This is a genomic window from Paenibacillus sp. Y301 (assembly GCF_059445505.1).
The window spans coordinates 346,029-461,371 of sequence record NZ_JCAIUL010000001.1 but is presented as its reverse complement, the minus strand read 5'-3'; the positions used below and the strand labels follow the sequence as shown (position 1 = coordinate 461,371).

The 115,343-nt window shown below is 40.5% G+C and carries 130 protein-coding genes, 1 pseudogene, 3 riboswitches and 1 other annotated feature (2 of these 135 cut by a window edge); of the genes and pseudogenes, 16 read left to right on the top strand and 115 right to left on the bottom strand.

The genetic code is table 11. From position 1 onward, the window contains the following. The 18 genes and pseudogenes from AC1D69_RS02285 to AC1D69_RS02200 form a co-directional block, all read right to left on the bottom strand. On the bottom strand, positions 1-99 hold the 5' end (the start) of the coding sequence (locus tag AC1D69_RS02285) for a YphF family lipoprotein (protein WP_495454522.1). It extends 663 nt beyond the left edge of the window; only the first 99 of its 762 coding nucleotides appear in the window; its start codon is at positions 97-99; its stop codon lies off the left edge, out of view. A 3-nt stretch (positions 100-102) separates the two neighbouring features. Beyond that, entirely contained in the window at positions 103-462 is a 360-nt protein-coding gene (locus AC1D69_RS02280) for a 2Fe-2S iron-sulfur cluster-binding protein (protein WP_495454521.1), read from the bottom strand. An 18-nt stretch (positions 463-480) separates the two neighbouring features. Beyond that, positions 481-1,095 (bottom strand): nucleotidyltransferase family protein, encoded by a 615-nt coding sequence (locus AC1D69_RS02275; protein ID WP_495454520.1) that lies wholly within the window; start codon positions 1,093-1,095, stop codon positions 481-483. A 52-nt stretch (positions 1,096-1,147) separates the two neighbouring features. After that, positions 1,148-1,450: a 2Fe-2S iron-sulfur cluster-binding protein gene (locus AC1D69_RS02270; protein ID WP_495454519.1), complete on the bottom strand. Its 303-nt coding sequence runs from the start codon at positions 1,448-1,450 to the stop codon at positions 1,148-1,150. A 46-nt stretch (positions 1,451-1,496) separates the two neighbouring features. Next, positions 1,497-1,667: a DUF2768 family protein gene (locus AC1D69_RS02265; RefSeq protein ID WP_495454518.1), complete on the bottom strand. Its 171-nt coding sequence runs from the start codon at positions 1,665-1,667 to the stop codon at positions 1,497-1,499. A 167-nt stretch (positions 1,668-1,834) separates the two neighbouring features. Continuing rightward, on the bottom strand, positions 1,835-2,110 hold the full coding sequence (locus tag AC1D69_RS02260) for a stage VI sporulation protein F (protein WP_495454517.1): 276 nt from the start codon (positions 2,108-2,110) through the stop codon (positions 1,835-1,837). Positions 2,111-2,179: 69 nt separating this feature from the next. After that, the gene (locus AC1D69_RS02255; RefSeq protein ID WP_495454516.1) at positions 2,180-3,220 is read right to left on the bottom strand and encodes an NAD(P)H-dependent glycerol-3-phosphate dehydrogenase; all 1,041 of its coding nucleotides are present in this window, start codon (positions 3,218-3,220) and stop codon (positions 2,180-2,182) included. After that, complete coding sequence (plsY, locus tag AC1D69_RS02250) at positions 3,213-3,839, bottom strand: glycerol-3-phosphate 1-O-acyltransferase PlsY (protein WP_495454515.1); 627 nt, start codon at positions 3,837-3,839, stop codon at positions 3,213-3,215. Before plsY ends, AC1D69_RS02255 begins: the two co-directional genes overlap by 8 nt. Before the next feature lie 11 nt (positions 3,840-3,850). Further along, positions 3,851-5,173 (bottom strand): ribosome biogenesis GTPase Der, encoded by a 1,323-nt coding sequence (gene der / locus AC1D69_RS02245; protein WP_495454514.1) that lies wholly within the window; start codon positions 5,171-5,173, stop codon positions 3,851-3,853. 185 nt (positions 5,174-5,358) lie between these two features. Beyond that, positions 5,359-6,399 (bottom strand): annotated as a pseudogene (rpsA, locus tag AC1D69_RS02240) (30S ribosomal protein S1); the annotation flags it as partial. Between the two features lie 96 nt (positions 6,400-6,495). Next, a complete protein-coding gene (locus AC1D69_RS02235) occupies positions 6,496-7,086 on the bottom strand; it encodes a lysophospholipid acyltransferase family protein (protein ID WP_495454513.1) in 591 nt (196 codons plus the stop codon). After that, on the bottom strand, positions 7,083-7,790 hold the full coding sequence (gene cmk, locus AC1D69_RS02230; protein ID WP_495454512.1) for a (d)CMP kinase: 708 nt from the start codon (positions 7,788-7,790) through the stop codon (positions 7,083-7,085). The genes AC1D69_RS02235 and cmk overlap by 4 nt, the downstream gene beginning before the upstream one ends. A gap of 110 nt (positions 7,791-7,900) precedes the next feature. Further along, positions 7,901-8,119 (bottom strand): hypothetical protein, encoded by a 219-nt coding sequence (locus AC1D69_RS02225; protein ID WP_495454511.1) that lies wholly within the window; start codon positions 8,117-8,119, stop codon positions 7,901-7,903. A 72-nt stretch (positions 8,120-8,191) separates the two neighbouring features. Then, positions 8,192-8,842 (bottom strand): flagellar brake protein, encoded by a 651-nt coding sequence (locus tag AC1D69_RS02220; protein WP_495454510.1) that lies wholly within the window; start codon positions 8,840-8,842, stop codon positions 8,192-8,194. A gap of 151 nt (positions 8,843-8,993) precedes the next feature. After that, the gene (ypeB, locus tag AC1D69_RS02215; protein WP_495454509.1) at positions 8,994-10,346 is read right to left on the bottom strand and encodes a germination protein YpeB; all 1,353 of its coding nucleotides are present in this window, start codon (positions 10,344-10,346) and stop codon (positions 8,994-8,996) included. 361 nt (positions 10,347-10,707) lie between these two features. Continuing rightward, positions 10,708-11,403, bottom strand: coding sequence for a glutamic-type intramembrane protease PrsW (prsW, locus tag AC1D69_RS02210; protein ID WP_495454508.1), 696 nt, complete (start codon positions 11,401-11,403; stop codon positions 10,708-10,710). A gap of 36 nt (positions 11,404-11,439) precedes the next feature. Further along, entirely contained in the window at positions 11,440-12,054 is a 615-nt protein-coding gene (locus AC1D69_RS02205) for a genetic competence negative regulator (RefSeq protein WP_495454507.1), read from the bottom strand. 194 nt (positions 12,055-12,248) lie between these two features. After that, a complete protein-coding gene (locus AC1D69_RS02200; protein WP_495454506.1) occupies positions 12,249-12,608 on the bottom strand; it encodes a hypothetical protein in 360 nt (119 codons plus the stop codon). A gap of 92 nt (positions 12,609-12,700) precedes the next feature. On the opposite strand from AC1D69_RS02200, the gene AC1D69_RS02195 reads away from it, so the two are divergent. Continuing rightward, a complete protein-coding gene (locus AC1D69_RS02195) occupies positions 12,701-13,597 on the top strand; it encodes a polysaccharide deacetylase family protein (RefSeq protein WP_495454505.1) in 897 nt (298 codons plus the stop codon). Positions 13,598-13,699: 102 nt separating this feature from the next. Here the strand turns inward: AC1D69_RS02195 and AC1D69_RS02190 are convergent, their stop codons facing one another. Genes AC1D69_RS02190 through AC1D69_RS02180 form a run of 3 tightly spaced genes read right to left on the bottom strand, consistent with a single transcriptional unit; the run spans position 13,700 to position 15,469 of the window. Continuing rightward, positions 13,700-14,533, bottom strand: coding sequence for a metallophosphoesterase (locus AC1D69_RS02190; protein WP_495454504.1), 834 nt, complete (start codon positions 14,531-14,533; stop codon positions 13,700-13,702). Continuing rightward, a complete protein-coding gene (locus AC1D69_RS02185; protein ID WP_495454503.1) occupies positions 14,521-14,889 on the bottom strand; it encodes a hypothetical protein in 369 nt (122 codons plus the stop codon). Before AC1D69_RS02185 ends, AC1D69_RS02190 begins: the two co-directional genes overlap by 13 nt. Further along, a complete protein-coding gene (locus AC1D69_RS02180) occupies positions 14,882-15,469 on the bottom strand; it encodes a CPBP family intramembrane glutamic endopeptidase (RefSeq protein WP_495454745.1) in 588 nt (195 codons plus the stop codon). Before AC1D69_RS02180 ends, AC1D69_RS02185 begins: the two co-directional genes overlap by 8 nt. A gap of 70 nt (positions 15,470-15,539) precedes the next feature. On the opposite strand from AC1D69_RS02180, the gene AC1D69_RS02175 reads away from it, so the two are divergent. Together AC1D69_RS02175 and serA are read left to right on the top strand one after the other, a co-directional pair. Beyond that, positions 15,540-16,457, top strand: a complete 918-nt coding sequence (locus AC1D69_RS02175) for a hypothetical protein (RefSeq protein WP_495454502.1) — start codon at positions 15,540-15,542, stop codon at positions 16,455-16,457. A gap of 146 nt (positions 16,458-16,603) precedes the next feature. Continuing rightward, positions 16,604-16,832: a binding site (T-box leader), on the top strand. 198 nt (positions 16,833-17,030) lie between these two features. Then, positions 17,031-18,623 carry a phosphoglycerate dehydrogenase gene (gene serA / locus AC1D69_RS02170; RefSeq protein ID WP_495454501.1) on the top strand — a complete coding sequence of 531 codons (1,593 nt, stop codon included), beginning with the start codon at positions 17,031-17,033 and terminating at the stop codon, positions 18,621-18,623. A gap of 61 nt (positions 18,624-18,684) precedes the next feature. Here the strand turns inward: serA and glpK are convergent, their stop codons facing one another. The 38 genes from glpK to AC1D69_RS01980 all read right to left on the bottom strand — a co-directional run bounded on the left by glpK (position 18,685) and on the right by AC1D69_RS01980 (position 56,945). After that, on the bottom strand, positions 18,685-20,190 hold the full coding sequence (gene glpK, locus AC1D69_RS02165) for a glycerol kinase GlpK (protein ID WP_495454500.1): 1,506 nt from the start codon (positions 20,188-20,190) through the stop codon (positions 18,685-18,687). A 131-nt stretch (positions 20,191-20,321) separates the two neighbouring features. After that, on the bottom strand, positions 20,322-21,758 hold the full coding sequence (locus tag AC1D69_RS02160) for an ATP-binding protein (protein WP_495454499.1): 1,437 nt from the start codon (positions 21,756-21,758) through the stop codon (positions 20,322-20,324). Position 21,759: 1 nt separating this feature from the next. After that, complete coding sequence (locus AC1D69_RS02155; protein ID WP_495454498.1) at positions 21,760-22,476, bottom strand: response regulator transcription factor; 717 nt, start codon at positions 22,474-22,476, stop codon at positions 21,760-21,762. Between the two features lie 179 nt (positions 22,477-22,655). Beyond that, entirely contained in the window at positions 22,656-23,912 is a 1,257-nt protein-coding gene (gene ccsA / locus AC1D69_RS02150) for a cytochrome c biogenesis protein CcsA (RefSeq protein ID WP_495454497.1), read from the bottom strand. Continuing rightward, a complete protein-coding gene (gene resB, locus AC1D69_RS02145) occupies positions 23,909-25,600 on the bottom strand; it encodes a cytochrome c biogenesis protein ResB (RefSeq protein WP_495454496.1) in 1,692 nt (563 codons plus the stop codon). Before resB ends, ccsA begins: the two co-directional genes overlap by 4 nt. Then, positions 25,597-26,124 carry a redoxin domain-containing protein gene (locus AC1D69_RS02140; RefSeq protein WP_495454495.1) on the bottom strand — a complete coding sequence of 176 codons (528 nt, stop codon included), beginning with the start codon at positions 26,122-26,124 and terminating at the stop codon, positions 25,597-25,599. Before AC1D69_RS02140 ends, resB begins: the two co-directional genes overlap by 4 nt. A 137-nt stretch (positions 26,125-26,261) precedes the next feature. Continuing rightward, positions 26,262-27,002 carry a pseudouridine synthase gene (locus tag AC1D69_RS02135; RefSeq protein WP_495454494.1) on the bottom strand — a complete coding sequence of 247 codons (741 nt, stop codon included), beginning with the start codon at positions 27,000-27,002 and terminating at the stop codon, positions 26,262-26,264. A gap of 441 nt (positions 27,003-27,443) precedes the next feature. Beyond that, positions 27,444-27,977, bottom strand: a complete 534-nt coding sequence (locus AC1D69_RS02130) for a spore maturation protein (protein WP_495454493.1) — start codon at positions 27,975-27,977, stop codon at positions 27,444-27,446. Positions 27,978-27,983: 6 nt separating this feature from the next. After that, complete coding sequence (locus AC1D69_RS02125) at positions 27,984-28,619, bottom strand: nucleoside recognition domain-containing protein (protein ID WP_495454492.1); 636 nt, start codon at positions 28,617-28,619, stop codon at positions 27,984-27,986. Positions 28,620-28,737: 118 nt separating this feature from the next. Next, the gene (locus AC1D69_RS02120) at positions 28,738-29,922 is read right to left on the bottom strand and encodes a D-alanyl-D-alanine carboxypeptidase family protein (protein ID WP_495454491.1); all 1,185 of its coding nucleotides are present in this window, start codon (positions 29,920-29,922) and stop codon (positions 28,738-28,740) included. A gap of 364 nt (positions 29,923-30,286) precedes the next feature. Continuing rightward, complete coding sequence (ytfJ, locus tag AC1D69_RS02115) at positions 30,287-30,769, bottom strand: GerW family sporulation protein (protein WP_495454490.1); 483 nt, start codon at positions 30,767-30,769, stop codon at positions 30,287-30,289. 353 nt (positions 30,770-31,122) lie between these two features. Beyond that, positions 31,123-31,806: a DUF2953 domain-containing protein gene (locus AC1D69_RS02110; RefSeq protein ID WP_495454489.1), complete on the bottom strand. Its 684-nt coding sequence runs from the start codon at positions 31,804-31,806 to the stop codon at positions 31,123-31,125. Between the two features lie 143 nt (positions 31,807-31,949). Continuing rightward, positions 31,950-32,555: an SMC-Scp complex subunit ScpB gene (scpB, locus tag AC1D69_RS02105; RefSeq protein ID WP_495454488.1), complete on the bottom strand. Its 606-nt coding sequence runs from the start codon at positions 32,553-32,555 to the stop codon at positions 31,950-31,952. Further along, the gene (locus AC1D69_RS02100; protein ID WP_495454487.1) at positions 32,524-33,321 is read right to left on the bottom strand and encodes a segregation and condensation protein A; all 798 of its coding nucleotides are present in this window, start codon (positions 33,319-33,321) and stop codon (positions 32,524-32,526) included. The genes scpB and AC1D69_RS02100 overlap by 32 nt, the downstream gene beginning before the upstream one ends. 69 nt (positions 33,322-33,390) lie before the next feature. Then, entirely contained in the window at positions 33,391-33,858 is a 468-nt protein-coding gene (gene ribH / locus AC1D69_RS02095) for a 6,7-dimethyl-8-ribityllumazine synthase (protein ID WP_495454486.1), read from the bottom strand. Between the two features lie 27 nt (positions 33,859-33,885). Then, positions 33,886-35,127 carry a bifunctional 3,4-dihydroxy-2-butanone-4-phosphate synthase/GTP cyclohydrolase II gene (locus AC1D69_RS02090; RefSeq protein WP_495454485.1) on the bottom strand — a complete coding sequence of 414 codons (1,242 nt, stop codon included), beginning with the start codon at positions 35,125-35,127 and terminating at the stop codon, positions 33,886-33,888. Positions 35,128-35,278: 151 nt separating this feature from the next. Then, entirely contained in the window at positions 35,279-35,944 is a 666-nt protein-coding gene (gene ribE / locus AC1D69_RS02085; protein WP_495454484.1) for a riboflavin synthase, read from the bottom strand. Positions 35,945-35,968: 24 nt separating this feature from the next. Then, positions 35,969-37,069 carry a bifunctional diaminohydroxyphosphoribosylaminopyrimidine deaminase/5-amino-6-(5-phosphoribosylamino)uracil reductase RibD gene (gene ribD / locus AC1D69_RS02080; protein ID WP_495454483.1) on the bottom strand — a complete coding sequence of 367 codons (1,101 nt, stop codon included), beginning with the start codon at positions 37,067-37,069 and terminating at the stop codon, positions 35,969-35,971. 260 nt (positions 37,070-37,329) lie between these two features. After that, a riboswitch (FMN riboswitch) is annotated at positions 37,330-37,503 on the bottom strand. A 141-nt stretch (positions 37,504-37,644) separates the two neighbouring features. Continuing rightward, on the bottom strand, positions 37,645-38,082 hold the full coding sequence (locus AC1D69_RS02075) for a peptidylprolyl isomerase (protein ID WP_495454482.1): 438 nt from the start codon (positions 38,080-38,082) through the stop codon (positions 37,645-37,647). A 232-nt stretch (positions 38,083-38,314) separates the two neighbouring features. Then, the gene (lysA, locus tag AC1D69_RS02070; RefSeq protein ID WP_495454481.1) at positions 38,315-39,646 is read right to left on the bottom strand and encodes a diaminopimelate decarboxylase; all 1,332 of its coding nucleotides are present in this window, start codon (positions 39,644-39,646) and stop codon (positions 38,315-38,317) included. Positions 39,647-39,767: 121 nt separating this feature from the next. Continuing rightward, a complete protein-coding gene (locus AC1D69_RS02065) occupies positions 39,768-41,372 on the bottom strand; it encodes a spore germination protein (protein WP_495454480.1) in 1,605 nt (534 codons plus the stop codon). Between the two features lie 24 nt (positions 41,373-41,396). After that, positions 41,397-41,819, bottom strand: a complete 423-nt coding sequence (locus AC1D69_RS02060) for a stage V sporulation protein AB (protein ID WP_495454479.1) — start codon at positions 41,817-41,819, stop codon at positions 41,397-41,399. Beyond that, positions 41,816-42,463: a stage V sporulation protein AA gene (locus AC1D69_RS02055; protein WP_495454478.1), complete on the bottom strand. Its 648-nt coding sequence runs from the start codon at positions 42,461-42,463 to the stop codon at positions 41,816-41,818. Before AC1D69_RS02055 ends, AC1D69_RS02060 begins: the two co-directional genes overlap by 4 nt. A 194-nt stretch (positions 42,464-42,657) precedes the next feature. Beyond that, on the bottom strand, positions 42,658-44,292 hold the full coding sequence (locus AC1D69_RS02050; RefSeq protein ID WP_495454477.1) for a DUF4179 domain-containing protein: 1,635 nt from the start codon (positions 44,290-44,292) through the stop codon (positions 42,658-42,660). Continuing rightward, positions 44,276-44,794 carry an RNA polymerase sigma factor gene (locus AC1D69_RS02045; protein WP_495454476.1) on the bottom strand — a complete coding sequence of 173 codons (519 nt, stop codon included), beginning with the start codon at positions 44,792-44,794 and terminating at the stop codon, positions 44,276-44,278. The genes AC1D69_RS02050 and AC1D69_RS02045 overlap by 17 nt, the downstream gene beginning before the upstream one ends. 207 nt (positions 44,795-45,001) lie before the next feature. Then, positions 45,002-46,819, bottom strand: a complete 1,818-nt coding sequence (locus tag AC1D69_RS02040; protein ID WP_495454475.1) for an APC family permease — start codon at positions 46,817-46,819, stop codon at positions 45,002-45,004. Positions 46,820-46,944: 125 nt separating this feature from the next. After that, a riboswitch (cyclic di-AMP (ydaO/yuaA leader) is annotated at positions 46,945-47,109 on the bottom strand. A 175-nt stretch (positions 47,110-47,284) separates the two neighbouring features. Continuing rightward, positions 47,285-48,040, bottom strand: coding sequence for an RNA polymerase sporulation sigma factor SigF (sigF, locus tag AC1D69_RS02035; RefSeq protein WP_495454474.1), 756 nt, complete (start codon positions 48,038-48,040; stop codon positions 47,285-47,287). A gap of 11 nt (positions 48,041-48,051) precedes the next feature. Beyond that, on the bottom strand, positions 48,052-48,513 hold the full coding sequence (gene spoIIAB, locus AC1D69_RS02030; RefSeq protein ID WP_495454473.1) for an anti-sigma F factor: 462 nt from the start codon (positions 48,511-48,513) through the stop codon (positions 48,052-48,054). After that, the gene (spoIIAA, locus tag AC1D69_RS02025; RefSeq protein ID WP_495454472.1) at positions 48,510-48,863 is read right to left on the bottom strand and encodes an anti-sigma F factor antagonist; all 354 of its coding nucleotides are present in this window, start codon (positions 48,861-48,863) and stop codon (positions 48,510-48,512) included. The genes spoIIAB and spoIIAA overlap by 4 nt, the downstream gene beginning before the upstream one ends. 92 nt (positions 48,864-48,955) lie before the next feature. Beyond that, positions 48,956-50,125: a D-alanyl-D-alanine carboxypeptidase family protein gene (locus AC1D69_RS02020; RefSeq protein ID WP_495454744.1), complete on the bottom strand. Its 1,170-nt coding sequence runs from the start codon at positions 50,123-50,125 to the stop codon at positions 48,956-48,958. A 234-nt stretch (positions 50,126-50,359) separates the two neighbouring features. Further along, complete coding sequence (locus AC1D69_RS02015; protein WP_495454471.1) at positions 50,360-51,184, bottom strand: purine-nucleoside phosphorylase; 825 nt, start codon at positions 51,182-51,184, stop codon at positions 50,360-50,362. Positions 51,185-51,202: 18 nt separating this feature from the next. After that, positions 51,203-52,393, bottom strand: coding sequence for a phosphopentomutase (gene deoB / locus AC1D69_RS02010; RefSeq protein WP_495454470.1), 1,191 nt, complete (start codon positions 52,391-52,393; stop codon positions 51,203-51,205). Positions 52,394-52,459: 66 nt separating this feature from the next. Next, a complete protein-coding gene (xerD, locus tag AC1D69_RS02005) occupies positions 52,460-53,374 on the bottom strand; it encodes a site-specific tyrosine recombinase XerD (protein WP_495454469.1) in 915 nt (304 codons plus the stop codon). A gap of 116 nt (positions 53,375-53,490) precedes the next feature. Continuing rightward, complete coding sequence (locus tag AC1D69_RS02000; protein WP_495454468.1) at positions 53,491-53,727, bottom strand: DUF4227 family protein; 237 nt, start codon at positions 53,725-53,727, stop codon at positions 53,491-53,493. 163 nt (positions 53,728-53,890) lie between these two features. Beyond that, the gene (gene fur / locus AC1D69_RS01995; RefSeq protein WP_495454467.1) at positions 53,891-54,355 is read right to left on the bottom strand and encodes a ferric iron uptake transcriptional regulator; all 465 of its coding nucleotides are present in this window, start codon (positions 54,353-54,355) and stop codon (positions 53,891-53,893) included. 81 nt (positions 54,356-54,436) lie between these two features. Next, positions 54,437-55,087 carry a stage II sporulation protein M gene (gene spoIIM, locus AC1D69_RS01990; RefSeq protein WP_495454466.1) on the bottom strand — a complete coding sequence of 217 codons (651 nt, stop codon included), beginning with the start codon at positions 55,085-55,087 and terminating at the stop codon, positions 54,437-54,439. Positions 55,088-55,158: 71 nt separating this feature from the next. Then, the gene (locus tag AC1D69_RS01985; protein WP_495454465.1) at positions 55,159-56,373 is read right to left on the bottom strand and encodes an endonuclease Q family protein; all 1,215 of its coding nucleotides are present in this window, start codon (positions 56,371-56,373) and stop codon (positions 55,159-55,161) included. Beyond that, positions 56,370-56,945 (bottom strand): NUDIX domain-containing protein, encoded by a 576-nt coding sequence (locus tag AC1D69_RS01980; protein ID WP_495454464.1) that lies wholly within the window; start codon positions 56,943-56,945, stop codon positions 56,370-56,372. The genes AC1D69_RS01985 and AC1D69_RS01980 overlap by 4 nt, the downstream gene beginning before the upstream one ends. Before the next feature lie 29 nt (positions 56,946-56,974). Here AC1D69_RS01980 and mciZ point away from each other — a divergent pair, with 29 nt between their 5' ends. Next, the gene (mciZ, locus tag AC1D69_RS01975; protein ID WP_495454463.1) at positions 56,975-57,175 is read left to right on the top strand and encodes a Z-ring formation inhibitor MciZ; all 201 of its coding nucleotides are present in this window, start codon (positions 56,975-56,977) and stop codon (positions 57,173-57,175) included. A gap of 113 nt (positions 57,176-57,288) precedes the next feature. Beyond that, on the top strand, positions 57,289-58,521 hold the full coding sequence (locus AC1D69_RS01970; RefSeq protein ID WP_495454462.1) for a tetratricopeptide repeat protein: 1,233 nt from the start codon (positions 57,289-57,291) through the stop codon (positions 58,519-58,521). 100 nt (positions 58,522-58,621) lie between these two features. Here the strand turns inward: AC1D69_RS01970 and AC1D69_RS01965 are convergent, their stop codons facing one another. Next, positions 58,622-59,764, bottom strand: a complete 1,143-nt coding sequence (locus AC1D69_RS01965; protein ID WP_495454461.1) for a tripeptidase T — start codon at positions 59,762-59,764, stop codon at positions 58,622-58,624. A gap of 97 nt (positions 59,765-59,861) precedes the next feature. Between AC1D69_RS01965 and prli42 the strand changes: the two genes are divergently transcribed. Continuing rightward, complete coding sequence (gene prli42 / locus AC1D69_RS01960; RefSeq protein WP_495454460.1) at positions 59,862-59,963, top strand: stressosome-associated protein Prli42; 102 nt, start codon at positions 59,862-59,864, stop codon at positions 59,961-59,963. A gap of 3 nt (positions 59,964-59,966) precedes the next feature. Here the strand turns inward: prli42 and lipB are convergent, their stop codons facing one another. The 5 genes from lipB to lpdA all read right to left on the bottom strand — a co-directional run bounded on the left by lipB (position 59,967) and on the right by lpdA (position 65,718). Continuing rightward, entirely contained in the window at positions 59,967-60,671 is a 705-nt protein-coding gene (gene lipB, locus AC1D69_RS01955; RefSeq protein WP_495454459.1) for a lipoyl(octanoyl) transferase LipB, read from the bottom strand. Positions 60,672-60,725: 54 nt separating this feature from the next. Continuing rightward, positions 60,726-62,090, bottom strand: coding sequence for a dihydrolipoamide acetyltransferase family protein (locus tag AC1D69_RS01950; protein ID WP_495454458.1), 1,365 nt, complete (start codon positions 62,088-62,090; stop codon positions 60,726-60,728). Positions 62,091-62,110: 20 nt separating this feature from the next. Beyond that, a complete protein-coding gene (locus tag AC1D69_RS01945; RefSeq protein WP_495454457.1) occupies positions 62,111-63,097 on the bottom strand; it encodes an alpha-ketoacid dehydrogenase subunit beta in 987 nt (328 codons plus the stop codon). Next, on the bottom strand, positions 63,088-64,122 hold the full coding sequence (locus AC1D69_RS01940; RefSeq protein ID WP_495454456.1) for a thiamine pyrophosphate-dependent dehydrogenase E1 component subunit alpha: 1,035 nt from the start codon (positions 64,120-64,122) through the stop codon (positions 63,088-63,090). Before AC1D69_RS01940 ends, AC1D69_RS01945 begins: the two co-directional genes overlap by 10 nt. A 174-nt stretch (positions 64,123-64,296) precedes the next feature. Beyond that, a complete protein-coding gene (gene lpdA, locus AC1D69_RS01935) occupies positions 64,297-65,718 on the bottom strand; it encodes a dihydrolipoyl dehydrogenase (RefSeq protein ID WP_495454455.1) in 1,422 nt (473 codons plus the stop codon). Positions 65,719-65,918: 200 nt separating this feature from the next. Here lpdA and AC1D69_RS01930 point away from each other — a divergent pair, with 200 nt between their 5' ends. Then, on the top strand, positions 65,919-66,230 hold the full coding sequence (locus AC1D69_RS01930) for a DUF2627 domain-containing protein (protein ID WP_495454454.1): 312 nt from the start codon (positions 65,919-65,921) through the stop codon (positions 66,228-66,230). A 73-nt stretch (positions 66,231-66,303) separates the two neighbouring features. Here AC1D69_RS01930 and AC1D69_RS01925 read toward each other — a convergent pair whose 3' ends face one another. Further along, a complete protein-coding gene (locus AC1D69_RS01925; protein WP_495454453.1) occupies positions 66,304-66,612 on the bottom strand; it encodes a hypothetical protein in 309 nt (102 codons plus the stop codon). Between the two features lie 115 nt (positions 66,613-66,727). Then, positions 66,728-66,937 carry a hypothetical protein gene (locus tag AC1D69_RS01920; RefSeq protein WP_495454452.1) on the bottom strand — a complete coding sequence of 70 codons (210 nt, stop codon included), beginning with the start codon at positions 66,935-66,937 and terminating at the stop codon, positions 66,728-66,730. Positions 66,938-67,058: 121 nt separating this feature from the next. Between AC1D69_RS01920 and AC1D69_RS01915 the strand changes: the two genes are divergently transcribed. Then, the gene (locus AC1D69_RS01915) at positions 67,059-67,628 is read left to right on the top strand and encodes a thymidine kinase (protein ID WP_495454451.1); all 570 of its coding nucleotides are present in this window, start codon (positions 67,059-67,061) and stop codon (positions 67,626-67,628) included. A gap of 102 nt (positions 67,629-67,730) precedes the next feature. Further along, complete coding sequence (locus tag AC1D69_RS01910; RefSeq protein ID WP_495454450.1) at positions 67,731-68,462, top strand: ZIP family metal transporter; 732 nt, start codon at positions 67,731-67,733, stop codon at positions 68,460-68,462. Positions 68,463-68,482: 20 nt separating this feature from the next. Here the strand turns inward: AC1D69_RS01910 and AC1D69_RS01905 are convergent, their stop codons facing one another. The 3 genes from AC1D69_RS01905 to AC1D69_RS01895 form a co-directional block, all read right to left on the bottom strand. Further along, complete coding sequence (locus AC1D69_RS01905; protein WP_495454449.1) at positions 68,483-69,313, bottom strand: stalk domain-containing protein; 831 nt, start codon at positions 69,311-69,313, stop codon at positions 68,483-68,485. A 161-nt stretch (positions 69,314-69,474) separates the two neighbouring features. After that, entirely contained in the window at positions 69,475-69,600 is a 126-nt protein-coding gene (locus tag AC1D69_RS01900) for a hypothetical protein (protein WP_495454448.1), read from the bottom strand. A 26-nt stretch (positions 69,601-69,626) separates the two neighbouring features. Continuing rightward, a complete protein-coding gene (locus tag AC1D69_RS01895; protein WP_495454447.1) occupies positions 69,627-69,953 on the bottom strand; it encodes a hypothetical protein in 327 nt (108 codons plus the stop codon). A 244-nt stretch (positions 69,954-70,197) separates the two neighbouring features. On the opposite strand from AC1D69_RS01895, the gene AC1D69_RS01890 reads away from it, so the two are divergent. Next, on the top strand, positions 70,198-70,422 hold the full coding sequence (locus AC1D69_RS01890) for a hypothetical protein (RefSeq protein WP_495454446.1): 225 nt from the start codon (positions 70,198-70,200) through the stop codon (positions 70,420-70,422). 157 nt (positions 70,423-70,579) lie between these two features. Here the strand turns inward: AC1D69_RS01890 and AC1D69_RS01885 are convergent, their stop codons facing one another. The 8 genes from AC1D69_RS01885 to AC1D69_RS01850 form a co-directional block, all read right to left on the bottom strand. Continuing rightward, the gene (locus tag AC1D69_RS01885) at positions 70,580-71,794 is read right to left on the bottom strand and encodes a VWA domain-containing protein (protein WP_495454743.1); all 1,215 of its coding nucleotides are present in this window, start codon (positions 71,792-71,794) and stop codon (positions 70,580-70,582) included. A gap of 2 nt (positions 71,795-71,796) precedes the next feature. Continuing rightward, positions 71,797-74,160, bottom strand: a complete 2,364-nt coding sequence (locus AC1D69_RS01880) for a DUF5682 family protein (RefSeq protein WP_495454445.1) — start codon at positions 74,158-74,160, stop codon at positions 71,797-71,799. Beyond that, the gene (locus AC1D69_RS01875) at positions 74,157-75,239 is read right to left on the bottom strand and encodes an ATP-binding protein (RefSeq protein ID WP_495454742.1); all 1,083 of its coding nucleotides are present in this window, start codon (positions 75,237-75,239) and stop codon (positions 74,157-74,159) included. Before AC1D69_RS01875 ends, AC1D69_RS01880 begins: the two co-directional genes overlap by 4 nt. Positions 75,240-75,270: 31 nt before the next feature. Then, positions 75,271-77,133 carry a HEAT repeat domain-containing protein gene (locus AC1D69_RS01870; protein WP_495454444.1) on the bottom strand — a complete coding sequence of 621 codons (1,863 nt, stop codon included), beginning with the start codon at positions 77,131-77,133 and terminating at the stop codon, positions 75,271-75,273. A 27-nt stretch (positions 77,134-77,160) separates the two neighbouring features. After that, positions 77,161-78,594, bottom strand: a complete 1,434-nt coding sequence (locus AC1D69_RS01865; protein ID WP_495454443.1) for an SWIM zinc finger family protein — start codon at positions 78,592-78,594, stop codon at positions 77,161-77,163. Between the two features lie 151 nt (positions 78,595-78,745). Continuing rightward, a complete protein-coding gene (locus AC1D69_RS01860) occupies positions 78,746-79,060 on the bottom strand; it encodes a DMT family transporter (protein WP_495454442.1) in 315 nt (104 codons plus the stop codon). Continuing rightward, entirely contained in the window at positions 79,060-79,401 is a 342-nt protein-coding gene (locus tag AC1D69_RS01855; protein WP_495454441.1) for a DMT family transporter, read from the bottom strand. Before AC1D69_RS01855 ends, AC1D69_RS01860 begins: the two co-directional genes overlap by 1 nt. 73 nt (positions 79,402-79,474) lie before the next feature. Next, positions 79,475-79,573: riboswitch (guanidine-I (ykkC/yxkD leader) on the bottom strand. 75 nt (positions 79,574-79,648) lie between these two features. Beyond that, entirely contained in the window at positions 79,649-79,894 is a 246-nt protein-coding gene (locus AC1D69_RS01850) for a hypothetical protein (protein WP_495454440.1), read from the bottom strand. A 170-nt stretch (positions 79,895-80,064) separates the two neighbouring features. On the opposite strand from AC1D69_RS01850, the gene AC1D69_RS01845 reads away from it, so the two are divergent. The 3 genes from AC1D69_RS01845 to AC1D69_RS01835 all read left to right on the top strand — a co-directional run bounded on the left by AC1D69_RS01845 (position 80,065) and on the right by AC1D69_RS01835 (position 81,142). After that, complete coding sequence (locus AC1D69_RS01845) at positions 80,065-80,283, top strand: hypothetical protein (RefSeq protein WP_495454439.1); 219 nt, start codon at positions 80,065-80,067, stop codon at positions 80,281-80,283. A gap of 245 nt (positions 80,284-80,528) precedes the next feature. Beyond that, a complete protein-coding gene (locus tag AC1D69_RS01840) occupies positions 80,529-80,870 on the top strand; it encodes a hypothetical protein (RefSeq protein ID WP_495454438.1) in 342 nt (113 codons plus the stop codon). Positions 80,871-80,971: 101 nt separating this feature from the next. Continuing rightward, positions 80,972-81,142 (top strand): hypothetical protein, encoded by a 171-nt coding sequence (locus AC1D69_RS01835; RefSeq protein WP_495454437.1) that lies wholly within the window; start codon positions 80,972-80,974, stop codon positions 81,140-81,142. A gap of 130 nt (positions 81,143-81,272) precedes the next feature. Here AC1D69_RS01835 and spo0A read toward each other — a convergent pair whose 3' ends face one another. From spo0A to AC1D69_RS01680, 31 genes are all read right to left on the bottom strand, one after another. Beyond that, positions 81,273-82,076, bottom strand: coding sequence for a sporulation transcription factor Spo0A (gene spo0A / locus AC1D69_RS01830; protein ID WP_495454436.1), 804 nt, complete (start codon positions 82,074-82,076; stop codon positions 81,273-81,275). A gap of 201 nt (positions 82,077-82,277) precedes the next feature. Further along, the gene (spoIVB, locus tag AC1D69_RS01825; RefSeq protein ID WP_495454435.1) at positions 82,278-83,612 is read right to left on the bottom strand and encodes a SpoIVB peptidase; all 1,335 of its coding nucleotides are present in this window, start codon (positions 83,610-83,612) and stop codon (positions 82,278-82,280) included. A gap of 116 nt (positions 83,613-83,728) precedes the next feature. Beyond that, positions 83,729-85,453, bottom strand: coding sequence for a DNA repair protein RecN (gene recN, locus AC1D69_RS01820; RefSeq protein WP_495454434.1), 1,725 nt, complete (start codon positions 85,451-85,453; stop codon positions 83,729-83,731). A 31-nt stretch (positions 85,454-85,484) separates the two neighbouring features. Then, positions 85,485-85,934: a transcriptional regulator AhrC/ArgR gene (gene ahrC / locus AC1D69_RS01815; protein WP_495454433.1), complete on the bottom strand. Its 450-nt coding sequence runs from the start codon at positions 85,932-85,934 to the stop codon at positions 85,485-85,487. 25 nt (positions 85,935-85,959) lie between these two features. Then, the gene (locus tag AC1D69_RS01810) at positions 85,960-86,442 is read right to left on the bottom strand and encodes a hypothetical protein (RefSeq protein ID WP_495454432.1); all 483 of its coding nucleotides are present in this window, start codon (positions 86,440-86,442) and stop codon (positions 85,960-85,962) included. 81 nt (positions 86,443-86,523) lie between these two features. Further along, positions 86,524-87,366, bottom strand: a complete 843-nt coding sequence (locus AC1D69_RS01805) for a TlyA family RNA methyltransferase (RefSeq protein ID WP_495454431.1) — start codon at positions 87,364-87,366, stop codon at positions 86,524-86,526. A gap of 28 nt (positions 87,367-87,394) precedes the next feature. Beyond that, on the bottom strand, positions 87,395-89,287 hold the full coding sequence (gene dxs, locus AC1D69_RS01800; protein WP_495454430.1) for a 1-deoxy-D-xylulose-5-phosphate synthase: 1,893 nt from the start codon (positions 89,285-89,287) through the stop codon (positions 87,395-87,397). Positions 89,288-89,408: 121 nt separating this feature from the next. Continuing rightward, entirely contained in the window at positions 89,409-90,263 is an 855-nt protein-coding gene (locus AC1D69_RS01795) for a polyprenyl synthetase family protein (protein WP_495454741.1), read from the bottom strand. Between the two features lie 43 nt (positions 90,264-90,306). After that, a complete protein-coding gene (gene xseB, locus AC1D69_RS01790) occupies positions 90,307-90,567 on the bottom strand; it encodes an exodeoxyribonuclease VII small subunit (RefSeq protein ID WP_495454429.1) in 261 nt (86 codons plus the stop codon). Further along, entirely contained in the window at positions 90,551-91,921 is a 1,371-nt protein-coding gene (gene xseA, locus AC1D69_RS01785; RefSeq protein ID WP_495454428.1) for an exodeoxyribonuclease VII large subunit, read from the bottom strand. Before xseA ends, xseB begins: the two co-directional genes overlap by 17 nt. An 11-nt stretch (positions 91,922-91,932) precedes the next feature. Continuing rightward, a complete protein-coding gene (gene folD / locus AC1D69_RS01780) occupies positions 91,933-92,790 on the bottom strand; it encodes a bifunctional methylenetetrahydrofolate dehydrogenase/methenyltetrahydrofolate cyclohydrolase FolD (RefSeq protein WP_495454427.1) in 858 nt (285 codons plus the stop codon). Between the two features lie 38 nt (positions 92,791-92,828). Further along, positions 92,829-93,281: a transcription antitermination factor NusB gene (gene nusB / locus AC1D69_RS01775; RefSeq protein ID WP_495454426.1), complete on the bottom strand. Its 453-nt coding sequence runs from the start codon at positions 93,279-93,281 to the stop codon at positions 92,829-92,831. A 232-nt stretch (positions 93,282-93,513) separates the two neighbouring features. After that, entirely contained in the window at positions 93,514-93,747 is a 234-nt protein-coding gene (locus tag AC1D69_RS01770) for a DUF2273 domain-containing protein (RefSeq protein ID WP_495454425.1), read from the bottom strand. Positions 93,748-93,761: 14 nt separating this feature from the next. Continuing rightward, positions 93,762-94,301, bottom strand: a complete 540-nt coding sequence (gene amaP, locus AC1D69_RS01765; protein ID WP_495454424.1) for an alkaline shock response membrane anchor protein AmaP — start codon at positions 94,299-94,301, stop codon at positions 93,762-93,764. Between the two features lie 77 nt (positions 94,302-94,378). Continuing rightward, positions 94,379-94,786 (bottom strand): Asp23/Gls24 family envelope stress response protein, encoded by a 408-nt coding sequence (locus AC1D69_RS01760; RefSeq protein WP_495454423.1) that lies wholly within the window; start codon positions 94,784-94,786, stop codon positions 94,379-94,381. A gap of 135 nt (positions 94,787-94,921) precedes the next feature. Further along, the gene (accC, locus tag AC1D69_RS01755; RefSeq protein ID WP_495454422.1) at positions 94,922-96,265 is read right to left on the bottom strand and encodes an acetyl-CoA carboxylase biotin carboxylase subunit; all 1,344 of its coding nucleotides are present in this window, start codon (positions 96,263-96,265) and stop codon (positions 94,922-94,924) included. A gap of 116 nt (positions 96,266-96,381) precedes the next feature. Then, entirely contained in the window at positions 96,382-96,879 is a 498-nt protein-coding gene (gene accB / locus AC1D69_RS01750) for an acetyl-CoA carboxylase biotin carboxyl carrier protein (RefSeq protein ID WP_495454421.1), read from the bottom strand. Between the two features lie 156 nt (positions 96,880-97,035). Next, positions 97,036-97,797 carry a SpoIIIAH-like family protein gene (locus tag AC1D69_RS01745; protein ID WP_495454420.1) on the bottom strand — a complete coding sequence of 254 codons (762 nt, stop codon included), beginning with the start codon at positions 97,795-97,797 and terminating at the stop codon, positions 97,036-97,038. A gap of 41 nt (positions 97,798-97,838) precedes the next feature. Beyond that, complete coding sequence (gene spoIIIAG, locus AC1D69_RS01740) at positions 97,839-98,477, bottom strand: stage III sporulation protein AG (RefSeq protein WP_495454419.1); 639 nt, start codon at positions 98,475-98,477, stop codon at positions 97,839-97,841. A 15-nt stretch (positions 98,478-98,492) separates the two neighbouring features. Further along, the gene (gene spoIIIAF, locus AC1D69_RS01735; RefSeq protein WP_495454418.1) at positions 98,493-99,245 is read right to left on the bottom strand and encodes a stage III sporulation protein AF; all 753 of its coding nucleotides are present in this window, start codon (positions 99,243-99,245) and stop codon (positions 98,493-98,495) included. Between the two features lie 15 nt (positions 99,246-99,260). Beyond that, entirely contained in the window at positions 99,261-100,451 is a 1,191-nt protein-coding gene (gene spoIIIAE, locus AC1D69_RS01730; protein WP_495454417.1) for a stage III sporulation protein AE, read from the bottom strand. A gap of 17 nt (positions 100,452-100,468) precedes the next feature. Then, positions 100,469-100,858: a stage III sporulation protein AD gene (spoIIIAD, locus tag AC1D69_RS01725; protein ID WP_495454416.1), complete on the bottom strand. Its 390-nt coding sequence runs from the start codon at positions 100,856-100,858 to the stop codon at positions 100,469-100,471. A 9-nt stretch (positions 100,859-100,867) separates the two neighbouring features. Continuing rightward, positions 100,868-101,071, bottom strand: a complete 204-nt coding sequence (gene spoIIIAC, locus AC1D69_RS01720; RefSeq protein ID WP_044876328.1) for a stage III sporulation protein AC — start codon at positions 101,069-101,071, stop codon at positions 100,868-100,870. Between the two features lie 13 nt (positions 101,072-101,084). Beyond that, entirely contained in the window at positions 101,085-101,603 is a 519-nt protein-coding gene (spoIIIAB, locus tag AC1D69_RS01715) for a stage III sporulation protein SpoIIIAB (RefSeq protein ID WP_495454415.1), read from the bottom strand. Beyond that, positions 101,596-102,594, bottom strand: a complete 999-nt coding sequence (spoIIIAA, locus tag AC1D69_RS01710) for a stage III sporulation protein AA (protein WP_495454414.1) — start codon at positions 102,592-102,594, stop codon at positions 101,596-101,598. The genes spoIIIAB and spoIIIAA overlap by 8 nt, the downstream gene beginning before the upstream one ends. Before the next feature lie 201 nt (positions 102,595-102,795). Next, positions 102,796-103,062: a YqhV family protein gene (locus AC1D69_RS01705; RefSeq protein ID WP_495454740.1), complete on the bottom strand. Its 267-nt coding sequence runs from the start codon at positions 103,060-103,062 to the stop codon at positions 102,796-102,798. A gap of 181 nt (positions 103,063-103,243) precedes the next feature. After that, on the bottom strand, positions 103,244-104,491 hold the full coding sequence (locus AC1D69_RS01700) for an aspartate kinase (RefSeq protein WP_495454413.1): 1,248 nt from the start codon (positions 104,489-104,491) through the stop codon (positions 103,244-103,246). A gap of 173 nt (positions 104,492-104,664) precedes the next feature. Further along, a complete protein-coding gene (efp, locus tag AC1D69_RS01695) occupies positions 104,665-105,222 on the bottom strand; it encodes an elongation factor P (RefSeq protein ID WP_495454412.1) in 558 nt (185 codons plus the stop codon). Between the two features lie 168 nt (positions 105,223-105,390). After that, positions 105,391-106,467, bottom strand: coding sequence for a M24 family metallopeptidase (locus AC1D69_RS01690; protein WP_495454411.1), 1,077 nt, complete (start codon positions 106,465-106,467; stop codon positions 105,391-105,393). A gap of 39 nt (positions 106,468-106,506) precedes the next feature. Continuing rightward, the gene (gene aroQ / locus AC1D69_RS01685) at positions 106,507-106,953 is read right to left on the bottom strand and encodes a type II 3-dehydroquinate dehydratase (protein WP_495454410.1); all 447 of its coding nucleotides are present in this window, start codon (positions 106,951-106,953) and stop codon (positions 106,507-106,509) included. Positions 106,954-107,034: 81 nt separating this feature from the next. Next, positions 107,035-107,541: a YqhR family membrane protein gene (locus AC1D69_RS01680; RefSeq protein ID WP_495454409.1), complete on the bottom strand. Its 507-nt coding sequence runs from the start codon at positions 107,539-107,541 to the stop codon at positions 107,035-107,037. A 217-nt stretch (positions 107,542-107,758) separates the two neighbouring features. Between AC1D69_RS01680 and AC1D69_RS01675 the strand changes: the two genes are divergently transcribed. Together AC1D69_RS01675 and AC1D69_RS01670 are read left to right on the top strand one after the other, a co-directional pair. Next, entirely contained in the window at positions 107,759-108,751 is a 993-nt protein-coding gene (locus tag AC1D69_RS01675) for a DUF1385 domain-containing protein (RefSeq protein WP_495454408.1), read from the top strand. A gap of 7 nt (positions 108,752-108,758) precedes the next feature. Beyond that, positions 108,759-109,088 carry a hypothetical protein gene (locus tag AC1D69_RS01670; RefSeq protein WP_495454407.1) on the top strand — a complete coding sequence of 110 codons (330 nt, stop codon included), beginning with the start codon at positions 108,759-108,761 and terminating at the stop codon, positions 109,086-109,088. A gap of 84 nt (positions 109,089-109,172) precedes the next feature. Here the strand turns inward: AC1D69_RS01670 and AC1D69_RS01665 are convergent, their stop codons facing one another. The 3 genes from AC1D69_RS01665 to mntR all read right to left on the bottom strand — a co-directional run bounded on the left by AC1D69_RS01665 (position 109,173) and on the right by mntR (position 112,278). Then, positions 109,173-110,093, bottom strand: a complete 921-nt coding sequence (locus AC1D69_RS01665) for a patatin-like phospholipase family protein (RefSeq protein ID WP_495454406.1) — start codon at positions 110,091-110,093, stop codon at positions 109,173-109,175. 81 nt (positions 110,094-110,174) lie between these two features. Beyond that, complete coding sequence (locus AC1D69_RS01660) at positions 110,175-111,764, bottom strand: family 10 glycosylhydrolase (RefSeq protein ID WP_495454405.1); 1,590 nt, start codon at positions 111,762-111,764, stop codon at positions 110,175-110,177. A gap of 88 nt (positions 111,765-111,852) precedes the next feature. Next, complete coding sequence (mntR, locus tag AC1D69_RS01655; RefSeq protein ID WP_495454404.1) at positions 111,853-112,278, bottom strand: transcriptional regulator MntR; 426 nt, start codon at positions 112,276-112,278, stop codon at positions 111,853-111,855. 235 nt (positions 112,279-112,513) lie between these two features. Between mntR and splB the strand changes: the two genes are divergently transcribed. Further along, on the top strand, positions 112,514-113,590 hold the full coding sequence (splB, locus tag AC1D69_RS01650; RefSeq protein WP_495454403.1) for a spore photoproduct lyase: 1,077 nt from the start codon (positions 112,514-112,516) through the stop codon (positions 113,588-113,590). On the opposite strand, the gene AC1D69_RS01645 is transcribed toward splB, so the two are convergent. The 3 genes in view from AC1D69_RS01645 to AC1D69_RS01635 are tightly spaced (at most 27 nt apart) and all read right to left on the bottom strand, a layout consistent with a single transcriptional unit that may run on beyond the window. Further along, positions 113,587-114,297: a cytochrome c biogenesis CcdA family protein gene (locus AC1D69_RS01645; protein ID WP_495454402.1), complete on the bottom strand. Its 711-nt coding sequence runs from the start codon at positions 114,295-114,297 to the stop codon at positions 113,587-113,589. The genes splB and AC1D69_RS01645 overlap by 4 nt on opposite strands. Before the next feature lie 11 nt (positions 114,298-114,308). Continuing rightward, the gene (locus tag AC1D69_RS01640; RefSeq protein ID WP_495454401.1) at positions 114,309-115,118 is read right to left on the bottom strand and encodes a metal ABC transporter permease; all 810 of its coding nucleotides are present in this window, start codon (positions 115,116-115,118) and stop codon (positions 114,309-114,311) included. A gap of 27 nt (positions 115,119-115,145) precedes the next feature. After that, positions 115,146-115,343: the 3' portion of a metal ABC transporter ATP-binding protein gene (locus AC1D69_RS01635; protein ID WP_495454400.1), read on the bottom strand. 561 nt of this gene lie beyond the right edge of the window; the window shows 198 of its 759 coding nt (coding positions 562-759); its start codon lies beyond the right edge, outside the window — the gene reads right to left on this strand; the stop codon is at positions 115,146-115,148.

The window sequence follows — 115,343 nt, the reverse complement described above, 5'->3', positions numbered from 1 at the left end:
CGTTACCAACATGAGTAGCATCATCATGAACAATAAGAAACCTATTCTGAAACGATTGTTACGTATATATTGTACTTCCGGCTTTATCACCAACATCATCCTTTACCATAACTCATCATCGAGATCTTTATTTTTTGCAGCCTCAAGCTGTTTGCGAATGGCAGCTTTCAACCGATCTTCCGGGATGTTAACCTCTACATCACCCTGTATGGTCGCTTGACATGATAGACGAACGCCCTTGTCGACTAATGATCCTAACTTGCGTCTCTCTATATCTCCAATGGGTGATAGAGCTTGTACATGTTCGCTACTCACGTCAATTTTACACATCAAACAACCCGCTTTGCCTCCACACCGAGTTGGAATATGTTCCGAAGCGCTCCGTGCAGCCTGAAGTACGCTAGTTCCCTGTCTAACCTTAATATGTTTACCTGATGGCTTAAATGTTATCGTATAATCCATAGCAGTCGTCTCCTATGCTCAATTACGATGGTTAGCCATATACTGGCTTAAGCTTGGTGCATCCAATAGCGAAGATATTTGTTGGATATGGTTATCTTCAAACTTATTATTCTTCAATAACTGTTCTAATAATGGTAAATGAGCTTCCGGATTCTGTCTTATCACTAAAGCGATGGCTTCATACCGATCTACACGTTCTCTGAGCAGATTGAACAACAATTCATGACTAAGAGGCGTCAGAGTCATAGGTACACCCTCAATTTCGATCTTAGGTGCCACTAGGTGGAGCCTTTCATCCACTTCAACCCTATATTGTGATCCTTTCGCGCTGACTCTGAAATCGCCTACTAACTCGATCTGTGCTCCATTCAACTCATAATGACTCAGAATCGATGAATATAGACCACTTTTATTTAGTTCTTGTTTATCTGTAGACCATTGCTCTAAGGCTGTATGTAATATCATTACCGAGTTCATATCAGCATACAAATCAATATCCCGCGGACTAAGGACTTCCACGCCCTGCAGTAACAAGCTACAACTTCCCCCGACTAACCAGTGTTGATCGGTTGAATTCAAGCATTTTGCAGCTGTTTGTAGCGCATTTTGCATTCCGATGATGAGTTGATGCATTGATGTCACTTCCCTTGTTCATATAAGACCTTCATTTGTTGAACACGCACTTTTAGAAATAGGTTTTATTTCGAGCTATAATGTTGCCATCGCTTTTCACAACAGCTTGACAACCTAGACGAAACCCTTCTTCCATTTCCTCTGGATCCAGACGATCATGTTCTGCTTGAGTCGGCTCCTCCAAGTGCTCCATTCCTTCTTCAATAAAACAACGACAACGTGCACAAGTACCACGAGTACATAAATGCTGCCAATCAATATCATGATGAAGAGCATGTTGCAGAAGAGATACTCCTAATTTCGGTTCAACACTTTTAGTAACTGTTCTACCCATAAGTTGTACAGATGATCCCATCGTAAATCTCCCCAATCCAGTGTAAAAGTTCACTATATTATTTACATTACATCAAGGAGACTACCCCACCCAGAAAGCCAACCAACATAAATACAAAAGCGATAAGAGATAGTAATCCTTTTAACAAACCCTTTGTTTTACTACGGGCAAGCGTAATTAGAAAAACAGAACATCCCATAATTAACATGGCGATCAGGGATACCCACATTTTAGTCATCGGATCCATTGAATATAACGCTCCATTCTCTCTAAGGTCATATTCCGTTATTATAACATGAAACTTCTCCTTATTCGCAAAAATAGGGCAAAACATTGTTGTAGCCCAAGGCTCCAACAATGTTCTGTCCCTATAATAAAATACTCATATCATTTCATTACTAACTATTATTTCTTGATCATCATTTGCATTAAGGTTTCCATACTTTGGGAATTCATGCCACTTTTTTTAACAGCACTTACGATATCCCTTATAGTACTTTCACTAACAGGTACATTCGCCATCGCTGAGACTTGCTTGATCAATTGACGGAGCTGATCCTCATTCTGCATAGTCGTTGGTTTGACAGTACTTGCAAGTTTCTTAACTGCACTTTCAGTAATGTTTTTACCCGTCTTTTTGTTGATTGCATTTAGTGCATCCTTGGGTATATTCTTGCTCAAATGTTATCCCTCCTCCGGCAATATCCTCACATCATCATATGAGGATAGGCCGTAAAAGGTGATTGTTACTTAAGTATGCCACTGCTCCCAAGTCTCCAACCGCATGTTCTCCATTTCCGTCTTTGGATCACGACCCATAAGGTTTTCCACCGCAGTACGTGTGTCTCCTTCTTTGAAAAGCACCTGATAGATCTGGTCTGTTATAGGCATTTGCACACCATGCTTAATAGAAAGTTTATGAGCAGCCTGGGTAGTGCGAATCCCTTCCACAACCATCCCCATCGACTCTAGAACTTCATTCAGCTTGTTACCCTTACCTATTAATGACCCTGCACGCCAATTACGACTGTGCTGACTTGTTGCGGTTACAACAAGATCACCTATCCCTGCAAGTCCGGAGAACGTAAGAGGATTAGCTCCTAGTTCCACACCAATTCGAGAAATTTCGGCAAGACCTCTCGTTAAGAGAGCAGCTTTCGCATTATCCCCAAATCCTAATCCATCTGACATACCAGCACCAAGAGCAATAATATTCTTAAGCGCACCTGCAAGCTCCACACCAATCATGTCCCGATTCGTATATACACGAAAGTAGGAATTCCGAAATAATTCCTGTGCAGCTTCAGCCTTTTCTTTATTCAATGAGGCCACTACAACCGTAGTTGGACAGAGACGAATAACTTCTTCAGCATGACTAGGACCAGATAAGACAACAATGTCACCTTCATCACAGTTAAGCTCTTCGGCAATGACTGTCGACATCCGATGTAACGTGTCTGTCTCAAACCCCTTAGTAGCATGAATACACAACATATCTTTCTTCCAATACTTCTTAAGTTCTCGAGTGACTTCTCTCATAGCAGATGAAGGAGCAACAACGACTACTGCATTAGAATCTTCTACTGCTTCTTTCATACTAGAAGTCGCTCGAATATTGGATGCAAGGGTTACACCGGGTAAGTATCGACTGTTCGTATGAAATTCGTTAATTTCATTGACCTGTTCAGCGTTATGACTCCATATCGAAACATCTAGGTCATTTGCAGCCAACACGCTAGCTAGTGCGGTCCCCCAGCTTCCTGCGACAAGTACGGAAACTTTGTTAGACAACGCGTTTTCCTCCTTTGCTGGATCCCCCTGAGCCAATTTTATTCTCTCGATGTTGAACGATCTTCACGATATTACTTCTGTGTCTCCAGAAAACGAATAAAGCTATGACGATACTACTCCAGAAAACAGGCCATGAATAACCACCCAACACTAATAGGAAAACAGGAGTAAGTGCCACAAAAATCAAAGAACCTAACGAAACATATCTAGTAATCACAATAGATAATATTGCGATTATTCCAGCATATAGAGCAGGTAGGAAGCTTAAAGTGACCATAACTCCGATCGTCGTTGCCACACCCTTACCTCCACGAAAGTGAAAATAAATGGGCCAGTTATGACCGATGATTGCAGCAATCCCGCACAATGCTGGAATCCATGCCCCGTCTCCTCCGAGCCATTTTCCAATCCATATTGCGATGATTCCTTTTAGTACATCGAGAATAAGAACCAGTATTGCCGGTCCTTTTCCCAATATACGTAAAGTATTGGTTGCCCCTGCATTTCCACTACCATATTGACGAATATCAATTCCTTTAAGCATTTTAGCCAAGAGCATACTAAAGCTAATGGAGCCTATTAGATAACTAATGATGAGTGAAACAATTTGCAATAACAAACCTTCTTCACCTAACTTTCATCGGACTTACGTCGCGTGAATATCCGGATTGGTGTTCCTTCAAAATTAAATGCTCCACGTATTTTGTTCTCTAGATAACGTTCATAAGAGAAATGCATTAACTCAGGATCATTCGCAAAAATAACGAATGTTGGCGGTTTGGTTGCCACTTGAGTTGCATAGTTAATACGTAGTCTGCGTCCTTTATCTGTCGGAGGCGCATTTGAAGCTACTGCATCCGATACTACGTCATTTAATACGTGTGTTTGAACACGTAACGCGTGTTGATGTGCCACATGTTGTACGACAGGTAGTAATTTTTGAAGGCGCTGTTTTGTCTTCGCTGATAAGAAGACAATTGGAGCGTATGTCATAAACAAGAAGTGATCTCTGATCTTCGTTTCGAAGTTCTTCATAGTCTTATCGTCTTTTTCAACGACATCCCATTTATTCACGACAAAGACCGATGCTTTACCGGCTTCATATGCATAACCAGCAATATGCTTGTCCTGATCAATGATACCCTCTTCTATATTAACAACCACAAGCACAACGTCAGCTCGTTCAATAGCTCTCATGGCTCTCATTACGCTGTATTTCTCTGTATTTTCATACACTTTTCCACGTTTACGCATACCAGCGGTATCGATAATAACATAACGTTGTCCATCACGTTCAAATGGCGTATCAATCGCATCGCGAGTCGTACCTGGCACATCACTTACAATGACACGTTCTTCTCCTAAAATAGCATTAACTAATGATGACTTCCCAACGTTCGGTCGGCCAATTAATGCTACCTTAATGACATCAGCATCATATTCTTCTTCTACAAGTTCAGGTAAATTATTGACGATCGCATCAAGTAAATCACCAATACCCGTACCATGACTTCCAGAAATCCCAATAGGATCACCGAAACCAAGGCTGTAGAATTCGTAAGTGTCTTCTATTTTTTTGATATTATCTACTTTGTTAACGGCTACAACAATGGGTTTACCCGAACGGAATAACATTTGAGCAACTTCCTCATCTGCCAACGTCACACCTGTCTTAGCATCGCACATAAATACGATAACATCTGCTTCTTCTATTGCAAGTTCAGCTTGCATACGGATTGATTTCAACATCATATCATCACCGTTTATTTCTATACCTCCAGTGTCAATAACACTGAAACTTTTACCATTCCAATCTGAGATACCATATATCCGGTCACGCGTAATCCCAGGCTTGTCTTCTACAATAGCCATACGATCACCAATTAACCGGTTAAATATCGTTGATTTACCTACATTAGGTCTGCCCACGATCGCAACTACGGGTCTTGCCATATACATTCCTCCTGTCAACTCTTACGATTATCATCATAGCAAAAAACATCAAACTTGGCTAACGTTTCAGGAACCCTTCATTTCTTTAGAAGGATTACACCAGACTACCTAGTTTATCCATTGATAAAAAAATATCGGCGAACCCACGGGAGGGTTCGCCGATTTCCTAAAACATCAGATCCCGATCATTTAAATTTATCAAGCTTATCGCCGAATAAATCGCCAAGTGTAAAACTTAATCCCTCATTTGAAAGTGATACGTTAGGGTTATTAAATTCAACTTTAGGCTCTCTTGAAGATCTAGGCGCTCTTGGTTTGTCAGATCTTTGTTCTTGAGCAGGAGCTTCTTCCGTTTCTTTAATACTTAGGCTAACACGTCTTTCATCTGGGTTTAGGTCCAGAATCTTCACTTGCACTTGTTGACCTTCTTGTAGTACTTCTTGTGGTGTAGCGATATGATTGTGTGAAATTTGGGAAATATGAACCAAACCTTCAACACCAGGAGCAAGCTCCACAAATGCACCAAATGCTACAAGACGTTTAACTTCTCCAGTCACAACATCACCAATGTTGAATTGGCTTGCTGCACTTTCCCAAGGTCCTGGTTGAGTAGCTTTAATACTAAGGCTGATTTTACCTTTTTCAGAATCAACCTTTAGTACCTTAACTTTAACTTGTTCGCCTTCAGATACAACATCAGAAGGTTTCTCAACGCGGCTCCATGCGATTTCAGATACGTGAACTAGACCATCCACGCCACCGATATCTACAAATGCACCAAATTGAGTAAGACGTTGAACTGTACCTTCAATCACTTGACCTTCTTTAAGGTTACCCATGATTTCAAGTTTCTTAGCTTCAAATTCTTCTTCAAGAACATCTTTCGCAGACAAGATTACTTTATTGTTCTCACGATCAAGTTCTTTCACTTTCACGCGCAATGTACGACCTTTATATTCGCTGAAATCTTCAACGAAGTGGCGTTCAACCATAGAAGCAGGGATAAATCCACGTACGCCTACGTCTGCTACTAAACCACCCTTAACCACATCAGAAACGATAACTTCAATGATTTCTTGGCTTTCAAGATTCTTCTCCAAGTTATCCCATGCTTTCTTGATATCGTCTGCACCACTTTTCAATATGGCTTGTTCCAATTCATCTTGGTTTGATACTTCTACCACTTCTTCATTCTTAATTTCTTCCGACATATCAATACCCTCCTCAATTCAAAACCCCATTTATTTAAACCTGCTAAAGCAGTGTTCAAAACACATTATGCTGTAGTATCTTTCCATAAAAGATCAACCTTCATGCATAGATTAACTCATAGATGACTTTCCTGTCTTTTGCATTTCATAAATACGAGACATAATGACTTCTGTTGCAGCTTCAAGCTGATCGCCTGAACCCTCTCCCATAAACTCAGTTAAGTCTACAGGTGCACCATATATGACCTTCATTTTTCGAAAAAGTTTGTACTCCCCAATAATAGCGGCAGGAATAACCGTAGCTTGAGAGCGAAGTGCAAAACTTGCTGCTCCTTTTTTAGCAACTCCTGTTGTAGAGTTACGAGTCCCTTCTGGGAAAATACCCATCAGTTCCCCACCACGTAAAATGTTGATAGACATACGAATCGACTCTTTACTGACCCCACCACGTTTAACCGGGAAAGCCCCTAATTGTCGAAGCAACCAACCAAACCCTGGAATATCAAACAATTCCGCCTTGGCCATATATTTCACTTGTCTTTTCAACTTAATTCCTATCGTTATAGGATCCATCACACTAATGTGATTTGCGCAAAGTAATACTCCGCCTTCACTAGGAACATGTTCCTTACCCACGGACTCTAACCGATAAAGAATAGAAAATATGAATCGTAGTAGTCCTCTGCAAAAAACATAAATCATCGTATTTTCTCTCCATCCCTCTGACTTCTGCAAAAAGAAACAATCGTGTTCACTACTTGATGGATATTCATATTCGTAGAGTCGAGAACAGTAGCATCCTCAGCACAACGAAGAGGTGAAATTTCTCTTTGTTCATCCAAAGCATCTCGCTTTGCAATGTCCTTCTCAAGTTGTTCTAGTGAAATATTGTCTGCATCACTCAGTTCACTAAATCGACGAAGAGCTCGTTCCTTCACGCTAGCCGTCAAGAAAACCTTAACTTCAGCATCAGGAAGCACCGTTGTTCCGATATCTCGTCCATCCATTACGACGCCTTTACGCAAAGCCATTTGCCGCTGTAAATGTACTAAATGAGTACGCAGCCCCTCGATTTGCGCATATCGGGACACCATACTATTCACTTGTGTTGAACGAATGTACGGTGTAACATCTTCACCATTAACATAGACTTTCTGTCCTTCGGTTCCTGGAATTAACTCAAGAACCATGTTACATGTGTGTTGGAGTACTCCATCTGGAAGTTCTGGTCCTACCTCATGTTTCATCATATACCATGTGACGGCTCTATACATAGCACCCGTATCAACATAGACGTATGACAATTCATTTGCTACCAAACGTGCAACTGTACTCTTTCCTGCCCCAGCAGGACCATCAATTGCAATGTTAATTCTGTCATTCGATTCTGCCTCTTGCCTAACCAATGGGGTATTCCTCCCATAACATCAACTCAAGAAAAAAGCAGGCATTGCCTGCGACGTAAGAATTATACCACATATAAGAAATTCATGCAAAAGGAACAGCATAAATTTTATTACCAATCTTTCACATCCTGTTCTACCATAGGAACACCGTCATGATTATACACAAATGATACGTGTGTTCGTAACTGTGGAATATGAACGCAGATTTGAAAACAGATCAACATACAGAGTAGAATCCAGAAAATATATTTGATCACTTTTGTACTCGATTGAAACAAATTCTCGAAAAGTAAAACGTAGTAATGACTATGCTTTTGATCTTCTTCCATTTTCAAATCTCCCTAAATTTTTCCGTTAGTGTTCCTATTATGGAGATAAAACATTCATATATGTTCAAACAATTATCGATTACGAAAATCCAATTGACGTTCAAAACAAAACTTAATTATTTTCTGCCGTTCTGTTGCTGTAATGTCAACAAATTGCAACATCGCAATATTACGATTAATTTCTTGTTCTTTGATTCTCACGACTTCTGCAATGACTGGAACATGTTCTACTGAACCATTCTTGTAATTAACTAATACCCAGCAAGATAATACATCACCTTCTTTAAGATTAAACTTAGACTCTGAAAAAAATGACAACCCACCGCCACTTATATCTTCTGTACGAGTAATAAATCGTGACGAATCATTCTTTTTAACTGCTACTTCTAAATCTGCAAAAACACGTAGAAATGTTCTTCTTTGAATTTTAGTAACCGTCACTTGCTCAGGTCTTCTAACCTTAACCATGCGAATAACATCTTCCTTAAATCCCATGACATATGTATTGAAATATTTAACACCACTCTTGTCCACATAATGCACATATAATTCATCGCCTAAATGTAATTTCTTCAATCGACCTGATTGTTCTTCCATTGGAACCTCAATGAGTATGGATACTTCATCCATGTCTGTCATTCTAGACTTATAAAGAATACTTGCTTCTTCTTCGTCAGCTGAGTCTACGTTCATAAATAAAACATCATTTACATTAGGGTACAAGACTTTTCACCGCCGTCGTTAGATTATCATTCGTTTGTAATTATAGCATGCTAACATTGATATTAAAGTCATTTTTTTCAAAAAAAATAAAAACAAAATGACATTTGAAGGATAGAACCCCCCAAATGCCATTCTATTTACTGTAAGCCGTTTATTTGGACTTAATCGGTGTCTTTATCTCTTCTACAGTTACTTCTGAACCATCTTCAGCACTAATATAGATTCGGTAATTGCCACCATTGATCTTCCCACCAAACTCATAGCACAACACTTCATTGGAAAGGTCGTCTTCAATCAGCGCCTTCCGGTTATAATCCTCTTCGAACGTTTTATTTAATTTTTTTCTAGCTTCGTTTAGACTAAGCTTGGCTTTGGGAATAGGTCTTTGATCCTGATGCTCATATACGTAATCACTAGATTGAAAACCTGTTACCTCACCATTGTCTAAACCTACACGTACAGTCATTTTCTCAGGATATACGAGAACTTCATCCTGTTTGTAGACATAAGTGAGTGTACCCATGTTGCCATACTCATCAGCCATAACCGCAGTCATGTTGCTATAACCTTTATTTTCGAGGAACTGGTCTGCTTTTTGTCTGGCCTGATCCATATTCACTTTTTTATCCCCAATGGTTCGTTCGTCCGTGTAGGAGATTAGAATTCCACCTTTTTGCGTGAAATCCATAGCTATGGCAGCAGCGCTTTTATTTTTCTTCACTTTAGCTGTATAGGATGCCCACTCTGTTCCTTTACCGTTCTCGGTAATTTGAACTTGTGCGTTGGACCCAAGATCAGCAAATTTAATGGCTTTGCGATGAATATCCTCTTTCGTTACAGGTACACCATCTAGCTTTTTAACGGATCGTTTGTCGTTAATGGATGCCACTGAAGGACCCCAATCAATTTCAGGATACTCTCCAACAATTTTGTCCACCGTCTTAAATCCATCAATAATGCTATTCTCAGTCATTGTTGATTGATTTGCTAATGCAGTCTCTACGTCCATCCAACGTAAGCGGCTATTAATAACTTTATCCTGCACTCCCTGCAAATCCTTTGAAATCTGTCCTGAATCTTTATAGAGTACCTGTAGTGTTTTAAATTCCTTATCACTCAAGGGTTCTTTATCTAGATCGCGTATCGATGTTTGATATGCTAATTTAGATATTTTAGATAAAAATTCTTCTGTTTTGTTAAAGGGAAGCATCGTTAGCGGCAGTTGGTTTATTTCATTCTGTGCTTCACTTGTCATCCGCCACACATTAACTAGACCTTTACGATGCATGGAGCGTGAATCAGAGTTTACAGCTAATGTATTTCCTATTTCACCATGTAGTTTATCCATATGAAAAGACAAATCATGAAACGCTCGTTGATATTGATTTTCTGCCTTGATGAGGATCGCATTCTTTTCCATGTTCTCTTGATACCCCCACACAATAGCCCCAATCAACAATAGCGTCATGACTGGAAATAACACTGCACTTAATCGCTTATACATATGTCTCCAAGTCTCCTTTCTTGTAATCCTTGCCGTTAGTGTGACAAGAAGGAAGACGTCTTATGCATGATGGTTACTCTTTCTTTTATGAACTACTTATCCATTCGAAGACAATTGGACTTCATTTCGCTTCATACCTAATATAATTGTTCTTCTATTTCAAAGTTTTGATCGTTGTCACATATACAACGCTTAAAACCAGTCTCAATTTTCCCCGATTCCTTCCGGCCAGCCAATACAAAATGTTCACCACATTGTTGGCATACGATTTTTACTTTTACACGCAAAAAAGGACACCTCCATCTTAGAATGACGTAAAATCTCTTCCATCATTTCATTAGATAAAGTGTGTCCAACAAATTTAGGTATTAATCTTTTCTTCTCTTTTAAGAAAACGAAAAGGTGAGCGACTATTCGCTCGAGTTACTTTTCCCATTCCCCCATACCATAAAATAACCATCAGTGGAATAATGAGCCATACCCAGTAATCCGTAACCATTGTTAATATAAGATCATACGTACCATGAAAGAGCCAAGGAATCACAAATGATAATAAAAGGTAGCTCTTGGTATGCATCCCGTTCGAGAAACGAGCACGTCCAAAATAATAGCCCATAATGACCCCAAACAAAGCATGACCTGAAACAGGGAGCAAAGCTCTAATAAACATGGTTCCAATTGAAGCCTGACTATACCAAGCGTACATGAGATTCTCTACGGTTGCAAAGCCCAAAGAGACAGTTACCGCATATACAATACCATCATATGGCTCATCAAATTCTACATGATTATAAATAATGTAATAAAGAACAATCCATTTCAACAATTCCTCAACACCAGATGAAATAAAAAATGACTGAACAAAAGGTGAATCACCCAGTCCCAATGTCATCCCCCGCTGTATGAAGATAACTGGAATGACAATCAGAAGTCCGAGCAGGAATATTCGAATGACCATATGGATGGGTTCTGCATCATATTTATCTTTTAGATAAAAAAACGTTAGCAGAGCAATTCCTGGCGCCACTGCAGACGCAATTACTGAAAACAATAGCACCATTACTCCCCCGTCTCAAATCTAAAATATGTGTAGTTACACCTGACGAGCGAAATGATGACATATAACTTGGACTGCATCTACTGGGATTATGACCTTCCCATATTCCTCAAGAACTGCCTCAGTTGTCGAAATAGACTCTCCAAACTCCGCTAGAACAGCTATTAGAGAAGGATGCTTAACCTCGTCTAAATCTTCTGGATCCAGATATAGAACCCACTTGTCTTTATAGTTATACAGCTTTCCAGCCTCTGTAATATTTCCTCGAAGTACGTGAGCCGCTTCAATTAGCACCTCAAAATCGTTGAAAGCATATACAATGGAATCACTTTGTTCAAGCGTAACTTCCATTTCATAAACTTCCTCTGGAATTTCATCTTCACCCATACTGGCGTATTGATGTGAATCGTATTTCCCTCTAGTTACGATGACGACCATACCCTGAGCAGGTAAGGCAAAAACTTCGACAGCCAAAGGACCTGTTGCATCGAAACCAACTTCATTATAGGCTTGATCCATCATATCAGTAAACAGGTCATGCACTTTCGGTATTTCTTGCCACATGTCTTCCTTTTGGATGCCACGCTCGCTTAAATCATCAAACGTAAGGAAAATCCGTATCTTATCTGGACTTAAACGTTCTATTTTCATGACAGGGATCCTCCTTTGCAAGCAATGAGATATTACAACTTATGATGTCTCATTTTAAATGTGCTAAAAATGGTTCTTATGTAAGTATCGTATCATTTTCTATCCATAAATGCACGAAATAATAAAGACAAAAAAAGAATCATTTAAATCAGACAAACTTGCCTGATAAATGATTCTAATGTAGGCATTTAAGTTTAAAAACCAGGTATTACCGTATTTGTTTCTTTTAGAATCATATCCACTTCATGTTTAACATCTGGATTCTGCTTGATAAAATCCTTTAACATGCTCATACTGGATTCCTTCGAATGGGTCTGCGTTTGACTTCCTGATGATCCGTTTGATTCATGAGATGAATGTTGTGTGGAGCCCATCGTGGGACTTTCACTATCAAGATCCCCATTCATATTCATACCGAATCCTGCAAAATCCATCATCTTATCTTTAGCTTTGTCTGCAACCTGACTCATAGAACCATTCCGACTGTTTTTGGACATCATATTGGTAGCTGCTGCACCAATCACAATTCCGGTTAAAAGTGACGAAATATTCACACGTATAACCTCCTTTTATGATAGAATCATCGCTAGTATTTGCAATTATTTAAGTACTCATACGGTAAATTACAGGAAAGTGAGATGGAATTATGACAAAACAAACAACAACACTATTCCTGATTTGTGCTTTGTTACTGAGCGCCTGCGGAAATTCGACGACAAAGAACTCCGATTCAAATTCAGACACAAATCAAGTTCAACAGCAATCCCAAGAAGGAGGTATAACTTCATCTAATCCAGCGGCGAACCAACCAAAAGTTGAATCGTCGAATGAACCTGCGGCAATAGAAGAAGAAAACAACCAACCCACATCAGATGCATCTCCACAAGAAACACCCATCGAATTGAAGTACCACATGAACAAAAATTATGACATCATTCCAAACGATGAAGGTACACCTAAGAAGGTCGTTCTACTTACCTTTGATGACGGCCCAAAAGAAGCAGATATGATTAATAGTTTAATTGATACTCTGGACAAGCATCATGCGAAGGCTATTTTCTTCGTGAATGGGTATAAAGTAAAAGAAAATCCAGATCTACTCAAACTTATTCATGACCGTGAACAAATAATCGGCAATCATAGCTGGGATCATATCGTACTCAAATCCGAGTCCGAAACTGAAGTGAAGAAACAAATTGAAGATGTTCAAAAAGCGGTAAAAGATATCACTGGTGAAGTTCCTGTATTCTTCCGTCCACCCCATGGTGCTGGTGGGGATGTTGGCAAGAAAGTTGCCAAAGAGAATGGCCTGTTGTACATGACTTGGTCAAACGGATCTTTGGACTGGGAAATGAAGGAATCAGACGCTAATAAAACAACCAAGATCATCAAGAACGTAACCGACCAACTCCATTCAGGAAGCAACATTCTAATGCACGAATTACCTTGGACGGTTGAAGCTCTAGAAACATTATTAGTCGAACTTGAAGGAAGAGGATACACTTTCGTAGATCCGAGAAGTATTGAATTGGAAATGCGTTAGAAACGCGATACTCATTCGACATGAAAAAAAGGAATTATTCTTCGAAGTTTCATTCATTAATGAACTTCATTGAATAATTCCTTTTTATGTTACTTATCACCTTTAACAACCAGCATTACTTGAGCGTAATGTAATAAGATGCATCTCTGCCGGACAACGCAATCTCAAAGGTAAATGGCGATATCCGAAGCCACGACTCACAAACATAGTTGCTTTTTTAATAAGAGCATTCGACTGTTTCCATTGGAACAATCCACTCGCCATATTCCGATACTCCTTATCTAAATAGACGGGTCCCACGAGAGGTAGAATGATCTGACCCCCATGTGTATGCCCTGCTAAGATAAGGTCTGCCGGTTTAACGGAGTATCGATTAATCCACGCAGGATCATGAACTAAGACCATTCGGCAAGTCTCCATTTCATGTGCAGGCAGTTTCGGTAAAGATGGATAAGACCTTTTGCGGAGGGGTGGGTAATCCATACCCGTTAACCATACATGAGCTCCATTTTTATATAACTTAACATTACTGTTCATCAGCAATCTTACGTCGCATTGTTCAAGTATATGATCAAGTGAGGCCGTATTTGCCTTGTAATCGTGGTTACCATGCACAGCAAATACAGGAGCTACTAACCTTAAAAGACTCATGTTACTTTTCACTCGTTTGATGGGAACGTTCTTCTCCATGATATCTCCTGCAAGAAACACCCAGTCGACTTTATCTACTTGTGACATGATGAGACGTTTAGGTAGTCTTCTTCTGTGAATATCAGTAATCAATAGAATCTTACTACCATCAAATGAGCTCGGAAGACGATCCAGCACCAATTCAATAGGCAATATCCTTCTACATAGCCCTTCATTCATCATCCTCAGAATAACAGTTAACCCTACCACACTCACGAATAACGAGGCCCATATTAGTGCATCCATCGCCAGATCTCCTTCCAAGGAGGAGCCCCTTCTATTCCCCACCATACTAAAGCTCCAGTTAGTATAATGAATAACCTAATTAATGTATTTAAAAAGATTTTGCTAAATTTAACATTTAAGGATGAGTATGTATTAGATCTTAGAGGTACTTGATCGCTTTCAATGTCCCTCTCTTTATCCTCTTTATCTTTTACCACGCTTCTTCTCAAGGGATCCATCTTTTGGGAAGACACAGGATGTTCTGAGCCATTGATATCTTTTTCTTCACTTAAATCTTTGCGCAATAGTGGTGGCTTCTTTTTCTCCTCTAACCGACGTCTTTTATGCGATTCTACTCTACTTAATCCGCTACTCATGTTTCCCTCCGAAACGAATCATTAATCCTGATACCAAATCTATAACAAAATGGCACAAGATTGGAGCCCATAGGCTTCCTGTGTGGAGATAGATAAACCCTAGACCGTAACTACTGAGAAAAACCCAACCCGTAGGAATCCAATGTTTTAAATAGCGAATATGAATAACGGCAAATATAATACTCGTCCAATAAGGTCCTACAGCGTATTGAATAGCTCCTCGAAATAATAATTCTTCACACACGGCGACCATAGCAGCTATACAGACAATGTGCCATACCGGGCGATCACTGAACAACATGTGATTTATACCACCGTCGTCCATTGCATCCTCTGGCATAATTCTAGTTACTATGAAATCAACAATAAGCATTGTTCCCGCTAAACCAAGACCCCAAGCCACAAAATTGTCGGTATTATCTAAAGAAAAGAGTTCGAATGGATTTCTCTTCTGAAATAAAACCCATATAATGCCGATAACCAATGTAAGGGCTTGTGTGAAATATAGATTGAGAAGTAGTAGACGGCTATTTAATTGATCTGCAGACACCTGTTTAATTTTTATCTTTGGAATTTTCAATTTAATTTTTTTCATCGTGTCCAACCTGTTCTAGTTTAGTTTTATATGAATTTTGAAGGAGATAATAATAATGAAGAAAAAAGGTTCCTCTCGCATTGAATTGTATTTCAGTTTAACCTTAATTTTCGTCATCATCATATCAACAGCCGCATTCTTCTCAGGTGTAAAAGTCGGTGCAGATAAGATGGAAGATAAATATGATTACTTAAAAACTAAACCTTCCGATCCTGAGTTCATTGATTCGTATCAACAACAAGATTTAGTTAACTTCTATCATACCGTATTTTTACCTTACAGAGAATTTAAATCAGAATGGGTCGCTAAGACCGATACGATCAATCAAACTGAAAATGCTGCTCAGACAAGTAAATTACTGAAGCAATTAAGTCAACTTGCAGAAGACAAATATAGTGCAATATCTAACACTACCATGTATTCTACATCTCCACTACTACAGGAATCACAGACAGAACTTCTTAGTAGCATACGCCTTCTTGGTGATGCAGCAGATAAGATCTCTTCGTCCTCGAATTTAAATAGTGGTGAACAATTAATGAAAGAGTTCAGAAATAATAAATTATACAAGAATGGTATCAATTATGGACTTACAGCTCAAAAAAAATATTATTGTTCCATGGTAAACTGGAGTTCTAAGGTTAATCCTTCGATATCTCTTACGTATGACTTCACTAAGGATATTTCCTTCGCTTCATGGAGAAGTTATTCTTTAATTATCAAGAATGCCGCAGTGTCAACCATTTTGACAAAGGACTCAATCTTCAGAGCATATGATCCTCAGGATATGACTGCCAGAATCGATAATTTAATTAAATCTGGAAATGTGAAATCTATGAATCTTCATTCTGTAAATGATGTCATTCATCTACTGAGCACAACAGATGCAGTTAAAGAAAATGATTTCAAGAAATGGAAAAATAAATATTACAGTGAGGAACTTCTTCCTCAGTTACCGTTCTTTTATGAGTGAGCAGTCCTCAAGCCCTTATCAGTATAAAGAATCATAGCGAATTATAAGACGAAATTCAAGTTCACATGGCTACACGATTATAATTTGTATTTAATGCTATTGACATCTCTTACGTGACCATGATACATTATGAAAAATTAAGTACGAATAAGTCGATGACGGAAAACAGACAGATCTATAGTCTACAGAGAGTCGGTGGCTGGTGTAAACCGATGTCTAATATTTGTCTAAGCATTCCTGAGGTATTGCATTGAACGTAAGTAGGTGCAATCGGATAATCTCCGTTAACAGATATGATCATAATGATGATCATTTGAGGCTGCTGATATGATGGCAGTGAATTAGGGTGGTACCACGATAACTTTCGTCCCTTACTACGCAAGTAGTATGCGGATTGGAAGTTTTTTTGTTACTCTTTCACCATCATACCTTTAAAGTGGCTACTTTTTTACAATTTCAGTCTTTGTTGCGACAACGCGTTGCATTGACGAATACTGGTTTTACGGTCATATGTCGACCTATAGACATATGACTAAATATAATAGCTATTGATTATTAAGGGGGAAAGAAACCATGTTTAAAGTGTTGGTATCGGATCCAATCAGTGATTTAGGAATTCAGCAATTAATGGACGCAGAAGACGTAACCGTTGTGAAACAAACAGGTCTTAGTGAAGATGAATTAGTAGCAATCATCGGAGAATACGACGGTTTGTTAGTTCGTAGCCAGACTCGCGTAACCGAGCGGATCTTGACTGCGGGCAAGAATCTGAAAGCTGTAGGACGTGCAGGCGTTGGTGTAGATAATATCGATTTAGAAGCTGCGACGAAACGCGGTGTGGTCGTTATTAATGCACCTGATGGAAACACAATCACAACTTGTGAGCATACCTTTGCAATGATGATGGCATTAGCTCGTCATATTCCACAAGCGTATGCCAAGACAATCGGTGGAACATGGGATCGTAAAACCTTTATCGGTGTAGAGCTTCGCAACAAAACATTAGGTGTACTCGGTATGGGCCGTATTGGTAGTGAAGTAGCTAAGCGTGCAAAAGCTTTTGGTATGAATATTCTTGCGTACGATCCATTCTTGACAGCAGAACGTGCAGAGAAAATGGAAGTGACACTAGCTTCTGTTAACGATATTATTCTTAATGCGGATTTCATGACTGTACACACACCTTTAACACCTGAAACACGCAATATGATTTCACGTCCACAGTTCGAAGTTATGAAAAAAGGAATGCGGATCATCAACTGTGCCCGTGGTGGTGTTATTGATGAAATGGCATTAGTGGAAGCTATTGATCAAGGTATTGTAGCAGGTGCAGCCTTCGACGTCTTTGAACATGAACCACCACAAAGTGATCATCCATTCTTAAGCCATCCTCAAATTATCGTTACACCTCACTTAGGTGCATCTACAATTGAGGCTCAAGAGAATGTTGCTATTGATGTATCGGAAGAAATATTGCATATATTACGTAATGAGCCTTTCAAGAACGCTGTTAATATTCCACCGGTATCCGCTAGTGTTATGAAGAAACTTCAACCTTACTTCTCTCTCGGCGAGAACCTAGGTAGTTTCGCAGCACAAATTACGACACAAGCTGTAAGCGAAATTCATATTGACTATGCAGGAGATCTGTCTGATGTTGATACGTTACCACTTACACGTTATATCATAAAAGGTGTGTTATCTTATCACTTAGGAAATGATGTAAATATCGTGAACTGTTCTCATCTTGCTAAATCCCGTGATATCAACGTTGTGGTATCTAAGGCTGCAAGAACAAAAGGGTTCACGAACCTCATTTCTGTTACGCTCAAAACACAAACTGATCAAGATCGCCTTGTAGCTGGTACACTACTTCAGGGATATGGTGAACGTATCGTATTACTTGATAAGTTCCCAGTTGATATTGCTCCAGAAGGACATCAAATCTTGATCTCTCACAACGATAAACCAGGTATCATTGGACTTGTAGGTACTTTACTTGGTAAGAATGAAGTCAATATTGCATCGATGCAAGTTGGACGTACACTTGTTGGTGGCTCTGCCCTTATGATATTAACCGTAGATAAAGCAGTACCTAAAGATGTCTTAATTCAGCTTGTAGCTCTACAAGAAATTAATACAGCTCAAGAAATTATTCTAAATTAATAAAATCTCTAATCTATCAAATAAAGGCGTTGATCCATGGATCGACGCCTTTATTAATATATTAATCGAAATGGTGTTGTTCCCAACCCATGGTTCGTTTAACTGCATCCTGCCAAATGTGATATAATTTTTCCTTTTTTTCATCAGCCATTAACGGTTGAAATGTTCTCTCTGCGGAATTAAACTGTTTCAATTCCTCCTTACTCCATAACCCACTAACTAATCCTGCTAAGAGCGCCGCTCCAAGTGATGTTGTTTCTCCATTCTCTGTTCGTGTCACCTCTACTCCAAGAATGTCTGCTTGGAATTGCATCAACAAATTATTAGAGACTGCACCACCATCTACACGAAGCTCTCGTAGAGGCATCCCGGCGTCCTTCTCCATCGCATTAATGACATCACGAGACTGATAAGCCAATGACTCTATGGTAGCTCGTACAATATGATTAGATGTTGTTCCTCGTGTCAGCCCAAATATAGCCCCACGAGCATACATATCCCAATAAGGTGCCCCTAATCCAGTAAAAGCTGGAACCACGACAACGCCATCGCTTGAGGATACCTCAGTAGCCATTAATTCTGATTGAGCTGGTTCACTAATCCATCCTAGGCCTTCTTCAAGCCATTGTACGGCAGCTCCTGCCACGAAGACACTACCTTCCAGAGCATAATACATCTCATCTTCTATACCCCATGCAACGGTTGTCAGCAATCCATGGGAGGACGTTACCCGCTCACTACCGGTGTTCATTAGAATGAAACAACCTGTTCCATAAGTATTCTTGGCACTTCCCGCCTCTAAACAGGTATGTCCGAATAAAGCTGCTTGCTGATCACCTAGGACCGAATGTATTGGAATCGAAACACCATTTAACCATTTAGGGTCTGTCATACCATAAAAGTGACCCGACATACATATCGTCGGAAGAATGGATCTGGGAATACGTAATTCAGATAATAAATCGTCGTCCCAAGTTCTGGTATCTAGATTAAATAACATCGTTCTAGATGCATTCGTTACATCAGTAGCATGCACCTGACCACTTGTAAGCTTCCATATCATCCAAGTATCCATCGTTCCGGTAATCAACTGACCTTTTTCTGCCTTCTCTCTAGCACCCTCCACATGATCCAGAATCCAAGAAATTTTGGTAGCGGAGAAATAAGCATCAATGACAAGTCCCGTTTTCGTTGTTATTAATTCTGTAAGCCCACGTTCTTTCAAATCCTCACAAAGAGATGCTGTTCGTCGATCCTGCCAGACTATGGCTGGATGGATCGGTTTACCGCTGATTCGATCCCAGACTAACACAGTTTCCCTTTGATTAGTAATACCTATAGAACGGATATGTTCCGCATTAATTTGGCCTTGGGTCAAGGCTTCATGGACTGCCTCAAGTTGTGACATCCAAATTTCTTCCCCATCATGTTCCACCCAGCCAGGCTCTGGATAACTTTGTTTGATTGCCCTCTGAGCTCGCGCTACTGGACGAGCTTGATCATCATATACGATAGCCCTTGAACTTGTTGTCCCTTGATCAAGGGCTAATATATAGTCATTGCTCATGAAATATCAAGCCTCCTATTACTTCCATTCACATTTATATATCTTCTTCATTTGTTCCACGACGAACAAGATTAATCTTTCTTCTTCTACAAAAAAAACCTCCAATAGAGGTGTTTTTTGATTCTATATCATTATTTCTGATTTTCGACAGGAAGTCGTATCGTGAAAGTGGTACCCTCCCCCACTTCACTTGTAACTTTGACAGTCCCATGATGCGCCTCAACAATACTCATAACGATAGCGAGCCCAAGCCCAGTACCCGCAGATTCACCTCGAACACGAGCCTTGTCTGCCTTATAGAATCGTTCAAAGATAAAAGGTACATCTTCCTTTGGAACTCCGACACCTTCATCTTTCACTTCGATTTGAATAAATGAATTATGTTGATCCCCCTGAACAAATTCAGCTATAATATATATATTTTTGCCTGTTGGCGTATGGCGGAAAGCATTGTCGAGTAAATTCGTCATCACTTGTTCTAACTGGTCTTCATCCCCAGACTGAATGATCAAATCATCTGAACGTTTCTCATAATGGAGCTGTAGATCACAATCCTTAGAACGGACGAAAAATTTACGATAGATCCGTTCAAGTAACTCATGAATATTAACGTACCCCATGACCATGTCCGAATGTCCTGCTTCCATACGAGCTAGAACTAACAAGTCTTTCACAAGCCTACCCATTCGGAGAGATTCGTCATGAATAACTTGAATCAATTCTTTACTTTCTTCAGGTGAAGTAGCCATGCCATCTAACAAAGCTTCGCTATAACCCTGCATCATCGAGAGTGGCGTTCTAATCTCATGTGACACATTGGCAACGAAATCCGTACGCATCTTCTCTAAGCGCACTTCCTCCGTCACGTCGCGCATAACCGCTACAGCTCCACGAATATCATTCTCCGAATATAGAGGTGTCATAATCACAGACCATACATCTTGCTTCACATGCACTGAGGTACTAGAATCTCCACTTCCATTGATAGTCATATTAAATAGATCATCTAAAGGTTCTGGTACTTCTGATATACGTTTTCCCCGAGTTTCCGTCGATTCGAAATTCCAATCAATACTCTGCCATAATTCAAGAACACGATGACCCGGTGGATTGGTAAGAATGACTTTACCCTCATTATCAAAGGTGATTACCGCATCACTCATACTTCGAAGTACACTTGCTAAATGTTCTTTCTCCTGATTCAAATTACGAATGTTATCTTCGAGTTCTGCAGCCATATGATTGAAAGTGTTTGCTAACGCGCCAATTTCATCACTAGTCACAACCGATAACCGGGTTCCGTATTCCCCTTTGCGAATCGCATCTGCCGCATGAATTAACTTCTGCATCGGTTGCGTGATCCTAGATAGGAGGAATAATCCGAAGAAAGTTGTCATTGAGAATCCAATAATGGATGTGTAAGTAAATAGACGTTTGATGGCGCCAGAATTCGCGAAATTCGTGTCAATATAAGGCAACAAGAATAATCCCAGAGTAATCAATACAACAGCGACCAGACAAATAATAGTTAGCCATATTTTACCGACAAGTGTTTTCCAGAAATTCACGTTATTTCGAGACCTCTAACTTGTAACCCACGCCCCATACGGTAGTAATCATCGTCGCTGACTCTGGTGATACTTTATTTAATTTCTCACGCAAACGTTTCACATGGGTATCCACGGTACGTAAATCTCCGAAAAACTCATAATTCCAAACATCCTTTAAGAGTTCCTCTCTCGAGAAAACCTTATCTGGCGATACTGCCAAATAATGTAATAACTCATATTCCTTCGGTGTTAGTCCAACTTCCTCACCACTAGCGGTCACACGGTGTGCATCATGTTCAATAACCAAATGAGGGAACACAATATCATTACTAGAATTACCATCCTTAGATAAGTACGCAGTCGTCGAAGATCTCCGTAAAATCGCCTTCACCCGATAAATAACTTCTCGCGGACTAAAAGGTTTAACGACATAATCATCTGCTCCAACTTCAAAACCTTGCACTCGGTTAATTTCTTCCCCTTTAGCTGTAAGCATGAGGACAGGAGTCGATTTCACTTGTCTCAGACGCGTGCAGACTTCAACACCATCTATACCAGGAAGCATAAGGTCCAGAATCACTAGACCATAATCATTTGATATCGCTTTCTGAAGAGCTGTTTCTCCATCTTCAGCTTCATCAATTTGGTATCCTTCTTTTTCCAAATACATTTTTAATAATCGTCGAATGCGTTCCTCATCATCCACGACCAATATCCGATTTAATTCCTCTGACATCGTCAACAACCCCTTAATTATCCTACGTAGGACCCATGGTGAAAGTCCGATTCTCGGATAGATAGTCTATGTATTACCCAAGATTCTCTCCTAAATATCAATTATAGCGAAAATCCGTTTCAACATTCAACATCAAATGTGAAACGGATAGCCAAATACCTAAAAAAACGAATTCAAACTTATTCAGTTCCCGCATAGGAATGTAGACCAGCTATGATTAAATTAACCCCAACAAGCGTAAACATAACAATAACAAAGCCTAGTACCGCAAGCCATGCCGATTTCTTCCCTTGCCATCCACGCGACAATCTTAAATGCAAATAGGCACTATAGAATAACCACGTAATAAGAGCCCAGACTTCTTTAGGATCCCAACCCCAGAAACGCCCCCAAGCGATCTGAGCCCACATCATGGCAAAAATAAGTGCGCCTAAAGTGAATATTGGGAATCCAATTGCAATGGATCGATACGTAATCTCATCAAGATCATCAGCATCTAACCCTTTTAATAAAGGATGTACAGCCTTACCAATAGGTTTGCGTATAATAAGACGAATAATAGCATAAAGAATGAGTCCCGCTAATAGCGACCAAATAATAGTATTCAGTTTTCTTCCTGCATTAATACCTGTCATCCACGATGGAGCCTCGAATAAAGGTTCTTTCATCCCAAGGAAAGGTTGAAAGCTTTCTACCTCACTTTGATACGGTGCTACAATAGGTGGCAAATTATACTCCACTTTAGAAGTTTTCATCGTTGTATCCGTATCACTAACCATCTGTTCCTGTGTGAATACGGATTGATATCCATCTATACGGAAGGCAAAGACAGAGATAATAAATCCAAGGAGCACAACGATTGTTATGAATACGAACTCTACTCCTCGCTGTTGACGACGTTCTCTCTTGTCTTTACTGCTGAAATCAACAGATCGAAGGAGATACATAAATCCTGCTGCAAAACCAATAGCAAAGAATGATTCACCTAATGCTGCCATAGTCACATGAACTTGTAACCACCATGATTGAAGTGATGGTATCAAGGGTTGTGCTTCTTGAGGAAACACTGCCGCATAAGCCATAATAATAATTACGATAGGAACTGCGAATAGTCCTAATAGTGTCTTTTTATAAATGAGATATACCACTGTGAATGCGATCATAATCATCATGGACAAACTACTCATGAACTCAAACATATTACTAACGGGAATATGTCCAGAACTAATCCAACGCGTGAAGAAATAGATTAAATGAGAGATCAAGCCTAGAGAGGATAGGAAGAATGATATACTTCCCCATCGCTTCATATGTTGATCGGGATCACGATTTCTCCAAATACGTCCCATAATAGCTACTCCATACAAGATGAAGGCTACACAGTAGACCAAGAAGGCGATCGTAAAAAACATACTACTGAAATCCATTAAATTCATACTTGATTTCCTCCGTTATCTAGGGACTTTTCATCCACTTCCATATTCACTTTTTGTAATATTACTACGATTTCCTTTCGGATCCCGAACCAATTTTTGTTGGTGTGAGCAGCTAGAGTTAAACTTCCATCATCAATACGTATCCATATCCGGCGATGTTGCCAATAGAATCCTAGAATAAGACCGAGCATAACAATGGCCGCCCCAACCCATATGAATGGCATGACTTTATCGATTCGAATATTTAGATAACTCGTAGACATAGAGAAGTCAACACGTTCCATCCCCTGAACATCCAACTCAAACCAATCATTATCGCCAGCTAGTTTCTCATTAATCACGTCCTGCTGAAAACGCTCTTTATCCACTTGTTTAGGGAAATAAAAGTATTGTACACCCGCTTCAGGTAGATTTGGGCCCTTTAATAAAAATAAAAAGGAAGGTGCGTTTGGATTCGGTGATATAGAAACAGGCTCACCTTGATCATTCAATCCAAAATCCATATATTTCTCTACTAGATTCAGGGTGTAATTTCCTACTTTATACGTTCGCTCAGGATTACGAATATCCAGCTTGAATTGGCCATAATCTTTACCCGTATTCTTGTCTACTAGTGAAGGTGTAACTGATCTCAATATAGGCGTTGTATCGAAATCGAATTGATATGCTTTAAGTCCTTTATAATTTAATGGCTTATTTACCTCGATCGGATGACGGTATACTTCAGTAAGCTTAGGTTCCTTTGAAGGATCATCACAATTCTCAGTACATTCATAAAGTGTTGCTTCCGTACGGAAAAGCTTGGGGAGTATTTTCCCTTTTCCCTTGAATTCCTCTGGCATATCATCTTCTGTATAGTACTCTACGGTAAACTTATCATTCTTTAGATAATAAGAAGTATCAGGAATAGGCTTAGCTTCCCCTTCAGGAAAGGACAAATGTTGATCCATATTTAAACCTGGCAACCCCCGTGCAAGTACTGCAAGTAAGAAAATGATTAATCCAATATGAATAACATATGGACCCCAGCGACTAAAACGATATTTTTCTGCAAGTAATGCACTTCCATCCGTATGTACACGGTACCCCTTTTTCTTAAGCGGAGCCACTATTGTCTTGATCCATTCTTCTTCATCATCGACTAGTTGTGTCTGATATACGACTTTCTGACGAGTCAGGAACTGCATATGTTTGCGAATCTTTCTTTTCGAGAGTGCTTTATATAAAGGCAATACCCGATCTAGACTACAAATAATAAGCGAAGCTCCAATCATCACGAGTAATAAGACAAACCACCAAGATTCATAGGTATGTGACAATCCTAGCTTGTAATAAATTGAACCTGCTGTCCCATAAGTCTCAGGATAATAGCTTGCAGCATCAATATTTAAGAATGTACTTTCTTGAGGAAAGATCGTCCCCAACATTGAACCCAGCAAGGTAAGAATAATCATGTACACAGCAATCTTTACTGAACTAAAAAAGTTCCATATACGGTCAATTACATTTGGGGTACTTCGTTGTGAACGACGGGCCATCCCGTCATATCTCATTTCTAATAATTCTTTAGATTCTTGATCTTCTTTACTTAATGGGTTACCACAAGCTTCACATAGCACCGTTCCCACAGGGTTCTGATGACCACATTCACATTTCGTATTTTGAAAAGCTAATAAATCTTGGATCATTTGGTTGTCACCAACTGTTCAATTTCGTAATCCAACGTCCCTAGATCAAGTTCTCCCAAATGAATCTCTTTGATCTTCCCATTGGGTGCTACGAACAAGGTCGTCGGCAACGGTGATATACCATATTGTTGTACAGCTTCTTTGTTGGGATCTAGCAGGATTTGAAAGTTAATATTGGCCTGTTTCGCGAAATTCTCGACAGACATGACATCTTCACCCGCATTAATACCGATCACAACCACACCTTTGTCCTTCCACTTCTCCGATTGTTGTTGAAGTGCCGGCATTTCTTTGACACAAGGTTTACACCAAGTACCCCAGAAATTAATAACCATAGCTTTGCCCTTATATTCGCTAAGGTTATGAACCTCCCCATCCAATCCTAAAAGATTAAAGGAGGGCGTCTTATCTCCAACCACAGGCTTTCCTCCTGATCCATACACGTTAGAGATAATGGCATACCCTCCTAATAAGACAATGAGCAACAAAATAACAATCTGGACTTTTTTTCTGGATTTACCCAATTTCAAAGCCTCCCTCTATGACATATGTCATAATGAATTCACATTTAATTCACACAGTGTGAACATCCTATGAACAATTATAACTAATATTGCCATAAATATTGCGGTAGTTTTTGAAATTTATGTGACCTTTACAGTTACTTTTTGGGTAATTTGGGAGATTTAGCTAATTTAATCAAATCTTCAATCTCATCTTTCGTTAAATGACGGAATAATCCACGTTTTAGGTTCTGCAATAAAAGATCACCGAAAGAGATTCTCTTCAACTTAATAACAGGATGAGAAATCGCTTCAAACATTCTACGAACCTGACGATTACGTCCCTCATGTATGGTAATGGAGATTGTAGCTTCATTTTTGGCTGTATCGATATCTTTATACTCCACTTCTGCTGGAGAGGTCATTCCGTCATCAAGCATGATTCCTGCCTTCAGCTTGTCTAAGTCGGAACCGTGAGGCACCCCTTTCACTGTTGCCATATATGTTTTTGGCACATGGTGTTTGGGATGCGTAAGAAGATTAGCGAACTCTCCGTCATTGGTGAGAAGAAGTAAACCTTCCGTGTCGTAATCAAGTCTACCCACGGGATATACTCTTTCTTTAATACCTCTTAAATAATCGGATACAATCTTACGACCTTCAGGGTCTGAAGCACTTGTAATTACCCCTTTAGGTTTGTTCATTACGAGATATACCTTCTTTTCGTTACTAATAGGTCTACCACTTACCGTAATGATATCTTGGTCGGGGTCCGCCTTTGTTCCTAGGGTAGTTACGACCTCCCCGTTAACTTCCACTTTACCTGCTACGATCAAATCCTCGCATTTGCGTCTGGATGCAATCCCAGCTTGAGCTAATATTTTCTGTAATCTTTCCATTATCGTTAATTCACCTCAGACTAATGATACCCATCAGCAGGATAAATCACAAGCTCATTCCACGGAAAATGTGAACCTGGACAAACCTGGGAATGTGGGTAGAGGTATAAAGGAGAGATATCGTACCTTCTGGAGAGCTCCATAATTAACTTACTAGCGGTAAAAAGTTGTTGTTTCGACCGGAGTGACATTAGATCATATGCGCGATTAAAATGGCCTTCGAGACAAATATGAATATATTCAGGATCAGTTAGTACGGGGGCGGAAATAATGGAGGAATCTAAACTAATCCAGAAATCATATCCTTTTCCATTAATCGAGGAGCACGCAGAGTGATGAATTATAAACCCTTCATATAACATATACTCACCTCATCCTTGGGCAGCTTGGCTTGTATAGAATATGAAAGATACATACGGTTGGTATAGGCAATCTTCTTAGTCAGCCAAAGAAAATTAAACAAACCGCAATTGCGGCAACAAAACCAACCACATCTGAGAATAAGCCCACCTTCAGGGCATAACGCCCATTTCGGATCCCAACAGCGCCCATATAGACGGTAAGAACATAGAGCGTAGTGTCTGTACTACCTTGTATCGTAGAAGCCATTCTTCCAATCATGGAATCAGGTCCATAGACTCGAATAAGATCTGTCGCAAAAGCCAGAGACCCTGTTCCAGTTAACGGCCGCAGTAGCCCTAACGGGAGAATCTCACTGGGAACACCTAACGATTGAAGGAAAGAACCTGTCCAACCGACAAAGAAATCAAGAGCACCTGATGCTCTAAATACACTAATGGCAACCATCATCCCCACGAGATGTGGAATAATCTGAACGGCTGTCGAGAAGCCATCTTTAGCACCATCAATGAAAGATTCGTAGACAGGTACTTTTTTAGTAAAGGCAAATAAGGGAATAAAGACAATGATAATGGGTATTGCCCAAGTAGAAATGAGATTAATGAGTGCATACACAGAGAATCATCCTTTCATGCTAGGCTTTGATGAGATGCTTTTAGCAGGTGGCTTATGATCTCTATGAAGATTCCATCTTCTACACCAACGATCTGCCAAGATTGCAGCTACTGTTGCAATGAATGTGGCAACCAATGTAGTACCTACGATTTCCGTCGGACTCGCAGAATTGTAATTGATCCGAATTGCGATCAGCGTCGTTGGAATTAAAGTAATGCTTGCTGTATTTAGAGCAAGGAGCGTACACATCGCTGGACTTGCAACCTCTTTATCGGGATTAAGGGTTTGCAACTCCTGCATCGCTTTGATTCCCATGGGTGTCGCCGCATTTCCTAAACCAAGGAGGTTAGCACTCATATTGGATAGAATATAACCGATAGCAGGATGATCACGAGGTACATCAGGGAATAAGAACCTAACAACTGGGCTTAATACCTTAGCAATTTTTCTCAAGAGACCTGAGTCTTCTGCAATGCGCATCATTCCCATCCAGAAAACAAGTACGCTGATGAGTCCAAAACAAACAGTCACTCCTGTCTTAGCACCATCAAATGCTGCTGTTGTCACTGACTCAATATTTCCTGAAATAGCTGCAAATACAAACCCAATTACAAGTAACGCAAGCCAAATTACATTGATCATCCCCATGACCTCCCACACCGTTGTTTCATAATCAATTTCAATCAATTCAAAATCATGTCTATCATTCCTTGTATTCCTTGTTCCTTAACCATTCCGGTTACAGCATTAGCAATTCCGTTTACACCATTAGCAATTTATTTATTAGTCGTTCAATAATAGTCATCTTAGAATTCGGTTGTGTATAGTCATCTTGCTCTATAGTTTCCTTGTTCGGTATGGCGTGCTCAGGAAGAAGACTTCCTGGAGAATACACAGGAACTTTACCGACGAGTTTACCCTCATGTAGAATCTCGATCCTACCTTTTAATCCAAAAGAAGTATCCGGGCTTTTATCTTGATTTACATTTCTTGGTGTCATTAGAATTAGCCGGTTGGTAATTGCACTTTGTTCTCCTTCGGCTAAAGGATAAGCAAATGCCTGACTAGTAACTAGGTCATGTCCTTCAACCTTTTGTCCACGTTCAATCAGGGAAACAAGCGGATAATACGCAAATCCATAGTCCAACATTTTGCCATGATCATTCCAGTCATCCCCATCATTAATCGTAACACTTACAAGTTGTTGTCCATTTCTTGTTGCTGAACTCACTAGACATCGAAAGGCCTTTTTCGTATACCCAGTCTTCACACCGTCTGCTCCATCATAGAAACGCAGCATTTTATTTTTGTTATCCCATTTGTAATCCCAGGCTTCATTAGGATTGGGGACTTTCTTCGTAGGTGTCTTGACAATTTCCTTAAAAGTCGGATTATGCATTGCATAGACAGTCATCGTAGCTAAGTCGTTTGCAGAAGAATAATGTCCCTCCGCATCCAACCCATGAGGATTCATAAAATGAGTATGTTTGAGCCCTAATTCATTTGCTTTAGCATTCATTAAATAGACGAATCCTTCTTCAGAGCCTCCAACATGCTCTGCAATAGCTGTTGCTGCATCATTCCCAGAGCGTAACATAAGCCCATACAGCATATTCTCTAGACTCATTTGTTCTCCGAGCTTTAAGTAAATCGATGAACCTTCTTTGGCATAAGCATTTTTACTTACCTTAACCGGTTTGTTCATCGGTCCATATTCAATGGCCACGATCGCGGTCATAATTTTGGTCAGACTAGCAATTCGAAGCTCATCATCACCATGGTTAGAGTAGAGTATACGGCCCGACGTAACATCCATTAATGAAGCAGCTTGAGCATGTGTAGCTACACCATGGTGAGTGGATCTTGCATGAGTTGGTATGGCAGAACTAATGGATAGACATAAACATATCCATAGAACGATCTTCAATTTATTCTTCATGTTCATGTTTATCTTTCCTCCGGCGAAATTCTTGGGGTCTAGTACAAGTATATGCTTGGCTATAAACAGGTATGTCCTTTCATTGGCAAAGAACATATCGGAAACACGGCTAGTCCGAGATAGGGATGGAACTGCTGGCAGTTACTAATTTCAGTTAGCAGGACAAACTACTGTTAAATAGTTGATATATCCCCGTAATACATGTATAGCAGGAAATTATCCTGTTACATTAACCTGTTATGAGCAAATCGTTTTCTAAAGATCAAATTAGATGGAGAAATTCCAGTTGGTGGAAATCTCATCATCAGGTGCAGAACGTATAGAAATGAAAAACCCCTTCCGTTATCCAGCGGAAGGGGCGTAATCATCTTTAAAACACAATGTTATCTGATTTTTCCCCAGTGGGTGAAGTTGTAGAAGAATAATTCGCTTTATTTTGTTGGTTAGGATTTTTCTTCTGGAACATCTCTTGTATCTTCTCCATCACATACGGTACCGTATCAATCATTTTCTCATAAATATGTGTCTGACAGTCGAGTGGTAAGATGTATACGCCATCTTTACCTACAACAAGAAATGCAATTGGACGGATGGATACCCCTCCACCTGTACCTCCTCCAAATGGAGGATTCTTCTTTTCTTGTTGATCATTCGTCCCCGATGTCTTCGTAGAGCCTTCCACACGAAAATCACTTCCACCAGCAGCAAATCCAAAAGCCACTTTACTTATAGGCAGAATCACACTACCATCAGGTGTCTGAACAGGATCACCAACGATCGTGTTCACATCCACCATTCCTTTAATGTTCTCCATTGCCGTCTGCATCAACCCTTGAATGGGATGGTCTGACATTGTTATTTCCTCCTTCATGCGATATTGATAAGGACTTCCCTTCGCTTTTTGTATTATGCGCACTAAGAAGGAGGAGTATGTACTGATCGAATTAAAGGGCAAAATTAAAAGGACTCTCCAAAGGAGAATCCTTTTTAAGCTCATGAATAATATTGGCACTTCTAATTGTTGAAGAGCTTATTTGGGGTAAAATATTAATCAATTATTTCCGTTTATCACAAGTTAAATTTTGGATTTCATAAAAATAAACCATCGTTTTACACAAATCAATTGTGAAAAGGATGGCTTTGCCTCATTTAAAAATATTGATTTTCATATGACACTTCAGAAAATTAAAGCATGCATGTTCTCCATTACTTTTTAGACATAATCTTCTTCCAACTCTTCAAGCCACCTTTTATTTTAAGCACCCGCACCATCAGAACCATTCCTGCATAGATGGCATATCCGCAAGAGATATGTGCTGTACAAGACATCTCCGTTGAGAATTGAGGACGATCATCAAACACAGGAACGACAAGTAATTGGGGATAATTCTTCATCTGTACCTGATATGATAACCATCCAACAATGAATGTCTTAGTACTCCATATCAGTCCCGTAACTACACCTGTACTAGCAGCATCCCCTACGCAAAAGGCCGTAGACCATGTAAGATTTACAATAGACAGTCGAGATAACGTACGTTTCAGCCATATTTTAAATGATTCCGTCGCTTCAAGAATTTCCTGAATCTCTCGCATCCAGATGTCGATTTTACGTTTATTCACATGTGTTTCAGTATCTTCCACTTTTTTCGTCGATCCCACGTTTTTTCGTTTTTCAACTTTAATCATTATTCCTTTCTTCATATTCTCAAATTTCATCATAGGTAACTCATAATGGAAACGGATCAAACCATATAACATTCTAATTTTGAATACCACTTCGTCGTTCTTCCCTTGCTTACTCAGCCATATATCCATATGAATCTTTGAGAGAAGAACCGCAGTAACAAGCAACACGAGTACAAAGACAATGATTATAAAAATCCACACATGTAAACCCCCATGCTTGTTTAAAATGAACCTCTATAACTAGTATGGCAATTCTACTTGGAAAAAATTCGGCAAATCAGATAAAGACAATAAAAAACCGTCATTTCTTATTGAAATGACGGTTTTTGAATGAATGATAGCCATTATGAATCTTTCACATCATCAAATGTTAGCTGACGTCCATCAAGGCGATCAAATAGCATTTGAGTCTCTTCCTCTAGGTTGTCCTTATTTTCAAAAAGAGAAGGTTCAGGTAAATCTTTGATACCTGCCAGACCAAAATAATCTAAGAATGGCTTCGTTGTACCATACAGGATCGGTCGGCCAATCGCTTCTGCACGACCTTTCTCTTCAATAAGATCTTTATTTACCAGGGTATGAATGGCGCGTTCCGACTTCACTCCGCGTATTTCTTCAATCTCTACACGGGTGATAGGTTGGCGATATGCCACAATGGCAAGTGTCTCAAGCGCAGCCTGTGATAATGATGCCCGAGATGGAGAGTATGCCAATCGTTCGAAATAAATAGCATGGTCTTGGTGCGTAGCCAACTGGTAGCTACCTGCAATTTGTATAATCTGAAGTCCACGTTGTTCTTTCACGAAGTCTTCCTTCATTTCTTCCAGTGCGTCACTAACTAACTCGTTACGTTGTTCCACAATCTCAGCAATCTGCTTCACACTTAATCCTTCATCACCTGCTAGAAACAGCAGTCCTTCAATAATCGATTTCAACATCGGGTATTCCATGTAATTCTTCTTCTCCTCTCCATTCCATGACGATGTCATCGAATAGTCTTTCCTGATAACACAATATTTGCTTCATCTTCATGAGCTCGAGAATAGCTAGAAAGGTCACCACAATCTCATGGCGAACCATATCCTCATGTAGTAACTTTGAGAATAGCAATTTCCCGCCTTTACCTCCACGTTGTAGAGCTTCCACAACATCCCTAATACGATCTTTAACAGATATTTCATCCCTCTGAATTCGTGCATATGCATTACGTTTGACTACTTTGCGTAATGCTTTCTGGAAAGCTGCAACCAGATCTGCTGCATGTAGACCTTGAACAGGGTTCTCCGAAATGGTAGGCATCCATGAAGCTAAATCCTCTGGCTCTTTTGAGAAAATAAGACTTCGTTCCCACTCACGTTCATGGAGATGCTGAGCAATCCCTTTGTACTTACGATATTCTATGAGCTTCTGCACCAATTCCGCCCGTGGATCATAATCATCATCTTCATAGAAATCGAAATCTTCCATTTCAATGATCGGTGGTTTGGGAAGCAACAGCTTGCTCTTAATAGATAATAAAGTAGCTGCCATCACAAGAAATTCGCTCGTAACTTCCAGTTCGAGTTCCTGCATATTCTGCAAATAAACCATATACTGTTCTGTAATCTCAGTGACGGGGATATCCTGGATGTTAATTTCCGCTTTATCAATGAGATGTAGAAGTAGATCCAGCGGTCCTTCAAATGTTTCCAGCTTATATTGTACAGGTTCAGACACGGTAAATCCTCCCGCCAGCAAAAATAAAAAATGTAGTACCCGATTAAAGGGTACTACATTAAATAAGCACTATTTAAACAGTTTCGTCAAGTTTGCCATCTCAATTGCTGAAATAGCTGAATCGTATCCTTTATTACCTGCCTTCGTTCCAGCACGTTCTATGGCCTGCTCAATATTCTCCGTCGTAACGATTCCAAATATCGTAGGGATTCCACTTTTTAGGTTAATTGCTGCTACCCCTTTAGCAACTTCATTACATACATAATCATAATGGGACGTTGATCCTCGGATAACCGTGCCTAATGTGATTACTGCATCGTACTTACCACTTTCGGCCATTTTTTGAGCAATCAGAGGGATTTCAAACGCTCCAGGAACCCAAGCTACATCGACCTCATCCTCTTGTACACCATGACGTTTCAGCGCATCCAGTGCACCACCAAGTAGTTTACTCGTAATAAATTCATTGAACCGTCCAACTACTATCCCGTATTTCAAACCTTCGGATACTAAATTACCTTCAAAATAGTGTGTCATATTAAATCATCTTCCTCTCATTTTCCATTATTTATTAGGATCTTCGTTCTGTTCAATATCGTCAAACTCCATTAAATGGCCCAGTTTCACTTGTTTGGTATGCAAATAACGCGTATTATCCTCATTCTCTTTCATTTGAATAGGTACCCGCTCAACAACTTCTAATCCATAACCTTCCAGACCTTTAATCTTGCGCGGGTTATTTGTAAGAAGCCTGATTTGCCCTACACCTAGATCTTTTAGAATTTGTGCCCCTATACCATAGTCTCGTAAATCTGCTGCAAACCCCAGTTTTAAATTCGCATCTACGGTATCTAGACCTTCTTCTTGTAACTTATAAGCTTTCAATTTATTAATAAGACCAATACCGCGTCCTTCTTGCCGCATATACAGTAGAATGCCACTTCCTGCTGCATCAATCTGACGAAGTGCGGCAGCAAATTGTGGACCGCAATCACAACGGTGAGAGTGAAATACATCTCCTGTCAGACACTCAGAGTGTACGCGTACAAGCAATGGTTTGTCAGGGTCAATCTCTCCTTTTACTAAGGCAAGATGCTCTTTATCATCCACTTCATTCGTATAAGCGATCGCTTGAAACTCGCCAAAGTCTGTTGGCATACGAACGGAGACTTCCCGTTTAATTAATCTTTCTTTTTCATTACGGTAATGAATTAAATCTTTAATACTAATTAATTTCAATTCCTGCTTCCGAGAAATTTCGAATAGATCGGGTAAGCGAGCCATCGTTCCGTCTTCCTTAATGATCTCACAGATAACCGCTGCTGGATAAGAACCACACATCCGCGCCAAATCTACCGCTGCCTCTGTATGACCTGCCCTACGAAGGATACCACCTTTCTTAGCAATCAGCGGGAACATATGTCCCGGTCTACGAAAGTCACTAGCAGTTGCCTTCGGGTCCATGATGGCCTTGATTGTTAAGGAACGTTCATAAGCAGAAATACCCGTTGTTGTGTCTTTATGATCAATCGATACTGTAAAAGCGGTCCCGTGGTTATCTGTATTATGTGCAACCATCGGTCTCAGATCTAGTTCATCTGCACGCTCTTGAGTGATAGGTAGACATACCAATCCACGCCCTTGACTAATCATAAGGTTAATAACTTCTGGACTTGCCTTTTCTGCCAAAGCTATGAAATCCCCTTCATTCTCACGATCCTCGTCATCAACGACGATAATTACCTTACCACGCATCAGATCATATATGGCTTCTTCAATAGGATCAAAAATGATTTCGTTCTCCATGATCGTTTCCTCCTAAAAGTTTTGGAGCATTACTTGCAGTCATCACTTCATCAAACTTACTTCGGAAGCATATGCTTAGTTTTGGAGCTGTACTTCGTAGATTTACTTCGTCAATACGTACTTCCGAAGCATTAGCTACAGCTATCGAATATCACGCAAATCCGTTCTTTGCTAGATACTCCATATTAATTCCTGAGGATTTCTCCTCATTTGGCTGTCTAGATGAGCCATAGTTAAGTAAGTGCTCCACGTATTTACCAAGTACATCACATTCAATGTTCACGGTATCTCCAGCTTTTTTTGAATAAAGGACGGTTTGGGCTAATGTATGTGGTATGACGGATACTTGAAATTTACTCTCTTGTACATTAACTACTGTCAGGCTTATGCCATCGAGTGTAATTGAGCCTTTGGGGATAATATATTTAAACACGTTCTGATTCTCAGGTGTTATCTCATACACAACCGCATTTTGATTTCTCGTAACATGGTTGATCTTACCCACTCCATCTACATGTCCTTGCACCATGTGTCCGCCAAAACGTCCGTTAGCAATCATTGCGCGCTCTAGGTTTACCTTACTTCCCATTTGAAGATCCTTCAGATTCGACTTCCGAAAAGTTTCTGGCATAACATCTGCCGCAAAGGAGTGAGCATCTAATAAGGTGGCTGTCAGACACACGCCATTTACAGAGATACTATCTCCAATCTTCAAGTCACTCATAATAGTTGATGCAGCAATGTGAAGAACCATGGCTTCTCCATTTCGAGTTAGCGCTCGCAATGTACCTATCTCCTCGACTAACCCTGTAAACATAAATATCACCGCCCTTCTCGTGAATTAAGACCATACAGGAATGCCACTAATACACAGATTATCTCCCAACTTTTCAACTTCTAATGAATCTAATCTAACAGCATCATCCATCTTTTCGCTTCCATCAAAAGAGAAACTACTCGGAGCTCCGGTTCCCCCAACAATCTTCGGTGCTAGGTAGATCACGATTCGATCAATGAGTCTCGCCTCTACCATTGCACCATTTAAATTCCCACCGCCCTCAAGAAGAATGGAACCTATTTGCATCGCACCTAATTTCTCCATAGCTAGGGTGAGATTCACACGTGGGCCATCTCCACACACAATTACGTTCACACCAGCTTGTTTTAGTTGTTCTGCTTTTTGAACATCCATCTGTTCAGTCGTTAATATAATAGATTGGGCTAATCCGTCTTGAACTACGTTGGATTCTAAGGTGATACGCAGTTTGGAATCCACAATAATACGAATTGGATGAAGTCCGTCTACCGATAATCTAGTGGTTAGGTGTGGATTATCCATCAGAACTGTCTCTATTCCGACCATGATCCCTTGATGACGATGACGTAATGTATGCACCTGCTCACGGGCCATCTCATTCGAAATCCATTTACTATCTCCTGTTTTAGTAGCGATTCTGCCATCCAATGTACTGGCAGTCTTTAAGGTGACGAATGGAATACCGGTCGTAATATACTTAATGAATTTCTCATTTAATTTCAGAGCTCTTTCTTGAAGTAATCCGACTTCTACCTCAATTCCATGTTCACGCAACATCGTAACGCCTTTACCCGCTACTTGGGCATTAGGATCTGTGCATGCTACTACAACTCGTTTAACCCGCTCTTTGATGAGACGTTCACTACAAGGTGGTGTGGTTCCATAATGACTGCAAGGTTCCAAGGTAACATAGACAGTGCTTCCTGCTGCCTTATCACCAGCCATATTTAAAGCATGAACTTCAGCATGCGGTGTCCCTCGCTCTAAATGAGTTCCCAATCCAACCAAGTTGCCATCCTTAACAACCACACAACCAACGACTGGATTAATATGTGTCTGCCCTTGCGCACGTTCTGCCATATCGATCGCTAGCGACATATAGAACGCATCATTCATCACTTCCACTTTCTAATTCACCTCAACTTTCCTTGAAAATATACATAACAGAAAACCCCTTACCGGATGATATAGATTCATCTGATAAGGGGTTGGAATTGTGAGAGTCAAATAGAATACACAAATACAAAGTCTATGAACAATTACCCAAATAGACCCCAGCAAATGCACAGAAAATTTGCTTGTGGAACTATTGTGAATATTGTCACAACCTGCTGTATTTTATCTTTGAACTGTCACGTAACCACTTGAAGTGATATACGTAAGCTGCTCTCCTTCTCCCATCCAGACTTTACTGTCGGTCCCGGAATTACACCAGGTCAGCCATACGCACCATTCACAAGCGTACAGGTCACGGACTAAGTCTAACCGAGTATATAAATATACTCTAACGATCAGACATCACCGTCGGTAGGGAATTTCACCCAACCCCGAAGGATAAATCAATATGAAATTGTATTTATGTAGGAATATTACCATCAAAATAGTAATAAAACAAGAGATAAACTATATTTTTTATTGTTGCTTACAAAAAGAAGTGGCTAATCTCCTAAGAGATTTAGCCACTTCTTTGAAATTAATTTTTACGCTTCGTCCCAAACTTTTACTTCTTTCATCTTGTCGTTAGGTTTGATGCTATCAACAAGTTCCATACCACTTGTAACTGTACCAAATACAGTATGAACGCCATCTAAGTGTGGTTGTGGAGCGTACACGATGAAGAATTGGCTTCCACCCGTATCTTTACCTGCGTGAGCCATAGATAATACGCCTCTTGCATGTTTAGTTGTATTATTTGCAGCTTCACATTTGATTGTATATCCAGGACCGCCAGTACCGTTTCCAGTTGGGCAGCCACCCTGTGCTACAAAGTTAGGGATAACACGGTGAAAACTTAACCCGTTATAAAATCCACTGTTAGCCAATTTTTCAAAGTTAGCTACTGTGTTTGGAGCTTCTTCTGTTAGAAAATCAATTGCTACTACGCCACCGTTTTCTAATTCAATTGTTCCTTTTTTCATTACATTTCCATCTCCTTAAAAATATTTTGTGGTTCAAGTTAAACGCTAGACTAATTAATTCATTGCTTGAAGGTACTCTGTCCTATTACAGACATCCTATAGTTTACTATGAATCTATACCTTAAAGCAAAATATAAAACAGAATTCAACAAGTAGACACGGCAAAGCCGTCCTTTTTCAAAGACGGCACCGTTCAGCGGAAATATAAGGAATAGCGTATCAAGAATAAGTTTTATCTCAAGACGGCTTGCTTACGAATTCGTTCAGGAACAAGATCATTCCCAATTAAGTCTTGGAAACTTTCACGTTTCACTACGAGGTCACTTTGACCCTCTTTTACGAACACAACACCTGGACGACGAATCCGATTATAGTTACTTGCCATAGAGTAATTGTATGCTCCTGTACAAGCTACCGCTAATAAATCTCCACTCTTCACCTCAGGAAGTTTGACATCCCAGATCAGCATGTCGCCACTTTCGCAACATTTACCTGCAATCGATACAAGCTCTTCCTCTTCGTCATTTGCCCGATTAGCAAGTACCGCATCATATTGGGATTGATACAATGCTGGACGAGGATTATCTGTCATCCCTCCATCGACTGCAACATATTTACGTACCCCTGGAATATTCTTCTGAGTACCAATCGTATACAGCGTTGTTCCAGCGTCCCCTACAATGCTACGTCCCGGTTCTACCCATATCTCAGGTAACTGACTGTAGATCCCTGTGAAATACTCTTTAACCGAATCTGTAATGGCTTTGATGTATTGAGATACTTGTAGAGGTGTATCTCCATTGACGTAACGGATTCCAAATCCCCCACCAAGATTAACTACTTTAAATTCAACGCTCAATTGTTTCTTCACTTCATTGGCAAATTCAGCTATTTTCTGAACAGCCATTTGAAAGCCTTCCACTTCAAAAATTTGTGATCCAATATGGGAATGAACACCAAGTAATTCGATGTTTGTTTGTTTGGAAGCCACCTCTACACCTTCAAATGCTGAACCATTTCCTATGTCAAAACCAAATTTAGAGTCGGTCTGTCCGGTAGAAATATATTCATGGGTGTGAGCTTCGACACCTGGAGTAACACGAAGTAGAACTTTAACACGCTCATTCTTCTCAGAGGCAATGGCCTGCAACAAGTACAACTCAACCAGATTATCTACTACAAAACAACCAATCCCTGCATCAATCGCCATTTCGATCTCTTCTGGTGTTTTGTTGTTTCCATGGAAATGAATGCGTTCCGCAGGAAAATCTGCTTGCAGTGCTGTGTACAATTCACCCTCGGAAACGACGTCTAAAGACATCCCTTCTTGCTCTACAACCGCACACATAGCCATCACACAAAATGCTTTACTAGCATAAGCCACCTGAAATTGAAGACCTGAAGATTTAAATGCTTCAATATACTCCTTACAACGATCTCGAACCAACTGTTCATCGACGATATAGAGTGGTGTGCCGTATTCTTTTTTCAAATTAACGACATCACAGCCCCCAATTTCTAAGTGTCCACTCGCATTTATTTTACTGGTACCATGTAAGAACATTTCAGCAGTCCTCCACTTATTATGGAATTAAACATTCCATCTGAATTTTCATCAGTATATCAAACTCCTGAAATAATAGTAATGGATTAATATGCAGATCATTTGTGTTAATCTGCGCTGATCATTCGTCTCCTTGGTCTGCTGGTATTCGTGTATTATCCCGCGGTTTATTGAAGGAAGGGCGTTTTTTATTAGCTAACACCGGCATACGGAACAATACTTCAGCCATAGCCTTTGCATTAAAAGGTATAAATGGCCACAAGTATGATGAGTTATACGATCGATGAAGCGTCAACAACAGAATCAGTAATGTTGTGCCAATTACAAGTCCTGGAACATGGAAAATGGCCACTGCAACAAGTAAAACAATCCGCACGATCCGATTCGCGAGACCCAATTCATAGCTTGGTGTAGCAAACATTCCAATCGCAGCTATAGCCATATATAACACAACTTCATTCACGAATAAACCTGTCTTGACTGCAATATCTCCTACTAGAATAGCTGCAATCAAGCCCATGGCTGACGCGATTGAAGTTGGGGTATGAACGGCTGCAAGTCGGAGCAAGTCTACACCAAATTCCACCATAAGAAACTGGGCAATTAGAGGTATTTTTGCTGTCTCGTGTGGCCCGATAAAACTCAAAGCTGCCGGTTTCAGTTCAGGATTCAGCACAAGAAGCATCCATAGAGGTAATAGGAACATCGAGAAAATGATCCCCAGAAACCTCACCCACCGCAAATACGTACCAATAAACGGAGTCTGTCGATTCTCTTCTGCATGCTGGCATAAATCAAAAAAGGTGGTTGGCATAATCATTACACTTGGTGACGTATCTACAAATACAACGACTCTACCTTCCAGTAAATGTGATGCCACGACATCTGGACGTTCTGAGTATCTCACTAACGGATAAGGGTTCCACCCTTTATTAATAATGGCTTCCTCCAGTTGTTTATCACCAAGGGGTATTCCATCAATCTTAACGGCTTTAATCTTCTCCCGTATGGAATCGACTTGAACTTTATCCACGATATCATCAATATAAGCTATGCACACATCCGTCCTTGTTCTCCTACCCACCTGCACAACTTCGTATTTCAACCCAGGGTCTCTGATACGACGTCGTACCAATGATACGTTCGTCAGCATCGACTCTGTGAATCCATCTCTTGCTCCCCTAACCACACGTTCGATGGATGGTTCATCAGTGTTACGCGAGGGATACGTGCGTGTATCTACCAAGATTACAGTGCTATCCCCATCAATGAAAAATGCACTCATCCCTGTAAGCACCTTATTAATAACTTGACTTAACTTCTCTATTTTTTCCACTTGAACGTGAGGTATGTATTTATCAAAGAAAGACTTCATGGCATCTGCACGAACTTCACCTTGTTCAATAAAAGTCAATCTCATGAGAATCTCTGTCATAATATCACTGTCTGTAAAACCATTTATAAATAGTATTCCTGATTCAATCCCACCAAAGGTCATTTCACGAAATACAACGTCAAATGAAGAGCCTAACCCCATGACCTCATTTAACACCTTTTGAACTTGTTTTAGTTCACCCGAGAATACATCATCATCCTGCCAATAGATAATGGATTCTTCAATTGAATCCGATTCCTCTTGCTCTCGTTTGTGCTGAAGTTGTTTTTCCTCCGGATTCCCCTTCTTCTCGTTCTCCTTATTATTGTTTTCCGATTCTTCTTTGGGCATATGAACTCACTCCTTCTACGATATCTATCTCCTGAACACATACCAATCAAAAAGTGAACCTGCTACTTTCCCAACAATCATCGCCATTAACAAACCTAACAAGTAGTTCTTCATGTGGAGACGTTTAGCTAGTATAGGGAGCACATTTAATACTTCTGTTAATGCCGCTGCAAGAAGACCTATAAATACGCCAAAGAACAATCCTATAATCAGACCCACTAACGGATTAAATGACCCTTTCCAGTTCCAGAAATCACTTACTGTTCCAACTAAAGAACCTGCGATTAAAGCACCTTCATACCAATGAACTCTGTTATAGGACAACGTTAATTGCGCAAGTCTAGGAACAATATCTAGAACCAGAATAAACGCAATAACCCCACTACCAACAGCTATACCACCTGCGATCCCTAACAATATTTCTATAAACCAAGTCATGATAATCATGATGGGCTTTCATCCTGCTTCTGCTCTATCGTTCTAACCTTCTTATACTCTTCAGCCACGACAAATTGATCAATGTTCTCCTGATAAAGAAACATTTCAACTTCTAGTGGTGTAGGTTCCTCATTCCATTTTTTCTTAAACAAATGATTGAAAAATACCGTCATCCCGAACCCTATCCCTAGTGAATAAGCGGTTTGAAAAAGATACGGATGTTCATCGCGTTCACCCGTTACCATCTCAACAACCCTAATCTGCACTTCCATCATGTTCACGTCCGCATGAAAATTCATAATCGTCAGTGCGGAGCCAAAAAATAATAATAGCCACACAAGAATGAACAGCGGAATCGATGGCTTTTTAGGCTTCTGTACAATTTCTACAATGACATGTTGTAATCCGATAGATTCAATAAACACATTTGGGATAACTTTCTTAATTTGAGGTATAATTCGCATTAAATCCATCACAAGCATGTTTCCATCCTTTGAAAGGGGAAGAACTAATTCTAATGTAGATAGTACCTTTTCCCATTCTGGCTCACACAGAATATGAGCAATATCTCCAAGTCTTATCATCTTCCCCCGTGAGATCTGGACACGCTTTTTCAGCTGAAGATAGACCGTGGGAGCGGAATTCTGCGTCATCACAAATCACTCCTATATCTGCTAAATTATCGTTAGTATGGTAAATAACTGCGATTTTTAGTCAAGATGAATTGGGAATATACGTTTTTCTTCCATCATCTCTTGTTTTTGAATAGCTGAATCATAAAAACACAAAAAAGATAGCGTTATCAGAAGAAATCTGATGACGCTATCCTTTTCATTCTTATCTACAGTTAATTCAGATTTATTTCCATTTCCAGTCCTGGATCACTGTATCTATAAAATAAAGGGGTAAGCTCTATCTTTCCATCCAGCGCTATACTCTTATACCTTTCCACTTTTTTACCGATAGGTTCTGGTCCGCTCGGAGATGATTCAGCTAAAACCCTTTTACCTTCAACGCGTATCATGGTTTGGCCGATCCCTTTGAATTCAGATGAATCGGATTCAGTTTCAACGATCAAGTCTTTATCCTCCATGTAGTAAGTTAATCGGATATCGTAGCCTTCCAACTTTAAAACGGAATACTGCTTCTTCTCAACCGGTTTGCTTAGAGTAATCCAATCACTAGATTTACCCCGTTTCGAGACAATAGGATCTTTCAAGATAAGCTTCATCGGAACAAGAGACCAATCTTTATACCATTGCGTTGATTCGAATTTGTACACACTTTTATTCATACTTGGATCGTCTCCAATTCTGTTGACGTATCCATTGATCTCTTTGTCCCCAACAACCATGCGTACCGTGTCATACCACACAACTCCACTGCCATCTTTAAATCGTTTCAACGACTCATCTTCTTGGAAATGAACTAGAATTCCCAGTGGTGTAATGACGAGTTTTTCCAACTTGATTCCCGTCTTTGATTGCAAATCGGTATTCGATAGCAATTCTCGTGTATTAATCGCAGTACTCGCCTTTTTACCGTCCGCTTCAAAAGCAAAATTCCATGTACCAGCAACCCGCTTTATTTCCTCCATGTAACCAAAATGAAGTTCCGCAGCATCCCATTCTTTTTTGGATAAGTTGAACACCTGCTCTATGAGTAAATCTGAACCATCATGTGGTAGGTAGGTTGAACTGCCCTGAATTTTTTCTGCGTTCTTTGTCTTAATGAATAGGTACGGACCGCCCTTTCCCTGATCTGACGAGGAAGCTGAAACATTATAACGTACTGCGAGCTTATTTTTGAACTCTGTAATCGATTGGATGTGAATATTAGTATATTGATTTGATCCCGTAGAAATTAGATCACCAACTTGATGACCTGATTTCAAAGGAATGTCTTTATTTTGATAAAAAACAAGATTTTCAGCCTCCAACGTATATTTCTTCTTATTATGTTGTAAGTTGTCCTTAGTTTCATAAATACCGAGGAATTTTCCACTCGCTTTATCATAGTTTAAATATCCACTCACTTTTTCCTTTATACCAGACTCGTCAGCAATGTAAGTATTCTCTAGTTCGACTACATCAAATGCAGTAGGATCATCTTTCAGGTCGAGCGTAACGAGAGCTTTCATCTTCTCCCCATCCGTTACGACACCATTAAGACTCATTGAGACACCCGCGCTAGTCACACTTAGGTCATAGCGTTGTCCAACACCATTATCTAACGCATTGTTTACACTCTTTCCCCCTATGAGGCTATCCCAATTCAACGCTACACCTGCGAAGGCAGGAACGGCAATAACCATAAAACAAAGGATAACGATGGTTGCAGGCACGAACTTTCTTCTGCGATATGTAGAGTTCTGCTCCATCACTGATTTCCGCTTGGACACTTCCTGTTCAATTGCGGTCCACATCGTATCATAATTCGGTTGTGAGTTTACATCTACTTCGCATTCATGTCTTCGATCCATTTCCAATCATCTCCTTTACTTGGGCAGCAGTTATGCTTTGTAAAAGCTTCAGACCCCGATTCAATCTAGACTTCACTGTACCTTCAGGAACGTTAATTACGGCAGAAATCTCCGGTACCGTCAATTCGTTCACATAACGTAGCGTAAATACCATCCGTACCTTATTAGGGAGCATGCTGTATAACTTATAGAACTCCACTTTGGTTTCTCGTTGATCATAACTCTCTTCTACTGGATTGGATAAGAAGGGACGTGAGCGTAAATACGCACTCAATTCTTTAGCCCAGCCATTCTTGCGTCTTCTGAGTACACTACTACACTCATTAGAGGCGATCCTCAACAGCCACGGTTTGATCTCTCTTACTTGCGATCTGTCCGTTAGTATCGCTTTGACAAATACCTCCTGACACATGTCCTCAGCATCTGAACGGTTATGCATCATGTAATAACAGAGACTGTATACCTGTTCCTTGTATGTCTCGAATAGTTCGCGGTCGTTCATTTCCGAAATACACATCCCTCATAATCTTCTCGACTATATGACGTTTAACAACCAATAATCGTTCATTATACATTACAACTCGTTATAGGCTGTCTATGAGCAACTTCTTGTCCTCATTTTTGTGCAGCCAATATATTAGTAGATATGCAAAAAGGAGGTGCCCCTAGCTAGGTCAATAGCCAATGGGACAACCTCCTGTAAATGAATCTATTTATTTAAATGATACGGGACCGTTGTAATCACAATATCCTTCTGATTAACCAAAAAAGTACGAATCAGCAAACTTGATTGATTGTGTAATATATTTTGCCACCAATGCTTGGTAATAAACTGCGGAATCACAATTGTAATATGATCGGTTGCCGCTGTTTTCCATTCAACTGTTTCTATAAACCGAAGAAGGGGTTTAATCACACTTCTATACCGTGAACGCAGAACAATTAACCGTACACCTGGATTCCATTCGGCCCATTTCTGTTCCATCTTGTGAATCTCTTCTTCATCGAAGCCAATATATACTGCAACGACATTGTCCGATAAAGAACGCGCATAACTGATAGAATTAAGTACGACACGCGTAACGCCAGAGACGGGAACCAAAAATGTGCTACCTTTGATAACCGGTTTATCCACATCAAGCCGAATACGTAGTTGATCTGCTATATTCATATAATGCCGATGGATTCGTTTGAAGAGAAGCATAACTAACGGTAGGAATATGAACACCATCCATATATGCGAGAATTTGGTGAAAATAAAAATAAGCGTGATCGATAACGTTGTAATCATACCCACCGTATTTACAATAAAGCGATGTATCCATCCAGAGGGCTTCTTTTTAAGCCAATGAATCATCATCCCCAGTTGAGAAAGTGTAAACGGAATAAATACGCCAACCGCATATAACGGAATCAAACTTCCTGTATCACCATGGAAAGCCGCTACAAGTACAGAAGCCATAACGCCAAGAATAATAATCCCATTTGAGAACCCCAGACGATCCCCACGAACCATAAACATATGAGGCATGAACTTATCCTTAGCTAACATAAATGAGAGTAGTGGAAACGCAGAATATGCCGTATTCGCAGCAAGGAAGAGAATAACTGCTGTAATCCCTTGTATTCCGTAATACAGAACACCACGACCAAATACGGATTGTGAAATCTGCGATACAACTGTCGCTTTAAGATCAGGGGTTATACCATACCAGTACGCCAACAGACTTATTCCGGTAAACATCGCTGCCAGAATAACGCCCATCATTACCAACGTCTTAGCTGCATTCTTCTCAGCGGGTTGTTTGAAATTCGGAATGGCATTGGATACCGCTTCGACCCCGGTTAGTGCCGAACACCCTGAACTGAAGGCTTTTAAAAGTATAAATAAACTTATATTAGATACCGCCGAACCTAGTTCCGGAATCGCAGCATGAACATTGCCTGTTGCATACTTAATCACACCAGAAATTATTAGAACAAATATCGAAATGACAAACAAGTATACGGGAAAAGCTATAAATGAAGCTGCCTCTGTAACACCTCGTAAATTTATAAGCGTTAGAATTAATATGACCGAAATAGCAATAACGACGCTATAATCATGAAGATATGGAAACGCTGATGTAAGGGCATCCGTTCCAGCCGATGCACTTACTGCTACGGTAAGAATATAGTCGACAAGTAATGATCCACCTGCCATGAGTCCCATAGGAACACCCAAGTTTTCTTTTGCGACAATATATGCTCCTCCACCCATAGGGTAAGCAAATATGGTCTGTCTGTAAGAAAAAATAAGAATAGCTAAAAGTCCTAGTACAGCTAATGAAATTGGAATGGAGTACCATGCAGCGGAGAAACCAGCCACCATTAGTACGATTAGAATCTGTTCCGTACCATAAGCAACGGATGACAAAGCATCTGATGACAGAACAGCTAGTGCTTTAAATTTACTTAATTTCTCATGATCAAGTTCATTTGATTTCATGGGACGTCCGATCAGGACACGTTTAACCTTGCTAACCATCTTAAAGACCCCTTCATAAGCAACTTGTAACATCTATGTTGTACGCTACTTTAGGGAAGGTTAGCTTTGCGGTTTTTGTACACACATAATACCCTTACAGAAGAATTCCGTAAAGTTAAAAGTATGATCAAACCCACCAAAGCTTACGAGGTTAGCTGTCGGATTCGGACTGTGGAATAGCCCTACATATCAAACTTATTTTAGTCTGATTACGATTCACCCCATTGGTATATTTCCAATGTTTTGGTTCCCCCGCTTTTCCTTTTCAGAAAATTCAGCGCTCGAACAAATCCTATTACGAGAGCTAATTATAATCCGCTCGAACCAAACTGTATATATGAAATCATATGAAAATTAATGAAATTTTTGTGAATTATTTCGAAATATTTCTTTTCTTATTTTTTTCAATAAAATCAAAAAAACCTGAGACAACTATCTCAGGTTTCTTGATCATTACATGGTTGGCTATTGAGCAATCTGGTCACGGATGAGCTGAAGGATCTTCTTCTCCAATCGAGATACCTGCACTTGGGAGATTCCCAGTCTACCAGCGACCTCAGACTGTGTCTGATCTCGATAATAACGTAGGTAGACGATGAGCTTCTCTCGTTCAGATAGTCCCTCTATTGCCTCATTAAGTGCCAGTTTATCAAACCATTTATCTTGAGATTCATCTGCAATCTGATCCATTAAGGTAATGGGATCTCCATCATTCTCGTAGACAGTCTCATGAATTGAAGTTGGAGGCTTGTTAGCTTCCTGTGCAAATACAACTTCTTCTGGTGTAACTCCAAGATCGTCTGCTACTTCTTTAATCGTCGGCAGTCGATTTAATACCTTTGAGAGCTCGTCCTTCTTTTTACGAACCTTATTCGCCATTTCTTTCAGAGAACGGCTCACTTTAATAGTTCCGTCATCACGTAAGAAACGTTGGATTTCTCCAATAATCATAGGAACGGCATAGGTAGAGAATTTAACGTCATAACTCAGATCAAATTTATCAACGGATTTCAAAAGTCCGATACACCCAATTTGAAATAAGTCCTCCGGCTCATATCCGCGGTTCATAAACCGCTGTACTACCGACCAGACGAGACGAATGTTACAGTTCACCAGTGTATCCCGGGCAACATTATCCCCCGATTGACTAAGTGCAATAAGGCGTTTGACTTCCGAATCTTCCAAGTAGGTTTGCGAAGCTTTCTTAACATCAGCATCCATACGTCCAACCCCTAATTATATAAAGCTTTCTTGGATTCAATCCTCTTCTTCATCCTAATCGACGTGCCAAATCCGGATTCACTAGAGACTTCAAATTCATCCATGAAATTCTCCATAATGGTAAATCCCATTCCTGATCTTTCTAACTCAGGCTTAGAAGTATATAGTGGTTGCTTAGCAAGATCTAGATCTTCTATGCCTTGTCCACGATCTTCCACCGTTATTGTCACTGTGTCCCCTTTGATCTCAGCTGTAATGGTCACGATTCCTGTAGTATCAGAATCATATCCATGAATGATACAGTTGGTTACTGCTTCCGATACGACTGTCTTCAAATCACTAAGCTCGTCCATTGTAGGATCAAGTTGTGATATAAATGCGGCGACGGTAACTCGAGCAAATGATTCATTCTCCGACTTGGCAGCAAACTGCAACGTCATGAAATTATGAGCTAGAGTCTGTTCTTCACTCATGACACAACCTCCAGACTTGAGAGCGCATGGCTCTCGCTTTCATAGATAGGCATAATCTTGAACATTCCCGACATCTCCAGCAAACGATACACGGGTGGAGTGACATCACATACAGCCATCTTGCCACCCTTGCTCTTAATCAACTTATACCTTCCAAGAATAACGCCTATACCTGAACTATCCATAAACTGCAGATCTTTCAGACTTAGAACAATATGATCGGTCTGCTTACTATGAATCGCTTCATCTAGCTTCATACGAACATGATCTGCAGTATGATGATCAAGTTCTCCTGTGAAACGGACGATGAGTACTTGACGGTGATGTTCCATTTCCATTTGAAGATTCATATTTTCCTCACTCTCCTCCCTGTCATAAACAAAGAGTTCTAGAAGTGAAAATCATATTCCTGCATCACGACAAAACTAGAAGAAAACTGCTATCAATCTACAAAAAATAATTTTGCTGTCGTACGCTTGAACATCGTCCACCAACCAGCTTTATCAACTTTCGTTGGAGCCTTTAATTCAAACTTCTTAATGACCTGATCTCCTTGATATACCACGAGATTTCCAAGTACCTGACCTTGCTCAATCGGAGCTCTTAATTCAGGTTCAATCTGTAGTTCATGTTTAATATTCGAGGTGTTTCCGACTTTCTTCATCAGAACACTATATTGTTGACCTGCAACAAGTTGCAGCTCTTTACTCTTTCCTTTGTTAATCTCCACTTTTCCAATGACATCACCCTGTTTATAGATGGTATGTTTCGTATATTGAGAGAACATGTAATCGAACATCTTAGATACTTCGCTATTCCGCGTCTTCGTATTAGGTTCACCCAACACAACAGATATAGCTCTTAGATCTCCACGTACAGCGGTGGCGGCTAAGCAGAACTTAGCTTCTGACGTATAACCCGTCTTCAATCCATCTGCTCCCGTATAGAATCTCACTAGTTTATTCGTATTTACTAACCAGAATGGACTCTTTGAATCTTTACGTAAGTAGTCCTGGTAAGCACCCGTATATTTAGTGACACTTTTATGTTTCAGTAGCTCACGGCTAATGACCGCAATATCATAAGCTGATGAATAGTGGTTCTCTGCTGGAAGCCCATTACAATTGGCGAAATGAGTATCTTTTAGACCAAGCTCTGCAGCGCGATTATTCATCATACCTACAAAGGCTTCTTCTGAGCCTGCAATATGTTCCGCCATGGCTACGGATGCATCGTTACCAGATGCCATAGCTATGCCCTTAAGCATCTCATCTACAGACATCTCCTCACCAGGTTCAAGAAATATTTGCGACCCGCCCATGGAAGCGGCATACTCGCTAGTACGAACTTTGTCTGTTAGTTTAAGCTTTCCTGAATCCAACGCCTCTAGTGTTAGTAACATCGTCATGATTTTCGTGATACTAGCAGGTGGAAGCTTGTCATGACTATTCTTTTCATAAATAATCGTACCGGTGTCCGCATCCATAAGTACAGCTGACATAGCGCTCGCAGCAAGATCTGGTTCAATCGCCTTCTTTTCTTCAGCTGCATACCCATACGCTGGAAAACTAAGTGATACGAGACATAACACGGTTGTAACGATCAGTAACATTTTTTTCAAATTAGTCCCCTCCTGACGTGAGATTAGTAATTACAAGACTTATATATCGTTGTAATAACGTACCTTCCATTCAGTGTCGTCAGGTTAAGAGTAAAATATTCCATTCACATCCTATTTTGATATGAAATATTTTAAAGACAGCAGAAATCCACAGGAAATATTCCTGTGGATTGATATTTTAACCATTTAGTTTCGCAAAAAACTCTCATAGGAGGGCCCTATGAATTACATTTGTGGAATAATGTCCAATACTAATCCTAGAAACTTCTCACGTACACGTTCGGTAGTCTCCATGACTTCATCATGAGATAACGGTTGATCAAGAATACCTGCTGCCATGTTGCTAATGCAAGAGATTCCTAGTACTTCCATTCCAGAATGACGTGCAACGATAACCTCAGACACGGTAGACATCCCTACTGCATCAGCACCTAGTACACGTAACATAACAATTTCTGCGGGTGTCTCATAAGTAGGACCTAGAAGTCCAGCATAGACACCTTTCTTCACTTTGAAACCTCTTGCCTTCGCTGTTTTCTTAGCTATTGTGCGTAGACGAAGACTATAAGCTTCAGACATATCCGGGAAACGTACGCCAAGTGCCGCATCATTTGGTCCAATTAGTGGATTCGTACCCTGCATATTCAAATGATCAGATATAATCATCAAATCCCCAGGTTCGAACTCTGTGTTCACTCCACCAGCTGCATTCGTTACGAGTAGACTCTTCACACCTAACTCTTTCATCACTCGTACAGGAAAAGCAGTAACTTCTGGTCCATAACCTTCATACATATGGAACCGACCCTTCATCATGACAACCGGACGACCTTTAATCGTTCCTAATAACAGCTCCCCTTCATGTCCCTCTACAGTAGACACTGGAAAGTGTGGGATATCCTGATAAGGAATTGATACGCCATCCTCAATCAGATTTGCCAACACGCCAAGCCCAGAACCAAGAATAAGTCCAATCTCAGGTTTAATACTACTTTTACTAGAAATATATTGTGCAGCCTCTTGAATCATTGCTTGATTAATATTACTCATTCATCAACACTCCCTATTTTATATTAATTCATGTAAAAAGCTTGTACCATACTTAGGAGCTTGTGCTCCATAATTATCTGCTATTGTTGCACCTACATCGGAGAAGGTTCCGCGAATACCTAGACTTGATGTGTCCTTCAGACGAGGACTATAGACTAACAAAGGTACGTACTCCCGAGTGTGATCTGTTCCACTATGAATAGGGTCATTCCCGTGGTCTGCAGAAATAATCAATAGATCATCCTCCGTTAATTGTGAGATCAATTCTGGTAGTGCTTGATCAAATACTTCAAGGGCATGTCCATACCCCTCAGGGTCACGACGATGTCCATACAAGGAATCGAAATCAACTAGATTAACAAATAAGAAGCCATTGAAATCGTTAGATAATTGGTCAATGGTCACTTGAATCCCATGTTCATTACTTTTGGTTGGATAGGATTCCGTTATACCTTCACCTGTAAAAATATCATGTATCTTCCCTACGGAAATAACGTCCTTACCTGTAGCTTGTACAGCATTCATCACCGTTGCTTCTGGAGGCTTCACAGCATAATCATGGCGATTCGGCGTACGAACAAATTTTCCAGGTTCCCCCACATAAGGACGAGCAATAACTCTACCTACTGAGAACTCTGGTGCCATCGTTAATTTCCGGGCAATTTTACAAGCTTCATATAGTTCGTCTAAAGGTATGATATCTTCATGCGCAGCAATCTGAAATACACTGTCTGCAGATGTATAGACAATCCAAGCCCCTGTCTTCATCTGCTCTTCCCCATACTCCACAAGAATATCTGTACCAGAAGCAGGTTTGTTCCCAATTACCTTACGACCTGTCTCTTCTTCAAATTTGTTAATTAATTCCTCTGGAAATCCATCGGGATATGTATTAAAAGGGACGTTAATCTTTAGACCCATAAGCTCCCAATGACCTGTCATGGTATCCTTACCAACCGAGACTTCCTGCATTTTTCCATAATAGGCCGTTGGTTTCTCAACAGGATTCAAAGGCGGAATAGAGGCTATATTTCCTAGACCCATCTGTTGTAAATGGGGTAGCTTGATATCCACTCTATCTAAAATATGTCCTAACGTATGCGAACCAAGATCCCCGAATTCCGCAGCATCTGGTGCCTCACCAATACCTACACTGTCTAATACGATGAAACAGACTCTTTTAAAAGGCTTCATGTTAGCGTTATTCATGTCATTGTCACTCCTTCTTCTTGTATCCCTTGTCTCTCCGAAACACCTTTTTATTGATTTCACATATCATTCTAACATCCCTGGATGTCTCATAGAGCGAGGATGATGATCATCATATTGTTCTTTCAGATTCTTCTTAATCAAAGAACTATATACTTGCGTCGTTGAAATATCAGAATGCCCTAGCATTTCCTGTACGGATCTAAGATCTGCACCATTATCCAGCAAATGAGTAGCAAAAGAATGGCGTAATGTATATGGCGTAATATCCATGTGTATTCCTGTTTCTTTGGCGTGTTTCTTCAACATCTTCCAGAACCCTTGTCGTGTCAGACGGCTTCCTAGACTGTTCAGAAACAGCGCAGTCTCTTCCTTATTTCCCTTAGCAAGCTTGTCCCGACTTTCTTTCAAATACATATCCAAGCAGTCCGCAGACACTCTATTCATAGGAAGAATTCTTTCCTTACGTGAAGTACCCATACAATGTAAGTATCTAAGATCTGTATGAACATGTTCTGTATCCAGGGATACGATTTCAGAGACCTTCATTCCTGTCGCATACAGTAGCTCTAACATCGCCTTGTCTCTCATTCCTTGATCGGTCGTAGTATCTGGCGCTGATAGTAATAACTCTACCTCTTCAACAGTGAGTACGTTGGGTGGTGTCTTCACAATCTTAGGAGTTTCCATTTGTAGGGAAGGGTCTTGTCCCACTAAAGATTCTCTTACTAAATATTGAAAAAAAGAGCGAATAGAGACCGTCTTACGTGTGACCGTCGCAGCAGCACGACCTTGTTGTTTCACAGCTCCCAAAAAAAGAAGGATGTGGCTTCGATTGATCTCTTGTAGAGAAGTAATTCCACGACTATCGACAAATTCCAGAAACTGTGTCAAATCTCGTTCATAGCTCTCTAACGTATTCAGAGACAGTCCTTTTTCTTCATCCATATAGCGAATAAAGGGTGCCAGATAGTTCTTCATCGATCATTGCACTCCTTTGTAGGCATATAGGAAGCTTCATTTCACTATGCCTTAAATAAATTATATCTGTTAATTCGACAAAATCATATAAAATCCTTCTTTGCGATTTAGCATCTTTATTCACCGTACCAGTAATAAAAACGGAGGCGTTCACCCATACTGGTATCCACACTCGTCTGTCCATCAACATCCCCAAAAGCTTTAACAGCATACCCTTTGGGAATTTTGTAATGATCCACAGGCGTGATCCATTCTCCAAAAATACCTAAAAGATTGTACAATAAATAAGTTAATGCTATAAAAACAATGACAGATCTTAAAAATGCAAGGCATTTACGCAACGAAATAACCATAGAATCCCTCCTCTTACCTTGAAGATATGAGAGAGCCGTAGGTATTATGACAAGCACTTAAATTCATGAAACTTCAGTATACAGCAAAAAGCTCCCTCCAAACAAATCTTATGCTGGCGAGAGCTTGGTTACACTATTCATATATTCATTACGAATGTATACGTTAAGATTCCTTGTTGTTACCCGTGTTTTTCTCGTTGCAGCGACTACAAATACCATGGAAATCAAGTCTATGATCCGACACAGTGAAATTATATTCCCTGTCTAAACGTTCCTCCAACGGACCAAGCCAATCTTCACGAATTTCATCCATACGTCCACACTGGACACAAATAAGATGGTGATGATGATGTTTCGCCGTGTCTGTCCGCAAGTCATATCGAGCTACACCGTCACCAAAATTGATCTTCTCCACAACATGAAGTTCACTCAATAGTTCAAGTGTACGATACACTGTAGCTAATCCAATCTCAGGTGCTATTTCTTTCACTAGCATAAAGACATCTTCTGCACTGAGGTGGTCTTCTTCATTCTCTAATAGAATTCTGACGGTGGCTTCCCGCTGGGGTGTCAGCTTATAGCCCTGGGATTGTAATTGTTGTTTGATTTTATCGATCCGAGCCTGCATACTCTCCCCCCTAGGAAATACTGCCTAATTAATCACTTCCTTCATTATAGGGTGAGATTATTCATAAAGTCAAACGCATTTCTAATATAAAAAGGAGAGTGTCGTTGGATTAACTAGCATAGGTGTCACCCAGCGCATCATCGCTGGCGTTACCCATGTTTCAAACGATGAAATCCCCAACATAAGTGCACCCATCACCACAGTCAACATAACATAATTAACAAAAGGACGTGTTATATTCCCATGACGATGCATCATAACTCTATTTTTAATAATATGAAGGGAAAAGCTAATGGCAGCCACGCTACAAAGTACTAATACAGGAATAACAAATAAATTATGAGGGGCAACGGATACTAACGCAAATAGAAGCCCTTTCCATGAGAACTGTCCTACTAAATAACCAACAGTGAATCCTATGAGAACTCCCTTTAAGAAATCAAGAATTAATATACCTGGTAGACCAATAACCGATAGCCCACAGATCCAGATTAATCCTACCCACTTCAAATGCAACATAGCAATATTCCAATAAGTAGCCTGTTCAGTTCCAGTACTACCTTGGTCCAAAGTTACAAAATAATTACCCAAATATCTTGCCAGATCCTGTTGTTGCTCTAAAGAAAGTGCATTAACCATCAGAGCCCCAAATATGACTCCAACGAGGAATAATACAGCTACAAAAATAAAAAGCATAGTCTGGTCTTTAAAGGAATGACGTATTGATTGCATTTTTAAAAGAGTCTCCCTTCCTATCACATACTTATAGGTTATGAGAGACTCATCCAAACTATGACTTGTCCTTAGATCGGATTCACTTTACCGTAGGTTCCTCCGCCACCAGATGTAAGATTCAGCTCACCATTCCGTGCCATAATGATGTGCTTCGCCATGTCCATTCCTACTACTTCAGCAATCGATTGTTCATTTGCTTGGTGAAGGATGTTCATTTCCGTTCCAAAAACTCGAAGTAACGAAGCCATCTTAGCTTTGCCGAGGCCAGGTATGAATTCTAATGGAATTTGAAAATGATAGGGTGGACGATGTTCTGGGATATGAGCTGTATCCCGATCCGAAATGGTATGGATACGTTCCATCACGCCTTGTACAATTTTGGCCACTCCACAATAGGGACATAAATGGTTATTCGTAGTGGGTACATCCTCTTCAATGATGCTGTGACAAGCATTACAGAACGTCCGATGATACTTACCTAGACGGGGATTCAATCCATAATTAGCGATCACTTGTCGGCCATCTTCTCTCTTCAAAGCTTTCCGAAACTCATCAAATGAAGGAGTTTCCATACGAATCCGATTATATTCTCGTCCTATTTTGCCAAAGGAATGCGCGTCTGAATTACTTAGAAAAGTAACGTTATCCAACTCACTGAGCAAACCTGCCATCGTGGAATCTGCACTTAATCCAAGCTCAATACCACTTATTAAATCCAGATCCAATACGTCAGCCATTCTGTCGGTTACATTCCCGTAAATCCCCTTATGCGGTGTAAATACATGTGCTGGGATAACAATCCCACCACGTTGAACTACCTCTTCTTGTAGTTCACGTACAGGTACATAAATCCGTTGTGTACTCAGGTTAATATTCGTCATATGATGGCTCATCCACGCACTAAATTGCTGCATTACAGACAAATTAGGGAAATACGTTAATAGATGTGCCGCTCCCTTACCAGGTTCATTGAATTCAATCTCACAACCGAGCAAGATGGTCGTTCCTTGATATTCAATCCCACCACCGTCAATCTCATTCATTTCTCCAGAATACAGACAAGATAGAATATCGCTCTGTACGGATGGGGAATGACAATCAATGATCCCTATAAGTTCTATTCCTTTACGCTCTGCTGCCTCTTTAGCGATATTAGCAAACGTGAGATTCCTACTTCCTGTAATCTTGACAGCTTGCCCATTGGTCGCCCTACCAATATGAATATGTAAATCAGCATAATAATCTTGGAGGGAGTCTTGGGTTATTAACGACTTCACAGTCATGACCCAAATTCCCCTGTGAGCATAAATAGATGCCAAGCATAGACGGCCATGATGGTCTTGGCATCACTAATCCGTCCTTCTTTGATATAAAGGTACGCTTCTTCAAGCGTGATTTCGGATAACTCAAGAAATTCATCCTCATCTGGAGACATCTCACCTATCTCCAAATCTTGCGTCACATACAAATGGATAATCTCATCAGCAAATCCAGGGGATGTGTAGAACGATTGTAACAGCTTAATATCCCCACAACGATACCCCGTTTCTTCCTCTAATTCACGAGTTGCAGCTTCCATCGGATCTTCACCAGGTTCAAGTTTCCCTGCTGGAATCTCCACTTCACACCGGCCCATAGGTTGACGGAATTGGTCAACAACCAACATCTTCCCATCATGTAATGCAAGGACTGCAACAGCTCCAGGGTGTCGAACCACTTCCCGTGTTGCTGTTTTCCCGTCTGGCAAACGCACGGTATCCACTTGTAAAGTTATTATTTCGCCTTCAAATATTGGCTTCGTTGATATCGTTACTTCATCCAATGCAGATGATCGGTTCAGACTATTATCTTTCAAAATAAAACCTCCTAATTATATAAATAAGCATGAAAGGACAAGCTGATACATATGGTGTTTATTATACCAAACTTCATTTGAAAGAAGGAAAACCTATGAAAAGCTATCGATCAACGAATTCATTTCACATGGTGGGAAAAGCTTGGCAGATCAGAATCATGCTCCAACAATGGCAGAAGCAATGGGGTTCACACATTACGGTTAAAGAACTGCTGGAAAAGACAAAATAACTTCAATTCATTGCTATTATGTTCAATATTCATACTTTTATATTAAATTATTTAGTCCTCCTCCAAACAAATAGTATATTATAGCGTTATAGAAATAAGTGGAGGTGTTTGTAATGACTATAAATGAATTGAATGAATATCTATTAAGTGACCCTTTTCCCCCATCACTTCAATTCAAGATAGGTATGTGGTATAAATCACGAGGTCTACATACTGAAGCTTTAGACAGCTTAAAAAAGGCATTACAAAGCACCCATGAGTTCAAAGGGGTATTTTCTACCGATGGTTTCGACAAGTCCTTAGTATGGCTAGAATATGGCAAGATTAACAAAGTAGTAGGAAATAAAACCGAAGCCGTTCTCGCATTTCAGCAATGTCTAAAATCTGGTAAATTTAAGTTGGAAGGGTTAGTTGAATGGGGTGAACTGCTTCATTCGATGGGCAAACAAGACCATGAAATAGCTTCCATTCTATATAAGAAGTGCTCCAAGAACAAGCTTAATTCTAAGTTACTAGCCGATGCTTTATTCCTTTTAGGATGCTATAAGGAAGCTTCTAATCTTTACTCTTCCATCCGCAACTCATTACATAAGATCGAATACATTCAATATATTCAATGCTGTCTTCATACAGGTGAATTCTTAGAAGCTTTTCGTTTGTTGGAGAGACTGGAAGAACTCCACCATATTGAAATAGATATCGGACCGTTCACCTCTTCTGTTGAGACCCTTTGTAATCTCTGCCGGTGGTTAGCTCACGATGGCTCATCCTTTAATTTCACACGCTCAGAACGCTTAGATATGGCTAAGTTAGCTATTTGCCACAGTCAGCCCGATGTATGTTCGACTATTCTGGTTGATCCCTCTGAAGATGAGTTGAAGCAGTTGATCCACGTATTATATACCGAGGGCTATCGTCGTAAAGCTCTGGATCTTCTCTCTACTTTACCCCAACTTCCTATGGATCCGAAGGGAACTAGCAATCATCATATATGCTTTATGATTGGTGAAATGATGTATGATGAAGGTCAATTTCAATCGGCTGCTGAATATTTCGAACAACTGTATATGAATGATCCTAGCTATACTAATGCACAATTCGCAACAGCATCATGCTATTTAACTAAATCACTAAAATCGTTATTAGATAGAAATGATCATCTTGTAGAAGAAGGGGACTCTGCTAAGCTTTTAGACCAATATATACATAATGTTCACCAATCCCTGCATCTTATTCAGGATACCCATTGGCATACCGTGTGGAACCATGCACAAGAGCGACGTATTGCAGCAGATGCATTGGGTGGGCCGATCTACTTCCCTCAATTCAAGTTCAAGTCATACTAAAGAGTAGACTTAGAAACTAAAAGACACACTAAAAAATCCTGACCATCAGATCGCAGTCTGATGGTCAGGATTTTATCAATTCATATCATAAAGAAAAGTATTACCCCTTCTTAGCTATCTCTTTACCAGATTCTTGAATGATCGCTACGACCATTTCGGAAGCTTTTAGCATATCTGCTGCTTTAATCCGTTCTTTCGTTGTATGAATGTTCTCATATCCAAGAGCCAGGTTAACGGTAGGAATGCCGAACCCATTAAATATATTAGCATCGCTTCCTCCACCGGAATGGAATGTTCTACTCGATAACCCCAGATTAGCGATTGCACGCTGAGCGAGCTTAACGACAGCATCGTTCTCATTGAAATTAAACGCAGGATATACAATTTCACTACGGAATTCGCACTCTGCATTATATTCACGAACTGTAGTCTCAAGCGCTTCTCTCATCTGTGCAATCTGTTTATCTACTTTGTCTTGAACAATACTACGGGCTTCAGCATCTAATTGAACGCGATCACATACGACATTTGTTGGTCCACCGCCAAAGAATTTACCAATATTAGCAGTTGTCTCATGGTCAATGCGACCCAGATTCATACGTGAAATGGCTTTCGAAGCCACTTGAATGGCGCTAATTCCATCTTCGGGATTGACACCAGCATGTGCTGATTTACCAATGATTGTCATCGTAATTTTAGCTTGTGTAGGTGCCGCAACAGCAATTGCACCGATCTCACCATTAGAATCTATGGCATAACCGTATTCTGCATCCATAAGCGTAGGATCAAATGCTCTTGCTCCACGAAGTCCTGATTCCTCACCAGCAGTAATGATAAATTGAATCTGTCCGTGAGGTATCTTCTGTTCCTGAATGACACGAATAGCCTCTAGAATAGCTGCAATCCCAGCCTTGTCATCTGCACCTAGAATTGTCGTTCCGTCACTTGTGATCCATCCATCTTCACCAAGTGACGGTTTAATGCCAACACCAGGTGTAACAGTATCCATATGGCATGTGAAAAAGATATGCGGAGCATCAATAAGTTGATCTGCTTCCCAAGTAATAATTAGGTTCCCCGCTCCATGACCCGTCCGCTCTTTACTATCATCTTCCACAACATTCAATCCAAGTTCAGTGAACTTTTTCTTGAGTACAACACATATTTCCTCTTCATGCATAGTTTCGCTGTCTACCTGTACCAATTCTATAAATTCCTGCACAATACGCTCTTGTGATGTCATTGGACTTCCCTCTCTCTCGTAGATACGTTACAATAAGTGAATAGTAATAGACCTAGTCTATGACTTCTAAATCAACCTAAATTAAAGGAGTTTCATCATGCAACGAAAAAAAGTATTTCGTGTTTTCATTTATCTTATGCTCATCGCCATGCTTGGCTCTACTTTACTCATGGTCGTTGAACCTTTCCTTGCCCGCTAGAAATCAGCGGGCTTCTCTTAATGTATCCGATACGTACCCTTCATAATCAAATATGGAAGTAAATATTGGAGCGATCTCATTAGCAACTTGCATGATATCAAATGATTCCCCGGTGCAATCCTCAAGTGATGTCACACCGAATTCATTAATCCCACATGGAACAATTCCTAGAAATCCTTCATTCTGAATACCAGAAGTTATATTAAAAGCGAATCCATGACTTGTTACAAAACCTCGATGGTGGCGACACTTATTAAACTTCACACCGATCGCACAAATCTTGTCTTCACCTACCCACACACCTGTATATTTCGGTTTCCGGCTTCCAACAACACCATAAAGATGCAGATAATCAATAATGACTTGTTCTAGATTGCGTAAATATCCATGTAAGTCTAACCCCTGTCCATTTAATAAAAGTAGGGGATATCCTACCAGTTGCCCTGGACCATGATAAGTAATATCTCCACCTCTATCAATTTGAAACAAAGCAATTCCACGTTCCTTTAACTGATCTTCACTGAGAAGAAGATGTTCTGGATGTTTTTGTGATCCCATGGTATACGTAGGTGGGTGTTGCAGAAGCAAGAGACTTTCCTCTTGCTCTCCAAGATCTATACGACGAACGATTTCCTTTTGTAGATCCCAAGCTTCACCATAGTCCATAAATGGGGTATACGAAATATCAAGCGTTTTGCGCAAATCCATCCTCACCCTTCCGTAAAAGAAACGAAGTTAACCTATTTGTTTCACATTGTGGTTCTAATACAACTTCGTATCCAAGGTGTAGCCTTCCAAGTTTTCTTTTACACGTTGGAGAAAGCGACCACAGATCACACCATCCAGAATTCGATGATCTAACGATAAGCATAAATTAGCCATTGAACGAACGGCGATCATATCGTTAATAACAACCGGTCTTTTAACAATCGATTCGAATGTGAGAATAGCCGCTTGTGGATAATTTATAATCGGATACGATAACACGGAACCAAAGGACCCTGTATTGTTTACTGTAAACGTACCACCCTGCATATCATCCAACTTTAATTTCCCTTGTCTAGTCTTAGTTGCAAGCTCTTCAATTTCTCTAGCAAGACCCGCAATATTCTTCTGATCTGCTCTTTGAATAACAGGCGTCATTACCGTATCTTCCGTTCCTACAGCCAAAGAGATGTTAATGTCACGTTTGACAATAATTTTGTCTACTGCCCATACGGAGTTCATGATTGGGTAATCTTTTATTGCATTAACAACAGCTTTCAAAAGAAAGGCTAAATACGTTAAATTAAAACCTTCATTACGCTTAAACTCGTCCTTGAGCTTATTTCGTAACAAGACTAAATTCGTTACATCCACTTCAATCATTGTCCAAGCATGAGGGATTTCAGATACACTTTGTCGCATACGTGTGGCAATAGTATTGCGAACCGGCGTGATATCAATAAGTGACTCCGTTCTTCCTGATTGTCCTTCAATCACATTGTTTGGAATGGGTGGAGTTGCATTCAAATGGAGTCCTGAATTCCGAGAAGCTGGCGCAGTATTCTCCACATACTGAGAAGGAGTCACAGCAGGGTTAATATGATTTAATCCATCGAAGGGTGATGCTCCTCCCGTATCCTGCGAGGAGATAACGGATGATGAATTACCTTGTCCTGAAGATCCTTGCTCTACATGTGCTAGAACATCTTTTCGAGTGATTCTTCCACCCATACCTGTTCCTTTAATATCATTAAGATTCAAGTGGTGCTCCGCTGCTAAAGTTTGAACAGCTGGTGAATATCGACTACGCATAGATTGATCAGTAGATGCAGTTGCTGAAGCTTCATGTGTAGTTGTATTCGCTACTACATTTACGGGCGCCGAATTATTCGTAGAAGCAACAGCGATTCTACAAATAACCTCCCCAACAGCAATAACTTGACCCTCTTCAGCTATAAGTTCTCCCATTACACCATCCAATGTGGATGGAATTTCAGCATTCACCTTATCTGTAATCACTTCACAGATCGGTTCATACTGTTCAATTCTATCTCCAGGTTGTTTAAGCCATTTGCCAATCGTTGCAGAGACAAGCGATTCGGCGAGCTGTGGCATAAACACATCGGTTAATTGTTCAGACATATTCTTCACTCCTAAGCTTCCTAGTAGTTCGCCAATTGGATCATGGCTTCTTTCACTTTATCCTTGCTAAGCATGTAGAATTTCTCCATAGGCGGGCTAATTGGCATCGCTGGTACATCTGGGCTACACAATCTCATAATCGGTGCATCAAGATCATACAAACACTCTTCTGAGATAATGGCAGATACTTCGGCACCAATACCGCCTGTCTTGTTATCTTCATGAACAATAAGGACTTTACCTGTTTTACGGACTGCAGCAATGATAGCGTCTCTATCTAGTGGCTGTAATGTACGCAAATCTAGGACATGTGCAGTAATCCCTGATTCTTTCTCCAGCTCTTCAGCAGCCTGCATGCAGAAATGAAGTGGCATACTGTACCCGATAACCGTGATATCTTCGCCCTCGCGCAACAGATTAGCTTCGCCGAGCGGTACAATATAATCATCTAATGGAACGTCTTCTTTAATGAGTTTATAACATTTCTTGTTCTCGAAAAAGAGTACCGGATCTGGGTCACGTATAGCTGCCTTTAATAAACCTTTGGCATCATATGCAGAATAAGGTGCAACAATTTTTAGACCCGGTGTGCCGAAGAATATCGATTCTGGACACTGAGAGTGGTACAACCCTCCGAAGATTCCTCCGCCAATAGGTGCGCGAACGACAATCGGACAATTCCAGTCATTATTTGAACGATAACGGATTTTGGCCGCTTCACTAATAATTTGATTCGTTGCGGGTAGCATGAAATCTGAGTATTGCATCTCAGCAATAGGCTTCATCCCATACATTGCAGCTCCAATAGCTACACCCGCGATAGCTGATTCAGCCAACGGCGTATCCATCACGCGCTCTTCCCCGAACTGATCCAACAATCCTTTGGTCGTCGTAAATACGCCGCCCTTAACTCCCACGTCTTCCCCAAGTACAAATACGTTCTCATCGCGTTCCATCTCTTCCTTAATGGCAAGACGAATCGCATCAATATATTCCATTACTGGCATGACTTATCCTCCTCAGACATGGCATAGACATGCAGAAGCGTGTCCTCTGGTTTCGGGAACGGTGCCCGATCAGCATATTCCGTAGCTTCTTTAATCTCCATATTTAACTGATCCACTAGATCTGCATCTTTAGCATCATCCCAAATACCAAGATTTATTAAATAGGATTTCATCCGAGCTACGCCATCTTTCTTCCAGTTCTCATCGATTTCTTCCTGTGTACGATACGCAAGATCATTATCCGATGTAGAATGTGGTGAGAGTCGATACATCATCGCTTCTATAAGCGTTGGACCTTCCCCACGAATTGCGCGTTCTCTTGCTTCTTTAACTACACGGTACACTTCTAACGCGTCGTTACCATCCACACGAATTCCAGGGAATCCATATCCCAGCGCACGATCACTAATTTTCCCACTAATTTGCTTGTGGATAGGAACAGAAATCGCATACTGATTGTTCTCACACATAATGATCACTGGCAACTTATGTACCCCAGCAAAGTTACAACCTTCGTGGAAGTCTCCTTGATTGCTTGATCCCTCGCCAAAAGTAACAAAAGAAACAAAGTCTTTTTTCTTCATTTTTGCAGCAAGTGCAAAACCAACGGCATGAGGAACTTGAGTCGTCACCGGACTAGATCCCGTAACAATTCGTAATTTTTTGCTACCAAAGTGACCTGGCATTTGACGCCCACCACTATTAGGATCTTCTGCTTTTGCGAAGGCAGATAACATCAATTCTCTAGGAGTCATTCCTACAGCTAGTACAAAACCGTAGTCTCTATAATACGGAAGGAAATAATCCTTCTCGCGATCTAGAGCAAACGCTGCTGCAACCTGAGCTGTTTCTTGCCCTACACCTGAAACGTGGAAATTAATTTTCCCTGCTCGTTGTAACAATAAATTACGTTCATCAAATTTGCGTGCTAGTAGCATATATCTGTACATGTCAATCACTTGACCATCACTCAGTCCAAGTTGCTCATGCTGATTATTCCCTTTAACATTTTCTTTATCATTCATGGTAGGTACCTCCTTGTTCATAGAGCTAAATCCTCATATCTGATCTGATCTTAAAACCAGGTACTAAGACTAGGCTAAACCTATTATAATCCTTTTACCCCTAAAAAGAAAAGGCGGTTTGATTACATTTCACATAAGAATTTTAAACTTATAGATCACAAATCCCATTCAACCTTACATTCCGATTGCATTTCCATCGACTGCAAGCATAGCTTCTCCAAGCACTTCAGACAAAGTAGGATGTGGATGGATAGTCTGGCTCACTTCCCAAGGTGTTGCATTCAGTACTTGTGCCAATGCAGCTTCGCTAATTAAATCCGTTACATGAACGCCAATCATCTGTACCCCTAGAATATCATTTGTCTTGCGGTCAGCTATCACTTTGACGAAACCTTCTTTGTTTCCATGCACTAATGCTTTTCCAATCGCTTGGAAAGGGAACTTCCCAACTTTAACTTCCAATCCTAATGCCTTGGATTCCTTCTCCGTATAGCCAACACTCGCTACCTCAGGACGCGTATATACACAACGCGGTATAAGTTGTGATTCATACGGATGTACTGTTTCTCCAGTCATGTGATTCACAGCTGCAATTCCTTCATGGCTTGCTGCATGGGCCAATTGAACGCCACCGATCACATCTCCTATAGCATAGATGTGTGCTTCACCAGTCTGTAAGTACTTATTAACCGCAATGCATCCTTTTTCAGTACGCACGTCCGTATTTTCAATACCAATGTTCTCTACATTGGCTTGCCGTCCAATCGATACAAGCAACTTCTCAGCGGTTAGACTATGGGTGCTACCCCCTTGTTCTACATTGATTGTAACTACTCCACCACTCACCTGGTATGTATCCGCTAGCACTTTACTACCTGTCATTACCGTAATGCCACGACGATTAAAGATTCGTGTTAGCTCTTTGGAGACTTCCTCATCTTCTTGTGGAAGTAGTTGATTGGCCGTTTCTACGATCGTAACCTCGACTCCAAAATCATTCAGCATAGAGGCCCATTCCACTCCAATGGCTCCACCACCGATAATAACTATAGATTTAGGTAGCTGCTCCATTAATAGTGCCTCATCGCTACTCAGAATATGAACACCATCTGGTTCAAGACCTGCCAGTATCCGAGGACGGGAACCTGTTGCAATAATTAAATGTGTTGGTACTATAGTCTCCATTTCACCGTTTGCTAATTCCACAGCTACTGCCCCACTCTTAGGTGAGAATATAGAAGGTCCAGTCACACGCCCTTTGCCGTGTAGCACTTTAATTTTATTTTTACGCATTAAATATTGAACGCCTTGATGCAATTGTTCTACAATATCCGTCTTTCTCTGTTGCACTTTAGGGAAGACCACTTTGGCTCCACTTGTTTCAATACCATAGCTATCGCTTTCTTTAATCTCCGCAAATACCTCCGCACTACGTAATAAAGATTTGCTTGGAATACAGCCTCGATGGAGACATGTCCCACCAAGCTTGTCCTCTTCAATAATCACGACATCTTTACCTAACTGCGCGGCACGAATTGCAGCCACATAACCACCGGTACCTCCGCCGAGTATTGCAATATCACATGTAATAGTCATATATATCCTCCACCTATTTGGTTTTCACCTAATGGAATGTCACAATCATCTTGCTTAGATTGACATTCCGTCACTCTCTTATATTCTACTCTTTTTCATTCATATTACAAAGTTTAGCCTTTTATTCAAATAGACATCCTTCCATGAAAACGGTATTATACAAGGAGATAAATATTCCAAGAAATAGGAAGGATTTAACCATGAAATTACTCATTACCCGCTTCATCGCCATTCTAATATTGGTTATTCCAGGTTTGATGGCTATGACAGGATTTCTAATGATGAAAGATAGCCTATTCGATTATCTCTCCATACATGGTGATGCGTCTGTAGCGGATCCATCCTTCCAATGGCTTCATTTTGGAGGAGGACTTGTCCTCTTTGTTGCTGGTATGGCTTTTCTGGGAGGTTGGATTCTCACTCGAGATCGGAAACGTAATTATGTCGGTCCTCGCTTCAAAGAAAAAAGGAAACCGACTCCACCCAAAGCTCCTACTCAATCGAAAATGTGAGGGTGGAATGAATCAACCCAAAGAGACCCCGTTTGTTTAACGCTAACGGAGTCTTTTTTTCTATTTCCAGATTTCAAAAGGTTCCTTGATCACTCGCAATGATATTAATCGTATCCTGAATATCTGCTTGCGACTTATTAGCATTCGTTGGTGGACCCAATATAGGTAACTCCGTTAGCTTATCTGTTGTCAGTAATACTTGTAATATATTATCACGAGTGTAGATCACAGAATCTATATTAAAGAAGCCAGCCAGAAGGGCACCAATAAGAGAAATTTGTTGTGGAGTTAAATTTGGGGTAGAGCCATTCGTACTTTGCCCCTTGTTAGAAATTTGAACTCTTTTTCTCCGTCGTCGCTTTTTATTGGAAGAAAGACTCACCATCACCCCACCCTTCAACAGAAGCTATCCAACTCTCCTTCCTATAACATATATCAAGAAGTCTGAATTGGTGTGATGGTTAGGCCCATTTATGCATACATAAAGATATAAACTTTTACTCGTATAAAGCGTCACGAAGCTTTGTCGACATCCTTGATTCCTTAGAATTGGATTTCAAAATGGTCTTTCTTAGTGAGAGATTCAACTGAATACACTTATCTAAATCCTCCACAAGATCATTCACAAGTTTGTGGGTTTCTGAATCAACTGACCCTGTTCTTTCTAAATCTGCAATTCGTTGTTTGTATTGTTCAATCGATTCCATATTTTTTCTCCTTTAAAAGTACTGTTTATGTGTTTCTAGTTTTGTTAATATAAATAAATGTACAGGAAATCAAAAATTCCTCACATCATACTTAGAGGCAAGTTGAAAGGAAGAGGTAAGGTTGGCACAGTTATTTTTTAAATATGGGGCTATGAATAGTGGTAAATCCATTGAAATTCTTAAAGTCGCCCATAACTATGAAGAACAGAACAAACACGTATTAATCTTCACATCAGCGATCGATGACAGGGACGAAGTAGGTTACGTTTCCTCAAGAATTGGTTTACGTAAAGAAGCAATCCCTATCTATGAGGATACTAATCTTTTTCGAATCGTACAAGAGCATCAACCGAAACCATCATGTGTACTCATCGATGAATGTCAGTTCATGACTGAAAAAGGGATCCTTCAACTAGTCCAAATTGTGGACGAACTTCATGTTCCCGTCATGGCATTTGGTCTTAAAAATGACTTTCAAAACAACCTGTTCGAGGGAAGTAAATACATGCTGATTTACGCGGACAAAATTGAAGAGTTGAAAACCATCTGTTGGTTCTGTGAACGTAAGGCTACCATGACATTGCGTGTAGAAAACGGCAAACCTATCTATACAGGACAACAAATCCAGATTGGTGGTAATGAAACCTATTATCCCGTATGCCGTAAGTGCCATGCCAACCCACCGTTATAGATCACAAAACAAACCGCTTCTGTATCCATTATTTGAATATAACGGATTGTACAACTAACAGCGAGATAACTTAACAATCCATCATATATAAGGAGTGTTCTTATGGAAGCAGCTATTATTGGAAGTTTTATTTCGGCAATGGCTACCGTTTTGGGAGCCGTTCCTTTATTCTTTGTCAAGAACCTATCTGAAAAGTGGAAGGATATCCTAATCGCCTTTACCGCAGGCATCATGGTATCCGCTTCCACCTTTGGATTGATGCCACAAGCTGTCAATGAATCTGGCATTGTAGCTCTAACCATTGGATTGTTGTTAGGTATTGTTGTTCTTGACTTAATTGAGAAGAATATACCTCATATTGATGTTGAGAATGACTCTGGTATTAGTACGTTTGATTCCAAATCGCTACTCGTCATTATCGCTCTATTCATACATAACATTCCAGAAGGTCTTAGTACCGGGTTTAGCTTTGCAAGTGACAACGAGAGTTTGGGTCCCATGGTTGCCATCTCAATTGGTGCTCAGAATATGCCCGAAGGATTGATCTTGGCAGTATTCTTAATGAATTCTAACCTTACAAAACTCAATGCCTTTCTACTCGTTGCACTCACTGGTTTTATGGAAGTCATTGCGGCGATTGTAGGTTACTTCACCGCAAGTTACATCGAATCTTTAATAGGCTACGGTCTGGCTTTCGCTGCTGGTGCGATGATGTTTATTGTGTATAAGGAACTCATTCCTGAGAGTCATGGTCACGGTTATGAGAGACCCTCCACATACTCATTCATCATAGGTTTACTTGCAATGGTCTATATCAGTTACATGTTCAGTTAAATTATCCTTCAGTCATAAGGCTATTCTTCGTCTTGAGAGAAGATAGCCTCCCCTGCTATATAGACTCCATTCTTAACCCTATATTCAATCTCTAACTCCCCAATGAAATCACCTGGAGAAACTTGTACAGCCGCAGAAGCCTTTATGATATTGTCTTCAACATAATAATGAATAATATTACCGATTACAGGCTCTTTGAACCAGTGCTCCCTCTCTGTGCTCAACTTATCATTCGTAATCAAGGTCTGATGACCATTTACAACCAATTCAATGCCTTTACTTGTCACATTTCCTGTGAACTGTTTTTTTATAGCAATGATCGCATCCTCGACAGGAATGTTCGAGCCTGAATCACCATTAATTAAGTGAAGTTCGCTTATGTAGACTCCTGTTCCATATCCTTTAGTTAAAATAATCGCAATTTCCTTATTTCCATCTCCGTTCAAATCAACCGTATGAATCTCTGGAACATAGTTTGGGTTCGTTACAGTGTACCCTTCTAAGGCTCTACTGAATTGATCAGTAGTGATTTCTAATTCTTCATAATCCCCACTCTCCCCTTCCTTGCCAGTGATTACAATATGATCTAATTCAGAAATGACCTTTTTTTCGTAATCCTTGATTTCAACTTCTTTTGAATTCGCGTTATAAGAACCTATTTTATTGAACGCTTCTGTAATGGTCGTTAAAGGTACCATAACTCGTCCATTTATAATTTGTGGTGGTGTTTCTGTTACTTGTTCATTTCCATTTATAATTAATTTAATTGGATTCGATGCGAAAGCTATGACAGAAGTTCCAAGTAATACACAAGCAGCCGTGGTCACAATGACCCACTTCTTAGATTTCAATGTCAATCCACCTTTCATGGTGTAGGGATTTAATATATCTTATCGTATGCTCATTTTAGCAAAGTTTCCAGAAAAAAGATTGTAACTTTTTTATTTTGTCTCTATTCAAGAAAAAAACACCCTTAGCGAGGTGCTTATCCATACTTTACATATAAAATATGCTAATCTCTTGTTGGTGTAGCACTTAGCCCTTCAATATCTGAAGAACCAAAAACAAATAACACAACCAATATAATAACAACTACACTCTCGGCGAAAAAAGTACCATCAAAATTCTGATCACTCATTGACTTTACCTCTTTCCTTGTGGTCATCAAGTATTTCCACCCATGGCCTGAACAAGCTCAGCTACAGTTAAGTTGGCATTATTGTTAATGAAATCAATTAAATTATTCATATTGGCGTTATTCGTGTTATTCATTTTTTTCAACGTATTATATTGACCTACTAAACTCACAATCATGGTTGCTTCTCTAAATATTTGAACTGCATCGACTCTTAATTTCCCTGTTACAAGTAACGCAGCCACAATAAATTCTAAGTTATGTCCCTGCAATGAGTCCAAGACCGTCGAGTTCGATGTTTTATTTTTTTTGGATGAATTATTTTGCTGTTTTTTATTTTTCCCCACGGGAGTCATTCATTCTTCCTCCCACCCTATATTGTATTTTCAAAGTATGCACAACACTGACAATATTCCTTATTTAATAATCTATTCACTAACAATGTTCCCCGTTACTATAAAGCTCCTTAAACATCGCCCTATTTAAGATTACAATATTCGATTTCATTCATATCTTCACTACGCCACAGGTAACTTAGCCGACACAAGCTAGTCATATAACTCATAAAATGACCTATGACATGAAAGGAGGCTGACAACAGTGGAGGCATATTATAACTGTTTGAGTTGTATGAATCGTAGAGTGCGTATTCTTACGACAAATGGATACACGCATGAAGGAGTAGTAACCGGCGTAGATAGCCAAAATGTTTATTTGAGAACGGACTCTCCTAGAAATAAAGTACACACATCTGCCTTTTATTACCCAGGCAATCAAATATTGACCTTAAGTTTATTCACTTTATTAGCCATTGCATTAATATAACAAGCAATTACTGTCCACAATGGCTTCTGATATTTGTCAGCAGTCATTTTTTCCATGAAATTAGGTATACCAAATACCACTTCTTTTGGGGGTTACGAATAATCCAAAAAGAAGTGGTATTTATAGGTTATGCTTAAAATCAAACTTAATGTCGCTCTTAAATTCCTTTGGTTCCTAGTCTTATGGAAAGCTCTGTCAAATCCTGCCCCTTCAATGCTCCCTCTACTAGCTGAGGAAGAAGTGCTGGGGTACAAGCAAAGGTTGGAGTACCGTCACGGGAGAAAGCCTTCGCAACCTGTTCATCATAAAATGGTTTTCCTTCATCCGACAAGGCTAGCAAACAAAGCGTTTTGACACCGGACTCCTTCATCTCCCGCATACGCCGAATGAGCTTCGACTGGTTGCCACCTTCATAGAGATCCGAAATAAGGATAAACAGTGTTTTTTTCGGTTCCTCTATAAATTGCTCACAATAGGCTACTGATTTATGAATATCAGTTCCACCACCAAGCTGAATGCCGAAAAGCATATCCACGGGATCATTGGCACATTGCTCAGTCAAATCAACGACTTCTGTATCAAATACAACGACACGGGTCTCCAGTGCCGGAATACTTGCAAAAATGGACCCAATGATCGATGCCCAAATCACTGATTCTGCCATAGAACCACTCTGATCGATATCGATGATGACAGTCCACTCTTTGTTCTTCCTTGCTCGGTCATAGAAATAAAATCTCTCAGGAATGATCCTCTGCAAGCTGACATCATAGTTTTTCAGGTTGCGTTGAATCGTCCGCTTCCAATCAATGCCGCTTAATGAAGAGAGTGGTGTATGTTGTCTTCGGTTTAGTGCTCCAGTCACTGCCCTTTGAATATTTTGTTCCATTCGCTTGATCAGCTCATCTACGACAGACTTTACAAGCATACGGGCCGTTTCTTTGGTTTGTTCAGGTATTTGCCCCTTCAATGACAATAAGGTGCCTACAAGCTGAATATCTGGTTTAATACTAGCTAACACTTCAGGTTCTAACAATAGTTGTTTCCAACCCTTACGCTCCATCGCATCGTTCTGGATCACAGACACTACATCCTCGGGGAAAAGGCTACGTACATCTCCGAGCCACTGCGCTAACCGTGGTGCAGATTGCCCCTTCCCCGCTCCTCTAGAGCTCGAAAATGGAGCACCACCTATATCGCTAACTTGATTGGTCTGATCATAGATAGCTGCCAGGGCACGATCCATGATTAGTTCTTCATCCGATAATACCATCTGCTCAACTTGACCAAATTCAGACAGTTGATCTTCCGCATCCTGACCTAGAATAAGTCTCCAACGGGACAACATACGACGATCTACAGAACTTACCATCGTCAAAAGTCCTCAAAATCAAATTCGTTCAAATCATCTAGCATTTTAATTTCTTCCTCCTTCAAGTCATCCATCAGTATCTCCGCAGTTTGCTCGCTGTTAACGCCCCATAATTCTCCGAGAAGCTCAGCAATCATACTCTTCTCTTTGGGACTAAAGAAACTGAAGGCTCGTCGTAAAAACACGAGAGCACGCACAAACTCTTCATCCTTAAGTGAGGTGATATATACGTTTAATTGTTCCCAGAGACTCATTCGAGACAAGAGAGCATAACGGTTGCGCATAGCTAAGCCTTCAAACCATCCGGCACCCAAGTCAGCTGGTATACCAGGAGATAGCCGACGCGATACTTCTTGCGCACATTGTTGAGCAGATATAGCATTTCTCTCTAACAAAATCGCACAAGCGAGGCCAGACAGGCGTGGATGACAATCATCCCGATCGGACAGACGAGTAAGTTCCTGAATCCACAATGATTCATCTACTTCTTCACTATGTTCGCCCGAAATATTATTCATTTCATTCATCGCCATAATCATAGCATCCGACACTTCATCGTTGCATTGACTGGCGTCGTATAAGAAAAGACAACCACGCATAAACAGTTGTTGCAAAAGTGGTACCAAAGGGGCCGTATCTATCAGGCGAACACCCCCATAACGGATCAACCCGGATAACTCTCTACCTGCAGCTGCAATTCGAACAACATCCTGACTCTCTACCGAAAGACGCTGAAGCGCTTTCCTTCCTGCTTCCATCTGATGGATCAGCCCACACTCATAGGCGGTACGGATCAGTACAGAGGCTTCATCCATAGTATTACAGCTTTCCAAACGTTGGTGTAGCACATAACCTGTAGCTACCTCTACTGTTTCGCCAAGTAACGTCGATTCAACCACTTGAATCTCCACCTCGGGTGACCACTGTACTACCCAATGTTCCGCCCATATTGCCTGTTCTAAGGACTTCGATTTTTCCTTCACAAAGTGAATACCGAGTAACTTCAAGCGATGAAACAAAAACGAACGATTCAAATCTAGATATGCGGCTTCTTCTGATGAAACTCTTCGATTCTCACGCAAGTCTAGTACTAGATCATTCGCGATCGTAGACTTATATTTGTCCAGCTTCAGTCTTTTCAACTGCCGGTTCATGTCATCCTGAATGGGAGTCTGACTTACGCCTTCCGCCAGTTCCCCCATAGCGGTTCCGATATCCGTGCGTGCAAGTGACTCCGCCACAGGTGACAATTCTCCTCGCCCGAGCAACGTCTTCGCTGCATCACGCAGATCTTGAAGTGTTGGTGCGCTACCTCCATGCAATGCTGTCAAAGACTCAGCCAGACGAACCGCTTCGATGATCTCAGCTGTAGAGCGGTATGTTCCGCTGTTTCTCATATCGCTTGCAATAATTGATAAATAGTGATGTGGAAGGTCACTTAGCGTACCATTAACCATCCGATTCCACATCATTTCAAAATAATGGGGGGCGATGTTGCCAGCCCCATACCCCGAAAGAGAGGACAACTTATAGTACGAATAGGGCATAAGCGTCAGTTTAGTTTTGCGCGATGGTAAACATCGTATTTCTTCATCATTCATCCATCTGGAAAGATCAGTTAATGCAGATGCATGATACGCACCGCAGATCACGACAATGTTACCAGGTTCATGTCCTGCTGCAATGGTGTCCACAATTTGCCGACGCATATAGGACTCCCGTACAGTATTGTACGCGTATTCCAGTCTTTCCTCACTTCGCTCTTTCTCTTCAGTCAACTCACGCATATGATTGGAAAAAGCGAGGATTGCTTCGCGGTAGGCATCTACATTCAAATTATGTTCAAAGTTTCGTTCCCAGTAAGCATCATAATCAGACTCTCCAGAAAGTGCTACAATACGATCATATACGGATTCTCTAGTGTAATCGACCTCTTTTACATCTTCAACATCTACAGATTCCTTTTCACGTTTTTCTTCACTGTCCTCAACTTTCTCATCCACATCCAATGTTGCGCCACGTACATCCTGCAAACAGACGGTGGAAGAAGAAGGTAGGTCGATAAAAGCACAATGAGCTCCCTGCTTGCGCGCCCACAGCATTGCTTGATACTCTGGTGAGTACACCGCAAATGGCCAAAGCACCGTTCGCACGGGCAGTTCCTCTGTAAAAGCGAGAATGGCAACGGGTGGCTTCGTTGTACCACTGGTTAAATGGATTATTTCCGGCGTTGCGTCAGAAGGACCCTCGATAAGTACTGCCGTAGGTTGGATATGCGATAGATAGTCTATGACATGCTTGGCCCCGGCCGGGGACAGGTGCCGCACACCAAATATATGTACGCCATCTCCGCTTACGCCATTCACGAATTAATCTCCTTACAGGCTGTGTACAGCCCTCGCCAACTAGCCCCACGTTTTTTCATAATATTGTCTAGGTATTCTTTCCATACGAGCCGATCCTTGTCGTCATCTTTTACAATCGCCCCTTGCAATCCTGCTGCCAAATCTTCATCTGTCATTTCTCCATTACCGAAGCTCGCAGCAAGTGCCATACTATTCGTTAGTAGTGAAATAGCTTCTGCCGTCGAAATTACACCGGCTGGTGATTTGATCTTCTCTTTCTTGTCGAGCGTCATGCCACTTCGCAACTCCCTAAAGATCGTAACGACCTTCTGAAGTGCCTCATCTGCGGGTACGGCTGCCTGTAAATCGTAGGATGATGCGATTTCTGCAACACGTTTTTTCACAATTTCAATTTCCGTTTCCAGATCTGCTGGTGCTGGCAAGACGATAATGTTGAATCGTCGTTTCAGTGCTGTGGACATCTCATTAACCCCACGGTCCCTTGTATTGGCTGTAGCAATGATTGAAAATCCCTTGCGCGCATTCATTTCCTTACCAAGCTCAGGTACCGATATCGTCTTTTCCGATAAAATAGATATTAAAGCATCCTGCACTTCTGAAGCACAGCGCGAGATTTCCTCAAATCGGGCAATACCTCCGGCTTCCATCGCACGCATAATCGGACTTTGCACAATTGCTTCCGGTGTAGGCCCTTGAGCCAACAACATAGCATAGTTCCAAGAATAACGGACTTGTTCTTCCGTTGTGCCTGCAGTTCCCTGCACGACCAGACCGGAATTACCGTAAATGGCTGCAGTAAGGTTCTCAGAAAGCCAAGATTTTGCTGTCCCAGGCTCCCCGATCAGTAACAAAGCCCGATCCGTGACAAGCGTTGCAATTGCCATCTCGATAAGTCGTTGATTACCGATATATTTCGGAGAGATAACTTGTTTACCCGCTATTCCACCTACGATAAATTTCAGAACGGATTGAGGTGACATCTGCCATCCTGCTGGAACCTTACCTTTATCTTCACGAATTAACGCTTTCAGTTCTTCATGATAAAGTAGCTCCGATGGTTGACGCATTACATCCTGCATAGCTTGTTCAGTGCTCACTTGTACCACTCCTTTATGAATGAATAGACTGCATGTTGTTCAGGATATAATGAAGCTGTTCTTCGGCTCTGTGTAGAAATTTAGGAAGTACGGCTTGAATGCGTTCAGCGAAACTTACAGGAAGTTGACACAGCTGTTCGAAAAGGAAAGGCTCTATTTCGTGGCAATCGATATTACGTTCGTCTTCCATGGCTTGCATGAGAGCTTCATGAAGTACGTAGTCTCTCGTCTCTGCACGCACAAGTCCCATAACCGTCAGATTAGCATACCGATTGCGAAACTCTGGAGAGGTCTGAAGCTTGCCAAGCAAGTAATTCACCACTTGTTCATCCCCTGGTCGAGCAAAGGCGCATACCAACGCAAGTACATCCTGCTCAACAAAGTGTTGCAACCATCGGACATCCCAGGCATTCGACATCGAGATTTGTGGCAACATTTCGACATGATAGGTATACGAATTCTCTTCGTTGTAAGCCCATATTTGTTCATAGACCCTATATTTACGGAAAATGACGAGATCTTCGATCGTTTCCAGAAGCCGTTTTCGCCGTTTCGCAACTCGGCTAACTGGAGTAGCTTCGAATCCTTCAAGTAGTAAACTCACATACTCTTCATACACTCGATTTGGTGCCAATATAGATTGTGCTTTACTGAACACTTCATTAGCATAAGAACTGCTGTTTACCGTTCGTTTTAAATCTTGCTCTACATTATCTATCAGAAGCTGACGGGCTTCTTCGGAGTCTACTTTTTTCATATACAACGTTGCTTCATTGACGAGGAATGTCCAGCCTAAAGTATACATATACAGTTCATACTGCTCTAAGACCCCACGGTATAACACTTCAAGCGCTGGGATTTCTTTATGGTGGAGTGCCCATAAATATCGTTTTACCTTCGTCCAAATGTCCTCAGTCCTATTTTTATCATTACTTACTTCATGAAGCGATTGAAGCTCCCTAGCGAAATCGTGGACCAGATGCTCGGTGAGTACAACCGAATGGCTTCGAGCCAAGGCTGGATTGACGAGCTCACAGTCTTTCCCAGTGGATGCTTCATAAAGACGATCGATTGCGCTCTCCCAATCACTAGCAGCCAGGGCATCATAAGCTGCCTCTCGTATCCCCTTTTTCTTGTCACGGCTCCAATCAAGCACGGCCTTCTCGTACGTATCATGACCAGCTAACAGACGTATCGCTGTCGTACGTACTTCATCTGAACCCGAAGACGCCGATTCGAAGATCACTTCAAGTACTTCCACACCGCCATTCTTCGCGATCACCTTCAGCTTCCGCGACTCTACCTTGCCCCCTGCCGGATCAAAGGCTTGTTGCAAATAAGGTACAATCTCTGCACCATAGGAAGGCAAAATATCCGTCATCGCAAACTCTGCGATCTCTACATAAGGATCATTCAACGCCTCTATAGCAAGCGGAAGTAGCCGGAGATCCAGAAACACTCCTTCTTGATAAGCTTCTTTTATAATCTCATAGCGTCCACCGCCTCTTGTCGTTAAGGCGGCTCTAACAGCCGATAACTTCCGATAAGACAAGCGGGCATGTAAGTGGATTGGTTGGTTTCTTATTGCCATCAGCTCTCCATTCAATGACGTCGTGCCTTGAGTGTGCAGCACAGAGAGAAGTAATACGTTCAAATCCTGAAGTTGTCTGGCAGATTCCGCCGTGCACTTCGAATCAGGTTCGATCAGCGCCTGAATCCCTTCACCCAATTTTTTAAAAACCGGTGCGCGCTCCCCTAACTGTTGAAATTGGGGGAGAATTCGTTTCAAACGAAAATCACCCGTAGCCAGCTCGCTTCCTGCTATATAAATACGTCTGAGTTCCTCGTTTAGCTCTTGCAGAAGTGCGGTACTCATGTCCTTTCCTCCTCTGAATCAAAACATCTAGTATAGTAATCGAATGATTTCCTGATTGGTAATGATGCTGAGCGGCTGTGCGAGTAAGCGTCCGCTGTCTAGTTGATGTTCAAACATCACAAGCATAGCTACATTATGCAGTACCTCATCTGACATATATCTTAAGAGCGACACCGTTGGCTCCGTATAGTGATCATGTAATCCAAGCATTTGTCCGGACTCATCGCGAATGGCATATTGCCCTTCTTCGTTTTGACATACTTCACGCACGTATAATAACATCACCGGATTCGGATCGCTGAGTGGATTTTTAATCTGATTTTTCACTTTTTTAATGGCCTCAGCATAGGAAGGTGCTACAAATTCACGAATACGTGACATATCATACTCTGATACCGGTCTTGCTCTCATCTCTTCAAAACGCACACGACAGTTCATTTCTCCGGGATAGCGATACAATATTGGGATTTCTGCAACATCGAAAAAGCTGTCCTCCTCGCGCATCAGCTTCGCGGCTTTATAAGGACGGTAGTGGACGGTGCGGTGGATCTCACCACTATCCATCTGGATCCAATAACCACTGTCTACATATTCTTGGCGAGCCTGCTCATCATAGCTGAGGAAGGAGAGCTGGATTAACTCCGTTTGCCCGCTTACAAGCCCTGCTTCCTTCAAGTCCGTCAGCTGCCAGGCATGCCCAAGCCATTCCTCAATTGTTGTCTCATGATCAAGCGTATGATCAGGATCTTCCAACTTATTATTCAAATGAATCCGGCCCTTCTTGATAAAAGCATGAATAATGGCTAATTGTTCAGAGGCATACGTGTATGTATCTTCGATATTTTCTTTCGCAGCCAATAGCAGATATAGCCTGCGTAATTGTGTCTGCGCACCTGCTAAATAATAGCTTCCCATCTGCTTGATGTGATCCTGAATCACTTTCAAATCTTTCGCATCCATCGTTCCTAGACCACGGCGGATTAGCGTATCTGTCAGCTTTTCGAGTACATCCAATCCTTCTAACTGTGATATAATTTTCTTCTTCAATGCAGATTTATTCACTTTCTTCGGCTTAGAAGAGGTCCCTTCCACTGCTTCCTTTGCCTTTTTCTCTTCTCTTTTCTCTGCTTTATCACGCTTAGCAGCAAGGTCCTCCGGCACGTCCGCTACTGTAAAGACTGTTCCTTCAACATGAGCATACAACAGGCCCAGCACATGCTTACAGGGAATCTGTCGGCTCGGACAGGTACATCGCATGACAGGTTTGTCAGGTATGGCGAAGTCAGCAGAAGGTAAATAAGGCGTTTTCCCGCTACCCGCACATGTCCCAAACAGCACCTCCTTGTTCTGTGATTGATGTAGTTGCAGGAATTTTCCCTTTCTTACCAGATCATGCCCATTCTTAATGGCTGCGCTATTAGGCGCAAGCGAATCTATCCCAGACTCCGTTATTTCTATCATGTCATTCCTCCTACTTCCAAGCTAAACATACTGATTGTCATAAAGCCTACCGCCATTCTATAATAACACCTAGGATTTGGCATGGTAAATACCTTCTAAATTCCTAATTAGGAACAAACATTCTCGTTTTAAGGTAGATCCTAATACACTATCACGAGACGAGCTTTAATCCTATGGCGGAAATGAGAACTATACCTATCAAAACAATTCTTCTCCAATCTTTTGATTCACCATATAGCAGCATTCCTAATATTGCTCCACCAGACGCTCCAATTCCTGTCCAAATGGCATACGTTGTCCCCATCGGTAGGGTTTGCATGGCATATGCTAGAAATAGAAAACTTGCGCCGAATCCGAGTAGTAACCCACTGAATGATCGCCAGTTACGCTCCTTATGAAATTTGCTAATCATAGCAACACCAGACATTTCAAATAACCCCGCTAAGATTAAAGATATCCACGCCATTATGACCCATCCCCTTCTTGGTCTTGATCTTTTGTAACTAATTTCAAACCAATGACCCCTGATAATAAGAGTACAATCCAAAATGCTTTGACCACCTGAAAAGATTCACCAAAGAATATGACTTCGGAAATGACTGTTCCGGCAGTACCCATCCCAACAAAAACGGCATATACCGTCCCAACAGGAAGTTTTCGTCCAGCTATGATCATAAAATAAAAGCTAATGATGATTGACATAACCGTCCCTGTCCAAGTCCAAAAGTCATATGCATGTTTCAAGCCAATCACCCAAAAGACTTCGAAAAAAGCGGCAACAAATACTTTAATCCAGGTTGTATTCATTACTAAAACACCTCCAGTTTTATTTACTTCCTTGAATAACAAAAAAAAGCCTAGGAGATAACTGTTAAACAGTTTCTCCCAGGCTTTTATCCTTCCGTGACACAGCTCTCGCTGTGAGTCTTCTCTCGGTCCAGACCAACCACATGGATGCGGAACCCTAGAAAACATTTTAAATATATAATTCCTTTGAATTATACACACTTATAAATTTTATTCAAGATTAAAATATTTACATAAAATACCAGAATTAATGATTGCCACTTTTAATATTAAAATTGCGTACTTTCATCCATTTACCAGATATAAATTCATCAATAGTTCCCGTTTTGGGTCTAACACAAAATCGATGCTCAGTCCCTCGATCAAAACCCAACGCTTCATAAATTAAACTTTCACCGATCTGTTCCTTAAAAAACACCTTCTTTAATCCCAATCTATTCATGATCTCAATCTTCACATTCTCAATATACGTACGTGAATAAGTCTTAGACATATTTGTTCCTCCTAGTAGTCGTAATAAAATTATAGAATCAAAAAACTAGAAGTCAAGAAAAGTCTCTATAACTTACATGATTATACTCATAAGTGTCATCGCCTTTCTTTTCCCCACGCCATAAGGTATCCTATTGTCTACAGTCAACGATATCTTAAAGGGGTTATAACATGTCTAAGCAATCTAATAAAAAGCAAAATAATCAAAAAAAATCTAATCCACTCCAATCACGTACTAAACGTGAAGGTATCATTCGCATCCTCCTATTCATTGTCTTATCCTCTCTCACATTTATTGTCCAAGATTATGCATGGGCTGTTACACTCATCACATTATTCGCCATATATTTACTCATCACAGGAGTACAGAAGCTCTTTCTTAAAAAATGAGTGGGTAGCGTCAAGAAGAATACCGCTAATTATTGGTTTTTTCATCTCAAACCCAATAATTAGCGGTATTTGTTTAATTGTCCTATAGAAATCACTTTAATTAACAGGATTAAGTGAATATTTCAATATTACGAAAAATGGGTACGATGTCATATAGAATGAATTTTGGTTATAATAATTTTATATGGCAACATTTACCTAATTCTGATAAACTAAAGCCAAATCTATTTATGGAGGGGTTATTCTTGACTAAGATCCTCAATGCTCTTGGTATCATATCTATTCTTGGTGGGATAATTTTAGGGATTATGTATGGAATGCAAGGCAATCCAGTAGCTAATTTGATTAAGGGTAATGAAGAATTCCACTTTATACTCGCTTTGACATGGTGGATCAGTGGAACTATCTCAGGGTTATTGTTTTTTGCCTTCGCATCAATGCTCAAATATTTAAAATTCAACAATGCTATGTTAGTGGAACTTATACATAAAACACGTGTGGACGCACCACTAACTCCACGTAAAACATTAGTTAGTAAAACTTCGCTGGATTCAGCACCTGACTATAAAATGAAATGGAAGAACTAAGAAGGATTTACATAAAGGATGAATGCATAGAAGAGCTAATGCATGATCTTAAAATCCCGTCATGATGATGTAATCTGACTCAGCTGGAATGGATTGAAGCGATGTTTGAAATGACTTATGAAGGAAAAAGTGAGGGCAAGGATGAGGCATACGAAAAAGCTAAAAGTGCAGAAGAGAATAAAAAGCCCTGCCAACCAATTAAGGTGAGGGGTATTTTTGCACGTTCAGTGGATGCTAATTGTAGTATTTACTCAGATACATTTGTTAAATGAATAAGACGCTCATCCGCTATTCAACGGACAAACGTCCCACTTATCTTTACTAACCCTGATGGGGGTTTTGCATAAATTCATCCTTCCGTCTTATGATTAAATACACCACTAAGTCAAACGTAATATACTCTTAAGACACCTTGTGCTCAATTCTAAGCTTATCCGCTACCATCGCGATGAATTCTGAGTTCGTTGGCTTAGACTTGCTAATATTGATCGTGTAGCCGAACAGGTGACTGATGGAGTCGATGTTGCCGCGTGTCCAAGCTACTTCAATGGCATGACGAATGGCACGTTCTACGCGTGATGGTGTTGTTTTGAACTTCTCAGCAATAGCCGGGTAAAGAGTTTTTGTAATGGCTCCCAAAATTTCTATGTTGTTATACACCATGGTGATGGCTTCCCGTAAATATTGATATCCTTTAATATGTGCAGGAACGCCGATTTCATGAATGATGGATGTAATGTTCGCATCTAAATTTTTTCCTTTTCCTAAAGGAAGTACATTAGATTTGTTGTTAGACATCGACATGCTTGGCGAATTCACATTCTGTTGACCCACCAATTGGCGAACACGGTTCGCAAGAACTTCCATATCGAATGGTTTCAAAATGTAATACGATGCTCCTAGCTGTACAGCTCTTTGAGTGATGTTCTCTTGGCCGAATGCTGTCAGCATAACTATCTTTGGTTGTGGAGAGATATTCATCTCACGCAGGCGTTCAAGTACCCCAAGGCCATCCAGATGCGGCATGATGATATCCAAGATGAGAACGTCTGGTGCTTTTCGAGATTCATTGATCATATTAAGCACTTCCTCACCATTATAGGCGATTCCGGTAACAACCATGTCCTCTTGCTCCGATATGTATTCGGCAAGCAAATTTGTAAATTCTCTGTTATCATCCGCTAACATTATTTCAATTTTCTGCACTGTTGGTTCCTCCTTAGTTTCTGTTGGATAATTGGCAAGCTGTGATCTTTATCCTCTCTTAACATAACTTTCGACATCCAAATTCCAATTCCTCCTGTCGAATATTATTTTTGTTTATTTTTTTATTGACTTGATTTATAATTAAATATTTATTACACATATAGACCTCATTCGCTCATTTATGACAAAAAAACCCTAAGGCTAACTCGCCTTAAGATCTGTTTGTTGATTTTTATTTTTTTGCATAACACCCGAATCTTGAAGCATCCATTCGATGAAACAGCCATAACCTGATTTAGGATCATTCACAAAGACATGGGTAACAGCACCAATAAGCTTGCCATTCTGGACGATAGGACTTCCACTCATACCTTGAACAATACCACCAGTTTTACTAATCAGCTTCGGATCCGTGATCTTTAATACGAGACCTTTTGTAGCAGGTGCATCTTGACGTGCAACATGAACAATATCTACTTTGAAACGTTCTACTTGCTGGCCATCAACTACCGTCAATATTTCTGCAGGACCCTCTTTTACTTCTTCAGCAAATGCAACAGGAATGGGTTCTTTATATAGACTATGCTCGGGGTTCTGCGTCATTTTACCAAAAATGCCGAAATGCGTATTGCTTACAATACTACCTAAAATGTGGCTTTCTTTCAGGAAATGAGCTCTTTTCTCACCAGGTTCCCCATCTTGGCTTTTGGAAATGGAGGTTACATTAGATTGTACAATTTCGCCACTTCCAACGACGATAGGGGTCTGTGTATTCATATCTGTAATAACATGTCCAAGTGCACCATACACGCCCTGATCGGGAGCATAGAAGGTTAGCGTTCCTACACCCGCAGCAGAATCACGAATATATAGACCAAGGCGCCAAGCTTTATCTTCCTCGTCGTAGGCAGGTGTTAACTTCGTTGTTAACGTTTTATCTCCTCTTTTAAAGGAAATTTCAAGATTTTTCTTTTTCAACCCAGCTTCATCAACCATGTTAGCCACTTTACTAATATCCGTTAGGGGAACACCATCCATATGTGTCATTAAATCACCCAACTGAATACCAGCATTCTCACCAGGGGATACTCGATTGTCTTTACTGACATTAACTAAATGATGCCCTACTACCAAAATACCGGCTGATTTCACCTTGACACCAATGGTCTGACCACCAGGTATTACTTTTAATCCTGGAACAACCTGAATTCGTACCGTTTTAATAGGAATCGTTCCGAATAATTTCAGGGTAAGACGTGCATTGCCAATTTGTTTTGAGCTAAGCTGTAAAGGATGGCCCGGAGACACTTGTAACGTTGGACGTACCGATCCGTTCAATTGCAGAACATCGGGTCGGTCCACGGATACCTGAGCGTTAACGGGAACTGCCAGTTGAAGCATGGATGAATCACCGGTAAAAAGTCTTACGTCATTGGGTAATGCTGCATAACTCTGAACGGTTTCACTTGTACCAAGGAAACACAGAAAGAAGGCAGTTAATACGCCTAGTAATTTCTTCCTGAGATTGGAGTTCAATGGCTGTCACACTCCCTTTTGCTTCTTTCGCTTGACGAAAGGTGGTCGCCAATTGCGTACCTTTAAGATAACCCCGCCCTCAGGCTTTTATTACTGTCAATCATTACTCCGTCCCCTCATCTGACAGCTTTTCTCGCTTCAGCCAAGTTCAGCATCTCTTGGGCATGATGTCGGGTTTTTTCCGTAATTTCAACTCCACCCAACATGCGGGCAAGTTCTTCAATCCGTCCATGATCAGACAGATTCTCTACTTGTGTCATTGTTCTTCCATCCGAAATATTCTTTTCGATCAAATATTGATGATCTGCCATACAAGCAACTTGCGGCAAATGAGTGATGGAGAACACTTGGCACGTCCCAGATAATTTAAATAATTTTTCTGCTATGGATTGAGCAGCTCTACCGCTGACACCTGTATCAACTTCATCAAATATAAGGACTGGAATGCGATCATGACGAGCAAATATACTCTTCATCGCAAGCATAATTCTTGAAAGTTCTCCACCTGAAGCAATTTTGCCAAGGGGTCTTAATGGTTCTCCCGGATTTGGAGAGATCATAAATTCCACATTATCCATTCCCTGCTTCGTTAATCGCACCTTGTGGCCTTCTACTTCATATCCACGTGGATCCTCAAGCAGATCCAGTTTAACTTCGAGGGATGTTCGTTCCATTTGAAGATCTTTAAGCTCACTTTCAACTTGGGTTGCCAATTCAACAGAACATTGTCGTCTAGCCTGACTTAATTCATAGGCTGTGCGGAGTACACTCTCAAGCATGCCATCGCGCATCTGAATAAGACTTTCTATACGTTCATCTTTATGTTCCAACAAATCCGTTTCTTGCTTAATATTCTCGTAATAATCAAGAATTTGTTCTACACTATCGCCATATTTACGACGAAGCGTAATAATTGAATCCAGACGTTGTTCAACCTCTTCTAACCGTTCAGGATTAAATTCAATGTTCTCACGATAATCCCTTAATTGAAAGGCTGAATCTTCAAGTTGAAAAAATGCTGACTGTAACTGCTCAAGTAAAGGCTTAAGACCATCTTCATCATAATTTATGACATCTTTTAACTGCGATATGGCGTTGCTAATAGAAGCTACACCATTGTGTCCATTAAGGATCTCATAAGCTCCTGTGACAGCATCCATCATTTTCTCACTATGGGATAGCTTGACCCTTTCATTGGATAACCATTCATCTTCTCCCGGTTTTAATTGCGCAGTCGCAATTTCCTCCAATTGAAAGCGATACAAATCCAACATTTGATACGCTTTTTGGCTAGAATTCTGTAGTTCCCGAAGTTCCTTCTCGACTTTAATGAAATCTGAATATTTACTTTGATAACTTTGCTTCAAAGGGCCAATCACGTGTTCACCATATGTATCTAGAAGATATAAATGTTTTTCTGGACGTAGCAAATTCTGATGCTCATGTTGGCCATGAATATTTACCAGTTGCTCACCTACTTCACGTAGCATCGTAAGATTCACAAGTTGGCCATTGATTCGAGAAGTACTTTTCCCTTGAGTCGTGATTTCACGACGAATGACTAAATGCTCATCATGTTCGCCTGCTATACCGTTCTTACTTAGGATGTCCCACACTGGATGGCCCTCTTGTAGCTCAAATAAAGCCTCAATTTCCGCTTTATCACATCCATACCGAATAAGGTCAGCAGAGCCTCTAGCACCTGACAACAAACCTAGTGCATCAATAATAATGGACTTACCTGCTCCTGTCTCCCCAGTAAGTACATGAAATCCCGGATAAAAATGAACGTCAATTGCTTCAATTACGGCTAAATTTCGAATGGATAACGTAACCAACATGAATAATCCCACCTTTGGCTCTTTACTGAGATTAAGAAATGAACCCTAGAATTTGCTTAATAACATACTGACTATCTTCTTCTGTTCGACAGATCATTAGAATGGTATCGTCACCACAAATCGTACCCAGAATCTGATTCCATTCCATATTGTCCAGCAGGACGGCCACAGAATTCGCTGTTCCTGGAAGACACTTCATAACCACAAGGTTACCCGTATGATCAATTTGAACATAGTTGTCAACAAGTGCTCGTTTTAATTTTTGAATTGGATTGTATCGTTGATCCGTCGGAATTGAATATTTATATCTTCCATCATCCGTCGGTACTTTAATCAGAAATAATTCTTTAATGTCTCGAGATACGGTTGCTTGTGTAACTTGAAATCCCGATTCCCTTAAAGCTTCCACCAATTCATCCTGTGTTTCAATATCACGATGCGTGATAATATCACGAATCCTAATGTGTCGCTGTCCTTTCATAAAAGCCTCCTATGACTGTTAATAATTATCCATCATGTCCATTCCATTCTTCTTCATCCCATTCGAAGTAAATATGTCTTATTTCTCGTTCACTCACATCAACATACAATACTCCTGCACAATCAGGATAAAGTAAGAAATAGGGTAATAGACGATCTCGAAGTGAACTACCTGTCCATTCTTGTGGCATCCGCTTCCGTGCAGTCTTGACCAGATATATCGCACCTTCATCATCTGTCGCTACATAATCAATAAATAACCTACTATAATAATCTTCTCGATCGACTTCGAAATAAAGGGGGATCTTAATTCGTCCACCCACTACTTCAAACCCATTACTTTGCAACAAATCTACGGCTGGATGATCAGGTATGTAATCACTAAATGGAATATTCAAGCTGCGACCGATCACTGGGTTCTGTAACCACTTCTTTATAAGAAAAAAAATACCTATAACAAGAAGAATGCCCATTATAGCCATTATGAATAAATCACCGCGTCCCGCCATCCGAATCACCTCGTAGATGTATTCGTGAACCCTTTAAAAAAACCCTTTTTCAAGTAAAATGGCTACACCAAAGAAACCCATCTACTTAGATGAGTTCCCTTTAAACGTATGGGTTGCTTCTTTGATCACGTCATCGATGAGATTGTTCATCCTTAAGTTATCCAATAGAAGTCCCTCACGATCAGAAGACTCTAGCTTCCAATGAGCTAGAAATTCAATATTACCTTCTCCACCCGTAATAGGAGAAAAAGTTAATCCTTGAAGACGATAGCCTAATTCTTCAGCAAACGTAAGAACCGTCTCTAGCACTTCACGATGCACTGCAGAATCACGAATTACACCTGACTTACCTACTTTATCTCGACCTGCTTCGAACTGCGGCTTAATCAAAGCCACAATATTTGCGGGCTGACTTAATAATGCCATTAGAGGTGGTAATATGATTCGTAGTGATATGAATGAGACATCTATGCTTGCGAAATTCGGAATGTCCCCTTTTAAATCATCGGGTGTCATATATCGAAAGTTAGTCTTTTCCATAACGCATACCCGATCATCGCTTCGAAGAGACCAATCTAATTGATTGGTTCCCACATCAATGGCATATACGTATTTAGCTCCATGCTTTAATGCGCAGTCTGTAAACCCGCCTGTTGAAGAACCAATATCCAGCATTACCGCATCTTGAAGATCAATTCCAAAACTGTCGAGGGCCTTCTTTAACTTCAGCCCCCCGCGGCTTACATAAGGATGAACGGCACCTTTAACTCTAATCTCAGCATCTCTTGGAACTTTCATTCCTGGTTTCTCAATTCGTTCTTCTGCAGCAAAAACAAGTCCAGCCATAATCGCTGCCTTCGCCTTTTCACGACTATCATATAACCCTTGCTCTACAAGAAGAACATCGATACGCTCTTTTTCCATATATTCACCTGATTCTGTCTTTTACGTCTTAAGACGTAAAGCCTCTTTTACCATATTCGAAAGGTTGAAGAGCCATGAGTTTATGAATCTCCTCACATACTGCATTAACCGTTAAGTTTGTTTCTTCGCGTTGTTCCTTGATACTTCCATGTTCAATAAATCGATCGGGAACACCCATAATAGATACCTTCGTATCAAATATGTGTTCACTTGCATAGAACTCAAGAACAGCGCTGCCTAAGCTACCCGCTTCACTTGCTTCTTCTAATACGATCATATTCTTTTTTGAAAGCGCAAGAGACCGTAGCATATCTCCATCCACAGGCTTAAGGAAGCGTGCATTTACAACTTGCAGTTGTATACCTTCACGTTTCAGCTGTTCTGCAGCTTCAAGAGCAATTTGAACCATAGGTCCAACAGCAAGGACTGCATAACCCTCGCCTTCACGAACCGTTTCCCATGTCCCAATTGGAATAGGTACTAACGTTTCATCCAGATCCACACCAAGACCGTTTATACGCGGATAACGATAAGCAATAGGACCCTCATTATATTCTAACGCCGTCAACATCATATGACGGAGCTCATTTTCATCTTTAGGCATCATTAATACCATATTTGGAATATGGCGCATAAAGGCAATGTCGTATACCCCTTGATGTGTTTCTCCATCTGCTCCCACATATCCAGCACGATCAATCGCAAACATGACGTTGGCGTTATGACGGCAAATATCGTGAACAATCTGATCATATGCCCGTTGCATAAAGGTAGAGTACACTGCAAATACAGGCTTCATACCTTCCATCGCTAATGCAGCACACATTGTTGCAGCATGTTGTTCAGCAATCCCCACATCAATCATACGATCTGGAAATCTCTTACCAAATGGAATTAGTCCGGATCCTCCTGGCATTGCTGGTGTGACAGCTACAACTCTTGAATCACGTTCTCCAAGCTCAATTAATGTTTGTGCAAACACATCTGTATACATTGGATTTCCTACTGATTTCAACACTTGACCTGATTCAATCTTATATGGACTAATACCATGCCATTTATAGGAATCCGCTTCCGCTGGTGTGTAGCCTTTACCCTTTGTTGTAAGGATATGAACAAACACAGGGCCGTCTACATTATCCGCTTGATGAAATGCATCGATTAGTTTCTCCAAGTCATGTCCATCTACTGGACCAAGATAAGTAAAGCCTAATTCCTCAAAAAGAATGCCTGGTACAACCATATATTTAAGGCTATCCTTTAATTTCTCAACTGTCTTGGCGAGCTTACCACCAATAGCTGGGATTTTTTTGAGCATACCTTCAACTTCATCTTTTGCTCGTAAATAGTGACGATCTGAACGTAACTTAAGTAAGTAATTGTGCATAGCACCTACATTGGGAGCGATGGACATCTCATTGTCATTAAGAACGACCATCAACTTCTTCTGTTCATGACCAATATGATTCAGTGCTTCAAATGCCATACCACCCGTTAAGGCACCATCTCCAATGACAGCAACAACCTTGTTATCTTCGCCTTTAAGATCTCTGGCAAGAGCCATTCCCATCGCCGCAGATAAAGAGGTGCTACTATGTCCAGCTTCCCAGACATCATGTTCACTTTCTGCTCTCTTAACGAATCCACACAAACCATTATATTTACGTAAAGTATCGAATCGATCCATACGACCTGTCAGGATTTTATGAACATAAGCTTGATGACCTACATCAAATATAAATTTATCTGTTGGGCTATTGTAACAGTAGTGTAGGGCAAGTGTAAGTTCAACCACTCCCAAATTCGATGCTAAATGCCCTCCCGTTACAGACAATTTCTCAATCAGAAACTGACGAATTTCAGTCGCTAGAGAAGCCAGTTCGTCAACGGATAGTTTTTTCAATTGTTGAGGCTCATTCATTTGTGGAAGCTTCACTTAAATCTCCCCACTTTTCTTCTATAGGATTTGTTAATGTTACGTACTTGGGAATCTTTCCGCTCATTATATCACAAATGAACCTTACTAATAAAACTCACTATTTTTAATGATCTCGGTTAACCAAATAATCGGCAATCTCTAAAAGACGTTCAGGATAAGGAAATCCTGCCTCGATAATCGTATTCTTAGCTTTCTCAGTCAGTCTTGCCACTTCCATCTTTGATTCTTCAAGGCCAATAAAATAGGGATACGTTACTTTATCTTGTTTGACGTCACTTTGCGTCTTCTTGCCAAGTTTAGCCTCATCTCCAATGAGATCAAGGATGTCATCTTGAATCTGGAAAGCAAGTCCAAGATGATGACCAAATGTACGAAGTGCTGTAATCTTAGCTTCGTCCGCGCCAGCAATTCGTCCACCTGCAATAAGAGAGAATATAATGAGATCGCTGGTCTTGTGGGTATGTATATATTCCAGTTGGGCAAGACCCGTAAGTCCCTGCTCGCCTTCCATATCCGCAACTTGTCCGCCAACCATTCCTCTAGGTCCCGCCATTTCAGCCAGATCTTCCACGATAGCGAGCACACGATCGGTAGGTATACCATGTTTACGTGAAATCTGCGCTAAATTAAAAAAAGCATGTGTAAGTAGCCCATCCCCTGCAAGAATGGCCATAGCTTCACCGTATACCTTATGATTCGTCAACTTACCACGGCGATAATCATCATTGTCCATTGCTGGAAGATCGTCATGGATCAGTGAATACGTATGAACCATTTCGACCGAACAAGCTGCTTCTATCGCAGCTTCACGTTGCCCTCCGAGTGCTTCACAAGCTGTAATGACCAAGAGTGGCCGTAAACGTTTACCACCTGCAAGAAGGGAATATGTCATGGATTCCTTTAAATTTGAAGGCACATCCCAGGTGGAAGGGAAAATATCCAACAAGGATGTTGTCATCAAATCTGCTATATCATCAATGTAATCTTTTAATGGAGGTTGATTATTCAAGAGATTCACCACTTTCTGAATCGAGTGAAGAACCAAATGGTTTTTTACGAAGCTCGCCATCTTCCTCCACAATCATTTCAATTTTACGCTCTACCTGTTCCAACTTCTGACTACATAACTGGGAGAGACCCATTCCTTTTTGAAATAATTCTATCGCCTTCTCCAAAGGAACATCCCCATGCTCAAGCTCGTCAACAATCTCTTCCAATTGGCTCATTGCTTGTTCAAAATTAAGCTCAGTGACCTTCGCCATGACTTTGCTCATCCTCCTTCATTGCCCATACCTGACAATCGAATTGACCATCATTAACTCTTATTTTCACCAAATCACCAAGCTGAACATCACTTATTGATTTAATTAAGCGTTTCTCCTGTTCGTCATAAACGAGACTATAACCCCTAGACATGACTTTCAATGGACTAAGAGCATCCAACTGCCTGACTGCAGAACCTAGCTGTGTCTGGTGCCCCTTTAAAATAGAGATCATCGCTTGGTTAAGCTGGCGCTGACTTTTCTCTCTGTTCTTTTTAGCAGAGGATACTTGCTCTGTTGGATTAAATCGTAACAGGCTATGGTGTATGCGAGATTTTTGTTCTTTGTTAAGTTTGATACCAGAACGAATCGATCGTGTAAGTTGTTGCTGAAGCCGATCAAGACGCTCTGTGTGTTCTTGTAATGTTCTACGTGGATGAACCAAAACAGGTGAACGTTGTAACGCGGCAAGACGCTCACGTCCCTGTTGCACTCGTTGCTTCAATGCATGGCGTAACTGACGCTCTCTAAGCTGAAGAGTCGCCTTAATTTCCTCTATTTGGGGCACGGCTAGCTCCGCTGCTGCCGTAGGGGTTGCTGCTCTAAGATCTGCTACGAAATCTGCAATCGTGAAATCAGTTTCATGGCCAACAGCTGAGATAATAGGAATCGAGGATTTGAAAATAGCCCTTGCAACCATTTCCTCATTGAAAGCCCATAGTTCTTCTAATGAGCCCCCGCCTCTGCCAACAATGATTACATCAGCTTCTCCCATGCTATTCAACGCTTCAATTGCTTTTACAATAGAAGGTGCAGCACCTTTACCCTGCACCAGCACTGGATATAGGACAATATTCGCTTGTGGATAACGCCGCTTCAACGTAATAATAATATCTCTAACTGCTGCGCCCGTAGGAGATGTAATAACACCGATGGTCTTAGGATAAGTAGGTGTTATCCTTTTTCGATCAGATGCAAATAACCCTTCTGTCTCCAACTTTTTCTTCAGTTGTTCAAATGCTAGATACAAACTACCTATCCCATCAGGTTGCATATGAGTCGCATAGAATTGGTACTGTCCATCACGTTCATAGACAGTAACATTTCCTCTAGCGATAACCCGCGAACCTTCCTTCGGGATGAAAGGTAATTTTTGATTATGAGATCCGAACATAATAGCCCGAATACGGCTACTCTCATCTTTTAATGTGAAATACATATGTCCACTAGAATGGTGAGTAAAATTAGAAATTTCCCCACGAATCCATACATCAGACAATAATGAATCCGAATCCAGCTTCATTCGGATGTATTTGTTCAGATCTTTAATGGATAAGACATTCTGCTGGTCCATAACAAGCCCCTTTATGACAATCCGTGATGCCGTTTGGTGGCAATCAACGTATTCTGCATCAGCATAGTAATCGTCATGGGACCAACGCCTCCTGGAACAGGCGTAATCGGCCCTGACACTTCCTTAACACTTTCAAAATCAACGTCACCCGCTAGTTTACCATTAGCCAGTCTATTCATCCCAACATCAATAACAACTGCCCCAGGCTTCACATAACTCGCATCTATAAAATTTGCTCGTCCAATGGCTACCACTAGGATATCCCCTTGTCTCGCAATCTCAGCCATGTTAGCTGTACGAGAGTGACACATCGTCACGGTTGCATTTTCTCTTTGAAGTAACAATGATACCGGCTTGCCAACAATGTTACTTCTACCAATAACCACGGCATGTTTGCCTGACATTTCAATTCCAGCACGCTTGATGAGTTCAATAACACCCGCTGGTGTACAAGGAAGGAGGCTATCATCGCCGATCACCAGATTACCTACGTTGACTGGATGGAAACCATCCACGTCTTTCTCCACAGAGATTGCATTAATGACAGCTTTCTCTTCAATATGCCCCGGAAGAGGGAGTTGTACAAGTATTCCATTAATATTATCTTGAAGATTAAGCTTCTCCACTAATGTTAACAACTCTTCTTGTGTAGTCATCTCCGATAAACGATGTACTTCAGAATAATAACCTAGATCATGACAAGCCTTCTCTTTATTCCGAACATAGACTTGAGAGGCAGGATCTTCCCCTACCAATACGACAGCAAGTCCTGGAACAACGCCTTTACTTGCAAGTTCCTGTACCTCTTCTGCTAAGAAACCACGGATTTCACCCGATACTTGTTTACCGCTTATAATCGTTGCTGTCATCATACTCTCCCCTTATGTTGTATAATTTACAAAGAATTTTATGAGCGCTTTTCTTTCAATTCATCTAAATCACCAATCATTTTTCCAAGAACTCCATTTACGAATTTACCTGAATCTTCTGTACCGAAATGTTTTGCAAGATCAATGGCTTCATTGACAACAACTTTTGCCGGTACGTCTTCTTGATATACCATTTCATAAGTTGCTAGGCGTAATACTTGACGATCCACACGGGATAAGCGACTAATTTGCCACCCAACGAGATAATGACCTAACAATTCATCGATAGCTACTTTATTGTTCCATGTCCCATTCACAAGTTCAAGAACGTATTCCTTTAACTTGAGTTCATCTTTGATAACTCTTTCTGTCTCATTCTCTTCAGAAGCTTCCTCTAATAGGATTGATATAGCTTCTTCACTTTCAACTAAGTTCATTTCCATTTGGTACAAGCTTTGTACCACGATTTCTCTCGCTACACGTCTTTTCATAATTATCCGTTCCTCCTGAATTATCTTGTATTGCGTTCATTTATCTCATAACAGAACCTAACCATGTTGTCATTTTCAGGCCATACATGTGCTTCTTCGTGAAATATTAACAAAGTATAACGTGAAACTTATACTTTCTTAATATTCACAAAAAAAACCCCGGAAAACTTCCTCCAAAAATTGGGCCTGGCGAAGCTGCAGCTCTTTTCCCGGAGAAAGCATATCACAGGGTTCATTTAAAAGGGCGCCAACGTTCCGATAACCATTGCATAGCTTCTCTCATAGGAATCAAGAAACCTTGATGCAAATCTTTTCTTTTACCGAAAGTGTACCCAATGAACACAACCAATGCAAAGAACAACATATCCCAAAAACCCGAAATCAAATATATTATACCAAATAAAACCCCTGCTATACTACCGACAATGCGACCTCTGTGACTCTCCCACATCTCTTTCCAAAGCATCGGGAAATCCACCTCTATTCCACTCTACTCTTAAAGCTTGGTGACTGCGCAACGTTCGCAATAAAGACCGATACATCAGATACCGGAATCCCTGTCGTTTCTTGCAGATAATCGTGAACTTGTTTCTGTATATCAGATGATAAACTAGGGATAGATGAATCACCGTCTACAACAGCACGAATTTCAATGTTAATCCCTGCTTGATCCACTTTAACACGCGCCTTCAAGTCTCTTGTTCCCCGAACTTTAGTCGCTGCCTTGAGACATAAGTTCTCAATGGTTTCTACCGAAATTTGAATATCTCCAAACTCTGTTCGCTGATCAATAGATGGTATGCTGTTCCGATCCCTACGAATAGAGATGTAGAAGAACCGAAGACTAAGAAGTAATAATATCGACATCACAATAATGGCAGTGACGAATATACGATCATCTGAGTCATCAATCCAGTTAGAAGGTAATACACCACTTAGGTGGAGGATGGCAGCTACAGAGAGAATTGCGATACTCAAGCTATATATAAACAGCAAGAATCTATCAAGGATTTTAGCCACGAAACAACCCAACCTCCTTAAATTATAGTAAACCCTCGACATATACTGTCGGGGGTTTGAATGCCTATCGTAGTCTATTATTTAACACGTTGGCTGAAATCAACGTCTTCGTTCTTATCCACTTGCTTAAAAATAACATCATGAATGTGTACGTTTACTTCAATGACAGTCAGACCTGTCATGTTCTCAATCGAACGTTTAACATTGCTTTGAATTTGAGTAGCCACTTCCGGTAGACGATAGCCATATTCTACAATGACAGATACATCAATAGCAGCTTCGCGTTGTCCCACCTCAACTTTTACCCCTTTAGATTGATTCTTTCGGCCAAGAAGTTCCGCAATTCCACCTGCGAATCCACCGCTCATTCCTGCTACACCTTTAATTTCAACTGTAGCTAAACCAGCAATAACTTCAATAACTTCAGGAGCAATCTGAATCTCACCGATATCCGTACGTTCATATTCAGTCGGTAATGTACTCATAGTGATCTGTTCACACCCTTCAGTAAGTTCTTTTCAAACATTGATAATTGTCTACATACACTAACTAGGCATGTAAATTTTGTTATTCATACTATATCATTTAGGATTCATTAAGACAAACAAAGGTTCATGAATTTAGATCTCATTTTCTTCTAAGAACATGATGTCGAAATCACCTTCGATGAATGTAGGATGTTTCAGTAGTTTTTGATGGAAAGGGATCGTTGTATGAATTCCCTCTACCGCAAATTCTGATAACGCACGTTTCATTTTGGCAATCGCCTCAGCCCGTGTTGGAGCCCATACAATCAACTTAGCAATCATAGAATCATAATACGGTGGAATTGTGTAACCTTGGTAAGCTGCACTATCGACCCGTACCCCAGGTCCCCCAGGAGGTAGATAAAAGACAATTTTACCAGGTGCAGGCATAAAGTTTCTAGCTGGATCTTCTGCATTAATACGGCATTCAATCGCCCATCCGTTTATAACAATATCTTCTTGGGTAAAGGATAGGGAATGGCCCTCAGCTACTGAAATCATTTCCTTAATGAGATCTACACCTGTCACTAATTCCGTTACTGGATGTTCTACCTGAATACGTGTATTCATCTCCATGAAATAGAATTGACCGTCAGATCCAAGCAGAAATTCAAGTGTTCCCGCTCCGGAGTAATTCACTGATTTGGCTGCACGTATAGCTGCTTCACCCATACGCTCCCGAATTTCCGAAGAAAGTACAGGACACGGTGCTTCTTCTATCAACTTTTGTCTACGTCGTTGTACGGAACAATCACGTTCTCCCAAATGAACCACATGACCATAATTGTCAGCAATAATCTGGATTTCAACGTGTTTCATTCCTGTTAGATATTTCTCTAAATATACACCTGCATTGCCAAAAGCCTTCTGAGCTTCCTGTTGCGCTGCAGTTATTTGTTTAATTAATGACTCTTCATCGTCCGCAATACGAATCCCTTTACCTCCACCACCAGCGGTTGCTTTGATAATGAGTGGATATCCAATATCGCGGCCGAGAATAATAGCTTCTTCAAGACTATCAATAAGACCATCAGAACCAGGTATTACAGGCACACCTGCCTCTATCATAGTCAATTTAGCAACAGCTTTATCACCCATTCTTGTAATCGCATCTGCAGAAGGGCCGATAAAAGTAATGTTGCATGATTCACAGATTTCAGCGAAATCTGCATTCTCAGCTAAAAATCCATACCCTGGGTGAATCGCATCACACCCCGTTAGTGTGGCGACACTCATAATATTAGTAACATTCAGGTAGCTATCTTTGGATAATGTGGGTCCAATACAATATGCTTCATCGGCTAGACGAACATGTAAGGATTCCTTATCTGCCTCTGAATAGACTGCTACGGTTGATATGTCAAGTTCTCGACAGGCCCGGATAATACGAACCGCGATTTCTCCTCGGTTCGCAATGAGCACTTTGTGAAATTTCATTGCTGGTATCATCCTCCTCAAAGTTTTCCGCAGGAAAACTCTCTTCGTAAGCATTAACTCAAAGTTTTCCGCAGGAAAACTCTCTTCGTAAGCTTCTTGATATTGTATTCATTGTCTTACTCAGGTCGCACCAAGAATAAAGGTTGACCGTAATCTACCAGTTGCCCGTTCTCAACTAGTACTTCTACAATCTGCCCCTTAACTTCCGCTTCCAATTCATTCATTAACTTCATAGCTTCTATGATACACACCGTCGACTTCGAGTCTATTTTATCTCCACTACTTACAAATGGAGCGTCATCAGGAGAAGCCGATCTGTAGAATGTCCCCACCATAGGGGAAACAATTTTATGTAATGATGATGAATCCGCAGATGCCGACTGATTAGTCGTCGAACCTAGATCAGACCCCTGATTTGTCGATTGCAGCACTGGTTGAACCTGTAATGGTGCCATTGGATATGCTTGTGGGATAGATTGTTGGAATTGTGCAACTTCCGGTTTCCCAGGTTTACGAATGGATACGCGAGTGCCCTCCATTTCAATTTCCAACTCTTGAACAGTTGATTGGTCTACTAACTTGATCAATTCCTTAATCTCACTCAACTTAAACATTGTCAATTCACTCCTTCAACTTTCAGAACCGCTTTACATACAGATATGCATACACATACCGATATGTATTATATCACAACCGTCAGAAATGGAAAGAGTCCAGACTCCCCTGGACTCTTTCCACCTCTGTCTAATAATGACGTAAAATAGCGTTTATCATGGTGCTACGTATTGTACGCTTACTTTATCTTGAGATACATTAAGCTCCTTCATGACAAGTTCTACTATAGAAACGGCTTGCTTTACATCAAGTTTTTCACTAAGAACAAGTACTTTATACTTATCATTTTCCTCTTTTACAACGACCTCATCGAATTGATTAGTAAGTTCTTCTTCAATTCCAGTGATTTTGGATTCTTTCTCATCTAAACTTCTCAAATCATCATTGGCTTTCGCCACTTCTTCAGGTGTGTTCGTCTCATTTAATTTCACATACAAATCATTTTCTTTCTTCATGCTACTTTCTTTGCGCTCCAATTGATACGTATCAAGAATACTTCTACCGGAAGTAGCTTGGGATGCGACTTCTTTAAGAATCTCTTCATCATTTTTAGGTTCAGTTGATGGCGTTGTTTCAGCTTGTGCAGTCTCGCTCGACTTATCTGTAGCTGATCCCGTCTTATCTGTGTCCTTTGTTGCTGTGTCGGTAACTACAGTAGTTGTATCCGTTTCTTTTGCAGTATTCTTCGTATCGGTTGTATCTGCTGTAGCTGTAAGATCTGTCGTCTCGCCATCCACTTTCACTTCTGACACAATAGCCTCATTATTGTCACCTGTCTTTTGATCAACAACCTGCTGACTATCTGCTACAGGAATTTTAGAGGTACCTGAATCCTCTGTAAAAAGGTAATAAGCCGAAAGTACGACCATCAAACTCAACATGGACACTAACCAAATGGTTTGTCTTTTATTATTCATTCCTAATTTCCTCCTTCGTATTCTCATAAAATAGTGGAATATTATTCCTGTTTGCGTGGAACAACTGAAATTCTATAACTTGGTACATTTAAACCTTTAGCTATTGCATCTATCACAAGGTTTCGAACCACCTGATTCTCTGCCCCTTTGGCTACAATTAGTACGCCTCGAATTTGAGGTTTGACCTTTTTCGTTATGATCGGTGTCTCACTACCTGATGAATCATAGGTTACGATTTCACCATCACGAGTGTATTGAGTCGTAGTCCGTTTACCTCCGTTAGCATCGCTTTCTTCTGAGTTTTGTTGGGAATCCTTAACGTTTCGTTGGATGACTATTTCTTCTGTTGAGTCTACTGTAACCAACACATCGACCGTGCCTACACCCACTATTTTCTCCAAAATCTCTTTAATATTGTTCTCAAACACCTCTTCAATACTGCCGAATGTATCTGGTTGAGCGGATGTGTTTTGGAAAGCTTCCTGGGTTAGAGTATTCGTTGGTGGCTCTCTTCCTATATTCTCATTATCAACTTTCTTCACATTGACAAAGGAACTAAATAACACAATGGCTACTCCCACTAGCCCAAGAATAATGAGCCAACGAAAGACAGATATTTTTTTGGCTCCACCATTTCCTCCACCAATCCACTGCTCTAATCTCTTAAACCAGTTCCCCAATTTCAGTCACCCCCTTTACATTTTGCTGTCTTCCGCATTTCCAATAATCTGGATTTGCTCAGAATGTATATTCCACTGTTTACTAAGTAACTTTACGATGTCTGCTGTTTTTTCGTCGTTGGAAGCCAGCGTTGCGTTGGAACTTTTATCCGAGTTACTATCTTCTGATGATTTACCTTTGGTCTCCACTGGCTCTACTTTTACTTCAACCTGTACAGGAGCGATTGGAGTTATAGCTATTTGTTGTGAAGGATTGCCATCGCTATCCCATTGTTCTTGAAGATCCTGTGGTTCTTCCTGTAACACAACCTCAACGGATGCAATGGACGGTGTTGCTTGTTCATCCTCATTTGTAGCAGGAAGAAGACTTAACTGAACCTGAACTTCTTGAATTCGAGTCCCAGTCTGCTCTTGAATTTGTTGCTTCATTTGTCTTGCAACTTCTTCTCCAGCCCACTGAAGACTCTGATTTAATTGCTGATGTTTCAATTCCTCTGCTTTCGACATAATTTGTTGCAACGTCGTTTCTTTACCATTCGTGAAATTGGCTGAGTTCATGTCTTGGGTTTGAAAAGCTTCACTTAACTTCATTTCAGGCCTATCCGTAAAGAGTTTAATTATAGGTTGTAATAATGTGAGAAGAATAAGGAGGCTTAGTACCAGCTTGACATAACGTTCCATCGAACGACTGGGTAGAATGAGATCTACAAAAGTAGCCAGTAGCACTACCATAATTACTTCCCTCATCCATTCGTTTAACCAGCTCATAGAAAGCCTCCTTCGTCACCTCATCATGACCGTTACATTACCAGCCATCAGTAGAATGGTTATGGCTAGGAAGAACATCAACCCTACAACAGCCATCGCAGCAAAAGCGTAGATCATACTTTTACCAATCGTCTGCAAGCAAGAAACAATGGGTGTATCTCCTAGTGGTTGCATTACTGCTGCTGCGACATGATAAATGAGTGCAAGTGTTAATATTTTGATAGCCGGAAAAGCACAGAGGAACAAAATAATGATTACGCCCGCTAGACCGATCGAATTTTTCACTAATAATGAAGCAGATATGACCGTATCTGTCGCATCTGCGAACATCTTTCCAACGACAGGAATGAAGCTACCAGAAATATATTTGGCTGTACGAATCGTCACTCCGTCGGTCACAGAACTTGTAATCCCTTGAACTGAAATGACTCCAAGAAAGACAGTTAATAGTATTCCAAGTAGACCCACACTGATTTTCTGCAACAAATTAGCCATTTGTGTTAGCTTATATTTTTCTGACAATGAACTTACAATGTGTAATACGGCCGAGAAGAATAGAAGTGGGAACACCGTAGTACGAACAATTACTCCAACTGTATGAATCATAAAGACAATCAATGGATGCGTGACGGATACCGTGACGATATTACCCATAGATGCTAAGAGTGAGAATAGGAGGGGTACCATCGCCATCATGAAATCAATCATGCTATCGATTGCCCCTTTGGCATAGCCAATAGCAACCGAAAAGCTATTAATCGCTATAACCATAACGATCATGTAGCATAAAGAATAAGCAACTTTACTAACATTATTGCGTTCAAATGCTGTCTGTAGTGTCTCTAGAATTAGACTCAAGATACTTAACATCACAATAGTTACTAAGAGTTTGCCATTGTAGAGTACTTCATGCCAGAAGAACGAGGTTAGCCCACTCATCACATTCTTGATTCCAAGTCCTTCTCCACCTGGAAGTAACATATCCATAAAGGAAGGTGTCTTCTGATCCGGAAAGAATCCACCGTAATCTTTCATCAGCTTATCCCAATAATTCTCCACCTCATCGGTAGGTAAATTACTGGCTTGTTGTTGTATAAGTTGGTTAGCTGGAGCGTCTGCATAAACACTGCCTCCCCATATCAACATTAGGAGGATAATAAATATATATTTATATTTCACGTCTGGATAACGATGTCGTCCTAACATGGTAATATCCTACTTTCTTAGGCTGGCAGAAGCTTCATGACGGTTTCGATGATGATGCCAATGATCGGGATAGCAAGCACCATAATCAACACCTTACCTGCTAATTCGATCTTGGTCGCAATGCTATCCTGGCCAGCATCCCTTACTATTTGGGACCCGAACTCGGCAATATAAGCAATACCGATAATTTTGAGAATGGTCTTCAAATAAATCATCTGAACACCTGCTGATTCTGCCATTCGTTCTAATTCAGTAATAACTGCACTCATTTTCCCAATTAGGAAAAGAAAGATTAGAATACTTGTAGAAGCTGCTATTAGAAAAGCAAACAGCGGTTTCTGCTCTTTAATAATTAGAATTAGAATTGTAGAAATGAGTCCCAATCCAACGACTTGAATGATTTCCATGATAGACTCCTACTGGAACAGAAAAATGGATTTGATCTCTTGCAGCAGGGTGTCGAGCATTCGAACAACCATAAACAGCACCACGACAAAACCGATGAGCGTCACCCAATGAGCCATATCCTCTTTTCCCATCTGTTTAAGTACCGTGTGAATCATGGCAATGATGATCCCGATACCCGCAATCTGAAAGATGGCGTTCACGTCAATGTTCATTTCCTGCACCTCTCTAAAAGATCAAAATGACGATCAGTATTCCCACTAGAAGCCCCAGATTTTTACTTAATTTGCCGTACTTATCTAGATCCTCTCTTGCTGAAAGCTCTTCATGTTTTAGCTGCTGTGTAGCTAATGCAATATGTTTAATCTGATCCTGACGATCACTTGTGCCTAATGTGAAGCTCAATTGGTGAAGGACGTCTTTCTCAGCTGATTTCATCGAGGTACGTTTCCAATGTAAGGATAATGCTCGTTGTATACTCTCTTGCGCCGTCATCCCTTGGGGTGGGTTCATATTATCTGCGGCACTTATAAAAAAAGATTTCAACGGTTCACGCATCTGCGATCCCAGTTTGCTTAGTGCCTCTGGCAGTGGCGTAAATCCATAAGATATTTCTGTCTCTAATCGTTGCATCACTAGAATGAGTTCGCGAATCTGTTTAGGTCTACTTTCGAATTGCCTTGCTTTATTGAAGCCGGCTAACGTTCCTGACAATACAATAATCAGCATCCCTAGCAGTTTAACCATAGACATCAACTCCCTTTTGGATCGGTAATGAGAGTTGTATGGAGCGTTGCTGTCGATCGAGTATGCGATAGGTTAGTTTACCAGCTGTCCGATGGAGAATGACGTATACCTCAAACAACTGATTCTCCACCAGGCTAGCCATAGCTGGGCGTTGTGAGAGTTCACCCACTGAGAATCCATGAGCTGTCGCAATCACGCTTATACCCGCATGCAGTGCTTCTGTAATGGCGTCTGTATCTTCTGGACGACCGATCTCATCTACCAACAAAACTTCAGGAGACATCGATCGAATCATCATCATCATGCCTTCGGCTTTAGGACAACCATCCATGACATCCGTTCTCGGGCCAACATCGAAGCTTGGCACTCCACGTATACTTCCGGCAATTTCAGATCTTTCATCGATTATTCCAACTTTCATTCCTGAACACTTTACTTGGGAATGCCCATAAATACCGCTACTTATTTGCCTAGCCATATCTCGTATTAGTGTCGTCTTCCCTTGCTGCGGAGGAGAAATAATCAGCGTATGCTTCATTCTCTTCTCTTTCTTATCTAGTAAATGAGGTAGTATGGCATCTGCTGCTCCAAGAATTTCTTTAGCGATTCGAACGTTAAATCCACTTATATCGCGTAAGTGTTCAACTTTCCCACCACTAAGGACCGTTCTTCCAGCTAAGCCGATGCGATGACCTCCAGGGATCGTAATAAAGCCTCTACGTAGCTCTTCTTCTAATGTGTATAGAGAATGATTACTAATCCTGTCTAAGAGGCGATGAGTGTCCTCTCTTGCCGGCTTGTACGATTCCTCAACACGGTGCGTCAATTTTCCACCGGGTGTGAGGAAATGATGCTCTCCAGAGGCATTAATTTCAAGAGGTCTTCCTTCTCGAATTCGAATCTCTTCCAATCGATCTAATATGGAGGAAGGCAATTGTTCAAGGAGCGATTTGATCGGTTCAGGAAATAGCTCCAACCAACTCATTTTCATGAATGCTACCCCCTAAATTTTTGTGAAACAAAAATCACTTCGTAAGCATGTAGCTATATTTTTGTGAAACAAAAATCACTTCGTAAGCATGCACCTAAACTTGTGTATCGTTCACTTTGTCGTATGTGGTCGATAGAGTCTTCTCATTGTTTTCTTACCTCATATGTATGCCTGTACTCCATTTTTATGACCATAAATCTATCATTTTTTCAAAATACCAATTAAGAGACATGATACCCCTAGCAAAATCCAAATCATCTTACCCCATGATAATTTATCAGCCATTCCTAACAAACCAATGGAAGTTGTAACAACTAACACAGTTGGTCCTACAAAAGCTAATGCTGTGTTGATCGTCAGCGCCTTGTCTACTTGTCCCACTTTGAGCATGAACAAAGCTGCAGCGATCTCAATGCTTCCTGATAGAAGCCTCAGCGTAGCCATACTGACTACGAACTTATCCAAGATCAATGACCTCCTTTTATTTCACTACTATTATTTAGGATATGCATGAATCTCTCTTTTTAGATGTGAATTTTGGAAGAATCCTTTTTTAGACAACAAAAAAAAGACCCGAAATATATTCGAGTCTTTTTTCTATTCCATTCTCTATTATAAATAATATGAACTTGTCATTTCAGTTGATGCTTTAACGACGATCCTGAGGACCCCCAACAAACACCTGCTGATCCGCATCTAAATGGTATGCCGTATGAAGTGCTTTAATTACATTCTCTAAGTTACTACCATCAATGACACATGATGTTTTGATTTCGGATGTACTAACCATCTTAATACTTACGCCTTGTTTAGAGATTACATCGAACATTTGGGCGGCTACACCTGGATGACTAATCATGCCGGCACCAACAATCGATACCTTCACTAAGTGGTCTTCAGAAGTAACTTCACGGTATGGAAGATCGTCTTTAAGATTTTCGATGACGTTTAGTGCACGATTACATTCTGATACCGTAAATGAGAAATCGGCTTCGCCATTTTTCACACCACTTTGTACAATAATATCAACATTAATACCTTCTTGTGCCAATGCACCAAACACCTGTGCAAGAACTCCTGGCGTATCGGATACGCCCAAAATACTGATACGTGCGACATTTTTATCAAAAGCAATCCCGCTTACAACAACTCCCTGTTCCATACTAGCTTCCTCCTTCACAACCGTACCTTCATTATTATTAAAACTAGACCGTACCACTAGACGGACATTATATAATTTCGCATATTCTACCGCACGAGGATGAAGGACTGCTGCTCCAAGACTAGCAAGTTCCAGCATTTCATCATAAGATATTTCCGCAAGCTTCGTTGCACATTTTACAATACGAGGATCTGTTGAGTAAATACCATCTACATCGGTATATATTTCACATACATCCGCTTTAATTGCGGCAGCCAATGCTACAGCTGTTGTATCAGAACCCCCACGACCGAATGTCGTGATCTCGCCATCTTCCGTCATCCCTTGGAATCCAGCCACAACAATAATTTTGCCTTGATTCAGTGCTGCTTGGATCCGATCTGGGATGATATCCATAATACGTGCTTTACCATGTACAGGTTCTGTGCGGAATCCCGCTTGCCACCCTGTAAAGGAAATAGCCTCTCTACCCAGTTGGTTAACAGCCATACATAACAGAGCCATCGACATCTGCTCTCCAGTTGTCATTAACATATCCATTTCCCGAGCTGGTGGATCTGGATTCAAAAGCTTAGCCTGGTCGATTAATTCATCTGTGGTATCTCCCATTGCAGAGACTACGACCACACACTGATGACCCTCATCTTGTTTCTCAACGATTCGTCTTGCTACGCGCTGCATTCGCTCCGTATTACCAACGGAACTGCCTCCGAATTTCATGACGTACAGTGACAACTTAGATTCACTCCCCACTCATTTTGAACATCTATCTTTCTGTTGTGCTTTAAACCAGTATAATACGAAAGCGAGCATCGTCAATGTTTTTTAGCTAATTTCAACAAAAGTCCTTCCCCGCAACGAGCGGTGAAGGACAATATAGGACGTATTACCAATTATATGCAATTAAATTAAGCGCGTGAAATGTATTTACCATCACGAGTATCAATCAACAATACATCTTCCTCGTTAATGAATAGAGGAACTTGAACAACAAGACCCGTTTCAAGAGTTGCATTCTTCGTAGCACCTTGAGCCGTGTTACCTTTAACTCCAGGTTCAGTCTCTGTCACTTTCAACTCAACGCTGTGAGGCAAATTAATACCTAGAATTTCTCCTTTGTAACTAATAATGTTAACATTCATGTTTTCTCTAATGAAGTTCAATTCCCATTTAAGTTGATCACTTGTCAACGTAAATTGGTCATATGTTTCATTATCCATGAACGCATGTTCTTGACCACTAGCATACAAATATTGTACAGGACGGTTCTCGATAATAGCACGTCCAATTGTTTCACCAGCACGGAAAGTACGCTCAACTGTGTTACCATTGCGCAAGTTTTTCAATTTAGAACGGACAAATGCCGCACCTTTACCTGGTTTAACGTGTTGGAAATCAATAACTGTAAAGATATCACCCTCAACCTCAACTGTTAATCCTGTTTTAAAATCATTTACTGATATCATAAATATTTCCTCCTAAAGTTTTTTATAAGCGTTACTTCTTGATTATTCTTCGATAAAAAACTCGCATCGTAAGCATAATCTTAAGTTTTTTATTAGCGTTACTTCCTGAAAATACTTCGATAAAAAACTCGCTTCGTAAGCATAATCTTAAGTTTTTTATTAGCGTTACTAGTTCAACACCGTGTAATCTTTGCTGCAATGCGTCAATATAACAATACCCGTCTCTGTAATGAGAATATCATCCTCAATACGAACTCCACCGATCCCCGGCAAATAAATACCAGGTTCAACTGTAACAACCATACCTGGTTGCAGAATATCATCACTTAACTTAGATAAACGTGGGGATTCATGTACTTCCATACCCAATCCATGGCCAGTACTATGACCGAATTGTTCTCCGTATCCGTATTTTGTAATAATATCACGTGCAAGCGCATCAGCTTCACGACCCGTCATACCTGCTTTAATGTTCGCCAGTGTATGGAGTTGCGCTTCCAGTACAATATCATAAATTTCTTTCAATACAGGTTGAGGATTACCTAGGGCAATCGTACGTGTTAAATCGGAGCAATACCCATCAAGTAAAGCACCAAAGTCAAAAGTAATGAATTCATTCCCTTGAATAACACGTTCACTCGCAACACCATGAGGCATGGAAGAGCGTTCTCCAGAAGCAACAATAGTATCAAATGAAGACGATGTAGCTCCATGATTACGCATATAGAATTCCATCGCAAGATCGACTTCACGTTCCGTCATACCCGGCTTCACTACATTCAAAATATAATTGAATGTTTCGTCAGCGAGATCGGCTGCACGTTGCATAACCTTTATTTCTTCCTCATCCTTAAATATACGCAATTGTTCTACTAGACCCTTTACAGGGATAAGTTCAATCTCGGGTACCAACTGTTCCTTATAGGTAGTATATGCGCTATAAGACACATCATCCTGTTCGAAACCAAGCTGGTTAATCTTACTGCTTATAAGCAGTTCCTTCACATTATCCATCACTCGAGTGCCATGTTCCACAACTGTGAAGCCTTTTGCTTGTTGTGGCGCCTGTGTCATATAACGAAAATCTGTTAGCAAATATGCATTAGTCATGGTCACTAATACATACCCTGAGGATCCAGTGAATCCCGTTAAATAACGACGATTAATTGGACTAGTGATAAAAATAGCTTCCACATTCTTCTCTTGCATACCCTCACGTAACTTAAGTACCCGTAAATTTCCCATTATGTTATCTCCCTTTCTAATACTTCAAGGAGAGCGACGCTACTGCCCCTGATCTTCCAAATGACGTACCAGTGCATGTAAACCAAGTTCATAGCTTAATGCACCGAAACCGGCAATTTGCCCGATGGCAACTGGAGCAATCACGGACGTATGTCGAAAAGGCTCCCTAGAATGAATATTGGATAAGTGTACCTCTACCACTGGAATGCGTACAGAACTAATCGCATCGCGTATCGCATAGCTGTAATGAGTCAGAGCTCCTGGATTAAGAATAATTCCATCTGCTTTCTCCATTGCATCATGAATCCAGTCAATCATGACACCCTCATGATTAGATTGATAGAAAGAAATATCAACACCCAGAATACTTGCTTGCTTCCGAATATTGTCTTCAATAGATTGTAAGTTTTGTGACCCATAAATTCCTGGTTCTCTTACCCCCAAAAGATTGAGGTTCGGTCCATTGATCACCCATATGGTATTCATATTGATATTCCCACCCTCATAATCAAATAACCATCTGCTATTTTACCATAGGGAATGTATTTTTGAGAAGCTATTTCGAGATCAACCCTTTACTTTTACAGGTTCTCTCTTTCTTTCGTCCGTAAATTCCATCGTAATCGTATATCCAATAAACAATCCCCACAATAGAAACAAGCAAAATTCACTAATAATGGTTGTTACAGACAACTCCGATAACGGCTTTATCATATCTAACAACGGACCTACTACGATGAAGATCACAATCCACCACAGAATACCATAAATGATTCCTGGCCAAGGTCCATTCAATTTTCGACAAAGAACAGCATAGATCAGAGATACCAGAATCGAGAATACGATAAAGAACAATAATCCCACAAGGTGACCTGCGCCAGTTTTCAGAAAGACATGTTTAAAAAAGGGTTCTGCTAAATAAGCTGGAATGACCTGCGTAAATTTTAATATATAGAATATCCAATGGATAACTCCCCAAATTAGACCCGCAAAAAAACCAAGTTCCAACGCAAATGTAAAGACATTGGTATAGGTTTGTTGTGATTGTTGATGCTGATTCATTTGTTGATGCAAAAGCTATTCCTCCTCATTTTCATGCTCGTATCCTAAATTATTCTATGCCTAGTATGTTCAATTCGATAGTTAGTAAACCACATTTGTTGCATGAACACGTCACTGAAAAATAATTGTATCTCCCTTATGTTAAGGTGAACTAGATATTGAAGAGAAAATTCGATACAATAGAGTTGAAGAAACACAAAAATATACCATCTTAGGGAAGGTGAAATGATTGCCTCAGGAATCTAAGTCTGTCAGCTATGGTGGTCAGGCCGTCATTGAAGGAGTTATGTTTGGCGGAAAGAACATCAACGTTACTGCTGTAAGACGTAAAAACAACGAAATAACATTTTTAGAAGTGCCACGTGAAGATAAGTCATGGGTAAAGAAACTCCGTAAGATCCCGCTAATTCGTGGCATTGTCAGTCTTATAGATTCCAGTGCAAAGGGTTCCAAGCATCTGAACTACTCAGCTGATGCTTATGCGGATGATGAGATAGAACCTGAAGAACGTGCCCAACAGAAGAAGAAGGAAGACTCTGGCCTAAGTCTTTCGATGATGATTGGTGTTGCAGCAGTTGGTGTTTTATCATTTGTTGTAAGTAAACTGATCTTCACACTCGTGCCCGTATTCCTTGAAAGCTTCATATTTGGAGACATGTTTAAGAACTACATTCTGCATAACTTAATAGAAGGTGTAATCAAAATAACACTTCTCCTTGTGTACTTGTGGGCGATCACCTTAACACCAGTTGTTAAACGATTGTTCCAGTATCATGGTGCAGAACACAAAGTCATTACGACCTATGAAGCAGGAGAAGAATTAACGGTTGCAAACGTTCAGAAACATAGTCGTCTTCATTATCGCTGTGGTAGTAGCTTTATGATGTTAACGGTTATATTGGGTGTTATCATATATTCATTAGTACCTTGGGATAACATGCTGGATCGAGTTGTACAACGCATTATTCTATTACCTGTTGTAATGGCGGTTTCCTTTGAGTTTCTGAAGCTAACGAATGCTTTGAGAGAAACTCCAGTCTTACGTTATCTAGGATACCCTGGACTCTGGTTACAGTTGCTAACAACGAGAGAACCACTGGACGAACATGTTGAAGTATCCATCGCTTCCTTTAACCGGATGAGAGAACTAGACGTAGAACTTGAGAACTCCAAGGTTGATTCATCCCTCAGAAATGGAGTTTTAGATGCTGTGAAAGGATGAGGATACGATGAAGAGACAATTTATTTTCACTTGGGCAATAATCATATTAGCCGTTTTAGGTTTGTTAAACGATGTCTTGAATGGCTTCATTTTACTACAAAGTCTGTTTATACCCGTCCTTGTGTTCGTTGTCGTATTTCTACTATTCAAATTTTATCAGCCTGGACGTATGAAACAAAAAACCAAAGTTATCCCATCTCGAAAGACTATGGATAAGGTTGCTGGAATCAAAAAAGGTCCCACGAGTTCATCTTCCAAAAAGAATAAAAATTATCCTTTTCAAGTTATCGAAGGCAAAAAAGGTAAAGATGATGATAAAATGCCTAAATATCATTAATCGAAAATAAATAACAAAAGAAGGTAATATTTAATATCCCTAAAGGATGCTAAATATTACCTTCTTTCTATTTCTCAACCAAGCTCAATTTTTCCAAGTACCAAAGAAAAGCTTCCCCGCCTCAAATCCAGAGTTGAACAACGCGGTACTCTCTTCATTCGTAATTCGAAAATGTGTAGTACTCACGCCTAGTGTTGGAATTTTAATAGTACGAAAGCTTGTGTCCTTCTCAATATATCTTTCATCATGGGCAGACAATATCGTCATAAATAACGCTTGCAACATACTAAACGGTCCTCGAATATGATGAGGGACTCCCTCTTGCTTTCCAACCATCTGAAATCCAATCGTAGGAATGGGTAAACCTGTACTTCTCGATTTTTCATTATTAAACAACCACAATGGAAAATTGCTTAGTACAGCTCCATCTACGATATAGACAAATTGTTCTGCGAACGACTTCCCTTTAGCAGCAAGTCCCGTTTGTCTAAGCATAACCAGATCGAAGAAATAAGGAATACTTGTGCTCATTCTCACGGCCTTAGCTACCTCAAACTTATCCGGATTAATCTCAAATTTCCTTAGCCCATCAGGTAAGATTAATACCTTACCATTGCTGATATCTGAAGCAACGATCTGTAATTTCCCAGGCGGAAGATCTGAGAACGTCGATATATTCTTTTCTAATAAAATACGTCGCATCCATTGTTCTAGGGCTTCTCCTGAGTACAATCCCTTTTTCAACATTACTCGCAGTGGAGGACCTACAAATTTGGTATTAAAGATGGGAGACCTCCTTAGAAACGATACAAAAGGTGTCTCGTGGATGATCTGATTCATTTCATCCGCATTAAACCCTGCAGCCAATAACGATGCTACGATGGCACCAGAAGATGTTCCAGCCAGCCTATGAAAGGATACCCCTGCCTGCTCGGCAGACTTCACAGCACCAACAAGGGAGATCCCCTTTACCCCGCCTCCCTCAAACACAGCATTCATTAGCATAAACAAATCCCCCGTCTACTCATCATATTCTTATCTATGAGTACGGGGGATCTTTCATGACTAATGCAATTATCTTTTCATTTACTGATTATAATAAGAGGTCAATGCCGGAATTAAACCAAGTGGATTCTTTAATATATCTTTTGCACTGAAAAAGATACTACCTCCCACAGTAGGTTGAATAGCATTGTATTTCAATTGATCTATTATTTCTTGTGCGCTCTGCCACCCAATCTCTGGGGAACCGAGTTTATAGGGTGCATGACCAATATAAAGATCTACATCTGTTCCTTTCACTTCATCAGACCACCAATCCACCAAAGTGTCATACTTCACATTGGAATTAGAAAGGCTCCAATAAATTTGAGGAGCTACATAGTCAACCCATCCATTCTCAATCCAAGTCCGTACATCCGCATAATAGTTATCGTAAGAAGTAATCCCTGCTTTGGTGTCTGAGCCCGTAATATCTGAAGCCTTATTACGCCACACTCCAAATGGACTCACTCCAAATGAAACCTCTGGTTTAGCACCATGAATCTCTCCATCTAGTTGTTGTATAAATTGATTCACATTATCACGACGCCAATTATCCCTCGTCAATATTTTCTTGGAATTATAGGTTTTGTATGTGCTGTCATCCTTAAACGTAACCCCTGTTGGGTAGAAATAGTCATCGAGATGAACACCATCAATATTATAATTCGTTACAACTTCCATGATCGCGTCGATCACATGCTCACGTGCAGCTGGAATGCCCGGGTTAATAATTAGCTGGCTCCCAGTATTTACAATCCAATCCGGATGTTCTATTGCTACATGATTACTTGCTAATTTGGTTGTTACTGTATCTGTGTTCGCTCGAAATGGATTAAACCAAGCATGGAATACCATTCCTCTTTCATGTGCCTCATCTATCATATATTGAAGAGGGTCATATCCCGGATCTTTACCTTGAGTTCCTGTTAGTGTTTTCGACCATGGAACTAATGTGGAAGGATATAACGCATCACCCGATGGACGTACTTGAACGAATACTGCATTCAATCCGATAGCCTGCAAACGATCTAGTAATTGGCTATACTCTACTTTTTGTTTCTCAACTTTTCCATAGGATGCTGTTGAAGGCCAATCTAGATTGTAGATAGTAGAAATCCATGCTCCTCGAAGCAAAGATTGATCTGTTTCGTTATCTGTACCTTGATCAGGTATGTTACCTGGCACTGTCGTACCACTAAGTAGTGTTACAGTCTGCTGTGTCTGATTCCAATTCACCTGTAATCCTAGTGACTCTCCCACGAAACGCAGAGGTACCATGATACGATTATTCTTAGTTTGTACAGAAGCATCTAGTGATACTGTGGAACCATTCACTTCTGCTGTTGTATTACCACTCATCAGTTTAATTGTTGCGGCATTACTCTCGATAATGACCGTCTTATTGCTCTGTGACCATGCAACATATGCTCCCAATCCTTCACTAATAACACGCAAAGGAACTAGGGTTACATTCACTTTGGGCAACACATAAGGAGGTGTGTCACTTGTGAGTTCAACCCCATCTAACATAATGCTTATACTTTTGGTTGTCTTCGCTTGAGCTGTAAGGCTTGTTATCGGTAACATAAGAATAAGGATAAGAGCCATGGTGATCCATCTACTAAACTTCATTTCTATTTCCCTCCATTCATAGATTACAACTTATGACAAAACACAATAAAAAAAGCACCTGTCGCTGATTGAGGGACAGATGCGATGTTTACGAATCACTAACCAATTCCGTGTGAATATCACGTAATTCTTGAAGACGCTTTTCGTCCCGACGAAAATATTCTACGAGCGTCTCAATCTGTGTTATGGAGTCCCAACTTAAGTGGTGTTCAATACCCTCAACATCTTTATATATATTTTCATGTTGAACGCCGATAAGTGTTAAAAACTGTTCCAAGAGTTGATGACGATCTACAAGACGCTTCCCTATTTTTTTCCCTTTTGTTGTTAGAATAAGGCCACGATATTTCTCGTAAATGAGATATTCATCTTTGTCTAATTTTTGAATCATCTTGGTTACGGATGAAGGATGCACCTCTAATCCTTCGGCAATATCCGAAACACGCGCATAACCTTTCTCATCGATCAGCTTATAGATGCGCTCTAAGTAATCCTCCATACTTGGCGTTGGCATCTTCTTCCCTCTTTTCTCTTCACAGATTATTAAGCCTAGTTATCGTACCTAGCTTGACAATCCATCTCTAATAACAAATTTCTTACTCCGATTACCCTGCTTATGTAATGATACATGTTTCGCAAGACACTTGGCAAGTCCTATTGAAGGTTGACAACTCGGAGCCTAATATTTACTCGTTTATAACGATTAACTTTGACATAGACTATCCTTTACAATAAAGGAGGAATGAATTATGGGATCTGGATTAAAGGAACGTCCAAAGAAAGTGAAAGTTCCTCAACCAACAAAGCCATTTATACCAGACCTTGTTTATTTTGAACCAGATTCGCTGAATTATCCAAAAGGTGAGGCCATCATGAAGTGGGTTATGGAGCAGAATATTCCTTATCGGATGACAACATCACACAATCGTATCACGAATTTCCCTGGAGACAACGATGCACAGAAATATAAAAATGCAAAACGAACACTTGTCGTAGGTATCCGCAAAACACTTAAATTTGATCAGTCTAAACCTTCTGCTGAATATGCTATTCCTATATCTACAGGTTGTATGGGGCATTGCCATTATTGTTATTTACAAACAACACTTGGTGCGAAACCCTATATTCGAGTTTACGTTAATACTAATGATATTCTCACGGCTGCTAAACAATATATAGACGAAAGAGCTCCTGAAATCACCCGATTCGAAGCTGCTTGTACATCGGATCCTGTTGGTCTCGAGCATATTACGGGGTCTCTCGCCGAATTAATTACGTTTATGGCTGATGAAGAATTAGGCCGGCTTCGATTTGTGACCAAGTTTCATCATGTCGATTCATTGCTTCCATTACGTCATAACGGGCATACACGCATTCGGTTTAGTATTAATTCTGATTATGTTATTCGTCAATTCGAACCAGCCACATCGCACTTCCATGAACGAATTGAAGCCGCAGGTAAAATTGCACATGCTGGATATCCGTTAGGCTTCATTATTGCCCCCATTATATGGTATGAAGGTTGGCAAGAAGGCTATGCCGATTTATTAAAACGACTAGGAGAAACACTTCCTAAAGACGCAACCGAAGATCTAACCTTTGAATTGATCCAACATCGTTTCACCAAGACAGCTAAAACAATTATCGAACAACGTTATCCCAAGTCCAAACTTGAAATGGATATCGAAAAACGCAAATCAAAATGGGGTAAATGGGGACAATATAAGTATGTATATCCTGACGAACAGCAACATGCCCTAAGGGAGTTCATTACAGAACGCATATTTGAGTATTTCCCAAAAGCAAAAATCGAATATTTCACTTAGAATTTTAACCATTCAGGCGTGATTTGTTGAAGCCAAATGGTAATTCGAAACATCTGGTCTGTAAATAACAGAATTCCCATTAATAACATCAATGCCCCACCAATCTTCATCATGGCATTTGAATATTTCAGGATCCATTTCGTTGAGCCTATAAAAAAAGCAAGAATAAAAAATGGAATTGCAAACCCCACGGTATACGCAGTAATTAAAGCTAACCATGTTCCTGGTTCACTTACAGCCATTGCAATAATTGCTGCAAGTATCGGTCCTACACAAGGAGACCATCCTGCGGAGAAGCCTATACCGAATATGAAAGAACCTATGTAACCTGCTGGCTTAAATTTCAAATCCATTTTACGTTCTTTTAACAAAAACTTCGGTTGGAAAATACCTAATAAAAAAAGGCCCATTAGAATGATCAAAACCGCTGATAATTGTCTGATGAGCCCTCTATAATCGGAGAAGAATTGACCAAAAAAGCCGGCCCCTAATCCAAGGGAATAAAATACACATGAGAACCCAAGAATAAAGGCTAATGTATGTGTGAGAGTCCGGAATCGGACCTCTTTTTTGTTATGTTCGGTCTTCAGTTGATGCACTGACATCCCTGTAATATAAGAGATATAAGAAGGATAAAGAGGTAGGCAACATGGTGAAATAAATGAAGCTAATCCTGCCATAAGGGCTAGGGTTATATTAATTTCCAAGCTCACACCTCCTAATTAGGTAGACCCTTTTTTCCGATCATCGTTATAATTAACATCGCTATCAACAATAGTACGATCGTCGCCCCCGGAGCTAGATTCCATATTCCAGCCACCATCAATCCAATAACAACCGCTGTTTCCGCAAAGACAACAGACAATATAACAGAAGTCTTAAAACTACGTGCAAGTAGTAAACTAATTGCCACTGGAATAGTTAATAAAGCCGATACCAGTAAAGCCCCTACAATTTTGATAGCCGTACTAACCACCAACGCAGTAAGAAGAGTAATTAGCATGTTCAGCAACTTAACAGGTAATCCACTTACACTCGCTGCATCTTCTTCGAAACTTAGTAGAAAGAACTCTTTGAAGAAAAAGGTTACTACAAGTACCACAATCACAGTAACGCCACCTACAACATACAAATCCGTTGTGTCCAATGTATAGATGCTACCGAACAAATAGCTCATCACATCTGTATTGTACCCCATTCCTAGCGTAAAAAAGAGCGAGGCTAAGGCCACGCCACCAGACATAATAATCGCAATGGATAGCTCTGCATAGCTTTTATAGGCTTTTCGCAACTTCTCAATCGCGAATGATGCAAGTATGGCAAACACCAAGCCTGCTCCTAATGGATATACATTAATAAGAAACCCTAGCGCTACCCCAGCAATCGTGACATGGGCAATAGTATCTCCGATCATGGACAGCCTACGTAGAACAAGAAATACGCCAATAAGAGGAGCGGTAATTCCAATAAGTATTCCCCCGACAAGCGCTCGTTGAAAAAAATCACTTAACAATATTTCGAATGGCAATAATAACGTCTCCTTAATCTAATTCCATCAAGTAAAAGATAATGAATGTTCTAAATTACGTTCATTACAATTTTGTAAGTCATGAGAATGTCTAACAAAAAAATTAATATTACCATTCTTATGTTTAGGTGTTGTACCTAAGTACCCTTCAATCATATCCAGATCATGTGATACCATTAAAAAAGTCATATCATGGTGTGCATGCATATGAGTAATAAGTTCAAA

Bases quoted from the DNA above. Each gene is read 5' to 3' on its own strand.
- AC1D69_RS02280 (WP_495454521.1), bottom strand. From the start codon at position 462: ATGGATTATACGATAACATTTAAGCCATCAGGTAAACATATTAAGGTT.
- AC1D69_RS02275 (WP_495454520.1), bottom strand. From the start codon at position 1,095: ATGCATCAACTCATCATCGGAATGCAAAATGCGCTACAAACAGCTGCA.
- AC1D69_RS02270 (WP_495454519.1), bottom strand. From the start codon at position 1,450: ATGGGATCATCTGTACAACTTATGGGTAGAACAGTTACTAAAAGTGTT.
- AC1D69_RS02265 (WP_495454518.1), bottom strand. From the start codon at position 1,667: ATGACTAAAATGTGGGTATCCCTGATCGCCATGTTAATTATGGGATGT.
- der (WP_495454514.1), bottom strand. From the start codon at position 5,173: ATGGCAAGACCCGTAGTTGCGATCGTGGGCAGACCTAATGTAGGTAAA.
- AC1D69_RS02235 (WP_495454513.1), bottom strand. From the start codon at position 7,086: ATGATTTATGTTTTTTGCAGAGGACTACTACGATTCATATTTTCTATT.
- AC1D69_RS02225 (WP_495454511.1), bottom strand. From the start codon at position 8,119: ATGGAAGAAGATCAAAAGCATAGTCATTACTACGTTTTACTTTTCGAG.
- ypeB (WP_495454509.1), bottom strand. From the start codon at position 10,346: ATGTATAAGCGATTAAGTGCAGTGTTATTTCCAGTCATGACGCTATTG.
- AC1D69_RS02205 (WP_495454507.1), bottom strand. From the start codon at position 12,054: ATGAAAATAGAACGTTTAAGTCCAGATAAGATACGGATTTTCCTTACG.
- AC1D69_RS02195 (WP_495454505.1), top strand. From the start codon at position 12,701: ATGACAAAACAAACAACAACACTATTCCTGATTTGTGCTTTGTTACTG.
- AC1D69_RS02190 (WP_495454504.1), bottom strand. From the start codon at position 14,533: ATGGATGCACTAATATGGGCCTCGTTATTCGTGAGTGTGGTAGGGTTA.
- AC1D69_RS02185 (WP_495454503.1), bottom strand. From the start codon at position 14,889: ATGAGTAGCGGATTAAGTAGAGTAGAATCGCATAAAAGACGTCGGTTA.
- AC1D69_RS02175 (WP_495454502.1), top strand. From the start codon at position 15,540: ATGAAGAAAAAAGGTTCCTCTCGCATTGAATTGTATTTCAGTTTAACC.
- serA (WP_495454501.1), top strand. From the start codon at position 17,031: ATGTTTAAAGTGTTGGTATCGGATCCAATCAGTGATTTAGGAATTCAG.
- glpK (WP_495454500.1), bottom strand. From the start codon at position 20,190: ATGAGCAATGACTATATATTAGCCCTTGATCAAGGGACAACAAGTTCA.
- AC1D69_RS02155 (WP_495454498.1), bottom strand. From the start codon at position 22,476: ATGTCAGAGGAATTAAATCGGATATTGGTCGTGGATGATGAGGAACGC.
- ccsA (WP_495454497.1), bottom strand. From the start codon at position 23,912: ATGAATTTAATGGATTTCAGTAGTATGTTTTTTACGATCGCCTTCTTG.
- resB (WP_495454496.1), bottom strand. From the start codon at position 25,600: ATGATCCAAGATTTATTAGCTTTTCAAAATACGAAATGTGAATGTGGT.
- AC1D69_RS02135 (WP_495454494.1), bottom strand. From the start codon at position 27,002: ATGGAAAGATTACAGAAAATATTAGCTCAAGCTGGGATTGCATCCAGA.
- AC1D69_RS02125 (WP_495454492.1), bottom strand. From the start codon at position 28,619: ATGATCAATGTAATTTGGCTTGCGTTACTTGTAATTGGGTTTGTATTT.
- AC1D69_RS02120 (WP_495454491.1), bottom strand. From the start codon at position 29,922: ATGAACATGAAGAATAAATTGAAGATCGTTCTATGGATATGTTTATGT.
- ytfJ (WP_495454490.1), bottom strand. From the start codon at position 30,769: ATGTCAGACCATCCCATTCAAGGGTTGATGCAGACGGCAATGGAGAAC.
- scpB (WP_495454488.1), bottom strand. From the start codon at position 32,555: ATGGAATACCCGATGTTGAAATCGATTATTGAAGGACTGCTGTTTCTA.
- ribH (WP_495454486.1), bottom strand. From the start codon at position 33,858: ATGACACACTATTTTGAAGGTAATTTAGTATCCGAAGGTTTGAAATAC.
- AC1D69_RS02090 (WP_495454485.1), bottom strand. From the start codon at position 35,127: ATGGAGAACGAAATCATTTTTGATCCTATTGAAGAAGCCATATATGAT.
- ribE (WP_495454484.1), bottom strand. From the start codon at position 35,944: ATGTTTACAGGGTTAGTCGAGGAGATAGGTACATTGCGAGCGCTAACT.
- AC1D69_RS02075 (WP_495454482.1), bottom strand. From the start codon at position 38,082: ATGAAAAAAGGAACAATTGAATTAGAAAACGGTGGCGTAGTAGCAATT.
- lysA (WP_495454481.1), bottom strand. From the start codon at position 39,646: ATGTTCTTACATGGTACCAGTAAAATAAATGCGAGTGGACACTTAGAA.
- AC1D69_RS02065 (WP_495454480.1), bottom strand. From the start codon at position 41,372: ATGCCCAAAGAAGAATCGGAAAACAATAATAAGGAGAACGAGAAGAAG.
- AC1D69_RS02060 (WP_495454479.1), bottom strand. From the start codon at position 41,819: ATGATTATCATGACTTGGTTTATAGAAATATTGTTAGGGATCGCAGGT.
- AC1D69_RS02055 (WP_495454478.1), bottom strand. From the start codon at position 42,463: ATGACGCAGAATTCCGCTCCCACGGTCTATCTTCAGCTGAAAAAGCGT.
- AC1D69_RS02050 (WP_495454477.1), bottom strand. From the start codon at position 44,292: ATGGATCGAAGACATGAATGCGAAGTAGATGTAAACTCACAACCGAAT.
- AC1D69_RS02045 (WP_495454476.1), bottom strand. From the start codon at position 44,794: ATGAACGACCGCGAACTATTCGAGACATACAAGGAACAGGTATACAGT.
- AC1D69_RS02040 (WP_495454475.1), bottom strand. From the start codon at position 46,819: ATGGTTAGCAAGGTTAAACGTGTCCTGATCGGACGTCCCATGAAATCA.
- sigF (WP_495454474.1), bottom strand. From the start codon at position 48,040: ATGGATGCTGATGTTAAGAAAGCTTCGCAAACCTACTTGGAAGATTCG.
- spoIIAB (WP_495454473.1), bottom strand. From the start codon at position 48,513: ATGAGTGAAGAACAGACTCTAGCTCATAATTTCATGACGTTGCAGTTT.
- spoIIAA (WP_495454472.1), bottom strand. From the start codon at position 48,863: ATGAATCTTCAAATGGAAATGGAACATCACCGTCAAGTACTCATCGTC.
- AC1D69_RS02020 (WP_495454744.1), bottom strand. From the start codon at position 50,125: ATGTTACTGATCGTTACAACCGTGTTATGTCTCGTATCACTTAGTTTT.
- AC1D69_RS02015 (WP_495454471.1), bottom strand. From the start codon at position 51,184: ATGAGTAATATTAATCAAGCAATGATTCAAGAGGCTGCACAATATATT.
- deoB (WP_495454470.1), bottom strand. From the start codon at position 52,393: ATGAATAACGCTAACATGAAGCCTTTTAAAAGAGTCTGTTTCATCGTA.
- xerD (WP_495454469.1), bottom strand. From the start codon at position 53,374: ATGAAGAACTATCTGGCACCCTTTATTCGCTATATGGATGAAGAAAAA.
- AC1D69_RS02000 (WP_495454468.1), bottom strand. From the start codon at position 53,727: ATGGTTATTTCGTTGCGTAAATGCCTTGCATTTTTAAGATCTGTCATT.
- fur (WP_495454467.1), bottom strand. From the start codon at position 54,355: ATGCAGGCTCGGATCGATAAAATCAAACAACAATTACAATCCCAGGGC.
- spoIIM (WP_495454466.1), bottom strand. From the start codon at position 55,087: ATGCAATCAATACGTCATTCCTTTAAAGACCAGACTATGCTTTTTATT.
- AC1D69_RS01985 (WP_495454465.1), bottom strand. From the start codon at position 56,373: ATGACTGTGAAGTCGTTAATAACCCAAGACTCCCTCCAAGATTATTAT.
- mciZ (WP_495454463.1), top strand. From the start codon at position 56,975: ATGAAAGGACAAGCTGATACATATGGTGTTTATTATACCAAACTTCAT.
- AC1D69_RS01970 (WP_495454462.1), top strand. From the start codon at position 57,289: ATGACTATAAATGAATTGAATGAATATCTATTAAGTGACCCTTTTCCC.
- AC1D69_RS01965 (WP_495454461.1), bottom strand. From the start codon at position 59,764: ATGACATCACAAGAGCGTATTGTGCAGGAATTTATAGAATTGGTACAG.
- prli42 (WP_495454460.1), top strand. From the start codon at position 59,862: ATGCAACGAAAAAAAGTATTTCGTGTTTTCATTTATCTTATGCTCATC.
- lipB (WP_495454459.1), bottom strand. From the start codon at position 60,671: ATGGATTTGCGCAAAACGCTTGATATTTCGTATACCCCATTTATGGAC.
- AC1D69_RS01950 (WP_495454458.1), bottom strand. From the start codon at position 62,090: ATGTCTGAACAATTAACCGATGTGTTTATGCCACAGCTCGCCGAATCG.
- AC1D69_RS01945 (WP_495454457.1), bottom strand. From the start codon at position 63,097: ATGCCAGTAATGGAATATATTGATGCGATTCGTCTTGCCATTAAGGAA.
- AC1D69_RS01940 (WP_495454456.1), bottom strand. From the start codon at position 64,122: ATGAATGATAAAGAAAATGTTAAAGGGAATAATCAGCATGAGCAACTT.
- lpdA (WP_495454455.1), bottom strand. From the start codon at position 65,718: ATGACTATTACATGTGATATTGCAATACTCGGCGGAGGTACCGGTGGT.
- AC1D69_RS01930 (WP_495454454.1), top strand. From the start codon at position 65,919: ATGAAATTACTCATTACCCGCTTCATCGCCATTCTAATATTGGTTATT.
- AC1D69_RS01920 (WP_495454452.1), bottom strand. From the start codon at position 66,937: ATGGAATCGATTGAACAATACAAACAACGAATTGCAGATTTAGAAAGA.
- AC1D69_RS01910 (WP_495454450.1), top strand. From the start codon at position 67,731: ATGGAAGCAGCTATTATTGGAAGTTTTATTTCGGCAATGGCTACCGTT.
- AC1D69_RS01900 (WP_495454448.1), bottom strand. From the start codon at position 69,600: ATGAGTGATCAGAATTTTGATGGTACTTTTTTCGCCGAGAGTGTAGTT.
- AC1D69_RS01895 (WP_495454447.1), bottom strand. From the start codon at position 69,953: ATGACTCCCGTGGGGAAAAATAAAAAACAGCAAAATAATTCATCCAAA.
- AC1D69_RS01885 (WP_495454743.1), bottom strand. From the start codon at position 71,794: ATGGTAAGTTCTGTAGATCGTCGTATGTTGTCCCGTTGGAGACTTATT.
- AC1D69_RS01875 (WP_495454742.1), bottom strand. From the start codon at position 75,239: ATGCAGGATGTAATGCGTCAACCATCGGAGCTACTTTATCATGAAGAA.
- AC1D69_RS01870 (WP_495454444.1), bottom strand. From the start codon at position 77,133: ATGAGTACCGCACTTCTGCAAGAGCTAAACGAGGAACTCAGACGTATT.
- AC1D69_RS01865 (WP_495454443.1), bottom strand. From the start codon at position 78,594: ATGATAGAAATAACGGAGTCTGGGATAGATTCGCTTGCGCCTAATAGC.
- AC1D69_RS01860 (WP_495454442.1), bottom strand. From the start codon at position 79,060: ATGGCGTGGATATCTTTAATCTTAGCGGGGTTATTTGAAATGTCTGGT.
- AC1D69_RS01855 (WP_495454441.1), bottom strand. From the start codon at position 79,401: ATGAATACAACCTGGATTAAAGTATTTGTTGCCGCTTTTTTCGAAGTC.
- AC1D69_RS01850 (WP_495454440.1), bottom strand. From the start codon at position 79,894: ATGTCTAAGACTTATTCACGTACGTATATTGAGAATGTGAAGATTGAG.
- AC1D69_RS01845 (WP_495454439.1), top strand. From the start codon at position 80,065: ATGTCTAAGCAATCTAATAAAAAGCAAAATAATCAAAAAAAATCTAAT.
- AC1D69_RS01835 (WP_495454437.1), top strand. From the start codon at position 80,972: ATGTTTGAAATGACTTATGAAGGAAAAAGTGAGGGCAAGGATGAGGCA.
- recN (WP_495454434.1), bottom strand. From the start codon at position 85,453: ATGTTGGTTACGTTATCCATTCGAAATTTAGCCGTAATTGAAGCAATT.
- ahrC (WP_495454433.1), bottom strand. From the start codon at position 85,934: ATGAAAGGACAGCGACACATTAGGATTCGTGATATTATCACGCATCGT.
- AC1D69_RS01810 (WP_495454432.1), bottom strand. From the start codon at position 86,442: ATGGCGGGACGCGGTGATTTATTCATAATGGCTATAATGGGCATTCTT.
- AC1D69_RS01805 (WP_495454431.1), bottom strand. From the start codon at position 87,366: ATGGAAAAAGAGCGTATCGATGTTCTTCTTGTAGAGCAAGGGTTATAT.
- dxs (WP_495454430.1), bottom strand. From the start codon at position 89,287: ATGAATGAGCCTCAACAATTGAAAAAACTATCCGTTGACGAACTGGCT.
- AC1D69_RS01795 (WP_495454741.1), bottom strand. From the start codon at position 90,263: ATGACAACATCCTTGTTGGATATTTTCCCTTCCACCTGGGATGTGCCT.
- xseB (WP_495454429.1), bottom strand. From the start codon at position 90,567: ATGGCGAAGGTCACTGAGCTTAATTTTGAACAAGCAATGAGCCAATTG.
- xseA (WP_495454428.1), bottom strand. From the start codon at position 91,921: ATGGACCAGCAGAATGTCTTATCCATTAAAGATCTGAACAAATACATC.
- folD (WP_495454427.1), bottom strand. From the start codon at position 92,790: ATGACAGCAACGATTATAAGCGGTAAACAAGTATCGGGTGAAATCCGT.
- nusB (WP_495454426.1), bottom strand. From the start codon at position 93,281: ATGAAAAGACGTGTAGCGAGAGAAATCGTGGTACAAAGCTTGTACCAA.
- AC1D69_RS01770 (WP_495454425.1), bottom strand. From the start codon at position 93,747: ATGCTTTGGAAAGAGATGTGGGAGAGTCACAGAGGTCGCATTGTCGGT.
- AC1D69_RS01760 (WP_495454423.1), bottom strand. From the start codon at position 94,786: ATGAGTACATTACCGACTGAATATGAACGTACGGATATCGGTGAGATT.
- accC (WP_495454422.1), bottom strand. From the start codon at position 96,265: ATGAAATTTCACAAAGTGCTCATTGCGAACCGAGGAGAAATCGCGGTT.
- accB (WP_495454421.1), bottom strand. From the start codon at position 96,879: ATGTTTAAGTTGAGTGAGATTAAGGAATTGATCAAGTTAGTAGACCAA.
- AC1D69_RS01745 (WP_495454420.1), bottom strand. From the start codon at position 97,797: ATGAATAATAAAAGACAAACCATTTGGTTAGTGTCCATGTTGAGTTTG.
- spoIIIAF (WP_495454418.1), bottom strand. From the start codon at position 99,245: ATGAGCTGGTTAAACGAATGGATGAGGGAAGTAATTATGGTAGTGCTA.
- spoIIIAE (WP_495454417.1), bottom strand. From the start codon at position 100,451: ATGTTAGGACGACATCGTTATCCAGACGTGAAATATAAATATATATTT.
- spoIIIAD (WP_495454416.1), bottom strand. From the start codon at position 100,858: ATGGAAATCATTCAAGTCGTTGGATTGGGACTCATTTCTACAATTCTA.
- spoIIIAC (WP_044876328.1), bottom strand. From the start codon at position 101,071: ATGAACATTGACGTGAACGCCATCTTTCAGATTGCGGGTATCGGGATC.
- spoIIIAB (WP_495454415.1), bottom strand. From the start codon at position 101,603: ATGGTTAAACTGCTAGGGATGCTGATTATTGTATTGTCAGGAACGTTA.
- spoIIIAA (WP_495454414.1), bottom strand. From the start codon at position 102,594: ATGAAAATGAGTTGGTTGGAGCTATTTCCTGAACCGATCAAATCGCTC.
- efp (WP_495454412.1), bottom strand. From the start codon at position 105,222: ATGATATCAGTAAATGATTTTAAAACAGGATTAACAGTTGAGGTTGAG.
- AC1D69_RS01690 (WP_495454411.1), bottom strand. From the start codon at position 106,467: ATGGGAAATTTACGGGTACTTAAGTTACGTGAGGGTATGCAAGAGAAG.
- aroQ (WP_495454410.1), bottom strand. From the start codon at position 106,953: ATGAATACCATATGGGTGATCAATGGACCGAACCTCAATCTTTTGGGG.
- AC1D69_RS01670 (WP_495454407.1), top strand. From the start codon at position 108,759: ATGAAGAGACAATTTATTTTCACTTGGGCAATAATCATATTAGCCGTT.
- AC1D69_RS01665 (WP_495454406.1), bottom strand. From the start codon at position 110,093: ATGCTAATGAATGCTGTGTTTGAGGGAGGCGGGGTAAAGGGGATCTCC.
- AC1D69_RS01660 (WP_495454405.1), bottom strand. From the start codon at position 111,764: ATGAAGTTTAGTAGATGGATCACCATGGCTCTTATCCTTATTCTTATG.
- mntR (WP_495454404.1), bottom strand. From the start codon at position 112,278: ATGCCAACGCCAAGTATGGAGGATTACTTAGAGCGCATCTATAAGCTG.
- splB (WP_495454403.1), top strand. From the start codon at position 112,514: ATGGGATCTGGATTAAAGGAACGTCCAAAGAAAGTGAAAGTTCCTCAA.